Origin of the sequence: Amycolatopsis circi (genome assembly GCF_003385235.1) — a bacterium.
Classification (GTDB): domain Bacteria; phylum Actinomycetota; class Actinomycetes; order Mycobacteriales; family Pseudonocardiaceae; genus Amycolatopsis; species Amycolatopsis circi.
This window is the reverse complement of record NZ_PQIA01000001.1, coordinates 1-108,965: the sequence shown is the minus strand read 5'-3', so window position 1 is coordinate 108,965 and position 108,965 is coordinate 1. Positions and strand designations below refer to the sequence as shown.

At 69.5% G+C, this 108,965-nt stretch carries 93 protein-coding genes and 2 pseudogenes; 53 read left to right on the top strand and 42 right to left on the bottom strand.

The window, feature by feature from the left end; genetic code table 11:
* A partial coding sequence (locus D0D37_RS00480; RefSeq protein WP_162834018.1) for a MarR family winged helix-turn-helix transcriptional regulator occupies nucleotides 1-420 on the top strand: 420 nt, incomplete at its 5' end.
* 38 nt (nucleotides 421-458) lie between these two features.
* Here the strand turns inward: D0D37_RS00480 and D0D37_RS00475 are convergent.
* Nucleotides 459-1,097, bottom strand: a complete 639-nt coding sequence (locus tag D0D37_RS00475; protein WP_116198464.1) for a DUF4360 domain-containing protein — start codon at nucleotides 1,095-1,097, stop codon at nucleotides 459-461.
* Nucleotides 1,098-1,663: 566 nt separating this feature from the next.
* On the opposite strand from D0D37_RS00475, the gene D0D37_RS00470 reads away from it, so the two are divergent.
* On the top strand, nucleotides 1,664-2,653 hold the full coding sequence (locus D0D37_RS00470) for a malate dehydrogenase (protein WP_116198463.1): 990 nt from the start codon (nucleotides 1,664-1,666) through the stop codon (nucleotides 2,651-2,653).
* A 141-nt stretch (nucleotides 2,654-2,794) separates the two neighbouring features.
* Here the strand turns inward: D0D37_RS00470 and D0D37_RS00465 are convergent, their stop codons facing one another.
* The gene (locus tag D0D37_RS00465) at nucleotides 2,795-3,928 is read right to left on the bottom strand and encodes a Gfo/Idh/MocA family protein (RefSeq protein WP_244223326.1); all 1,134 of its coding nucleotides are present in this window, start codon (nucleotides 3,926-3,928) and stop codon (nucleotides 2,795-2,797) included.
* Here D0D37_RS00465 and D0D37_RS00460 point away from each other — a divergent pair.
* Nucleotides 3,906-4,310 (top strand): SbtR family transcriptional regulator, encoded by a 405-nt coding sequence (locus tag D0D37_RS00460; RefSeq protein ID WP_208719725.1) that lies wholly within the window; start codon nucleotides 3,906-3,908, stop codon nucleotides 4,308-4,310. The two genes, D0D37_RS00465 and D0D37_RS00460, sit on opposite strands and share 23 nt — an antisense overlap.
* Here D0D37_RS00460 and D0D37_RS00455 read toward each other — a convergent pair.
* A complete protein-coding gene (locus tag D0D37_RS00455; protein ID WP_116198462.1) occupies nucleotides 4,234-4,668 on the bottom strand; it encodes a MarR family winged helix-turn-helix transcriptional regulator in 435 nt (144 codons plus the stop codon). The genes D0D37_RS00460 and D0D37_RS00455 overlap by 77 nt on opposite strands.
* Nucleotides 4,669-4,769: 101 nt before the next feature.
* Between D0D37_RS00455 and D0D37_RS00450 the strand changes: the two genes are divergently transcribed.
* The 4 genes from D0D37_RS00450 to D0D37_RS00435 all read left to right on the top strand — a co-directional run bounded on the left by D0D37_RS00450 (nucleotide 4,770) and on the right by D0D37_RS00435 (nucleotide 9,238).
* Nucleotides 4,770-5,591 (top strand): MBL fold metallo-hydrolase, encoded by an 822-nt coding sequence (locus D0D37_RS00450; RefSeq protein WP_116198461.1) that lies wholly within the window; start codon nucleotides 4,770-4,772, stop codon nucleotides 5,589-5,591.
* Between the two features lie 10 nt (nucleotides 5,592-5,601).
* A complete protein-coding gene (locus D0D37_RS00445) occupies nucleotides 5,602-6,201 on the top strand; it encodes a P-loop nucleotide/nucleoside kinase family protein (RefSeq protein ID WP_116198460.1) in 600 nt (199 codons plus the stop codon).
* Between the two features lie 303 nt (nucleotides 6,202-6,504).
* Nucleotides 6,505-8,187 (top strand): beta-ketoacyl reductase, encoded by a 1,683-nt coding sequence (locus tag D0D37_RS00440; RefSeq protein WP_116198459.1) that lies wholly within the window; start codon nucleotides 6,505-6,507, stop codon nucleotides 8,185-8,187.
* A gap of 46 nt (nucleotides 8,188-8,233) precedes the next feature.
* Nucleotides 8,234-9,238 carry a hypothetical protein gene (locus D0D37_RS00435; RefSeq protein ID WP_116198458.1) on the top strand — a complete coding sequence of 335 codons (1,005 nt, stop codon included), beginning with the start codon at nucleotides 8,234-8,236 and terminating at the stop codon, nucleotides 9,236-9,238.
* Nucleotides 9,239-9,318: 80 nt separating this feature from the next.
* On the opposite strand, the gene D0D37_RS00430 is transcribed toward D0D37_RS00435, so the two are convergent.
* The 5 genes from D0D37_RS00430 to D0D37_RS00410 form a co-directional block, all read right to left on the bottom strand.
* A complete protein-coding gene (locus D0D37_RS00430; protein ID WP_244223325.1) occupies nucleotides 9,319-11,037 on the bottom strand; it encodes a glycosyl hydrolase family 18 protein in 1,719 nt (572 codons plus the stop codon).
* A gap of 200 nt (nucleotides 11,038-11,237) precedes the next feature.
* Nucleotides 11,238-12,488 carry an MFS transporter gene (locus D0D37_RS00425; protein WP_208719724.1) on the bottom strand — a complete coding sequence of 417 codons (1,251 nt, stop codon included), beginning with the start codon at nucleotides 12,486-12,488 and terminating at the stop codon, nucleotides 11,238-11,240.
* A gap of 434 nt (nucleotides 12,489-12,922) precedes the next feature.
* Nucleotides 12,923-14,974, bottom strand: a complete 2,052-nt coding sequence (locus D0D37_RS00420) for a M3 family metallopeptidase (RefSeq protein WP_116198455.1) — start codon at nucleotides 14,972-14,974, stop codon at nucleotides 12,923-12,925.
* A 79-nt stretch (nucleotides 14,975-15,053) separates the two neighbouring features.
* Nucleotides 15,054-15,758, bottom strand: coding sequence for a histidine phosphatase family protein (locus D0D37_RS00415; RefSeq protein WP_116198454.1), 705 nt, complete (start codon nucleotides 15,756-15,758; stop codon nucleotides 15,054-15,056).
* A gap of 29 nt (nucleotides 15,759-15,787) precedes the next feature.
* A complete protein-coding gene (locus tag D0D37_RS00410; protein ID WP_116198453.1) occupies nucleotides 15,788-16,630 on the bottom strand; it encodes an undecaprenyl-diphosphate phosphatase in 843 nt (280 codons plus the stop codon).
* Nucleotides 16,631-16,885: 255 nt separating this feature from the next.
* Between D0D37_RS00410 and D0D37_RS00405 the strand changes: the two genes are divergently transcribed.
* The 3 genes from D0D37_RS00405 to D0D37_RS00395 all read left to right on the top strand — a co-directional run bounded on the left by D0D37_RS00405 (nucleotide 16,886) and on the right by D0D37_RS00395 (nucleotide 19,181).
* Nucleotides 16,886-17,848: an aldo/keto reductase gene (locus tag D0D37_RS00405; RefSeq protein WP_162834017.1), complete on the top strand. Its 963-nt coding sequence runs from the start codon at nucleotides 16,886-16,888 to the stop codon at nucleotides 17,846-17,848.
* 98 nt (nucleotides 17,849-17,946) lie between these two features.
* Entirely contained in the window at nucleotides 17,947-18,960 is a 1,014-nt protein-coding gene (locus tag D0D37_RS00400; RefSeq protein ID WP_116198451.1) for a YncE family protein, read from the top strand.
* Complete coding sequence (locus D0D37_RS00395) at nucleotides 18,957-19,181, top strand: DUF5703 family protein (protein ID WP_116198450.1); 225 nt, start codon at nucleotides 18,957-18,959, stop codon at nucleotides 19,179-19,181. The genes D0D37_RS00400 and D0D37_RS00395 overlap by 4 nt, the downstream gene beginning before the upstream one ends.
* A gap of 328 nt (nucleotides 19,182-19,509) precedes the next feature.
* On the opposite strand, the gene D0D37_RS00390 is transcribed toward D0D37_RS00395, so the two are convergent.
* The 4 genes from D0D37_RS00390 to D0D37_RS00375 are packed head-to-tail and all read right to left on the bottom strand — an operon-like array spanning nucleotide 19,510 to nucleotide 23,081.
* Nucleotides 19,510-20,238: an SRPBCC family protein gene (locus D0D37_RS00390; protein ID WP_116198449.1), complete on the bottom strand. Its 729-nt coding sequence runs from the start codon at nucleotides 20,236-20,238 to the stop codon at nucleotides 19,510-19,512.
* Nucleotides 20,231-20,833, bottom strand: a complete 603-nt coding sequence (locus tag D0D37_RS00385; protein ID WP_116198448.1) for a winged helix-turn-helix domain-containing protein — start codon at nucleotides 20,831-20,833, stop codon at nucleotides 20,231-20,233. Before D0D37_RS00385 ends, D0D37_RS00390 begins: the two co-directional genes overlap by 8 nt.
* Nucleotides 20,834-20,865: 32 nt before the next feature.
* On the bottom strand, nucleotides 20,866-21,759 hold the full coding sequence (locus D0D37_RS00380) for an alpha/beta fold hydrolase (RefSeq protein WP_116198447.1): 894 nt from the start codon (nucleotides 21,757-21,759) through the stop codon (nucleotides 20,866-20,868).
* Nucleotides 21,759-23,081 carry a M20/M25/M40 family metallo-hydrolase gene (locus tag D0D37_RS00375; RefSeq protein WP_116198446.1) on the bottom strand — a complete coding sequence of 441 codons (1,323 nt, stop codon included), beginning with the start codon at nucleotides 23,079-23,081 and terminating at the stop codon, nucleotides 21,759-21,761. Before D0D37_RS00375 ends, D0D37_RS00380 begins: the two co-directional genes overlap by 1 nt.
* Before the next feature lie 530 nt (nucleotides 23,082-23,611).
* On the opposite strand from D0D37_RS00375, the gene D0D37_RS00370 reads away from it, so the two are divergent.
* From D0D37_RS00370 to D0D37_RS00310, 13 genes are all read left to right on the top strand, one after another.
* The gene (locus D0D37_RS00370; protein WP_116198445.1) at nucleotides 23,612-24,472 is read left to right on the top strand and encodes a TetR/AcrR family transcriptional regulator; all 861 of its coding nucleotides are present in this window, start codon (nucleotides 23,612-23,614) and stop codon (nucleotides 24,470-24,472) included.
* A complete protein-coding gene (locus tag D0D37_RS00365; RefSeq protein WP_116198444.1) occupies nucleotides 24,472-25,365 on the top strand; it encodes a beta-keto acid cleavage family enzyme in 894 nt (297 codons plus the stop codon). Before D0D37_RS00370 ends, D0D37_RS00365 begins: the two co-directional genes overlap by 1 nt.
* Nucleotides 25,358-26,299: a 3-hydroxyacyl-CoA dehydrogenase NAD-binding domain-containing protein gene (locus D0D37_RS00360; protein WP_116198443.1), complete on the top strand. Its 942-nt coding sequence runs from the start codon at nucleotides 25,358-25,360 to the stop codon at nucleotides 26,297-26,299. Before D0D37_RS00365 ends, D0D37_RS00360 begins: the two co-directional genes overlap by 8 nt.
* Nucleotides 26,292-26,717, top strand: coding sequence for a thioesterase family protein (locus D0D37_RS00355; RefSeq protein ID WP_116198442.1), 426 nt, complete (start codon nucleotides 26,292-26,294; stop codon nucleotides 26,715-26,717). The genes D0D37_RS00360 and D0D37_RS00355 overlap by 8 nt, the downstream gene beginning before the upstream one ends.
* Before the next feature lie 83 nt (nucleotides 26,718-26,800).
* Nucleotides 26,801-28,393, top strand: coding sequence for an ABC transporter substrate-binding protein (locus D0D37_RS00350; RefSeq protein ID WP_116198441.1), 1,593 nt, complete (start codon nucleotides 26,801-26,803; stop codon nucleotides 28,391-28,393).
* Nucleotides 28,390-29,346, top strand: coding sequence for an ABC transporter permease (locus tag D0D37_RS00345; RefSeq protein ID WP_116198440.1), 957 nt, complete (start codon nucleotides 28,390-28,392; stop codon nucleotides 29,344-29,346). Before D0D37_RS00350 ends, D0D37_RS00345 begins: the two co-directional genes overlap by 4 nt.
* The gene (locus D0D37_RS00340) at nucleotides 29,343-30,239 is read left to right on the top strand and encodes an ABC transporter permease (RefSeq protein WP_116198439.1); all 897 of its coding nucleotides are present in this window, start codon (nucleotides 29,343-29,345) and stop codon (nucleotides 30,237-30,239) included. The genes D0D37_RS00345 and D0D37_RS00340 overlap by 4 nt, the downstream gene beginning before the upstream one ends.
* Complete coding sequence (locus tag D0D37_RS00335; RefSeq protein WP_116198438.1) at nucleotides 30,236-31,801, top strand: ABC transporter ATP-binding protein; 1,566 nt, start codon at nucleotides 30,236-30,238, stop codon at nucleotides 31,799-31,801. Before D0D37_RS00340 ends, D0D37_RS00335 begins: the two co-directional genes overlap by 4 nt.
* A gap of 10 nt (nucleotides 31,802-31,811) precedes the next feature.
* On the top strand, nucleotides 31,812-32,912 hold the full coding sequence (locus D0D37_RS00330) for a serine hydrolase domain-containing protein (protein WP_116198437.1): 1,101 nt from the start codon (nucleotides 31,812-31,814) through the stop codon (nucleotides 32,910-32,912).
* A gap of 14 nt (nucleotides 32,913-32,926) precedes the next feature.
* The gene (locus D0D37_RS00325; protein ID WP_116198436.1) at nucleotides 32,927-33,841 is read left to right on the top strand and encodes a cobalamin-binding protein; all 915 of its coding nucleotides are present in this window, start codon (nucleotides 32,927-32,929) and stop codon (nucleotides 33,839-33,841) included.
* 128 nt (nucleotides 33,842-33,969) lie between these two features.
* Entirely contained in the window at nucleotides 33,970-34,560 is a 591-nt protein-coding gene (locus D0D37_RS00320; protein ID WP_116198435.1) for a hypothetical protein, read from the top strand.
* On the top strand, nucleotides 34,557-34,760 hold the full coding sequence (locus tag D0D37_RS00315; protein WP_116198434.1) for a DUF6186 family protein: 204 nt from the start codon (nucleotides 34,557-34,559) through the stop codon (nucleotides 34,758-34,760). The genes D0D37_RS00320 and D0D37_RS00315 overlap by 4 nt, the downstream gene beginning before the upstream one ends.
* Before the next feature lie 39 nt (nucleotides 34,761-34,799).
* Nucleotides 34,800-35,279: an SRPBCC family protein gene (locus D0D37_RS00310; RefSeq protein ID WP_116198433.1), complete on the top strand. Its 480-nt coding sequence runs from the start codon at nucleotides 34,800-34,802 to the stop codon at nucleotides 35,277-35,279.
* Here the strand turns inward: D0D37_RS00310 and D0D37_RS00305 are convergent.
* The 5 genes from D0D37_RS00305 to D0D37_RS00285 all read right to left on the bottom strand — a co-directional run bounded on the left by D0D37_RS00305 (nucleotide 35,276) and on the right by D0D37_RS00285 (nucleotide 43,093).
* A complete protein-coding gene (locus tag D0D37_RS00305) occupies nucleotides 35,276-36,055 on the bottom strand; it encodes an SDR family oxidoreductase (RefSeq protein ID WP_116198472.1) in 780 nt (259 codons plus the stop codon). The genes D0D37_RS00310 and D0D37_RS00305 overlap by 4 nt on opposite strands.
* Before the next feature lie 94 nt (nucleotides 36,056-36,149).
* The gene (locus D0D37_RS00300) at nucleotides 36,150-36,500 is read right to left on the bottom strand and encodes a hypothetical protein (RefSeq protein ID WP_244223324.1); all 351 of its coding nucleotides are present in this window, start codon (nucleotides 36,498-36,500) and stop codon (nucleotides 36,150-36,152) included.
* Nucleotides 36,501-36,577: 77 nt separating this feature from the next.
* The gene (ligD, locus tag D0D37_RS00295; RefSeq protein WP_116198431.1) at nucleotides 36,578-37,519 is read right to left on the bottom strand and encodes a non-homologous end-joining DNA ligase; all 942 of its coding nucleotides are present in this window, start codon (nucleotides 37,517-37,519) and stop codon (nucleotides 36,578-36,580) included.
* A gap of 83 nt (nucleotides 37,520-37,602) precedes the next feature.
* Nucleotides 37,603-39,705, bottom strand: a complete 2,103-nt coding sequence (locus D0D37_RS00290; RefSeq protein WP_162834016.1) for a DUF6541 family protein — start codon at nucleotides 39,703-39,705, stop codon at nucleotides 37,603-37,605.
* 400 nt (nucleotides 39,706-40,105) lie between these two features.
* Complete coding sequence (locus D0D37_RS00285) at nucleotides 40,106-43,093, bottom strand: arabinosyltransferase domain-containing protein (RefSeq protein ID WP_116198471.1); 2,988 nt, start codon at nucleotides 43,091-43,093, stop codon at nucleotides 40,106-40,108.
* 406 nt (nucleotides 43,094-43,499) lie between these two features.
* Here D0D37_RS00285 and D0D37_RS00280 point away from each other — a divergent pair, with 406 nt between their 5' ends.
* On the top strand, nucleotides 43,500-44,891 hold the full coding sequence (locus tag D0D37_RS00280) for an amino acid permease (RefSeq protein ID WP_116198429.1): 1,392 nt from the start codon (nucleotides 43,500-43,502) through the stop codon (nucleotides 44,889-44,891).
* An 85-nt stretch (nucleotides 44,892-44,976) separates the two neighbouring features.
* Here D0D37_RS00280 and D0D37_RS00275 read toward each other — a convergent pair whose 3' ends face one another.
* Both D0D37_RS00275 and D0D37_RS00270 read right to left on the bottom strand, forming a co-directional pair.
* Nucleotides 44,977-45,438, bottom strand: a complete 462-nt coding sequence (locus D0D37_RS00275; protein WP_116198428.1) for a nuclear transport factor 2 family protein — start codon at nucleotides 45,436-45,438, stop codon at nucleotides 44,977-44,979.
* Between the two features lie 13 nt (nucleotides 45,439-45,451).
* Nucleotides 45,452-46,363, bottom strand: coding sequence for a pyridoxamine 5'-phosphate oxidase family protein (locus tag D0D37_RS00270; RefSeq protein ID WP_116198427.1), 912 nt, complete (start codon nucleotides 46,361-46,363; stop codon nucleotides 45,452-45,454).
* Between the two features lie 103 nt (nucleotides 46,364-46,466).
* Between D0D37_RS00270 and D0D37_RS00265 the strand changes: the two genes are divergently transcribed.
* Nucleotides 46,467-47,030, top strand: a complete 564-nt coding sequence (locus D0D37_RS00265; RefSeq protein WP_116198426.1) for a CGNR zinc finger domain-containing protein — start codon at nucleotides 46,467-46,469, stop codon at nucleotides 47,028-47,030.
* 1 nt (nucleotide 47,031) lies between these two features.
* Here D0D37_RS00265 and D0D37_RS00260 read toward each other — a convergent pair whose 3' ends face one another.
* Nucleotides 47,032-47,592: a TetR/AcrR family transcriptional regulator gene (locus tag D0D37_RS00260; RefSeq protein ID WP_116198425.1), complete on the bottom strand. Its 561-nt coding sequence runs from the start codon at nucleotides 47,590-47,592 to the stop codon at nucleotides 47,032-47,034.
* A gap of 36 nt (nucleotides 47,593-47,628) precedes the next feature.
* Between D0D37_RS00260 and D0D37_RS00255 the strand changes: the two are divergent.
* A pseudogene (locus D0D37_RS00255) lies at nucleotides 47,629-48,450 on the top strand (DMT family transporter); the annotation flags it as partial.
* Nucleotides 48,451-48,472: 22 nt separating this feature from the next.
* Here the strand turns inward: D0D37_RS00255 and D0D37_RS00250 are convergent.
* Nucleotides 48,473-50,665: a glycoside hydrolase family 15 protein gene (locus D0D37_RS00250; RefSeq protein ID WP_425266883.1), complete on the bottom strand. Its 2,193-nt coding sequence runs from the start codon at nucleotides 50,663-50,665 to the stop codon at nucleotides 48,473-48,475.
* Between the two features lie 775 nt (nucleotides 50,666-51,440).
* Here D0D37_RS00250 and D0D37_RS00245 point away from each other — a divergent pair.
* Together D0D37_RS00245 and D0D37_RS00235 are read left to right on the top strand one after the other, a co-directional pair.
* The gene (locus tag D0D37_RS00245; protein WP_116198424.1) at nucleotides 51,441-51,899 is read left to right on the top strand and encodes a single-stranded DNA-binding protein; all 459 of its coding nucleotides are present in this window, start codon (nucleotides 51,441-51,443) and stop codon (nucleotides 51,897-51,899) included.
* Nucleotides 51,900-52,763: 864 nt separating this feature from the next.
* A complete protein-coding gene (locus D0D37_RS00235; RefSeq protein WP_116198422.1) occupies nucleotides 52,764-53,399 on the top strand; it encodes a hypothetical protein in 636 nt (211 codons plus the stop codon).
* A gap of 100 nt (nucleotides 53,400-53,499) precedes the next feature.
* On the opposite strand, the gene D0D37_RS00230 is transcribed toward D0D37_RS00235, so the two are convergent.
* From D0D37_RS00230 to cmtR, 3 genes are all read right to left on the bottom strand, one after another.
* Nucleotides 53,500-54,240 carry an SDR family oxidoreductase gene (locus tag D0D37_RS00230; RefSeq protein ID WP_116198421.1) on the bottom strand — a complete coding sequence of 247 codons (741 nt, stop codon included), beginning with the start codon at nucleotides 54,238-54,240 and terminating at the stop codon, nucleotides 53,500-53,502.
* A 282-nt stretch (nucleotides 54,241-54,522) separates the two neighbouring features.
* Nucleotides 54,523-55,119: a cation efflux transmembrane domain-containing protein gene (locus D0D37_RS00225; protein ID WP_244223328.1), complete on the bottom strand. Its 597-nt coding sequence runs from the start codon at nucleotides 55,117-55,119 to the stop codon at nucleotides 54,523-54,525.
* A gap of 59 nt (nucleotides 55,120-55,178) precedes the next feature.
* Nucleotides 55,179-55,502 carry a Cd(II)/Pb(II)-sensing metalloregulatory transcriptional regulator CmtR gene (cmtR, locus tag D0D37_RS00220; RefSeq protein ID WP_116198419.1) on the bottom strand — a complete coding sequence of 108 codons (324 nt, stop codon included), beginning with the start codon at nucleotides 55,500-55,502 and terminating at the stop codon, nucleotides 55,179-55,181.
* Nucleotides 55,503-55,546: 44 nt separating this feature from the next.
* Between cmtR and D0D37_RS00215 the strand changes: the two genes are divergently transcribed.
* A complete protein-coding gene (locus D0D37_RS00215; RefSeq protein WP_116198418.1) occupies nucleotides 55,547-56,353 on the top strand; it encodes a helix-turn-helix transcriptional regulator in 807 nt (268 codons plus the stop codon).
* Nucleotides 56,354-56,399: 46 nt separating this feature from the next.
* Here the strand turns inward: D0D37_RS00215 and gcl are convergent, their stop codons facing one another.
* The 7 genes from gcl to D0D37_RS00180 form a co-directional block, all read right to left on the bottom strand.
* Complete coding sequence (gene gcl, locus D0D37_RS00210) at nucleotides 56,400-58,094, bottom strand: glyoxylate carboligase (protein WP_116198417.1); 1,695 nt, start codon at nucleotides 58,092-58,094, stop codon at nucleotides 56,400-56,402.
* A 2-nt stretch (nucleotides 58,095-58,096) separates the two neighbouring features.
* A complete protein-coding gene (locus D0D37_RS00205; protein ID WP_116198416.1) occupies nucleotides 58,097-58,987 on the bottom strand; it encodes a 2-hydroxy-3-oxopropionate reductase in 891 nt (296 codons plus the stop codon).
* Entirely contained in the window at nucleotides 58,987-59,811 is an 825-nt protein-coding gene (locus tag D0D37_RS00200; protein WP_116198415.1) for a hydroxypyruvate isomerase family protein, read from the bottom strand. The genes D0D37_RS00205 and D0D37_RS00200 overlap by 1 nt, the downstream gene beginning before the upstream one ends.
* 255 nt (nucleotides 59,812-60,066) lie before the next feature.
* Nucleotides 60,067-61,053, bottom strand: a complete 987-nt coding sequence (locus D0D37_RS00195; RefSeq protein ID WP_116198414.1) for a 2-dehydropantoate 2-reductase — start codon at nucleotides 61,051-61,053, stop codon at nucleotides 60,067-60,069.
* A gap of 436 nt (nucleotides 61,054-61,489) precedes the next feature.
* Nucleotides 61,490-62,437, bottom strand: a complete 948-nt coding sequence (locus tag D0D37_RS00190; protein WP_208719722.1) for a sucrase ferredoxin — start codon at nucleotides 62,435-62,437, stop codon at nucleotides 61,490-61,492.
* Between the two features lie 238 nt (nucleotides 62,438-62,675).
* Nucleotides 62,676-63,875, bottom strand: coding sequence for a cupin domain-containing protein (locus D0D37_RS00185; RefSeq protein WP_244223322.1), 1,200 nt, complete (start codon nucleotides 63,873-63,875; stop codon nucleotides 62,676-62,678).
* 258 nt (nucleotides 63,876-64,133) lie between these two features.
* The gene (locus D0D37_RS00180; protein ID WP_116198412.1) at nucleotides 64,134-65,141 is read right to left on the bottom strand and encodes a pyridoxamine 5'-phosphate oxidase family protein; all 1,008 of its coding nucleotides are present in this window, start codon (nucleotides 65,139-65,141) and stop codon (nucleotides 64,134-64,136) included.
* Nucleotides 65,142-65,786: 645 nt separating this feature from the next.
* Between D0D37_RS00180 and D0D37_RS00175 the strand changes: the two genes are divergently transcribed.
* Nucleotides 65,787-66,521, top strand: coding sequence for a GntR family transcriptional regulator (locus tag D0D37_RS00175; protein ID WP_116198411.1), 735 nt, complete (start codon nucleotides 65,787-65,789; stop codon nucleotides 66,519-66,521).
* 69 nt (nucleotides 66,522-66,590) lie between these two features.
* Here the strand turns inward: D0D37_RS00175 and D0D37_RS00170 are convergent, their stop codons facing one another.
* The 4 genes from D0D37_RS00170 to D0D37_RS00155 form a co-directional block, all read right to left on the bottom strand.
* Nucleotides 66,591-67,985: an OFA family MFS transporter gene (locus D0D37_RS00170; protein ID WP_116198410.1), complete on the bottom strand. Its 1,395-nt coding sequence runs from the start codon at nucleotides 67,983-67,985 to the stop codon at nucleotides 66,591-66,593.
* 162 nt (nucleotides 67,986-68,147) lie between these two features.
* Nucleotides 68,148-70,286, bottom strand: a complete 2,139-nt coding sequence (locus D0D37_RS00165) for an acetate--CoA ligase family protein (protein ID WP_116198409.1) — start codon at nucleotides 70,284-70,286, stop codon at nucleotides 68,148-68,150.
* A gap of 2 nt (nucleotides 70,287-70,288) precedes the next feature.
* Nucleotides 70,289-71,518: a formyl-CoA transferase gene (frc, locus tag D0D37_RS00160; RefSeq protein WP_116198408.1), complete on the bottom strand. Its 1,230-nt coding sequence runs from the start codon at nucleotides 71,516-71,518 to the stop codon at nucleotides 70,289-70,291.
* Between the two features lie 16 nt (nucleotides 71,519-71,534).
* A complete protein-coding gene (locus D0D37_RS00155; RefSeq protein WP_244223321.1) occupies nucleotides 71,535-73,571 on the bottom strand; it encodes a thiamine pyrophosphate-binding protein in 2,037 nt (678 codons plus the stop codon).
* A gap of 515 nt (nucleotides 73,572-74,086) precedes the next feature.
* Between D0D37_RS00155 and sucC the strand changes: the two genes are divergently transcribed.
* The 3 genes from sucC to D0D37_RS00140 are packed head-to-tail and all read left to right on the top strand — an operon-like array spanning nucleotide 74,087 to nucleotide 77,048.
* Nucleotides 74,087-75,247, top strand: coding sequence for an ADP-forming succinate--CoA ligase subunit beta (gene sucC, locus D0D37_RS00150; RefSeq protein WP_116198407.1), 1,161 nt, complete (start codon nucleotides 74,087-74,089; stop codon nucleotides 75,245-75,247).
* Between the two features lie 3 nt (nucleotides 75,248-75,250).
* The gene (gene sucD / locus D0D37_RS00145; protein WP_116198406.1) at nucleotides 75,251-76,135 is read left to right on the top strand and encodes a succinate--CoA ligase subunit alpha; all 885 of its coding nucleotides are present in this window, start codon (nucleotides 75,251-75,253) and stop codon (nucleotides 76,133-76,135) included.
* Between the two features lie 58 nt (nucleotides 76,136-76,193).
* On the top strand, nucleotides 76,194-77,048 hold the full coding sequence (locus D0D37_RS00140; RefSeq protein WP_116198405.1) for a LysR family transcriptional regulator: 855 nt from the start codon (nucleotides 76,194-76,196) through the stop codon (nucleotides 77,046-77,048).
* Nucleotides 77,049-77,451: 403 nt separating this feature from the next.
* Here the strand turns inward: D0D37_RS00140 and D0D37_RS00135 are convergent, their stop codons facing one another.
* Nucleotides 77,452-78,093, bottom strand: a complete 642-nt coding sequence (locus D0D37_RS00135) for a GntR family transcriptional regulator (protein ID WP_244223320.1) — start codon at nucleotides 78,091-78,093, stop codon at nucleotides 77,452-77,454.
* A gap of 94 nt (nucleotides 78,094-78,187) precedes the next feature.
* Here D0D37_RS00135 and D0D37_RS00130 point away from each other — a divergent pair, with 94 nt between their 5' ends.
* Together D0D37_RS00130 and gdhA are read left to right on the top strand one after the other, a co-directional pair.
* A complete protein-coding gene (locus D0D37_RS00130; protein ID WP_116198404.1) occupies nucleotides 78,188-81,523 on the top strand; it encodes a molybdopterin-dependent oxidoreductase in 3,336 nt (1,111 codons plus the stop codon).
* A 73-nt stretch (nucleotides 81,524-81,596) separates the two neighbouring features.
* Nucleotides 81,597-82,940, top strand: coding sequence for an NADP-specific glutamate dehydrogenase (gene gdhA / locus D0D37_RS00125; protein WP_116198403.1), 1,344 nt, complete (start codon nucleotides 81,597-81,599; stop codon nucleotides 82,938-82,940).
* A gap of 261 nt (nucleotides 82,941-83,201) precedes the next feature.
* Here gdhA and D0D37_RS00120 read toward each other — a convergent pair whose 3' ends face one another.
* Nucleotides 83,202-83,423: a hypothetical protein gene (locus D0D37_RS00120; protein WP_116198402.1), complete on the bottom strand. Its 222-nt coding sequence runs from the start codon at nucleotides 83,421-83,423 to the stop codon at nucleotides 83,202-83,204.
* Between the two features lie 244 nt (nucleotides 83,424-83,667).
* Here D0D37_RS00120 and D0D37_RS00115 point away from each other — a divergent pair, with 244 nt between their 5' ends.
* The 4 genes from D0D37_RS00115 (at nucleotide 83,668) to D0D37_RS00100 (ending at nucleotide 87,404) form a co-directional block, all read left to right on the top strand.
* On the top strand, nucleotides 83,668-84,501 hold the full coding sequence (locus D0D37_RS00115; RefSeq protein ID WP_116198401.1) for a DUF6597 domain-containing transcriptional factor: 834 nt from the start codon (nucleotides 83,668-83,670) through the stop codon (nucleotides 84,499-84,501).
* A 665-nt stretch (nucleotides 84,502-85,166) separates the two neighbouring features.
* Nucleotides 85,167-86,390, top strand: a complete 1,224-nt coding sequence (locus D0D37_RS00110) for an FAD-binding oxidoreductase (RefSeq protein ID WP_244223319.1) — start codon at nucleotides 85,167-85,169, stop codon at nucleotides 86,388-86,390.
* Between the two features lie 19 nt (nucleotides 86,391-86,409).
* A complete protein-coding gene (locus D0D37_RS00105) occupies nucleotides 86,410-87,012 on the top strand; it encodes a dihydrofolate reductase family protein (protein ID WP_116198399.1) in 603 nt (200 codons plus the stop codon).
* Nucleotides 87,013-87,023: 11 nt separating this feature from the next.
* Nucleotides 87,024-87,404 (top strand): PPOX class F420-dependent oxidoreductase, encoded by a 381-nt coding sequence (locus D0D37_RS00100; RefSeq protein WP_116198398.1) that lies wholly within the window; start codon nucleotides 87,024-87,026, stop codon nucleotides 87,402-87,404.
* Nucleotides 87,405-87,494: 90 nt separating this feature from the next.
* Here the strand turns inward: D0D37_RS00100 and D0D37_RS00095 are convergent, their stop codons facing one another.
* Entirely contained in the window at nucleotides 87,495-88,418 is a 924-nt protein-coding gene (locus D0D37_RS00095) for a LysR family transcriptional regulator (RefSeq protein WP_116198466.1), read from the bottom strand.
* An 83-nt stretch (nucleotides 88,419-88,501) separates the two neighbouring features.
* Between D0D37_RS00095 and D0D37_RS00090 the strand changes: the two genes are divergently transcribed.
* The 3 genes from D0D37_RS00090 to D0D37_RS00080 are packed head-to-tail and all read left to right on the top strand — an operon-like array spanning nucleotide 88,502 to nucleotide 91,879.
* On the top strand, nucleotides 88,502-89,209 hold the full coding sequence (locus D0D37_RS00090) for a succinate dehydrogenase cytochrome b subunit (RefSeq protein WP_244223318.1): 708 nt from the start codon (nucleotides 88,502-88,504) through the stop codon (nucleotides 89,207-89,209).
* Nucleotide 89,210: 1 nt separating this feature from the next.
* Nucleotides 89,211-91,139 (top strand): fumarate reductase/succinate dehydrogenase flavoprotein subunit, encoded by a 1,929-nt coding sequence (locus D0D37_RS00085; protein WP_116198396.1) that lies wholly within the window; start codon nucleotides 89,211-89,213, stop codon nucleotides 91,137-91,139.
* Nucleotides 91,136-91,879 carry a succinate dehydrogenase/fumarate reductase iron-sulfur subunit gene (locus D0D37_RS00080; protein WP_116198395.1) on the top strand — a complete coding sequence of 248 codons (744 nt, stop codon included), beginning with the start codon at nucleotides 91,136-91,138 and terminating at the stop codon, nucleotides 91,877-91,879. Before D0D37_RS00085 ends, D0D37_RS00080 begins: the two co-directional genes overlap by 4 nt.
* Before the next feature lie 66 nt (nucleotides 91,880-91,945).
* Here the strand turns inward: D0D37_RS00080 and D0D37_RS00075 are convergent, their stop codons facing one another.
* A complete protein-coding gene (locus D0D37_RS00075; RefSeq protein ID WP_116198394.1) occupies nucleotides 91,946-92,821 on the bottom strand; it encodes a DUF2382 domain-containing protein in 876 nt (291 codons plus the stop codon).
* Nucleotides 92,822-93,295: 474 nt separating this feature from the next.
* On the opposite strand from D0D37_RS00075, the gene erm reads away from it, so the two are divergent.
* On the top strand, nucleotides 93,296-94,057 hold the full coding sequence (erm, locus tag D0D37_RS00070; protein ID WP_116198393.1) for a 23S ribosomal RNA methyltransferase Erm: 762 nt from the start codon (nucleotides 93,296-93,298) through the stop codon (nucleotides 94,055-94,057).
* Nucleotides 94,058-94,159: 102 nt separating this feature from the next.
* Complete coding sequence (locus D0D37_RS00065) at nucleotides 94,160-95,620, top strand: aldehyde dehydrogenase family protein (protein WP_116198392.1); 1,461 nt, start codon at nucleotides 94,160-94,162, stop codon at nucleotides 95,618-95,620.
* On the opposite strand, the gene D0D37_RS00060 is transcribed toward D0D37_RS00065, so the two are convergent.
* Entirely contained in the window at nucleotides 95,611-96,219 is a 609-nt protein-coding gene (locus tag D0D37_RS00060; RefSeq protein WP_208719721.1) for a TetR/AcrR family transcriptional regulator, read from the bottom strand. The genes D0D37_RS00065 and D0D37_RS00060 overlap by 10 nt on opposite strands.
* Before the next feature lie 126 nt (nucleotides 96,220-96,345).
* Here D0D37_RS00060 and D0D37_RS00055 point away from each other — a divergent pair.
* A pseudogene (locus D0D37_RS00055) lies at nucleotides 96,346-98,256 on the top strand (primary-amine oxidase); the annotation flags it as partial.
* Between the two features lie 14 nt (nucleotides 98,257-98,270).
* Nucleotides 98,271-99,194 carry a LysR substrate-binding domain-containing protein gene (locus D0D37_RS00050; protein ID WP_116198389.1) on the top strand — a complete coding sequence of 308 codons (924 nt, stop codon included), beginning with the start codon at nucleotides 98,271-98,273 and terminating at the stop codon, nucleotides 99,192-99,194.
* 7 nt (nucleotides 99,195-99,201) lie between these two features.
* On the opposite strand, the gene D0D37_RS00045 is transcribed toward D0D37_RS00050, so the two are convergent.
* Nucleotides 99,202-99,795, bottom strand: a complete 594-nt coding sequence (locus D0D37_RS00045; protein WP_116198388.1) for a TetR/AcrR family transcriptional regulator — start codon at nucleotides 99,793-99,795, stop codon at nucleotides 99,202-99,204.
* 64 nt (nucleotides 99,796-99,859) lie between these two features.
* Here D0D37_RS00045 and D0D37_RS00040 point away from each other — a divergent pair, with 64 nt between their 5' ends.
* Complete coding sequence (locus D0D37_RS00040; protein WP_116198387.1) at nucleotides 99,860-100,798, top strand: beta-ketoacyl-ACP synthase III; 939 nt, start codon at nucleotides 99,860-99,862, stop codon at nucleotides 100,796-100,798.
* A 248-nt stretch (nucleotides 100,799-101,046) separates the two neighbouring features.
* Here the strand turns inward: D0D37_RS00040 and D0D37_RS00035 are convergent, their stop codons facing one another.
* Nucleotides 101,047-102,321: a flavin-containing monooxygenase gene (locus D0D37_RS00035; protein WP_116198386.1), complete on the bottom strand. Its 1,275-nt coding sequence runs from the start codon at nucleotides 102,319-102,321 to the stop codon at nucleotides 101,047-101,049.
* 224 nt (nucleotides 102,322-102,545) lie between these two features.
* On the opposite strand from D0D37_RS00035, the gene D0D37_RS00030 reads away from it, so the two are divergent.
* The 6 genes from D0D37_RS00030 to D0D37_RS00005 form a co-directional block, all read left to right on the top strand.
* Nucleotides 102,546-102,968, top strand: a complete 423-nt coding sequence (locus D0D37_RS00030) for a RidA family protein (protein WP_116198385.1) — start codon at nucleotides 102,546-102,548, stop codon at nucleotides 102,966-102,968.
* Nucleotides 102,965-103,642 carry a DUF1028 domain-containing protein gene (locus D0D37_RS00025; RefSeq protein ID WP_116198384.1) on the top strand — a complete coding sequence of 226 codons (678 nt, stop codon included), beginning with the start codon at nucleotides 102,965-102,967 and terminating at the stop codon, nucleotides 103,640-103,642. Before D0D37_RS00030 ends, D0D37_RS00025 begins: the two co-directional genes overlap by 4 nt.
* Nucleotides 103,642-104,766 (top strand): M20 family metallopeptidase, encoded by a 1,125-nt coding sequence (locus D0D37_RS00020; protein ID WP_116198383.1) that lies wholly within the window; start codon nucleotides 103,642-103,644, stop codon nucleotides 104,764-104,766. Before D0D37_RS00025 ends, D0D37_RS00020 begins: the two co-directional genes overlap by 1 nt.
* A gap of 24 nt (nucleotides 104,767-104,790) precedes the next feature.
* Entirely contained in the window at nucleotides 104,791-106,197 is a 1,407-nt protein-coding gene (locus D0D37_RS00015) for an aspartate ammonia-lyase (protein ID WP_116198382.1), read from the top strand.
* Between the two features lie 154 nt (nucleotides 106,198-106,351).
* Nucleotides 106,352-107,695, top strand: a complete 1,344-nt coding sequence (locus D0D37_RS00010) for an MFS transporter (protein WP_208719720.1) — start codon at nucleotides 106,352-106,354, stop codon at nucleotides 107,693-107,695.
* Between the two features lie 35 nt (nucleotides 107,696-107,730).
* On the top strand, nucleotides 107,731-108,965 hold a 1,235-nt coding region (locus tag D0D37_RS00005), incomplete at its 3' end, for an APC family permease (RefSeq protein ID WP_162834015.1).

Here is a 108,965-nt window from a genome sequence, read left to right as displayed (position 1 = left end):
CCCCCGCTCCGCGTCCTCCTCGCCCGCACCGCCAAGACCGCGGGCCAGGCGTTCGACCGCGCACTGGCCGAGGTCGGCGGATCGCAACCGGTCTGGCAGATCCTCATCGCGCTCAAAACCCGCCAGCACGCGAGCCAGCGCGAACTCGCCGACGCGGTCGGCATCCAGGGCGCGACGCTCACCCACCACCTCAACGGCATGGAAACCGCAGGCCTGCTCACCCGCACCCGCGACCCGGAAAACCGGCGCGTGCACCAGGTCGAGCTGACCGACCACGGCGAGCGGACCTTCCACCGCCTCGCCGACGCCGCGATCGCCCACGACAAGCGGATGCGCCGCGGGTTCACCGACGACGAGATCGCGACCCTGGCCGCATTGCTGGGCAGGCTCGCGGAAAACGTGACGCAGACGGACCCGTGAGCGCCCGAGGAAGCGCTCACGGGTCCGAGTCAATGCAGTTACGGGGTTGCCGGGCAGGTCTTCCAGGAGAAGTGGTAAACCGTCTGGACGCTGCCGTCCGTCGAGTCCATCGTCAGGAAGCTCGTCGTCTTCGCCGGGTCCGAAGAGCCGGCATACGCCCGCAATTCCGTGTTGACGTTCAGGTTGCGCTCCTGGCCGCACGGTTCGTAGATAATCGCGTCGATGTCCGTCGAATCCGAGAACTGCCAGTCATTGTCGTAGAAACCGTCGAGCCGATGAGACGCGTACGCGGTCGGCGAGTTTCCCTGGAAATAGTAGTTCGCGCGCTCCACGCCGTACGCGCCGCCTTCGAGGTGCCCGAATCCCCGGTAGTCCGCCGAGGCCACGCCGTACGTGAACCCCTGCGGAACGTGCACGCGAAGGCCGATCTGGCAGTTCTTCCGGAAGTCCGTCGGCTGCGCGCCGACCCCGACCTGCGCGGTGTACTGGCTGTAGGTGACGGTGAAAGCGGTGTTGTCGGCCGAAACCGAAACCGCGGCCGTGTCCGGCGGGCAGCCGGTCCCGTTCACGGTCGCGACGTCGATGATAATTTTGTCCGGCGGAGGATTCTGCGGCCAAGAATGCGGCGTAATAGTCGAAGAAAGGGCCAAAAGCGCAGCGGCCATCGTGGTAAGCATGGGTTCCTTCCCATTACTTCCGATGCGAGCGGGGGTTTCGTCAGGGTAGCGCGAAAACTACTCTCCGCACCCCACTGAACGGAGCAACGAACATCCTTAGCTGCACACAGCAACAGGTTAACAAACCGTTGACAAAAGCTATTATGGACAATTGACGAATCAACAAAAATGATTCAAAAATACACGACCCGGAACCGCCCGGCCCGGCTGATCCGGACAACCGCGGCGGAAACCGGCCTGCGAACCGGGGCAATCAGGACAGTTCGAGCATCGAAGCAGCCGACGCGCCGACCCGGGCCTTCCGCACGATCCGGCGGATTCTCCCGGCATCGCGACCCGTCGCGTCCACAGTGGCGCGATCCGACGCCTCCGGACCCGCCGCGCCCGCACCGGCCCGCAACGAGATCGTGATCTCGAGTTACGCCCTTCGGCGCGCTACTTAAGGCGGATCGCCGCGGCCGCGAACGTGATCCTGGCTACCGTGACTGGACGCACCCGGACGGCGCCCGCCGGTAGGGCTAGCATCCTCGGTACTAGCCAAAGTCGTCTCAAGCTGGAGAAGCGCAATGACCCAAGCCCCTGTCAACGTCACCGTCACCGGTGCGGCCGGCCAGATCGGCTACGCGCTGCTGTTCCGCATCGCGTCCGGTCAGCTGCTCGGCGCCGACACCCCGGTGAAGCTGCGGCTCCTGGAGATCCCCCAGGCGGTCAAGGCGGCTGAGGGCACCGCGATGGAGCTGGACGACGGCGCGTTCCCGCTGCTGGCCGGCATCGACATCTTCGACGACCCGAAGCAGGCCTTCTCCGGCACGAACATCGGCCTCCTGGTCGGCGCCCGCCCGCGCAGCAAGGGCATGGAGCGCGGCGACCTGCTCGAGGCCAACGGCGGCATCTTCAAGCCCCAGGGCGAGGCGATCAACGCCGGCGCGGCCGACGACATCAAGGTCCTCGTGGTCGGCAACCCGGCCAACACCAACGCGCTGATCGCCCAGTCGCACGCCCCCGACGTGCCCGCCGAGCGCTTCACCGCGATGACCCGCCTCGACCACAACCGCGCGCTGGCCCAGCTGGCCAAGAAGCTCGGCGTCGCCGTGACCGACCTGAAGAAGGTCGCGATCTGGGGCAACCACTCGGCCACGCAGTACCCGTCGGTGCAGCACGCCGAGGTCAACGGCAAGAACGTCGCCGAGACCATCAACGACGAGGCGTGGCTGGCCGACACCTTCATCCCGACCGTCGCCAAGCGCGGCGCCGCGATCATCGAGGCCCGCGGCCTGTCCTCGGCCGCGTCCGCCGCGTCGGCCGCGATCGACCACGTCTACACCTGGGTCAACGGCACCGCCGAGGGCGACTGGACCTCGGCCGGCGTCGTCTCCGACGGCTCCTACGGCGTCCCGGAGGGCCTCATCTCCTCCTTCCCGGTCACCGCGAAGGACGGCAAGTACGAGATCGTCCAGGGCCTGGAGATCGACGAGTTCTCCCGCCCGCGCATCGACGCCTCCGTGGCCGAACTGGCCGAGGAGCGCGACGCGGTCCGCAAGCTGGGCCTGATCTGAGGTTCGTTTTCCGCGATGGCCGCCCCGGTTCTCCGGGGTGGCCATCGTTCGTTTTCACGTCTTTGCAGGTTGTTTGGGCAGTGAGAGTCGGCAGATGTCTCACGACTGTGGTATTTTTTCATTCGCCAACTGTATAGGTCGTTATACAGTTGAGAGTAGTTCGTGCAACCGGCGGGCGACGCCGAAGTCGGGCACCGTGTGCGTGCCGTCCCGGAGATCTTTCGCCAGCTGCTCGTAGACCCGCCCCACATTCGCCGCCTGGACCGGCAACTCGCTGACCTCGTTCACCGGAACCACTGTCCATTCCGGACTCTCCGCGCGCGCCGAGTGAAGATCCAGCTGACCGATCTGCAGTTGCGCCGCCCAGGGATCGGTCTCCGGCGCGGAAGTCAGCGCGAGATTCCCTTCGGTGCCCGCGATCTCGATACGCGTCCGCGGCATCGCCGCTTCCCCGTCGTGCAGATGGACGGACACCACTGCCCCATCGTCGAGTTCGGCGTGGGCGACGAAGTGATCCGGTGCCGTGACCGCGATCGGCTCCCCCGTCTCGGCCACCCGATGCGAGCCGTTCCGGATCGCGGTCCGGGCAGTCAGCTCGCGGATCGGCCCGAGCAGGTGCTGCACGAGGTCGAGCGTGTGCCCGCCGAGCACTTCGACCAGTCCGGCACCGGTACGGCGGTCGTAGGTGTAGGCCGTCCACCCAGGGACTTCCCGGGCGTTTCCCTTGCTGCGCGAGCTGTACACGGTCGCGGACTGCACGGTGCCGATCCGGCCCTCGGCGATCATCTCGCGGGCCTGGCGGACGGTCGGCGAGAGCCGCGCCTGCAGCCCAACAGCCGTGTGCACCCCGCCCCGCTCCCCCGCCGCAGCCAACGCGGCGGCTTCCGCGACGGTCGTCGCCAACGGCCATTCGCAGTAGACGTGCTTGCCTGCCTCCAGCGCGGCCGTCACCAACTCCACATGCGCGGGCACCTTCACCGTGACGACAACCAGATCGACGTCCGGATGCTCGGCGAGACTCCGCGCGTCGGTGAACGCGTGCCGGGCACCGAAGCGAGCACGCGCCTCCTCCGCACTGCTGGTGCGAGTGGTCGCGACGGCGGCGAGCGAGAAGTCCGGCGACGCGGCGATCGCCGGGATATGCGCCCGCCCTGCCCAGCCGCGATCCGGGTTCGCGCCGAGGATGCTGTATCGGCGAGTGCCGTCGCTGGACGCACTCCTCGCCGCGATCCTCACCGACACCATCGACGAGATGACCGACCGCGCCGCACACACGCTCGACTCCCCCGACCCGTGGCAGGGTTTCGCCGAGTTCGCCGAAATCTACGTCCAGCTACGCGCGTCCAGCTGCGGGCTGCACGACGCACTCTCCGGGCGCGGCGAACGACTCGACCTGGAACCACGGATCACCCGGCTGCAGCGGGCGATGCGCCAACTCGTCCAGCGAGCGCAAAAGGCCGGAGTGCTCCGTGCCGACCTCGACTGGCGGGACGTGCCGTTCGCGCTCGCCACCGCGATCCCGCCGGGACACACGATCGGCCTCGTCCCGAGCGACGACCAGTGGCGGCGGAACCTGCGCATCATCCTCGACGGCCTGCGCCCGGCACGATCGCTTGCTCCAGAAGGCCCTGCAGAACCCGCTGTTCCTTCGGATTGAGCCCGGCCAGCGGCGAATCCCGGGTCAGCAGTTCAAGCAGCCGTTCCCGCAGCGCCATGCCGTCCTCGGTCAGGACGAGATGCTTGGCGCGGCGGTCGCTCGGGTGCGCACGCCGCTCGATCAGGCCCTGTTTCTCCAGCTTGTCGACCACGAACGTGGCGTTCGACGGCTCGCAGCTCATCCGCTCGGCCAGTTCCCGCATCGTCATCGGGCCGGTCAGCTCCCGCAGCGCGGTGGCCTGAGCGGCGGTCAGCCCCAGCGTCACCGCGCGCTCGCGGACGTGGTCGGCGATCTGCTGCGCCAGCCCGTTCACCAGACCGCACAGCTCCCGCTCGGCGATCGCCCGAGGTTCCGTCATGGCCCCATCCTAGCAACTCCATCAAGTCATAATATTTAAAGCTTGAATGTTTCTAGCTTGATGCTTATGGTCGGGGCAGACCGAGGGAAGGGAACGAAACCGTGCTCGACGACCGACTGCGCCGGCCCGCGCTGCTCCAGACCGTCCACCTGGGCGAGACGAAGGTGTCCTTCGTGCCGGACGGTGCCGTGCAAGGGAATCCGCGGCTGTGGCTGCCCGACAGCACCGACGAGACCTGGGCCGCGCGCCCGGAGTACCTGGACGACGACGGCTACCTCGTCGCGAGCATCGGCGGGCTCTTGGTGGAACGCGACGGCCGGGCGCTGCTGATCGACGCCGGGTTCGGGCCGCAGTCGGTACCTGCCGAGCCGGGAGCGCCGAACGGTGTGCTGTACGGCGGCGCGCTGCTCGACAACCTGGCCGCGCTCGGGCGGAAGCCGGAAGACATCGAGGCAGTGGCGTTCACGCACTTGCACTCAGACCACGTCGGCTGGGCGTGGCAGCCGACCGCGTTCGCCCAGGCCGAATATCTGGTGCCGGAGCCGGAATGGACGCAGCGCGAGGTGTCCGCCGAGACCGACTCGATGGCACCGCGAGTCCGCACCGTCGAGGACGGCCAGGAAGTGTTTCCCGGCGTGCAGGTGCGTTTCGCCGCCGGGCACACGCCGGGACACGCGGAATACGTCATCACCGCTGGCGGCCAACGACTGATCGCGTTCGGCGACGCGGTCCATTCGCCGGTGCAGATCGAAAATTCCGACTGGTCCTGCGTCTACGACCACGATCCGGTCGAAGCCGCCGGCCACCGCCGGAAACTCGTCACCGAACTGGCCGAACCCGGCACGATCGGCTTCGGGAACCACTTCGCCGACGTCGTCTTCGGGCACGTCCGAGAGGGCCGCTGGCAGCCGCTCGACCGCTAGGGTCGGGCGCATGGCCCGGCTGATCCATCTCAACGGCCCGTCCGGCATCGGGAAATCCACCGTCGCGCGACGGTACGCCGATCTCCGCCCGGGCGTGCTCGATCTCGACGCCGACCAGGTGCTCACGATGATCGGCGGCTGGCGGACCGCGTTCTGGGACACGCTGCCCGCCGCGCGACGGCTCGCGCTCGCCATGGCGGAAACGCATCTGCGAGCCGGGTACGACGTGGTCATGCCGCAGCTGGTGGCCCGCCTCGAACAGGCCGAACGATTCGAGGAGGCCGCTCGGGCGGCAGGCGGCGACTACGTCGAGATCATGCTCACCGCGCCCCGCCCGCAGGCGAAAGCCCGGTTCGCCGCCCGCGGCGACCACGCGGCCGCCGACGCGATGGCCGATTCCGGCGGCCCGGTCGTGCTCGACCGCATCCACGACCACGTCGCGGAGTACCTCCCGCTCCGTCCACAATGCACGGTCCTGGACACCGAACACCTCGACCCGGACGAAACGTGCGCGAGCGTCGCGGCGATTGTTGCCCGCCGAGCAGCGGCAGAGGCACCGAGTGCACGGAACGGGGACCAAACGGGAAACCTGCCGCCCGGCCAAGCCTGAGCGCGGTATATGTCGAGGAGTGCCAGGACACAGAGCCGACGCGGTCCGGCCGCCGCTCGCCGCGCGCGCCCTCGCCGAGGGCCGGGTGCGCACGCGGGCCGGATTCGCGTTCGCCGGTGTGGAAATCGCGGTTGTCCCGGCTGAATCCCGCGCAATTCCGCCGCTCGACGGCCAAAAGCAGGCCGGAACCGCAACGCCACTCCCCTTCGACGGCCCGCTCGCCGCTGCGGCTCCTGGAGTCCCCGGCCGGGCGACGGCATTCCTCGACCCGAACCCGCGCCCGCCATTCCGGAAGAGACTCCCATGCCCGAACCCGCTGCCCGCACGGACTTCCCCACGCCGCCCTGGCTGCTCAGCGCGACCGACAGCGTCGCCTTGCGCGCCCTCGCCGCGGGCCTCCTCGACACCACGGCGTCCGACCTCGACCTCTCCTACACGCTCGCGACCCGGCCCCCGCTGGCTCTCCGCGTACTAGTCCCGGCGGGCGATCGAGCCGCGCTCGAAGCCGTCGCGAGCGGCGAGACGACCGGCCAGCCCGTCGCGGCCCGCCCTCGGCTGACCTTCGTCTCCCGCGGCACCGAACTCCCGCCGGGCAGGGAAACCGAGTTCGCGCAACGGTCTCCGCTCTTCTCGGAAACTTTCGACGCGATGTTCGGCGATTATCAGGACCGCCACTTCGCTTTCCAAGGCGCACTGTGCTGCCTGCTGGAATCCTGGGGCCTCTACCCCGAGGCAGTCGCCCGCGTGACCAAGCGGCCTTGGGACGACACCGCCCTTGCCCTGGACCTCACCCCGGCGTCCGTCCAAGATCTCCTCACGGAAATCGCCTGGCTGCACACCGCGGGCATCCGGGTCGCCTGGAACGCGGTCTTCGCCGGAAGCGGCGCCCGTCAGGTCGACCTCTCCGCCGAGACCCTGCTCTACCGTCCGCGGTGGGTCCCCGTCCCAGCCAAGCCCGGCGAAGCCGAAATTCTCGAAATCCCCGCCAGCAAGGACCTCCGCTCCCTCACCGCCCATACCCTGCACGCTCTGCAGCAGCGCGAAGACCGGCTCGTCGTCGTCACCACCAACGCCACCGGACGCGATCCGGACTTGGCGAGCGCTGCGGTCTGGGGCCTCCTCACCACGGCAGCCGCCGAATACCCGGGCAAGATCACCGCCGTAGACCTCGACTCGCCAACCCCCGCGGCTGAGATCCTCGACCTCGTCGGCGGCACCACCGAACCACAACTCGCGATCCGCGACGGAGACCCGCACGCCTTCCGGATCGGCCCCGCCACCGCCTTCACCGCCCGCCCCATCGATCCGTCCGGCACGGTCCTGGTCACCGGCGGCACCGGCGGGATCGGCGCACTGCTGGCCGAACACCTCGTCGCCGAGCACCACGTCCGGCACCTCGTGCTGGCGAGCCGCGGCGGCCCCGCCGCGCCCACCGCCGAGCACCTCCAAAACCTCGACGCGGACGTCCGCATCGCCGCCATCGACGTCGCCGACCCAGGTCAGGTCGAGAGCATCATCGCCTCCTGCAACCCGCCGCTGACCGCCGTCGTCCATTGTGCCGCCGTAATCGACGACGATGTCCTCGCGGCGCAAACCCCCGAACGCCTCGACCCGGTCCTGCGCGCCAAAGCCGACTCCGCCCGGATCCTCCACGAAGCGACCAAACACCTGCCGCTGTCCGCCTTCGTGCTCTTCTCTTCCCTCGCCGGGACCTTCGGCGAAGCCGGACAAGCGAACTACGCCGCCGCCAACCGGTTCCTCGACGCCCTCGCCGCGCACCGGCACGCCATCGGCCTGCCCGCCGTGTCGATCGCGTGGGGCCGATGGGACCCCGCGATCTTCGACGCCGCCCTCGGCAGCGAAGAACCGATCCTGCTCGGCCCCGGCGTTCTCCCGACCGCGCCCGGCACGCCGCGCGCTGAACGGACTTGCCCGTCCGAAGGGAGTTTCCCCGCGCTGCTGACGAATACCCCGGCCAGAAGATGACATCCGTCATCGGGTCCGTCCACAGTGGGCCGCAATACTCAGTGGCATGAACAAGATCCGGACCGCAGCCGCGGCCGCCGCCCTCGTCGCAGGATTCTCCGTGCTCGCCCCGGCCGCCGCCGACGCCACTACCTCGCCCCTGACCTTCGGCATCTACCCGGGCGGTTACGCGGGAGGCGGTTCCACTACCGGAAAACCCGACAATCCGGCCAAGGTACGGAAAGCGTTGTCGGAGCTTCAATCCGGGCACAAGCCGTTCCTGCTCCGCGACTACGTCGGCTGCGGAAGCGCCTTCCCCGACGACGAAATGCAGTACCTCGCCCCCGGCCGCCGGCTCGACGTGGTGCTCAGCTACTCCGGCGAAAGCATGCCGGAATGGCAGACCTGCGTGGAGAACACGGTCCACCGCTACGGCCCGGTCGCCGACACGATCTCGGTGACCCTCGAACAGAACGTGGTGCCCAAGCCGAACGGCGACACCGCGTTGGTGCAAGGCGTGCTCGCCGGAAAGAAGACCGCGGACCAGGACGGGTACCGCCGCCTGCAGATCGGCTTCGACGAGGTCGCCTTCACCAAACCGTTCACCCAGTTCTGGCAGCACCTCGCGCAGCTCGGCGGCGCGGAGTTCAGCCGCTCGGTCGGCTTCGTCGGCATCGACCTCTACCCGGACGCCGGCCTGCCCGGCATCCCGCCGCAGACCGACCTCGCCGGGTTCGTCCACCAGACCCTGCACAACGTCCGCACCCAGGAGATGCCGATCGCCGGCCTCGGCCGCGACGTGCCGATCCGCGTGTCGGAGAACGGCTGGGCGACGCACACCGCCGAGCGCACCCCGGCCGACCAGGCCCGCGCGCTCACCACGGAAATCCTGGCGATCAACCAGGACCGCGTCGCCGAGAACGTGGCCAGCTACGAGATGTTCGACCTGCGCGACGACGTCACCGGCTCCCCCAGCCCGTTCGACAACTTCGGCCTCATGACCGACGACTACGCCCCGAAGCCGATGTACTGGCTGTACCGCGGCCTGGTCTCGGCTCTCGGCCGTCATTGAGGGTTTTCGCTTTGAACACAAGCCGGGCGCTAGGCGAATTTCTTGCCTAGCGCCCGGCCGTATAGGTCGTTATACACCAATCAGGCGACGGAGATGTCGTCCGCGTAGATCGGGCTCTGGCCGTACCAGCCGTGGACGTACACCGTCACCGCGCCGGACGAGCCGGTCGTGAACGGCACGGTCAGCTTGGTCCAGCCGGAGTTGGACGTCCACGAGTTGGCCGTCGCTCCCCCGCGCACCCCGGCGTAGGCGTATCCGCCCTGCACCCACGCCGTCATCGTGTACGCGTGATTCGGCGCGAGGGCAAGGTTTTGCGCCGCTTCCCCGGTGGCCGAGGCCGTCGGCGACACCTGCAGTGCGTGACTGCCGGAGTGCACCGGGGAGGACACGATCTTCCCCCCGGTCCACGGGCTGAGCACACCGGTTTCGAAGTTGCCGTTGATGACGCTGCCGGTCGGGCTGGTTCCGTTGACTGTCAATGTATACGTCGCGGTGTGGCTGCCGCCGCCCGCGACCGAGCCGGTGATGGTCAGCGGGTAGACACCCGGCTGAGTCGCCGCGGTCGTGGTGATCGACAGGTTCGCAGTGTCCCCCGCCTTGACCGTGGCGGGGCTGACCGACGCGGTCACTCCGCCCGGCGCACCGCTCACCGAAAGCGAAACCTGCTGCGCCGTACCGGAAGTCACCGCGGTGGCCACCTTCCCGGTCGCCGAGCCGCCCGGGTCGATCGAAGCCGAGGCGGGGCTGGCCGACACCGAGAAGTCGTTGCCCGGCACCGGGGTTCCGCCGGTGAACGGAGCGAACGTGTGGCTGAAGTACCACTGGTCCTGCGGGATGCCGGAACAGGTGTCCTGCGCGCCGGTGCCCGGGCAACTGCCGTTGTCCCGCTGCAGCGCCCAGAACGACAGCAGGTTGATGCCCTTGGACACCGCCCAGTTGTAGACGGTGGTCGCGTCCGCGGTGGTGAACGTTTCGGCGGCGCCGAAGTCGTCGATTCCCGGCATCTCGGTGATGCCGACCATCCCCCACAGCTGGGCCTGCGTCTTGTCCGGGTACAGCGACGCCAGCTGCGACACCAGCCCGGCCGCGGCCGTCTCGGTGTCCTGCGCCATCTGGTGGCTGGCGTTGTCGTAGTAGTCGAAGGTCATCAGGTTGACCACGTCGACCTTGGCCCCGTTGGAAACCGCGTTCTGCAGGACGCCCAGCGCGCTGGTGAGACCGCTCGTGGTGGTCGGCAGCGTGTAGGAGATCTGCAGCGGGCGCCCGTTGGCCGCGGCCCAGTCCTGGACCTTCTTGATCGCCTTGTTCCGGCGGTCGATGCCGGCGGAGTTGGTCAGCGAGTTGTCCTCGATGTCCATGTCGAGGCGCGGCACGTCGTAGGTGGTGATCAGCGATTCGTACGCGGCCGCGATCTGGTCGACGTTCGTGCAGCTGTCGGCGATCTCGGTGGCCTTGTTGTCCGCGGTGTAGCCGCCGAAGGACGGGATCACGTCCCCGCCGCGCGAGCGGATGGTGCGGAAGTCCGCGCCGAACGTCGAATCCGACACCGGCATGCTGGCGTCGCCGTTCCAGAGGACCGTGCACGACCCGGTGGACGCGGTCTGCAGGAAGGCCATGGTGAGGTGCTTGACACCGGCCTGCTGCGCCATGTCGGCCGGGCTCTGGCCGTTCCAGGACTCGAAGTAGGGCGCGAACACGTGGTTCGGCAGCGGCGTCGCGGCGTGCGCCGGGGCCGCGGTGGCGACCAGCACGCCGAGCGGAGCCGCGGCGGCGGCCAGGACAGCGGACAATCGTGACAAGTGACTTCTTCGTCGCATGCGGGCTCCAGTGCCGAAAAGGGGCCGTGCGGCGGCGGCGCACGGCCGGAACCTTCCCAGAATTGGACTGGACCAGTCACCCGTCAAGGTCTAGACCACTAATGCGGCCGAACGGCCGGGTCGGATCGTCGGGCGCCACCGGGGCCTGGTGGTCCGCTGCCGGACCACCAGGCCCCCGTGGGTCAGCCCACCTGTTCCTTGGCCGGAGCGGGCGCGCCGAGCGCGAACGTGGTCGACCGCGTGGTCAGCGAAATCAGGGCCGCGGCCAGCGTCGACACCGCCAGGAAGCCGAACGCCGCGGCGAACCCGAACCGGTCCGCGAGCCAGCCCATCACCAGCGGCGCGAGCACGCCGGCGAGCTGTCCGCCGGTGTTCACCAGGCCCATCCCCGCCCCGACCAGGTCGCGCGGCAGCACCCGCAGCGGCAGGCCGACGATGCCGATCGAGGCGAGGCCGCTGATGAACATCGCGACCGTCTGCAGCACGGTGAATCCGGTCGCCGAATCCGACAGCAGCATCGCGACGAGCACGCCCGCCGCGGCGACGAGCGCGGGCACCACGAGCCACCGCGGCCGGCGGTCGAAGTACCGGCTCATCAGCCAGCCGCCGATCAGCACCGCCGCCGCGCTGACCAGCTGCGGGATCGCCGCCGAGATCCCCGCCGCGACCAGCGAAAGGCCCTTCGTCTCGACCAGATACGACGGAACCCAGGTGATCATCCCGTAAGCGAGCATGTTGAAGCAGGCGAACATCGCCGCACAGCGAATCACCAGCTTGTTCCGCAGGACTTGCGACACCGGCACCTTCACCGGGGCGACGCGCGCCTCGGGTTCGGTCAGCTCGCGCGGCAGCGGCGCCGGGAGCAACCGCCACAACGCGAGCCCGACGATCAGCCCGGCCACCGCGACGATCCAGAAGGTATGCCGCCAGCCCGCGGCGACCACGAGCGGCGCGACCAGCAGCGGCCCGAGCCCGGCCCCGACCGAGTTGGACGCCAGCAGCAGTCCGGCACCGCGACTGCGGCCCTCCTGCGTCGTCCGCTCGGCCAGTGCCTTGAACGCCGCACCGGGGAACAGCGCCTGCGCGAACCCGAACGCCGCGCGCAGCACGAGCAGCACGACCAATCCGGGCGCGAACCCGGTGGCGGCGGTGAACACCGACCACGCCACCAGGGAAATCACCAGCAACGGCCGCGCCCCTGCTCGGTCCGCGAGCAGCCCGCCCGGCATCTGCCCGAGCAGGTAGGCGATCGCGAACGCGGACACGACCAGCCCCTGCGTGGTCTTGGAAAGCCCGAACTCGGCGCCGATCAGCGGCAGCGCGACCGCGATCATGACGCGGTCGATGTAGTCGATGATGAAGACGCCGACCAGCAGCGCCAACGTGGTCCGTTCGGTCCGCCGCACGACCGGGGCGGAAGTCGGAATGCTCACCGTCGGATCCTCCTTGATTCGGCGATGCCGCATTGTGCGGTCATGCACCCCCTCCGCGGCTTCGTCGGATCCGCCGAATCCCGGGCCCCGGCGTCAGCGGATCCGACGAAGAGGCGGTTTCGCGCAGGCAGGGACGCCGGGGCACGGGCGGCGGGCACGGCCGAGGGGCAACCGGATACGACGATCGGCGGCCGCTACCGGCGGATCAGCGAACTCAGGCCCGGCTGCCGTCTTCCACCGACACCGAACGGGCCTGCCGGACCGGTCCGGCACCGCAGGCTGCTGGCGTTCGGCACTGGCGCAGTCGCGTTCGCTGTGTGCTGGCGCTGTGGCTGCCGAACATCGCGGTCACCCGAGCCCGAGCGTTTGCCCTGGAACGCCAACGGCGGGGCTGATCGCCTCAGCCCCGCCGTATAGGTCGTTATACACCCAGTTTACGCGCCCGCGAGCCCCCGGCGCTTCAGCAGCGGTTCGATCTCCGGCGCGCGGCCGCGGAAGCTCGCGAACGCCTCCATCGGGTCGACGCTGCCGCCGAGGCCCAGCAGGGTCGAGCGGAAGTGGTCGCCGTTTTCCCGCTTCAGGCCGCCGTTCTCGGTGAACCACTCGACGGTGTCCGCGTCGAGCACCTCGCTCCAGATGTAGGAGTAGTACCCGGCGCTGTAGCCGCCCGCGAAGACGTGGTTGAAGTACGTCGTCCGGTAGCGCGGCGGGACGCTTTCCAGTGCCACGCCTGCCTTTTCGAGTGCTTCGGCCTCGAACCGCTGCACGTCCTCCACCCGGTCGTCCGGGCCGAGCCGGTGCCACGCGAGGTCGAGCAGCGCCGCGGCCAGGTACTCGGTCGTGCGGAAGCCTTCGCCGTACTGCTGCGCGGCCTCCAGCAGCTCGACCTGCCCGGCGGGCAGCGGCTCCCCCGTCTCGTGGTGCTTGGCGTAGTTGGCCAAAATCTCCGGCCAGAACATCCACATCTCGTTGACCTGCGACGGGTACTCGACGAAGTCGCGCGGCACGTTGGTGCCGGTGAACGTCGGGAACTCGACGCCGGACAGCAGCGAGTGCAGCGCGTGCCCGAACTCGTGGAACGCGGTGCGCACCTCGTCGAGCGAGAGCAGGGTCGGCTCCCCCTCGCGCGGCTTGGTCACGTTCAGCACGTTGACCACGACCGTGCGCCGCCCGAGCAGCCGCGACTGGTCCACGAAGTTGTTCATCCACGCGCCGCCGCGCTTGGAATCGCGGGTGTAGTAGTCCATCAGGAACAGGCCGAGCCCGCTGCCGTCGGCGTCGAAGACCTCGAAGATCCGCACCTGCGGGTGGTACTTCGGCAGGTCGTTCCGCTCGGTGAAAGTCAAGCCGTACAACCGGTTCGCGGCCGCGAACACGCCGTCGTGCAACACCCGGTCCAGCTCGAAGTAAGGCCGCAGCGCCGCGGTGTCCAGCTGGAACCGCTCGCGCTCCACCTTCGCCGCGTAGAACGCCCAGTCCCACGGCTGCAGCGTCGCGCCGGGCACGTCGGCTTCCAGCAGCTTCTGCAGTTCCGCCGCCTCGGTGCGCGCGTTCGCGACCGCCACCGGCGCGAGCCGCTCCAGCAGCCCGCCGGCGGCCTCGACGGTCTTGGCCGTCTCGTCCGCGATCACGTACGCCGCGTGGTTCGGGTAGCCCAGCAGCGCGGCCCGCTCGGCCCGCAGCCGCGTGACCTCCTCGACGATCGCGTTGTTGTCGTAGGCGTTTCCGCGGTTGCCGCGCGACACCGAAGCGGTGAAGAGCCGCTCGCGCACCGCGCGGTTTTCCAGCGACGCCACGGCCGCCTGCGCGGTGGGCAGGGTCAGGGTCAGCACGTACTTGCCGTCGAGTCCGCGCTCGGCCGCCGTCTGCGCCGCCGCCGCGATTGCGCTTTCGCCGAGCCCGGCCAGCTCCGCGGCGTCGTCGAGCACGACAGCGAGTTCGTTGGTGTCCCGCAACAGGTTCTGCGAAAAGCGGGTCTGCAGCGTCGAAAGCTGCTCGTTCAGCGCGCGCAGCTTCGCCTGGTCGTCCTCGGGCAGCCCGGCGCCCGCCCGGCTGAAGTCGGTGTACCGGCGTTCCAGCAGCCGCAGCGCCTCCGGGCTCAAGCCCAGTTCGGCGCGCTTCTGGTACAGCGCCTCGATGCGGGCGAACAGCCGCGGGTTCAGATGGATCGCGTCCGCGTGCGCGGCCAGCTTCGGAGCGAGTTCGGCCTGGATCTCCTGGACCTCGTCGGTCGCGTTCGAGCCCGAGATGTTGAAGAACGTGCCGGACACCCGGGTCAGCAGCGCCCCGGCCCGTTCCAGCGCCGCGATCGTGTTCTCGAAGGTCGGCTCGGCCGGGTCGTCGGCGATCCGCTCCACGTCGGCGGCGTGCTCGGCGAGCCCGGCCTCGAAGGCGGGCCGGTAGTGCTCGTCGGCGATGCGGTCGAACGGCGGCAGCTCGTAGGGCAGCTCGCTGGGGACGGCGAACGGGTTGTCCGGGGAAATCATTCGGGTTTGCGCTCCTGGTTCTCCGCGTGGTTCCGCCCACCCTACGGGGTCCGGCATCCGACGGAAGGACTGTCGATCGTCAGCGGCCCGAGCTTCCGCCCACCACCGCGTCGCTGGAACCCTTCTTGGCGCGGCCGCGTTTCTTGGGCGGCGGCGGCACGATCCCGGCCAGGTCGCCGCCGTGCTCGTTAACCCGGAGCACGAACGGCCGCGTTTCGGTGTAGCGGACGACCGACACCGCGGCCGGGTCCACGACGATCCGCTGGAAGGCGTCCAGATGCTGGCCCAGCGCGTCGGCCAGGATCGACTTGATCACGTCGCCGTGGCTGCACACGACCCACACCGCGTGGTCGCCGTGCTCGGCGGTGATCCGGGCATCGTGCGCGCGGATCGCGGCCACCGCGCGCGCCTGCATCTCGGCGAGCCCCTCCCCGCCCGGGAAGACCGCCGCCGACGGGTGCGCCTGCACCACGCGCCACAGCGGTTCCTTCACCAGGTTCTTCAGCTCCCGGCCGGTCCACTCGCCGTAGTCCACTTCGGACAGCCGCGGTTCGACGACCTTCTCCAGGCCCTGCGCGGCGGCCAGCGGCGCGACGGTCTGCTTGCAGCGCAGCATCGGCGACACCACCAGCTCGGCGACCGGCACCCCGGCGAAACGCTCGACGAGGGCGGCGGCCTGGGCCCGGCCGGTGTCGTCCAGCCCGACCTTCGGCGTGCGCCCGGCGAGGACGCCCGAACCGTTGGCGGTGGACTTCCCGTGCCGCAGCAAGATGACCGTACTCACGACGCCACCCTAACCGGTGATCCGCGGGTTCAGCCGCCCGCGGGTCCCGCGTTCGGGTCGAGCACGCCGCCGAATACCAGGCCGAACAACACGACGCCGAGCACCACGCGGTAGATCACGAACGGCACGAAGCTGCGCTTCTTGATGTAGGCCATCAGCCACGAGATGACCAGGTAGCCGACGCCGAACGCGACCAGCGTGGCCAGGATCGTCGGCCCCCACTGCGCGTTCTCGCCGTTCTTGCCGATGTCGGTCAGCTTGTACAGCCCCGAGCCGAACACCGCGGGCACCGCGAGCAGGAACGAGTACTCCGCGGCTTCCGAGCGGGTGTAGCCCATCAGCAGACCGGCGCTCGTCGTGCCGCCCGAACGCGAGACGCCCGGGATCAGCGCGAGCGCCTGCGCGAAGCCGTACGCCAGGCCGTGCGGCACGTTCAGGTGGTCCAGCGTCCGCTGCTGCTTCGCGGTCCGGTCGGCGAACAGCAGGATCAGGCCGAACACGATCAGCGTCGTCGCGGTGATCCGCAGGTCACGGAACGCCCGGTCGATCTCGTCCTGCAGGAGCAGGCCGAGCACGACGATCGGCAGCGAGCCGACGATGATCAGCCAGCCCAGCCGCGCGTCCGGGTCGCGCCGCCATTCCGGGCGGTAGACCGAAAAGAACCAGGCGCGCAGGATCCGGCCGATCTTCGGTCCGAAGTAGAGGATCACCGCCAGCTCGGTGCCGATCTGGGTGACCGCGGTGAACGCCGCCCCCGGGTCGCCCCAGCCCGACAGCGCCGCGACGATCCGCACGTGCGCGCTCGAGGAGATCGGCAGGAACTCCGTGAGCCCCTGCACCAGGCCCAGGACCAGGGCCTCGAACCATCCCATCAGGCCGCTCCCGCCGGTTCGCCCGCCCGCACGGGGCGCAGTCCGATTCGCACGATCGGCAACCTATCGGGTGGTTCCCGAGGGCTCCCGCGAGGGCGCCGGACGTCCGTGAGGGGAACCCTGAGGGACTCTGAGTCCCTCAGGGTTCCCCTCACGGACCTGCGGACACGCCAGCGAGGGAATCAATCCGGCATTTCGTCGACACGCGTCACCTTGTCCGGGTCGCGGCGGGCGCGCCCACTAGGCTCGGCGGTCGTGGAAAAGCGACAGCTCGGCCGGTCGGGACTGCGGATATCGCGGATGGCCCTCGGCACCATGACGTGGGGCGGCGACACCGATCCGGACGAGGCGGCCAGCCAGCTGGTCGCGTTCGTCGACGCGGGCGGCACGCTCGTGGACACCGCCGATCTGTACGCCGGCGGCGAGGCCGAGCGGATGCTCGGCGAGCTGCTGTCGGACCTGGTGCCGCGCGAGGACATCGTGCTGGCCACCAAGACTGTCGCCCGCCGCGGGGACGGCCCGTTCGGCGGCGGAGCCTCGCGCGGCGCGCTGCTGTCCGCGCTCGAAGGCTCGCTGCAGCGGCTTCGCACCGACCACATCGACCTGTGGCAACTGCACGCGTGGGATTCCTGCGTACCCATTGAGGAGACGCTGTCCGCGCTCGATTACGCGGTGACGAGCGGCAAGGTCCGCTACGTGGGCGTGTCCAACTACGCGGGCTGGCAGCTCGCCACCGCCGCCTCGCTCGCCACGGTGCCGCTCGTGTCCGGGCAGTTCGAATACTCGTTGCTGGAACGCGGCATCGAACGCGAAGTCGTCCCGGCCGCGGCGCACCACGGGATCGGCGTGCTGCCGTGGGCGCCGCTTGGTCGTGGAGTGCTCACCGGCAAGTACCGCACCGGAACGCCCGCCGACTCGCGCGGCGCGTCCGCCGAGTACGCCGGATACGTCGAACACCACCGCACCGAACGCGCCGCGCGGATCGTGCAGGCCGTAGTGACCGCCGCCGAGGGCCTGGGCACGTCGCCGCTCGCGGTGGCGCTCGCCTGGGTCCGGGACCGGCCCGGCGTGGCCGCTCCGGTCGTCGGAGCGCGAGACACCGGCCAGCTCACCGGCTCGCTCGCCGCCGAAGACCTCACGCTCCCGCCCGCCATCCGCAGCGCGCTCGACGACGTCAGCGGCATCGAATTCGGCTATCCGGAACGGGGCACCCGATGAGCCGCAGGTGTCGGGTCGGTGACACGGGCGTGACGGTTCGGCGTTCGGAGAGGATATTGGAGGGATCTGTTCGCCGGAGCTTTGCTGGAGGTTTCAAGGTGCGTCGGCTCACCGCCGCGTCGCGGATCGCGATCCCGCTGGCCGGTGCGCTCGCGCTGTCCGCCTGCTCGTCCTCGGCCGAACCGAAGGACAATCTGCAGGTCGTGGCCAATCCGACGGCCGCGAAACCGGCCGTCTCCCCCGCTCGCGCGGTGCCGCCGGCCGGGCAGGTGCTGCCGATGCCGGTGGTGTCCGCGATCGCGACCGACCAGCAGAGCCACACGCTCGTCGTAGCACTCTCGCAGCCGCCTGAGCTGCGGCTTTACGATCTCGGCTCGCTCGGCGCCCCGAAGAAGACCGTCGCGCTGCCCGGTCCGGCGGAATCGCTCAGCGTGTCGGGAGGCCAGGCTCTCGCCGCAGTCCCGGGCAAGGGCGTGCTCGCCCGCGTCGCGCTGCCGAGCGGGCAGCTGACCGCCGAGAAGGTCGCCGGACAGCCCGCTGCCGGGACCTCCGACGGACCGGACACGCTCGTCGCGGTCCGCGACCGCAAGGCCGTCGAGGTGCTGGCGAACGGCGCGGTGGCGAAAACGATCACCGGGCAGCTGTACAGCGCCGACGACGTGGTCAACACCGGCAACGGCGTCGTGGTCCTCGACCGGCTGCGCACCGCCGTGTTCAGCGTGGACGTCCAAGCCGGAACCATGGACGAAGGCCTGCGCGCGGGCGACGGCGCCGCCAACGCGGTCGCCGACTCCTACGGCCGCGTGCTGGTCACCGACGCGCGCGCGGGCGCGCTGCTCGCGTTCTCCACCAACCCCCTGATCCTCCGCCAGCGCTACCCGGTCCCGGGCGGCGCGTACGGCCTCGCCTACGACGCGAAGCGCAGCCTGGCGTGGATCACCCTGACCGCCCGCAACGAGGTCGTCGGCTACGACGTCCGCGGCGGAGAGCCCGTCGAGAAATACCGATTCCCGACCGTGCGACAGCCGGACACGGTGGGCGTCGACGACCAGAGCGGCCGCGTGTTCGTCGGCTCGGCCGCGGGAGAAGGGACCCAGGTGATCCAGCCATGACGACAGTCGACGAGGCGGTGGTCGAAGGGGATTGGGAGTACCGCCGCCTGCGCCTCCCCCCGGCGGTTTCCCGGCGCGCGGCGATGATCCAGCTGTCGATTCACGCGGAGTTCGCGGGGTGGGAGCTGCGGACGGTGCGGCTGTATGCGGACGGGACTCGGCGGGTTTGGCTGCGGCGGAAGCGCACGGCCGACTCCCACTCGCCAGGGCTGCCTACCTGACCTGCTTGGCTGTGTTTGATTGCCGCGACTTCGTCGCGGCGGAGAAATCGCCTTCATCCGGTTTCTTCCCTCCCGATCCGCTCGGCCCGGGGGCCGACCGGATCGCTCAGTCCAGAAACCGGGGCGATTTCTCGGTGGGGTCGAGTGCTCAGGAAGAAGGACGGCAAGGGCATCTGGCTCATCAGCGGCGGCGCACTGGCCGAGGCTGGCAGGGTGGATCTGGCGCAGCGATGTCGTGGGCATGCTCGGGGCGCTCAGCCATCTGCTCGGCGCCTTCGACCGGATGACGAATAGGCGGCACCGATTTTCGACACCGCCCATCCGGATGTCAGCTAAGCGCGGCCATCCACTCCGCCCACTTGGCTTCCTCCGCAGCCACATCGACGTCCGGCGCGACGACGTGGTGAGTCGCCACCAACGGCCCGCGGAAGCCCTGCATGAAGCAGAAAAGCCCCTCGCCCGTCCGGATCCCGACCGTCTGGTCGTTCACCGCGTACAGCACCCCATCAGCCCCGGCCAACCGGACTTTCGCGCCGACGGTCAGCTCTTCCACGCCCAATTCCTTCGCCAGCGCAACCCACAACGCAGGCCAGTCCGCGATCACCGTCGACCCGAACGCGGTAATCGGCGTCGCAGTACGGCCGGGGAAATGCTGCACGAACTCCACCAGGTTCCGGAAGAACAGCGCGCCGCCCGCCTTCATGGCCTCGAACTCGTCCGCCCAGTCGTCGCCGGGCAGGAAGCCGCTCGTGACGCAGCGGATCACCGAACTGCCGCCGTCTCGGCCCTCGACGAGGAATTCGTACGCGATCCGCCGTCCGTCCGGCTCCGGTTCGCCGCCGTAGGCCAAGCGGTTCGGCGGGTCCCACGCGGTGATCCCGTGCGTCGGCTCGTAGGCCGCGAACGCTCCGCGCACCGCGCCGCCGACTCCGCCTTCGACCTCGTTGCGGCCCATGAACCACGAATCGATGCCCGGCCCGGTCGCGATCGCCGCCCAGACCTGTTCCGGTTCGACCGGCACCTCGGCGACGTCGATCTCCCGGAATTCCTTACCCATGCTCGTTTTCCTCCCCCATCGGCACACTCGGGTGCACCGCCAGCACCACCCGGTGCGCGCGGCCGTTTTCGGCTTTTTCGTCGTGGTACTTAGCCACCAGCGTGGTCACGGCCGTCGCCAGTTCCTCCGCGAACGCGGCCCGGTCGGCCGCCGACGCGAACCGGACCTCGCCGTCGAGAGCGAAGGTGGCGACGCGCTTTTTCGCTTTCGCCGCACCGGTGATCAGGATTCCGACGTCGCGCACCAGCCGTCCGGCGACCGCCAGCAGCCAGCGCGCGGACAGCCGGTCCGGCGACTGCGCCGGGTCGGGCTGCACGGCCGCGAGCGCGGACGGCGAGATCACGTACGACGACGCGGTTGCCTGCATCATCCGCTCCGTGACGTTGCCCTTGCGCCGCTCCTCGACCAGCTCCACCAGACCGTGCTTTTCCAGGGCGCGCAGGTGGTAGTTCACCTTCTGCCTCGGCAGGTCGACGCGAGCCGCCAGCATCGTCGCCGACGCCGGCTGCGCCAGTTCTGCCAGCAGCCGGGCCCGGACCGGATCGAGCGAGACCTCGGCCGCGGCCGCGTCTTCGATCACCGCAACAGGAAACATGCGTCCTATCGTGCGGCTGAACACTCAGGTTGTCAAGACAGGTTTTGTTGTCGGTAGACCTCGTGCACGACCGACGCGATCCGCGGGACCACCTGCGCGGCGGCTTCCAGCGGAACGACGTGCCCCACGCCGGGCAGCACCACGGCGTATCCCTGGGCGAGCCCGCGCACGAACTGCTCGACGTCGGCGGGCGCGACGATCCGGTCCCGCTCCCCCACGATCGCCGTCACCGGCAGGTCTCCGACCAGTGTCAATGCGGCCTCTCGCGCGTAGGCGTCGAGGGCGGGCCGGAATTGAGAGATGGTGTGCGGCCAGTTGCCGCGGATCATCTTGACGGTCAGCTCGACCTGGTCCGGGTCGGGATCGTCGCCGAACAGCCACCAGCGCAGCCCGGCGCTCACCGCGCGGCTGGTGTGTTCGCGGACCAGCCCGTACAGCTTCGCGCCCAGCACCATTTCCAAGTCCTGCGCGACTTTGCCGAGCGCGTTGGGCCACGCCGCGGACGCCTCCGTGGCGATCCGCCCCGACGACGTCGACAGCAACACCAGGCCACCGGCGCGCGCGGCGAACAGCTCCGGATGCCGCTGGGTCAGCGACATGACCGCGAGCCCGCCCATGTCGTGGCCGACGAGCACGACGCGCCCGTGCGGGACGGCCTGCTCGATCACCTCGGCGAGGTCGTCGGCGAGCTGGCCCATCGTCGCGGTGCCGCGCCCGGCCCGGCCGGATTCGCCGTGCCCGCGGTGGTCGTAGCTGACCACCGCGAGCGGATGCTCGACCGCGTCCGGCAGCACCGGGGCGATCCGGCCCCAGCTGCGCTGGTCGAGCGCGTAGCCGTGCAGCAGCACGACGGTCACGGCCGCCGCCGGGTCGCCCCTGCGCACAAGGTGCAGGGGCGTGCCGTCGGCGAGCCGGAACTCGGGCATCAGGACGAGCGGAGAAACCGGTCCAGCACGCGGACGCCGAACTTCAGCGCGTCCACCGGGACACGCTCGTCGACCCCGTGGAACAGCCCGGAGAAGTCCAGGTCAGCGGGCAGCTTCAGCGGCGCGAAGCCGAAGTTGCGGATGCCGAGCTGCTGGAAGGACTTCGCGTCGGTGCCGCCGGAAAGCATGTACGGCAGGGTGCGCGCACCCGGGTCCTCGGCGAGCACCGCGGCGGTCATGGCGTCGACGAGCGCGCCGTCGAAGGTCGTCTCGACCGGCGGCAGCTCCATCCACTCCTTCTCGATGTCCGGACCGAGCAACTCGTCCAGCTCGCGGTCGAACGCCTCGATCCGACCCGGCAAGATGCGGCAGTCGACAGCGGCCTCGGCGACCGACGGAATCACGTTCGACTTGTAGCCCGCGGTGAGCATCGTCGGATTCGCGGTGTCGCGCAGGGTCGCGCCGATCATCCGGGAAATGTTGCCCAGCTTCGCGACCGCACCCTCGAGGTCGTCCTCGGGAAAGTCCCAGCCGGTGATCTCGGTGACGCCAGCGAGGAACTCGCGCACGGAATCGGTCAGCACCAACGGGAACTGATGCGTGCCAAGCTTCGCGACCGCCTCGGACAGCTTGGTGACCGCATTGTCGCGGTGGATCATCGACCCGTGGCCTGCGGTGCCGCGCACGCGCAGCTTCATCCAGCGGATGCCCTTCTCGGCCGTCTCGATCACGTACGCGCGAACGTTGTCCTTCAAGGTGATCGAGAAGCCGCCGACCTCGCTGATCGCCTCGGTGACACCCTCGAACAACTCCGGCCGGTTCTCGACCAGCCACTGCGCACCGAACTTGCCGCCCGCCTCCTCGTCAGCGACGAACAGGAACACCAGATCGCGCGGCGGCACGATATTGTTGATCTTGTAGTGCCGGGCCAGGGCCAGCGTCATGCCGACCATGTCCTTCATGTCGACCGCGCCGCGCCCCCACACGTACCCGTCCTGGACCGCCCCCGAGAACGGATGCACCGACCACTCGGCCGGGTCCGCGGGCACGACGTCGAGGTGGCCGTGGATCAGCAACGCCCCGCGACGGGGGTCGGCCCCCGGCAGCCGCACGATGACGTTGTGCCGATCCTTGCCGCCGGACTCGACGTAGGTGATCTCGTACCCGGCGTCAGTCAGCTTCTCCGCGACGTACTCAGCCGCGACCCGCTCGCCCACGAGGGTTTCGGGGTCGCCGGTATTGGTGGTGTCGATGCGGATCAGCTCGCTGGTAAGCGTGACAGCCTCGTCCGCGGCGGCGTCGATCAAGTTCGGTTGGGTCACCGGCCATTCCTATCATCCGCCGCGCCAAGACGCCGCCGTCCCGGCGAGTGGAACCAGCACCGGGCGCGCCGAGCAGCATCCGTGAGGGGAACCCTGAGGGACTCTGAGTCCCTCAGGGTTCCCCTCACGGACAGCCATTCCCTCAAGGGGCCCCTCACGGAACCAGATTCCCTCAAGGAGCCCTTCACGGACCACCACCCAACCGCAACAGACGCACCCAACAATCGAGGCACCCAGCCCCTCCCCCGCACCCCGATACGAAGCCTCCCTGCGGTTCGGGGGTGCTTGTCAAGGCATCTTTCCCGCCTTGACAAGCACCCCCGAACCGTCAGCACAATCAAACTTCGGGGTGCCCCACGCAACCACCGTCCTTCCGCGGCGAAGCCGCGCCACCCCACCCCGCGCCCCGACTGATCCGCCAGTCAACCAAAGATCGCAACTCCTTGGCACACAACGCCTAACCGAAACCGTTACATCCCCACCCCCACCAGAGTTGCGATTTTCGCAACGCACCATTACCGTCTCCGCCCATGGACGAAACGGACCAGCTGAGAGAACGAGTGCGACAGCTGATCCAGTCCATGCCCGTCCCCCAACGCGAGTTCGCCGCCGCCATCGGCCTGGACCAGACCAAACTCTCCAAAGCCCTCAACGGCGCCCGCCGCTTCTCCCCGCACGAACTCGTCCGCGTAGCCGAATACTCCGGCGTCACGGTGAATTGGCTGCTCAACGGCAGCGACGACGCCAAAACCGTCACCGCCGTGCCAGCCCCCGCCGCCGGAACAGCGAGCGACCCCGACGAGCTGGCGCAGTCCGAGCCAAGACGGCGGATCCTCGAGACCGCCTGGCAGCTCATCGCCGAACGCGGCTACCACCGGGTGCGCATCGCCGACATCGCCCAAGCGTGCGGCACCAGCACCGCGGCCATCCACTACCACTTCCCCACCAAAACCGAAGTTCTCGACGAAGCGTTGCGGCGCAACGTGAAGCTCGCTTTCGACCGGCAGGTCGCCGAGCTGCACGCGGTGCCCGGCGCGCACGACCGGCTGCTCAAGCTGGTCGAACTCCAGCTGCCCACCGAGGGCCTGCTGCGCGCCGAATGGTCGGTGTGGCTGCAGGTCTGGAACGAGGTCGCGCTCGACCCGCGGCTGCGTTCGCTCTATACCGATTCCTACGACCGCTGGTACCAGACCATTCTCATGACCATCCGCACCGGCCAGGAGCAGGGCGTGTTCCGCCTGGCCGACCCCGAGGCCGCCACGGCGCAGCTCACCGCGCTGATCGACGGCCTCGGCATCCAGGTGCTGACCGGACGGCCCGGCAGCACGGTGGGCGCGATGCGCGCGCACCTGCACGACTTCATCGACCGCTCGATCGTCCAAGGAGCCTGATGAACCACGAGGTCATCGTCACCTGCGCGCTCACCGGCGCGGGGGACACCACCCGCCGGAGCCCGCACGTTCCGGTCAGCCCGGCACAGATCGCCGAGAGCGCCATCGAGGCCGCCAACGCCGGCGCGGCCGTGGTGCACATCCACGTGCGCGAGCCCGAAACCGGAGCCCCGTCGCGGGACGTCGCGCTGTACCGCGAGGCGGTGCGGCTCGTCAAAGAGTCCGGTGTGGACGTTGTCGTCAACCTCACCGCGGGCATGGGCGGCGACCTCGTCATCGACGCCGAGGACCCGCTCAAGCCGGTCGACGGCACCGACCTGGTCAACGCGCACGACCGGCTCCCGCACGTCGAGGAACTGCTGCCGGACATCTGCACGCTCGACTGCGGTTCGCTGAACTTCGGCGAGGGCAACCAGCTTTACGTGTCCACTCCGGACATGCTGCGCACCGGCGCGAAGCGGATCCAGGAGCTGGGCGTGAAGCCCGAGCTGGAGATCTTCGACACCGGCAACCTGTGGTTCGCCACGAAGATGGTCGAGGAAGGCCTGATCGACCCGCCGCCGCTGTTCCAGCTGTGCATGGGCATCCCGTACGGCGCGCCGCCGGATCCCGGCCTGCTGCAGGCGATGGTGCACCTGCTGCCGGAAGGCGCGCAGTGGGCGTCGTTCGCCATCGGACGCGACCAGATGCCATGGGTCGCGCAGTCGGTGCTGCTGGGCGGGCATGTCCGGGTCGGGCTGGAGGACAACCTCTACCTGGCGCGCGGCGTCAAGGCGACCAACGGCCAGCTCGTCGAACGCGCGGTGGACATCGTGCAGAAGCTCGGCGCGGACATCGCCGGCCCGGACCGGGCGCGCGAGATCCTCGGGTTGAAGGAGCGCGTGAATGCCTGAGACCACTGTGGACACTGTCGCCTGCATCGGAGCCGGAGTCATCGGCGGCGGTTGGGTAGCGCACTTCCTCGCCCAGGGCTTCGACGTCCGGGCCTGGGACCCCGCACCAGATGCCGCGGAGAAGCTCGAACGGCTCGTCAACGCAGCCTGGCCCGCGCTGACCGAACTGGGCCTCAAGCCGGGCGCGAGCCGAGACCGGCTCACCGTCACCGCGACGCTCGCGGAAGCCGTCGACGGCGTGGGCTTCGTCCAGGAAAGCGCGCCGGAAGACTTGGCGCTCAAGCAAAAACTGCTCGCCGACATCGACGCGGTCACCGCGCCCGACGTCGTGATCGCCTCGTCCACCTCCGGCTACGGCATGACCGAAATGCAGGTCGCCGCGAAGACGCCGGAACGGCTCGTGGTCGGGCATCCGTTCAATCCGCCGTACCTGATCCCGCTGGTCGAGGTCGCGGGCGGGAAGCTCAGCGCGCCGTGGGCGGTTGAGCAGGCCGCCGCGTTCTACCGGCGCGTCGGCAAGTCCGTGATCACCATGGACCGCGAGGTGCCCGGGTTCATCGCGAACCGGCTCCAGGAAGCGCTGTGGCGCGAAGCCCTGCACATGGTCGCGAACGGCGAGGCGACCGTCGAGCAGATCGACCTTGCGATCACCGACGGGCCGGGCCTGCGCTGGCCGATCCAGGGCCCGATGCTCACCTTCCACCTGGCCGGCGGCGAGGGCGGCATGGCGCACATGCTGGACCACTTCGGACCGTCGCTGAAGTCGCCGTGGACGCGCCTCGAAGCGCCCGAACTCACCAAGGACCTGCGCGACGCCGTCGTCGCCGGGTGCGACGACGAGGCAGACGGACGGACGATCGCCGACCTGATCGCCGAACGCGACCGGGCGGTCATCGCGATCCAGCGCGCGGTCGGGCAGGCCCGTCGTGGCTGAGTACCGCGACCGCGTCCGTCCAGAATGGATCGACTACAACGGTCACCTCTCCGAGCCCTACTACGTGCTCGTCTTCGGCGACGCGACCACCGCGCTGATGGACATCGTCGGCCTCGGCCCCGGCTACCGCGAGAGAACCGGGGCGTCGCTGTACACAGTGGAGGCTCATGTGCGGTACCTGCGCGAAGTCGGCGCGGACGCCGAACTCGACGTGACTACCTCCGTGCTGTCAGTCGGCGCGAAAAAGGTGCGGCTCTGCCACGAGATGCGGGTCGGCGGCGAACTCGTCGCCACCGAAGAGCTGTTGTGCCTGCACGTTTCCGGGGGCCGCGCGACGCCGTTCCCCGCCGAAGTCGCCACCGCGCTCGACACGCACCTCGCCCCGGTCCCGGACTACGCGGGACGCGCCATCGCCTGATCCCCCTCCCCCCACCGTGTCGTGAGTGGCAATGCCGGTTCTAACCGGCATTGCCACTCACGACACCCGCTCGAAAGTCACCCATGGAAGCCCGATGTAAACCGACCAACGTTTCCCGCCGCCGATTCCTCACCACCGCGCTCGCCGGCGCCGCCCTCGCCGGCGCCGCGCCCCTGCTGGCCGCCTGCGGCTCCACCGTCGCCGCGGCCGTGCCCTCCGGACCGCCCAAACGCGGCGGCGCCCTCCGCGTCGGCGTCACCGGCGGAGGCGCGTCCGACACGCTCGACCCGCACATCCCCGCCACGAACCCGGACATCGCGCGGGTGCTCAATCTCTACGAGCCGCTCCTGCTGCGCGATCACAACTACCGGCTGCAGATGCTGGTCGCCGAATCGCTGAAGTCCTCGCCGGACGCGCGCACCTGGACCGCCGTGCTGCGGTCGGGCATCCGCTTCCACGACGGCCGCCCGGTGACCCCGGCCGACGTCGTCGCGACCTTCCGCCGGATCACCGACCCGAAGGACCCGAAGAGCGGCGCGGCCGGGCTGACCATGCTCGGCGAGGTCGTCGCCACCGGCGACCGGACCGTCGAATTCCGCCTCACCGCCCCGAATTCCGGCTTCGACGACCTGCTCGGCCAGTACAGCCTCGGCATCGTCCCCGCCGATTTCGACGTCAAACGGCCGATCGGCACCGGACCGTTCAAAGCCGACACGTTCACCGCGGGCCTGCAGAGCACCTTCGTGCGCAACGAGCACTACTGGCGGCCGGGCGAGCCGTATCTGGACCGGTTGTCGCTCATCAACTTCGCCGACGACGACGCCCGGATCAACGCCCTCCTCTCGTCCCAGGTGGACGCGATCGACCAGGTCCCCGTCGCGCTCGTGGACGTGCTCCGCAGCGACCCCCGCATCCAGGTGCTGCGTTCGGAAACCGGGACCTGGCTGCCGTTCACCATGCGCGTCGACCGGCCGCCGTTCGACGACGTCCGCGTGCGCCAGGCGCTGCGGCTGGTGGTCGACCGCGAGCAGATGATCAACCAGGTGCTCAGCGGGCAGGGCCGGGTCGGCAACGACCTGTACGCGCCCTTCGACCCCGCGTACAACCGGCAGCTGCCGCAGCGGAAGCAGAACATCGCCGAGGCGAAACGGCTGCTCGCCGAGGCGGGCAAGCCGAATCTCGACATCGAACTGGTCACCGCGCCGATCCAGGCCGGTGCGGTCGAGGCCGCGCAGGTGTTCCAGCAGCAGGCCAAGGCGGCCGGCGTGAACGTGCGGATCCGGAAGATCGACACCACCACGTTCTACGGCGAGAACTACCTGTCCTGGGATTTCGCGCAGGACTTCTGGTACACGCGCAACTACCTGCCGCAGGTCGCGTCCGGTTCGCTGCCGAAAGCGCCGTACAACGAAACCCATTGGAACGACCCGGAATTCACCGACCTCGTCACGCGGGCGAGCGCCACGGTCGACCCGAAGGCGCGCGGGGACCTGCTCCGCCGGGCGCAGCAGATCGAGTACGAACGCGGCGGCCTGATCGTCTGGGGCTTCGTCGACCAGGTCGACGCGTACCAGTCCTATGTGGCCGGCTTCGTGCCGGACCGGACCGGGATCTCGCTGTCGGGCTACCAGTTCCGGCAGGTCTGGCTCGGCACGGCGGAAGGCGGCGCGGCATGACCCGGCTGATCCTCAAACGGCTTCTCGTCAGCCTCGTGGTGCTGTGGCTGGTCACGCTGCTGGTGTTCGTCGCGACGCTGCTGCTGCCGGGCGATCCGGCACGGGCCATCCTCGGCCAGCAGGCGACTCCGGAGCGGACCGCCGCGCTGCAGCACGCGCTGCACCTCGACGAACCGGTCTGGCAGCGCTACCTGACCTGGCTCGGCGGCCTGTTCACCGGTGACCTCGGCACCTCGACCTCGACTCAGGGCCCGGTCACGACGCTGCTGGCGGACCGGGTGTCGGCCTCGCTCGTGCTGCTCGTGCTCGCCGCGGTCATCGCCACCCCGCTCGGGCTGGCACTCGGCACGTGGAGCGCGATGCGCCGCGGCCGCGCCAGCGACCAGGTGGTGTCCGGAATCAGCCTGGTGATCGCCGCACTGCCAGAGTTTGTCATCGGCGTGGCGCTCATCGTTCTCTTCGCGACGACGGTGTTCCGCTTTCTGCCGTCGGTCACGCTCACGCCGCCAGGCGAAGCGGTATGGGCTCAACCAAGTCAGCTCGTCCTGCCGGTGCTCACCCTTGTATTGGTCGTGACGCCGTACATCACGCGGATGATGCGCGCGACGATGAACGAAGTCCTCGACTCCGGCTACGTCGAAATGGCGCGGCTCAAGGGAATGCGCGAGCGGACGGTGCTACTGCGGCACGCCCTGCCGCACGCGGTCGGCCCAGTCGCGCAGGTCGTCGCGATCCAGCTGGCGTGGCTGGCCGGCGGCGTCGTGGTGGTCGAATTCCTCTTCCGCTACCCCGGCATCGGCCAGGCGCTGATCGACGCGGTCGGCAAACGCGACGTCGCCGTGGTCCAGGCGGTGACGCTGCTGATCGCCGCGGTCTACATCGTGGTCAACCTGCTGGCCGACGTGATCGGCATCCTCGCCGATCCTAAGCTCCGGACGGAGGCAGTGCGATGACCGCGGTCGAAGAAGAACAGGTGGTCCCCGCCGTCCCGGAAACGCCGCCGCGCGCGGCCGGGCTGATCCGCACCGCCTGGGCGTTCCCGCAGGCCAAGGTCGGCACCGTACTGGCCGGAGTCGTCATTCTGGTGGCGCTCGTAGGCCCGTGGCTCGGCCCGGTCATCACCGGCCACACCACCACGGACTTCGCCGGAAAGCCGTTCAAACCCGACGGGCTGATGGGCACCGACGGCCTCGGCCGCGACGTCCTGACCCGTTTCCTGGCTGGCGGCACCACACTGCTGCTGTACGCCGTCCTCGCCACCGCGCTCGGCATCGTGCTCGGCGCGCTGCTCGGCATGGTCGCCGGGTACGGCGGCGGCTGGCTGGACGGTCTGCTGATGCGCGGCAACGACGTCCTGCTGTCGTTCCCGCAGCTGGTCATCGCACTGCTGGCGATCGCGGTGATCGGCCCGAAGGGCTGGCTGCTGGTGCTGGTCATCGGGTTGACGCACGCGCCGCGGACCGCACGGGTCGCCCGGCAGGCGACCGTCTCGGTGCGCAACCACGACTACATCCGCGCCGCCGAGATGTACGCGGTCCCGCGCAGCCGGATCCTGCTGCGCGAGATCCTGCCGAACATCACCGGCCCGCTGATGGTGGAGCTGGGACTGCGGCTGACCTACTCGATCGGCTACATCGCCTCGCTGTCGTTCCTCGGGCTCGGCATCCAGCCGCCGGCCGCGGACTGGGGCCTGATGATCAACGAGAACCGGATCGCGCTCGTCGTGCAGCCGTGGGGCGTGCTGCTCCCGGTGGTCGCGATCGCGGTGCTGGCCGTCGGCACGAACCTCGTCGCCGACTCGCTCGCCTCGGCCGCGGCCGGGCGGACCCGGGAGGGACGGGCATGACGACCGCTCTGGAGGTGACCGGGCTGGCCGTGCGCACCGCGGCGGGCCGTCCGGTGCTGCATTCGGTGTCCTACGAGATCGCGCCCGGCGAGGTGCTCGCGCTGGTCGGGGAATCCGGCTCCGGCAAGACCACCGCCGGATTGGCCGCGCTCGGCCACTTCCGCCGCGGCCTGGTGTCCGGCGGCGGCAAGGTGGTGCTGCACCCGCGCGACGGCGAACCGGTCGACGTCCTGACGCTCGACGACGCCGCGCGTCGCCACTTGCGGGGCAGCGCCGTCGCCTACATCCCGCAGGACCCGGCGCTGTCGCTGAACCCCGCGCTGCGGGTCGGACGGCAGATCGCCGAAGTACTGGAGACGCACGGATATCCGGGTTCCGCGGACGAGCGGGTGGCCGAGGTGCTCGCCGAGGTCGGGCTGCCGTCCGACGAGGCCTACCAGCGGCGATACCCGCATCAGCTGTCCGGCGGGCAGCAGCAGCGGGTCGGCATCGCAATGGCGTTCGCCTGCCGCCCGAGTGTCGTGGTGCTGGACGAGCCGACCACCGGCCTCGATGTGAAGACCCAGGCGCTCGTGCTGGAAACGGTGCGGCAGCTGACCTCCGAGCACGGCGTCGCGGCGCTCTACATCACGCACGACCTCGCCGTGGTGGCGCAGCTCGCGGACCGGGTTGCCGTGATGTACCAAGGAGATCTGGTCGAATGCGGCGTCGCCGATGAGGTGTTGCGGCGGCCGAAGCACGCGTACACGAAGCGGCTTCTCGCTGCCGTGCCAGACCTCGGCGCGGAGCCGGCCGCTGCTCCCCCGCCGGACGACGCGGTACTGGCCGCACGCGACATCCGGCTGTCCTACGGGCAGCAGAAGGTGTTGCGCGGCATCGACCTCGCCATGACGCGCGGGGAAAGCGTGATGCTGCTCGGCGAGTCCGGCTCCGGGAAAACCACGCTGTCGCAGTGCATCGCCGGGCTCAACCGGGGTTTCACCGGCACTGTCGCGCTCGAAGGCGCCCCGCTCGCCCCGGCCGCCCGGCAGCGCAGCACCGACGAGCTGCGGCGGATCCAGTACGTCTTCCAGAGCCCGTTCTCGTCGCTGAACCCGCGCAAGACGATCGCGCAGTCGATCGAGGTCCCCTTGGTGCGCTTGACTTCTCTCTCCCGCACCGAGCGGCGGAAGCGCGTCGCCGAGACCTTGGACCGGGTCCGCTTGCGGCAAGACCTCGCGAACCGGCTGCCGGACCAGCTCAGCGGCGGCGAACGACAGCGCGCCGCGATCGCCCGCGCGCTCGTGACCACGCCGGACGTCCTGGTGTGCGACGAGGTCACGTCGGCGCTGGATGTCTCGGTGCAGGCCACCATCGTGGAACTGCTCGGCGAACTGCGCCGCGAACTCGGCATGGCGATGCTGTTCGTGACGCACAACATCGCCCTCGCCCCGGAAGTGGCGGACCGGATCGCGGTCCTGCGCGGCGGCGAGATCGTCGAGGAAGGCACCGTCGAATCGGTGCTGAACTCCCCGTCGCACGAGTACACCAGCGAACTTCTCGCTACGACGCCGAGGCTGTGAGGAGCCGGTCATGACTGTGCACGGAGCGGTAAAGCCCGGTTACGAGGGCGTACGGGAAGCGTTCGGCGACCTCATCGAGGCGACCACTGGCGGAGCCGCGTTCAGCGTGTTCCGCGACGGCGCGCCGGTGGTGGAGCTGTGGGGCGGCTCGGCGGCGGACGGCGTGCCGTGGACCGAGGACACGCGAGCCGTGCTGTTCAGCGGCACCAAAGGCGTGGTCGCGACCGTCCTGGCGATCCTGACCGCGCAGGGAAAGCTCGACCCGGACGAGCGCGTCGCCCGCTACTGGCCGGAATTCGCCGTGGCGGGCAAGGAAAACGTGCCGGTCTCGCAGGTGCTGTCGCACACCGTCGGCCTGCCCTACGTCGAACCCGACCTGCCGATGCTGGACAACGCCGCGAACGCCGACGCCCTCGCCGCCCAGCGTCCATTGTGGACTCCCGGCACGAAGGTCGCCTACCACGCGCTCACCTACGGCTACCTCGCCACCGAGCTGGCCCGGCGCGTCACCGGAGCGGACCTGGGTGCCCTCGTCCGCGATCTCCTCGCCGAGCCGCACGGCCTCGACCTGCGGCTCGGCACCCCGCCGACTGTCCCGGTCGCGACCTTGCGGCGCGCGCCCGGCTACCGGATCAGCACGTTCCTCCAGGACGAGGAACGCCGCCGGATCGTCGAGCGGATGTACCGCGGCCTGCTCGACTCGGGCGACTCGATGAACTCGCCGGAGTACCGCGGCGCGACGCTCGCGGCGGGTGGCGCAGTCGGCACCGCCACCGCGATGGCCCGCCTTTACGACCTGTTGCGCTCGGGCAAGCTCGTCCCGGCCGACATCCTCGCGCAGGCGACGCGCACCTGGTCCGAAGGCATCGACGCGATCAACGACCGCCCGCTGCGCTTCGGCCTCGGCTTCGAACTGGCCGATCCGATCGGCACCTACGGCCCCGCCGACGCCGACCCGGCCGCCTTCGGCCATTCCGGCGCCGGCGGCGGCCGCCACGGCGCGTGGCCGACCCGGGGTGTGTCGTTCTCCTTCGTGACGAACGAACTCCAGGCCGAGGACGTCGACCACCGGGCTTCCTCGCTGCTGGCGGCGCTGCACGAGGCCGCCTGACCTACCGTGGACGCATGCGGATCGTGTCCCTGCTGCCCGCCGCCACCGACCTGGTCGCCGCCCTCGGCAAGGCGGGCGATCTCGTCGGCCGCACCCATGAATGCGAATGGCCCGCCGAGATCGCCTCTGTGCCGGTGGTGACGGCAGCCGACCTCGACTCCGACGCCCTGACCAGCCGCGAAATCTCCACCGCGGTCGGCTCGTCCCACCAAGGATCGTCGCTCTATTCCGTCGACGTCGAGCAGTTGGCCGCACTCGCGCCAGACCTCGTGCTCACCCAGGACCTGTGCGAGGTCTGCGCGGTGTCCTACACCCGCGTCGCAGCGGCGGTAAGGATGCTCGACGCCGGTCCGCGCGTGCTCAGCCTCGAACCGCGCACGCTAGACGAAGTCCTCGGCTGCCTGACCACCCTCGGCGACGCGCTGGACGTCCCGGACCTCGCCGCCGCCCGAGCAGCCGAACTCCGCTCCCGACTCGCCTTGGTGCGCCGCCAGGTCGCCGGACTCCCGAGGCCCCGCGTTGTCGCACTGGAGTGGCTCGACCCGCTCTGGCCAGCCGGACACTGGGTGCCCGAACAGATCACCGCCGCGGGCGGCATCCCGTTGCTCGCCGAGCCGGGCGAGCACACCAAGCCGATGACGTGGGACGCCGTGGTCGCTGCCCGCCCGGACGTCCTGCTCGTCCTCCCCTGCGGCTTTTCCCCGGACCGCACCGAGTCTGAACTGGACGTCCTCACGTCGCTGCCCGGTTGGACCGATCTGCCCGCCGTCCGGAACGGCCGCGTCTGGCTCCTCGACGGCCCGTCGTACTTCAACCGCCCCGGCCCCCGAGTAGTGCGTGGCGCGGAAATCCTCACGACGGTGCTCCACGGAATTCCCGCCGAACCCGCAGTCAGTCCCGCGGAAGCCCGGCGCGTCGTGCCTGCTTAGGCCGGTTCTGACCGGCCTCGCCTTTCACGACTCCGCCGCTTCCCGCGAAAAGATCGTCCGTCCGGGAAGCCGCGCGCCCCCTTTCGTGTTGTCTTCAAGCAGGACCGGCACGGAATGGGGTGCGTCGCATGGCTACTCCCGAACGGCACGCGGCGGACTACCCGGCGCCTCGGCTGGCCGTCGATCTCCCGATCGCCGCCCTCCTCATCGCCTCCCTCGCGCACTGGATCCGCGGCGCGCCCGCCGACGGCGTGATCTTCTTCGCCGCCGCGATCCTCCTGCTCTTCACCGAACGCCACCCCGCCCCCGCGGACGTCCTCCTCCCCGCCACCCGGCTGCCCGGCGCCTCGCTGATCGCCGCCGCTGCACTGGTAGCGCTGGTCTTCGGCCGCCAAACCGTGCCGATGTTCCTCACCGTCGCCGCGATCGGCATCGGAGCGCTGGTCGTGGAATGGCGGGACCCCTCGCTCGCGCCGCAACCAGTCCCGCGCCGCGGCTGGCTGTGGGTCGCGCTGGCGATCTCCTGGTGCCTCTGGGAACTCATCTCGTTCATCTACGAACAGGCCGCGGGCGGGCTCTCCCTCACGCACCCGACGATGAGCGACCTCGTCGACCCGATGCTCGACAACCGCGTCGTGCAGGCTCTCGCACTCGGAGTCTGGGTCGCGGCCGGGCTGGCGATGCTGCGCGCGGCCGCCGCGGCGAGGAGAGCGGCATGAGCAGCAGGCTGATCACCGAAATCGGCTTCGGCGCGATCGTGGCCGCCGCCATCCTGTTGTGGCTGGGCAGCCGTCTGTTCCCGAAGAAGATCCCGCCGCTGACCAGCGTGCTCTCCGCGCTGATGCGCAAGCGGTCGACCCGCATCGCGCTCGTGCTGGCCTGGTGGTGGGTCGGCTGGCACTTCTTCGTGCAGAGCTGACCGGGAAAATCATCGATTATTTCTGCTATAGTCGATGACATGACCAGCACTGAACGCCTCGAGGTCTCCCGGCTGATCCCCGCTCCCGCCAGCGCCGTCTTCGCGGTCCTCGCCGACCCGCAGGGCCACGTCGACATCGACGCCTCCGGAATGCTCATGGACGCCGAAGGCGAACCGGTCACCCAGGCCGGAGACCGCTTCGTGGTCCACATGGACCGGGAAGCGCTCGGCGACCGGCCGATCGGGAAATACGACGTCGAGGTCGTCATCACGAAGCTCGTCCCGGACAAGGAGATCGCCTGGACCGTCGAGGGCAGCCTCCGCCCGCACGTCCGCCACATCTACGGCTACCGCCTCGAACCCGTCGAGGACGGCACCCGCGTCACGTCCTATTACGACTGGTCGGAGCTGACCGAGGAGTGGAAGGAGCGGCTCACTTTCCCGGTCGTCCCGGAGTCCGCGCTCAAGGCGACCCTCGGCATCCTGGAGCGCACCGTCCGCCGCCGCGCCGCCGGCTAGCGGTACCGCAACGCGGTCGGCTTGCCCTGCTCCGCCAGATACTGCTCGAAGGTGACCACGCCGTCGGCGTGCTCCGGGGCCAGATTCGCGCCGGTCGCGTAACTCCGGCCGATCCGCCCCGGAGCAGGCACCGAAACGAGCCGCTTGTCCTTCCCGGACGCGGCGAGCAGGGCACGCGCCAGATCCGCCGTCGTCCGGACCGCCGGCCCGCCGAAATCCGCGACCCGGCCCTGCGGTTCGCCCTGCGCCAATTCGACCAGCCGCGCCGCGACGTCGCGCACGTCGACGGGTTGGAACCGGAACTTCGGCACCGGCACCACCGGCAGCCGGGCGGCACCGGCGAGGATCGTCCGCACCAGCGCGTGGAACTGCGTCGCCCGCAGGATCGTGTGCGGCATCCCGGACCCCGCGATGAGCTTCTCGGCAGCCAGTTTCGCCTGGTAGTACCCCATGGGGATCTTGTCCACGCCGACAATCGAGACGTACACGAGGTGCGGGGTCTGCCCACTCCACCGCGCGGCCTCGACCAGCGTCCGGACCGTCTCGACCTCCCGGCGATAGTCCGTCGCGCAATGGATCACGGTGCCGACTCCGGCGACCGCGACATCGATGCCCCGCCCAGTGCGCAGGTCTCCGGCTGTCCATTCGACGCCTTCGCTGGACCGCCGCCGTCGTCGGCTCAACGCCCGCACCGGCGCTTGCGCGGCCCGGAGCCGTTCCACGACCACCCGGCCCAGTTGTCCGCTTCCGCCGGTGACGAGGATCTGCTCGGCCACGTCGTCCTCCCGCTGCCGCACTGCCCGGGCTCAGCCGGCTCTCGCCCGCCATCCTGGCATGCCGGGTGCTGTACGGGTCAAAACTACGAGCGGGTCAAAACTTCGAGCGCCACCGCACCGTCGGCTCGTTCGCGCTGTCCCGGCGCGGCTGGTCCTTCCGCAACAGCACGGACAGCCGTCCGTACGCGGTGATCAGCTCGGACGTCGCCTCGTTGCCCCGTCCGGCCCGGGCGTGCTCGAACCCCTGCCGCAACGCGGCCAGCGCCGCCGGTTCCGCAGTCGCGAGCAGGCCCGCCGCTTCGGAGACGGTCTCGGCGAGCCCGTCGAGCATGGCCTTGGTTTCCGGCCGTCCGGGCGCGACAGTCAGCACCGGCGACAGCTCGCGCAGCTGGTGGTGCAGGCGATAAAGCACGGCGAGCGGATCGTTCTGTCCAGCACTGTCCATCGTGCTCTCCTCCGCTCGGTCTCCGAGGAGACGCGGCGGGGGCTCCCCCATGACGCCAGGCGCCCGAATGACTTCGCTCAGGAGTCCTCCGCCTCCAACCCGTCCCGGTCGGCCCACTCCAGCAACGGCTCGAGCGAATACGCCACGTCGTCGATGCCCGCGTGCAGGTCGCCGAGTTCGGCGAAGCGCGCGGGCACGGTCGCGATGGTGCAGTCGTGCGGATCGACGTCGTCGACCTCGTCCCAGCGGATCGGCGTGGACACCAGCGCCTCGGGCACGCCGCGCACCGAATAGGCGCTGGCGATCGTGTGGTCCCGGGCGTTCTGGTTGTAGTCCACGAACAGCTTCTTCGGGTCGCGGTCCTTGCGCCACCAGGTGGTGGTGACCTCGTCCGGAGCCCGCCGCTCGACCTCGTGCGCGAAAGCCAGCGCCGCCCGGCGGACGTCGGCGAATCCCCAGCGCGGCTCGATCCGGACGTAAATGTGCATCCCGCTGCGGCCGGACGTCTTCGGCCAGCCGCGGATGCCCAGCTCGTCGAGGATTTCCTCGGCGACATGCGCGACCCGGCGCACCGTGTCGAACCCGCATTCCGGCATCGGGTCGAGGTCGATCCGCCATTCGTCCGGCCGTTCGGTGTCCGCGCGCCGCGAGTTCCAGGGATGAAACTCCACAGTGGACATCTGCACCGCCCACGCGACGTGCGCCAGCTCGGTCACGCACAGCTCGTCAGCGTGCCGGTTGTAGCGCGGGAACTGCACCCGCACCGTTTCCAGCCACGGCGGCGCACCGTTCGGCACCCGCTTCTGGTGCACCTTCTCCCCCGCCACCCCGGACGGGAAGCGGTGCAGCATGCACGGCCGCTCCCGCAGCGCGCGCACTATGCCGTCGCCGACGGACAGGTAGTAGCGGACGAGATCGAGCTTCGTCTCGCCGCGCGCCGGGAAGTACACCCGGTCCGGGTTGGACACCCGGACCGTCCGGTCCCCCACCTCGAGTTCGACGGCCTCGCCCTTCGCCATGGAACCGACCGTATCCGGAAATCGCCCGGTGCGTCAGCGGCCGAACGGCACGAGGGTGAAATGTCCGGTGCCGCCGGGTTCGATCACGCAGGCAGCGCGGCCAGTACGGAGCGGTCCAGTTTGTACACCGTCACCGTGCCCGACCGGAAGGCCACCGACATGCCCGGAAGACCGTCCAGGTTTTGCAGTCCCGGCGCCAGCTCGAACGTCGGCGCGGTGTACCAGCTGTTCGGCGAACCCGGTCCCGCGCCCATGGTGGGCGCTTTGCTGTCCACGTAGACGTAGCCGATGTTCAGCGACAGCACGGTCTTCCGGATCTTCGGGTCGGTCGGATAGTCGCGGAACGAGCGCAGCAGCTCGTAGGTCACCGGCTCGAGGGCCGAGCCGAGGGTGACCACGTTGACCACCGGCACCCGGTCCTCGACGTAGGCGTAGGTCGAGCCGTCGTTGGCGCTGTTCATCATCCGCTCGCCGGGCTTGATGTGTTCCTCGACGAACTTGGCCGCGCGCTTGTCGTCGTCGTTCACCCTGGTGAACTCCGGCTTCGCGTAGCGGCTGGCGATCACCTGGGCGTTGCGGTGCTCGTAGGGAACCGCGGCGTAGGCCACGTATCCGGCCATCACGACCGCGAGCAGCGCGGCGGCGACCGGACCGGCGAACCGCCGGACGCGGGCGAACACCGCCGGGCTCTTCAGCATCCCGGCCAAGCGGACGATCCCGATCGTCACGAAGACGACCGCGATCGCCGCCAAGACCGGAATGAACAGCGAAATGTGCGACTGAATGCGCACATACGATTTGTAGAACGGCGATCCGACCATCGAGCCGACGCCCGACCACGGGTGCACCTTGAAATCGACGACGATCGCCAGCCAGAACAGCCACATCGCGGCCACGCCCCAGGCGCGGCGCAGCACCACGACGACCAGCACCCCGACCAGAGCGAGCACGCCGGCGCTGAGCTGGGAGAAGATGCCGTGCGGATCGAAATAGCCGCCGTAGGTCAGCTTGAGGTTGCTCGACAACGCCTCGCCGAACGGGCCCGGCGGGATGTCCGGCGACCACGTCCCGGTGCGGGTGGCCTGGCTCGCCGAGCCGAGCAGGGTCGTCGCCGACGCGAGCGCGGCGACCAGCCCCGCGGCCAGCAGCACCGGCCATTGCCCGCGCAGGATTTGCCGCCCGCGCTTCGTGCACGCCTCGACGATCCAGAACACCACCACGCTGAGGCCGACGGTGGCGGCCACGCTCGGGTGGACCGAGAACACCCCGGCCACCCCGATGCCCAGCACGAGAGCGCGCAGCCAGCGCGAGCCCGGGCCCCAGCCGCGCAGCCCGCCGACGGTGATCAGCGCCGCGATCACGCCGGGAGCCATGCTCATCGCGGCCGCGTTCGGCGCGATCCCGCCGTCGTGCAGGAGTTGCACGCCCGGCCGGTACAGCCCGGCCGCGACCAGCGCCGCCGCCCCGCCGGCGAGGGCGGTCCAGCCGGAGCCGGCGCGCAGCCTGCGGAACACCGCGGCCGCCAGCGCCGCCGAGCCGAGCACGAACACCGGCCCGGTGATCAGGGCGTTCATCACGTTGAAGCCGGTGATCGGCCCGCCGGTCAGCTGGCCCGCCAGCGCGGCCGGCAGCGGCAGCCCGGACGGGTAGAACGACACCGGCTGCCCGGTGAGCACGTCGATCGGCAGGAGGTCCCACGGCGCGGCCCGGCCGGTGTCGCTGATGTAGGCGACCAGCACCATGTGGATGATCGTGTCGTGTTCCTGCGGGTAGGTGTCCCAGGAGCCGAGGCCGCCGTGCCATTGCTGCAGGGCGAGCGCGATGCCGCCCAGCACCAGGACCGCGGCGCCGATCTTGGCCGTCAGGAGCCATCGGCCGGCCAGCGCGGGCAGCAGCGAGGTGTCCGGCTTCTCGATCGGCGCGGGCTCGGTGCGGCCGCGGCGGAGCCAGGCGACGCCGAAGACGATCGCGGACAGCAGCAGGGTCACCGCGAGCGCGAGCGGAATCCCGAAGGACAGCCCGGGAATGCCGGACGCGAGACCGGCGAGACCGTAGACGCCGACGCTGACCGGCGCGGTCAGCGCGGCCAGCCACAGCTTGTCCCGGATTCCGGCGGCGAGTTGCACCAGCAGCCCCGGCAGAGCGAGAACGACCAGCCCCGCCAGCGGGTACCAAAACAGACTCACCGGGAGGACCACCCAATCTCGTCAAGAACTCTTCGGATTCCGCCGGGAACTGCGTCCGCGCGGAAGACGGGGCTCCCGGTCGCGCGTCTGGCCGAACGATCCGGCTTCGCTTTCGCTTTTCGACGCGCGGCCTTCCGGCCCCCGCCGAGAATACGACACCGACCTCGCGATCCTGGTACCGGCCCGACGGAAGTTGATCGCGGGCGGAGCAGGGCCGCGTCGAGCCTGCCGCCTGGACTGTCTCGCTTCCGCCGGGCGGCGCCGTGCCTGCCGGAACCAGGCCCCGCCGCCGTCCACATCGGATAAGTCCGGTCCGGCGCTTGCCGGGCGGGCCAAGCGGATCCGCGGCGGCGGTGCTCGCCGGTGCGTTCGCTCAGCGAGCACCACCGCCGGACCCGGCCTATTTGCCTGCGCCGCGTGCGGGATCGGAATCGAGCACCGCCGTCTGTTTCGCCAGTCCGGACGTCGACCGGGTGCTGTGTTCCACGGTCAGCCCCCGCATCGCGACCGGGTAGTCGAACCGGTACACCGCGACTGGTTCGCGGAGTTTGTCGCCGCGCAAGTACGTCGGCACTTCGGTGGCCTTCGCGTCGGCGTACAACGGCACGTACGGCCCCCCGGCATCGGCGGAGTAGGAAACCCCGACCAGCGACTGCGCGTCCTGGCCGGGCGCGAACCGGTAGCGGACCGGTTGCACGATGCCGTCCGCCAGCGAGGCCGGGGTGCGGCACGGCACTACGAACGCGTTGGTCCAGTCCAATGTCACCGGCTCGTGCACGGGGATCACGTTCGTCAGCGGAGTCAGCCGCGGAATCCGGGGCGCGGTGACCGCCACCCAGCCCGACGCGCCGGGGTCGTCGTCCCGCGCGACGACCCGGACCCGTTGCGCCCCCGGTGCCTGCCAGCGGGGATCGAAGCGCGCGTCGGCCCACTTCCCGCTGTTGTCCTCTTTGGCCTTCATCGTCGCCAGCACGGTCCCGTCCGCTTTCGCGAACTCCACCGACACTTGCACTTTTCCGTGCCCGGCACGGGAAATCACGACCGGCGGCGAATCCGGCGACCCGACGCCGGCAGGCAGGTCGTACCACCCGGAGACGAGCGTGCCGGTCCGGGACGGCGAGCCGTACGAACTCCACGCCGGATGCTCGGGGTCCGCGCCGAACGGGGCCCGCGGCGGGGCTTCCGGCGGAAACGCGGTGTTCGTCGCGAATCCTTCCGCCGAGTCCGGGGTGGACGGTCGGAGCACCCCGGCACCGATGTCCGGTTCGACGTCCAGCCAATCCTCGACGCCGCAGGAGTTCCCGGCGGAGCCGGCGCTCGCGGCGAGGCCCAGCGAAGCCAGATTCGACCGGCCGACGGAGTAGGTGCCCCAGCGCAGCTTCACCGCTTGCGCCTGCCCGACCACCTCGACCGCCGCCGTCAGGGCCGCCACCGCGACGATCACCCAGCCGGCCCTCGGCAGCCAGCGCGGCGCCCGCCCCGCTCCGTCCCGCCGGTTCGCGGTCCGCCAGGCCCCGGCGAGCGCGCCGGCCAGCGCGACGGCCAGTCCGGCCCAGAGGGCCAGATCCGCCAGCCGCACGCCCTTCACCGTAGGGACGGTGTCGCCCCAGCGAACGTCGTAGTCGGACTGCATCCACCACCAGTTCGGCGCGGACCAGGCCAGCCACGTCGTCGCCGCGACCAAGCCCAGCGTCGCCGCCCGTGCCCACCACGAGGAGAGCGCTCCGCGCGCGAGGGTGTGCACCAGCAGCGCGATCACCAGCGTGCCGAATCCGGCCAGCGCCCCGAAGTGGTGCGTCCACTTCGTCGGCGTGAACGCGAGCACGACCAGGCACAGGACGCTGACGACGACCATGCGGCGGGCGGGCCCGACGGCCAGTCCCGGGGCTCGGCGCCGGATCAGCAGCACGGCCGTCAGCACCATCGCCAGGAGCATCAGCAGCACCGGCACCCGGCGGTTCAGCGCGCCCTCGACCACCGACGGGTCGAGCAGGGTGGCATAACGGTTGATTTCGCTCTGCCACGGGAGATCCGGACCGATTTGCTGCCGGACGGCGGTCGATTCCAGGACGGCGCTCAGCGGCTGGTCGTAGAACGCCGTCAGCAGCGCGCTGGCCCCGGCTCCGGCGACTGTCGCGATCGCGCCCAGCACCCGCAGGTCGTCGCGTCCGCGCAGCAGCCGGAACAGGGGGCGCACCGCGGCGAGGAACGGCAGAAAGGCCGCGATCCCGAGCGGGTTCGTCGTCGCGGTGGCGCCCGCGACCACCAGCCCGACCGCGAGCGGCGTCACCGCACCGGTCGCCACGGCGCGCTCGACCAGTGCGAACACCGCCAGCGAGCCGAACACGATCCACGGCTCCGGCCGCAGCCCGACGTCGAAGGCCAGGTACCAGGCCAGGAACAGCGCCGCGGTCGCCCACCGGGTCCACCGCGTCGGCCGGTCGACCAGCCGCGGCAGCACCAGCCGGTCGATCAGGAACCAGGACGCCAGCCCCAGCAGCACCGACGGCAGCCGCATCCACACCATGGCCGGCGTGACGCGGCCGAGGAGCGCGTACAGCTCGTAATACCAGCCCCACGGTGCTTCCGGCGCGTTGAACCAGCGGAAGTAATTGCCGGTGAACCCGCTCGTCTCGCGGGCGCGCAGCATCGTCGAGATGTATCCGTCGTCCACGGTGAGCGCACCGATGACGGCCCAGATTCCGAGCACCCCGGTCACGACGAGGTCCGCCGGCCGCGGCACCCACACCCGGCGCGGAAGCAGCCGGACCCGTCGCGCGACTCTCCGGTCGCGCCGGATCAGCAGCACGATCATGGCGAGCAGCGCGAGCACCGACACGACGCCGAGCGCGACCTTGACCGCGCTCGGCGTGCTGACCCAACGGGTGTCGGGTTCGACCTGCGCGGTCACCGCGCCCGGATGCTCGGTGTACAGCCCAGTGACGACCGGCTTGCCCGTTGTCTTGGCGGTGCCGACGGTGGTGCCTTGGCCGTCGGCGTGCACTGCCAGCCGGCAGCCGGGACCGACCGGGCCGCGGAACAGTTCCTTGCCGCCGAGTTCCGCTTTGACCGTGCCGTCGACCGCGCGGATCTCCAGTCCGCCGGCGACGGGGTCCGCCCCCTGCTTGCCTTCCGGCGGGGTGGTCGCCAGCGCCAGCCCGTTCGCGTCGGTGCACCGGACGGTCGCGTCCAGTCTGGCCGGGTGGTACGGGTACAACGGCAGCGCGGTGTCCTGGGCGCCGTCCCAGCGGTATGTCGTCGTCTCGGTGTTCACCGGCGCCACGGTGAACAGCACCGCGGTCAGCGCGGAAAGAAGCCCGAGTCCGATGATGAGCCAACGATGGCCGGTCTGCCTGCGTGCGGTGGTGTCGGAATCTTGGGTCGGCACCGCGCGGAGTTTAGTGTTCCCGCGTATCTCCGCCGTGAAGCGGTCCGGCGGCCGCCAGGCCCCGCCCGCGAGGGCGGTCGTCGTCGGTCCCCCGGGCCGGTTCCGGGTCCGGTCGCTTCCGTCCACTGTGGAGCATCCGCCCGTCCCGGCGCCGCGCTGTTCCGGCGACCGCCGCGCTCTGGCGAGCGTTCCCTCCCGCCGATACCCTTGAGGCCGCCCCGGATTACCCGAAAGTCTCCGGCCGGACCGTCCACCGTGGACATCCGCGCAGCTCCAGCACTATTTCCGGAAGTCAAACGGGTTCCGCCCGATTTACCCGGTTCCTCCACGGTGATCTGGAGCACACCTTAAGTCCAGCCTAGGTGTGCTGCGTCACGCGGTCCGGTACCGCTAGCGTCACGCAACCATGGAATCCACAGTGGTCGCCAAAGAGGGCGACAACTACACGAAAGCACTGGGCAATCGCCAGGTGCAGATGATCGCGATCGGCGGGGCGATCGGGGTCGGGCTCTTCCTCGGCGCGGGCGGGCGGCTCCACGAAGCGGGACCTTCGCTGGTCCTTTCCTACGCGCTGTGCGGCATCGCGGCGTACTTCGTGATGCGGGCGCTCGGCGAACTCGTCATGCACCGGCCCAGCTCCGGCAGTTTCGTGACGTATGCCCGCGAGTTCATCGGCCCGTGGGCCGGGTTCGTCTCCGGCTGGATGTACTGGCTGAACTGGGCGATGACCGGGATCGCGGAGATCACCGCGGTCGCGATCTACGTGCACAAGTGGCTGCCGGACGTGCCGCAGTGGATCACCGCGCTGGTCGCGCTCGGCGTGCTGATGGCGGTCAACCTGCTGAGCGTGAAGCTGTTCGGGGAACTGGAGTTCTGGTTCTCCGTCGTGAAGGTCCTCGCGATCGTCGTGTTCCTGGTGACCGCGCTCGGGCTCGTGTTCACCGGCGCGAACATCGGCGGCACCACCGCCGGCGTGCACAACCTCACCGACCACGGCGGGTTCTTCCCGGCCGGTGTCGGCATCGCGCTGATGACGCTGCAGGCGGTCGTGTTCGCCTACTCCGCGATCGAGGTCGTCGGCATCGCGGCCGGCGAGACCAAGGACGCGCGCAAGGTGCTGCCGAAGGCGATCAACGGCGTCGTGTGGCGGATCGGCGTGTTCTACGTCGGTTCCGTGCTGCTGCTGGCGATGCTGATGCCGTGGCCGTTCTACAACGGCGGCGAAAGCCCGTTCGTCACGGTGTTCTCGCGGCTGGGCATCGGCGGCATCGGCGACGTGATGAACGCCGTCGTCCTCACCGCCGCGCTTTCCTCGTGCAACTCGGGGCTTTACTCCACCGGCCGCATCCTCCGCGCCCTCGCCGACGAGGGCGAGGCGCCGAAATTCGTCGGCAAGATGAACTCGCGGCACGTGCCCTACGGCGGAATTCTCTTCACGTCGGTGGCCTACGTCCTCGGCGTGGTGCTGAACTACATCGTGCCGTCGAAGGCCTTCGACATCGCCACCGCGATCGCGTCACTCGGCGTGGTCGCGACCTGGGCGACCCTGGTGTTCTCCCAGATGCGCATGCGCCAGGCGGCGTTGCGCGGCGAACTGGAGCGGCCGAGCTACCGCATGCCCGGCGCGCCGTACACCGGCTGGGCCACGCTCGGCTTCCTCGTGCTGGTCGTGGCGCTGATGGGATTCTCCGACGGAGCCGAGAAGATCGCGTTCTACTCGATCCCGGCGATCGTCGTGGTCCTGGCCGTCGGCTGGCGGCTGGTGTCCCGCAGGCGGCAGGCGCGCACCGGCGCCTGAGCGGAGCCCGCGTTCCCCCATCCCCGCGAACGCGGCACCGGCCCGGCCGCCCTTCCGGCACCTCCGGAAGGGCGGCCGGGTTCTTTCACCACAACGGGAAGTCGACCCCGTGCTCCGACTCCGGCCGCGGCCCGAAGATCCGCCGCTGCGCCTCCTCGATGCGCCGGTCGTTGATCGACGCCTCGCGCCGGCTCATCAGCCCGTTTTCGGCGAACTCCCACAGTTCGTTGCCGTAGCTGCGCCACCATTGCCCGTCCGCGTCGCGGCTCTCGTACTGGAACCGGACGGCGATGCGGTTCTCGCGGAACCCCCAAAGTCCCTTGCGCAGCGCGTAATCCTGCTCGCGCTCCCACTTCGCGGCGAGGAACCCGACGATCGCGGCGCGGCCAACCACGTGCGTGTCTCGGTTGCGCCACACGGAATCCGGCGTGTACGCGAGCGACACCTTCTCCGGATCTCGCGTATTCCACGCGTCTTCGGCCGCCTGGACCTTCTTCAGCGCGGCGGACAGGTCGAACGGCGGGAACGGGGGCCGCGATTCGGTCATGGCCGGGGTCCTTTCACTTGATGAGCTGGGGATTGCGCGGGTACGGCGTGTGCGCGACCTGACGTGGTGCGGGCCGCCCGGAAACGATGCGTCGCACCTCGAACCGAACGATCCGGCCGGTGTAGCCGTCGTCGCCGGAACGGCCCGCTTCTCCCCATTCGATCGCGGCGGTGCCGGAGACCTGCAAGGCCTGGCCGGTGGCGAAGTCGAAGAAGAGCAGTGCGGCTTCCGGGTTCGCGGCGAGGTTGCCGAGGCTGTTGAACAGGTTGTTGCCGGGATAATCGGGCCACCACAAGGCATTTCCCTCGACGCGGACGAATCCGGGCGCGCCGCCGCGATGGGACGCGTCCGCGCCGTGGCCAGGGTTGATGGTGCCGAGGAAGAATGTGTCGGCTGCTTGGATCAGCTCGGTGTCGCCATCGCTCAGTTCGGTGCGTTCTTGTACCGGTGCTACTGGCTCGGCTTCTTCGGACAGGACGCGCTGCTGGATGTATTGCGGGCAGTTGCCGTACGCCTGCTCGATGTCCACGATCAGGTGGTCTTCGGCCGAAGTGGCGAGGCTGCCGTTGATCCGGACGCGGCGGCGAGTGGCGAACTCGATGCTCGTCAGGCCGACCTGCTGCCCAGGCTGGAGCCCGTGCAACGGATCGCCCTTCGGGAGCCCACTGCGGATCGCGAGCGTCGTCGCCGATCTGGTTTCCAGGAACCCCGGCGGGCCGATGATCGGCGAGGTCCACAGCCGCCCGTCGACGTCGCGTCCGGTCAGGACAAGGAAGGTCCGTTCGGCCAGGAACCCCGCCATCCCCGCGGAAATCCCGGCAGGCTCGGCCATCCGGGACAGGCGCGCGGCCTGCCGTTCGACTCCGGCCTCGCGTTGGACAGCCAGCTCTCCGGCGTGGAAGACCTGCTGGATCACCGAGTTCATGCCACCTCCTTTTCTCACGGGTTACGCGTTGATGTTCCGTGAGGAGTTCTAGCAGTCGCTTCTCACGGATGCAACCCGTTCCACCCGTGATACGGTCTCGGTCATGGGGATGCTGCCGCACGAGGTCGTGCCGGTCCGCCTGATGGCGACCGTCTGGGCCGACACGAGCGGGCTCCACGACGACCTGCGCACCCGCGAAGACCTCGACGCGTGGCTCGACGACGTCGGCATCGAGCGCGGGGCTCGGCACTCGTCCGCCGCCGAACTCGCGCTGGCGCGACGGCTTCGCGACGCCGTCCGCCGTCTCGCCGCCCAAGTCACTGCGGACGATCGACAACCCGCGATCCTTGAGTTGGATACCGCCCTCGGCGACTTGAACGACCTAGTGACCCACCTGCCGGTCCCCCAGTTGACCTTCGTGGCCGGGAAATTGCAGGAGAGTTCGTCGCGCGGCACTTCGCCTGTGGTCACCGGATTAGCCCGCGTGGCGCGAGAATCGATCGCGCTTTTAGGCGGGCCCGAAGCGGCGAAGCTGCGCGCCTGTTACGCGCCGGGTTGCGTGCTCTACTTCATGAAGACGCATCCGCGCCGCGAATGGTGCTCCGTCGCCTGCGGCAACCGAGCGCGCGCCGCACGGCATTACGAGAAGATCCGGTCGGCGCGCTGACTCATCCCAGCAGCACCACCGCCGTTTCCGCCGCGCGCTCGAAGACGTTCTGCGCGACCCGCATTCCCGCCATCACGACCGCGCCCTCGTGCAGCAACATGATCTGTTCGGCGACCTTGTGCGGATCGGAAACCCCGGCCGATTCGGCCAATTCGACGAAAACGCCGAGCATCCACCGTTTGCTCTCGGTCACCACCGCATACGCCGGATGCGCGGGATCGCTGATCTCCGCGTGCGCGTTGATCATGCTGCAGCCCTTGCCGCCGTACTTCTTCGCCCAAGCCTCGGACGCGTCGAACGCCGCCGCCAGCCGGTCCCGCGGAGCCGCCCCGGCCTTCTCCAGCCACTCGCCCAAGAACTCTCGCCAGCGCGCGTCCCGGTCGGCCAAATACTCCACGACCAGCCGATCCTTCGAGCCGAACCGGTCGTAGAGGGTCTTCTTCGTGACCCCCGCCTTCGCCGCGATGACGTCGACGCCTACCGCGTGGATCCCCCGCTCGTAGAACAACTCCGACGCGGCTGTCAGCACCGCGTGCGCCTTCGGCGTCCAGTCGATCGTCATGGCACCAGTGTATACCGATCTGTATAGTCCGGTGCCATGAGTAAACAGATCGGTATAGTCGGAGCGGCGGTCCTGTTCGTGGCGTGCTGGTCGTCCGGGTTCATCGGCGCGAAACTCGGCGCGGAGGACGCCTCTGTCCCGACCGTGCTCATGTGGCGGTTTCTGCCGCTGGCGCTGGTGCTGGCGCCGTTTCTGCGCCTGCGACCGGTCGGCGAACTGGGCAGGCACGTTCTGATCGGCCTGCTGTCGCAGTCGGGCTACCTGCTCACCGTCTACTGGGCGATCGGCGAAGGCGTCAGCACCGGCACGACCGCCCTCATCGACGGCGTGCAACCGCTGGTCGCCGCCGCGGCCGCCGGTCCGTTGCTCGGCGTCGCCGCGACCGGACGGCAATGGCTCGGACTCGCACTGGGGCTCGTCGGCGTCGTGCTCGTCAGCTGGTCGGACGCCGCGTCGCACGCCCCGGCTTGGGCGTATCTGATCCCGTTCGCCGGAATGCTCGGGCTAGTCGCCTCCACCGTGCTCGAACGCCGCGCTCGCGTGCCCGCTCCCCCGTTGCGCGCGCTGGCCATCCACTGCGCCACGTCAGCGGTCGTGTTCACTGCCCTCGCGCTGGCGACCGGGAGCGCGGTGCCGCCCGCGTCCGGGCACTTCTGGTTCGCCCTGACCTGGCTGGTGGTGCTGGCGACCTTCGGCGGATACGGGTTGTATTGGCTGCTCGTCGGACGGATCGGCATGACCTCGGTGAACAGCCTGATGTTCCTGATCGCGCCGGTCACGTCGGTGTGGGGCACGCTGCTGTTCGGCGAACCGTTCACCGTGCTGACCGGCGTTGGGCTCGGGCTGGCCTTGGTCGCGGCCGTCGTCGCTAACGGACGGGTCAGCCGCCGTACCTCTGCTGAACGACCGACGGAGTCTCCAGGTTCTTCCCCGCGTCCATGTTCTGCGCGAGCCGGAGGTACTGGCCTTCCGCCCACATCAACGGCGCCGCGCTCCCGGTCGGACGGCCCAGCCCGAAGCACGCGGCGTCGGCGCGATCCCACACCTGCTCGGGAATGAAGTAGCCGTCGTTCGCCGCGTCCGCCATCGACTTCAGGTACACCGCCGCCGAACGCCCGTTGGCCAGCTCGTACTCGCCGCGCTCGCCGGACAGGACCGGCCAGAGCCGCCCGAACCGCTGCGGCCCGTTGGCCGGCCAGCCGGTGCAGGCCGTGGTGCTCTCGCCGTAGTTGTCGTGCGGGTAGCGGTGGAAGTAGATGTCGCCGTTCGGGGTCGTCACCTGCGTCGGCGCGTTGCCGTCGCGGGCCGCCGCCGTCGGCGTCACCGACTCGGCGATCTCCGGATCCGCCGGGGCGCGGACCCCGAGCCGGACCAGGTCGAGGAACCCGAAGTCGACGACGTCGTGCTCGTAGAAACAGCCCTCGTCAAAGCAGATCTGGCCAGTGTCGTTCGGGTCGGTTCCCTTGTCGATCCGCTCGTAATACGTGTGACCGCCCCAGTAACCGGAGGTCGTCCGCGTCCAGCTGTCGAGCTGCGCCCGCCACGAGTCCGCGGTGGACTCCCACTGCTGCGCCGCCGCGGTATCGCCGTTGGCCCGCGCGATCGCCCCGGCCGTGACCAGCCCGGCGACCTCCGCCGCGATCGACGACGGCGACCGGCCGTACTGCTCCTCCCACCGCTCGGTCGTCGCGGGCCCGCTCGTCCGGATGTGCTCGGCCGTCACCTTGACCCGCGCGTACGTCGTCGCGTCGGTGAGCCCAGTCATCCAGGCGAGAAGGATCGCGTCGGAATCCTGGTCGAGCTGCTCGCAACAGCCGAGCTGCTGCGGCGTCGCCCCTTGGACCCCGCTCACCGGGCTGTACCGCGGAAACGCGCCCGCCGGGTACGTCGTCCCGTCGCCTTGCACAGGCGCGGAAATCCACTGCGAGGACCAGAGGAACTGCGCCATCCGCTTCGCCTGCGCCGCGTCGCCGGCCGCGAGCAGCCCGGTGGCCTGCTGGTACAGATCGCGGCCCCACACGCGGTGGTAGCCGTCGTTGAGCGCATCGCCGTTCACGACGTCGCCCCACGGCGTGGCGAGCCCCGCGACACTCGCGCCGCGATGCGTCTTGTCCTCCGCCGCGTGCAACGCCATCAGCGCGACGTAATACGCCCTCCGCTGCCGCTCGTCGCCCGCCACACTGCCCGGCGCCGCCTTCAGGCTGCCGACATACTCCTCCCACCCGCGCCGATACGCCTGCTCAAGATTGTCGAACCCGCTCGCCAGCGACCCGTCCGCGGACGCCGCCGCGCCCCGCGCGTCACTCCCGTACCCGAGTGCGACCGAGAACGTCGTGTCCTGCCCGACCGGGATCTGTCCACATTGGACTATATTGCCGTAATTGGTGGAATCGAATTGATTCGCAAGACGTTGATGTGCCCGCAAGTCTACCAGGCAATCGCTCGCGGCGCCGGAATATCCGTTGTCGTGCGCGACGAACCCCGTCGAGGCGCGCAACGCCGACGCCACAGTCGTCTTTGCTCCGAACAACTCTTCGGTCCCACTGGCCGTCAGCCCAGTCCCGTCCCACGCCGCGGTGTCGTTCGCCGCGCCGCCCGCCATCGACGGATTCGCGAGCAGGTAAACCTGGTACTGCCCGCCGTCAAGCGACTGAAACCGGGTGCGGGTAAGAAGAGTCGGCCGTCCGGAGTCGGTGACGTACGTCGTGGTGATGCGATAACGACCGTTCTTGGCGGTGTTCGTGACCGTGTACTCGAGCGCCTTCTCGTCCGGCATCGAGACGACGTGGTCCGTCGCATCGCGCTCCAAGTCCACAAAGGACTTTCCGTCCGTGACGACGTACTGCATGTCCTGCATGTTGGCGACGTCCGCACGCGGATAGAAGACCTCGGACGTAACGCCCCTCGCGACGGTGAACCACAACGGGCTCGCAGTTCCGGCAGCGGTCCCGAGGGCGGATTTGTCCCCGGTTGTCCAGGATGACGGCCCGCCGCAGCAATCCCCCGGCGCGCCTCCCGCCACTTGGCGCGCCTCGGCCAGCGTCGCCGTGCTTCCGGCCGCTCTGCCTGCCATCGAACCGGGCTTCGCCCCCACTTCCGCGGGCGCGATCCCTTGCCCCACCACTGAAATCCCCACGACCGCGACCACCGCCGCCGCCCGTCCCCACTTCCCACCGACCATGCCGCTCATGCTGCCCGCCGCCACTGCCCGGAACAACAGCCGAACGGTGGGAACCGCCTCGCCGCGCTCGCTCGTCCCCGCGGTGCTCCGATACTCCCACCCGATGGAGTGACCGCGAAGGCCCGGAAACTGTCGTACCCGGATGGTCTCCTTATTCCCGAAGCGGCGCCCGCCCCCGGGACCGCGCTGAACAGAGGAGCGTCACATGGCCATCGAAACCGTCCGCATTGTCATCCGAGACCTGCTCGCAGACCCGCGCGCTCGATGGGGAGAACCTGCAGAAAACGTCGCCGGAACCTTCATCGTGCGGACCTCGACGCATGATCGGGCCGGTCAGCCTGACCGGCAGTCGAGCACCGGTCTTGACGCGACGGGCAGGTTGGGTCCACGTCGTCGGCGAACAACGATCGCTCTGCCCCGCTTCCCGATGTCTTTCATGCGGGTTCTGATCGGTGTTTCCTCGATCATCTCGGCGACGGCGCCCGCGACAGGCCCACCGGAGTCGAGATCAAGCCCGGGAGCAGGGCGCGGCGCTCCTGCTCGACCGCGCTCATGCATTCATCACGGCTGAACGCGCAAAACTGTTGATACACGGCAAACGATCGAGGCTCATCGATCGTCAGAATCGCCGCCATGGACTTGGTGGCACACAATCAGGGAGTTTGTCATGGCTGGAGAAACTGTCATCACAGTGGTCGGGAATCTGACTTCAGACCCCGAACTGCGATTCACCCCGTCCGGCGCGGCGGTCGCGAATTTCACGGTCGCGTCGACGCCTCGCACCCTCGACCGGCAGTCCGGCGAATGGAAGGACGGCGAGGCGCTGTTCCTCAGGTGCAGCGTGTGGCGGCAGGCAGCGGAAAATGTCGCCGAGAGCCTCACCCGAGGGGCGAGGGTCCTGGTCACCGGACGTTTGGTGCAACGGTCTTTCGAGACCAAGGAGGGCGAGAAGCGCACCGTAGTCGAACTGCAGGTGGACGAGATCGGTCCGTCTCTGCGGTATGCCACCGCGAAGGTCACCAAGGCCAGCCGAAACAACGGCGAAACGAGCGGCCCGGGCGGAGACAGCTGGGGCCCCGCGCCGGTGTCGGCCGGAGTCGGCGCGAGTGAGGAGCCGCCCTTCTGATCGCTCCACGTCGGCGGCCGCGGCTGTCGTCCGCTCCTGCCCGCAGCTCCGGGTGCCGCAGCCCAACCTGCCCATAACTGGACCATCTCGCAAACCGTCTCGACTACCGCAGCCATCAACAGGCCCTATCGACGATTTCGGAGCCGCCATCGCGACCACAACTCTGCAGACCGACGACGCCTGGTGCCGCGATGGCCTCCGGCCAGCCCGCTCGGAACGCACCGTCGTCACCGCCGACGCCTCGGCAGCGCTCATCTCCGCGAACCGGAGGCGACGCCGCCGCAAGCCGACCTCCGACGGAAGCACACTGCCACCGTCACCGCCACCGGCGACTCGGCGGCGCTCACCCGCCGCAACCCGGAGGCCGCGCCGCCGCAAGCCAACCCCAGACGCAAGCACACCGTCGCCAACGACTCGTAGCGCTCACCCTCCGCGAACCGGAGACCACACCGCCACAAGCCGATCTCTAGTGGAAGCGCACAGTCGCCACCACCGATGCCTCGGCGGCGCTCATCTCCGCGAACCGGAGGCGACGCCGCCGCGGGCCGACCTCTGACGCCGGAAAGCCACCGCCCGCGCGGGGGGTGGCGTCCGCATCACCGACCGGCGGCCGGATGCGGGGGTCCGCCCACAGACAAGGCGAACCCCCGCACAGGTCCGGTCGATCGTCACCGTCCGCCACGCTCGCCGCGGCGTACCGCTCAGCCCTAGTCACACCTGGTATTCGCCGGAGCCGCCGGAAGTGTTCATCCCGGCCGCGCCGCACCAGTGGTCTGGTCCTTTCCGCAAAAGGTCCATACCACTGGGCGAAGAGCCGACTATCGGCCCTGACCGGCCGGCAATTGCGCTGGTAGCTTCCGTTTCATGCCCGCATCTCGCCGGACCAAGGCCGGAATCCCTGTCCTCGCCGCGATTTCCGTACTGCTGCTGGCTCCGCTCTCCGCGCCAGCCGCCCAGGCCGCACCCGCCGGGCATCCCGGCGTCAGCGTGCGAGACGAATGCAGCACCCCGTCGATCAACCGGCTGCAGAAGTGGCTGGCCAGCGGCGAAGGAACGACCGTCCCGCCCACCGGAAGCCTCCTCGTCCCCGAAGGCGACGGCTACGCGGCGAAGGTCGTCTTCCAGAACAACGAATGGCACGTCGCCGTGGTCTGGCTGGGCAACCAGTTCGACGCACAGGCCGACCTCAGCCATTCCACCGGATTCTGGCTGACCTACAGCGCCGACGACGACTTCTACGTCCAGTTGCGCCCCGCCTCGCACTGGAGCGGCGGCGACAAATGGCTGACCCGCATCCCCTCGACCGGCGGCCAACTGGTCCGCACATTCTTCCCGTTCGACCCCGCTTCGTGGACCTGGCTTCCCGAACTGGGCCAGCCGCAGTACTCTTTCGCCTCCGCGCTGACCGAAGCCCGCGGCCTTGTTTTCGTCGGCAAGACCCCCAACAACCTCGACTTCCGCGAACTCCTCATCGACGGCTACCAGCCGCCGTGCCTCTGACTCCCGCCAAGGTTCCGGAGCCCGGCAGTTCGGGACTAGCTTCGTCCCGAACTGCCGGGCCCGCAGCCATTCCCCGCCGCACCAGGCTTCGAGCCGCCCGCTAGTTCTGCACGGTCGGCCGGATCGTGATGTCGCCGATCTCCACGTCGTCCGGCTGCTCGATCGCGAACGCGATCGCCCGCGCCACCGCGGCGGGATCCAGCGCGAACTCCTCGACCCGCCGCCGAATCCGTTCCCGCTCCGCCGGATCGTCGATCGAATCCGCCAGCTCCGTCCGGACGAACCCCGGCGACACCGACGTCGTCCGGAGCACCCCGTCCGTCGATTCCTGCCGCAGCGCCTCCAGAATCGTCCGCACAGCGTTCTTCGTCCCGGCATAAACCGCCTGCCCGGGCACGATCTTCAACCCAGCCGTCGACACGGTCGTCACCAGATGCCCCCGGCCCTGCCGCCGGAAAACGGGCAGTGCGGCCGCGATCCCGTTCAGCACCCCGCGCACGTTCACGTCGATCATCGCCGACCAGCCATCGACATCGACGTCCGCCACCGGCCCCAGTTTGGCGATCCCCGCGTTGCCGACCAGCACGTCGAGCCGACCGAACTCCTCGACCGCCCGCTGGACGAGCCGGTCCAGATCCGCGCGCTGAGTCACGTCGGCGACACACGCGACCGCGCGCCCACCTTCGTCGCGGATTTCCTTCACCAGCGCGTCGAGCCGATCTTCGCGGCGCGCACCCAGGACGACCGCCGCACCCCGAGCGGCGAGCAACCGGCCGGTCGCCTCGCCGATTCCGCTGCTCGCCCCGGTGATGGCGACGACTTTCCCAGTCAGCTCGGACATTCCTACCCCTGACACTTAAATGGACACGTGTCCGCACAGCTTACCGGACACGTGTCCGAATCGGCGAGAGGGCACGGGCGGCATCAGCATCGGCTGGAGCGCAGTCAAAGAAGCGTGAGCGCCGCCGGAGTCCGGCCCCGCGCCAGGTCATGCTCAACCGACCGAACGACCACCGGAGAAAGGCCCGCAGGTGAGCGACCTAGCTGCCGCACTGATGCTGATCGGCGTATTCATTGCCTTCGCCCTGACCTTGCGCGCTGCCCAGCGGCGCCTGACCCGCGATCAGCAGCAGTGCTCGCCCCGCCAGGCCCCGAGCCCTTCGCGCACCGCGACCGCGGCGATCGCCAATGCCGCGGCCGGATCCGCCCAGCTCCAGCCGAACAGCGCATTCACCAGCAGCCCGACCAGCAACACCCCGGAAAGGTAAGTGCAGAGGAGCGTCTGCTTCGAATCGGCGACGGCGCTCGCGGAGCCGAGTTCCCGGCCCGCCCGGCGTTGCGCAGCCGACAGCACGGGCATCACGACCAAGGACACCGCGGCGAGCACGATCCCCACCGTCGAGTGCGAAGCCTCGCTTCCGAACAGCGACCGCACCGAATCGACCGTGACATACGCCGCCAACAGGAAAAACGACACCGCGATCACCCGCAGCGCGGCCCGTTCCCGGCGTTCCGGATCCGCGCTGGCGAACTGCCACGCCACAGCCACCGCGGACAGCACCTCGGCCACCGAGTCGAGTCCGAACGCGATAAGCGCCGACGACGACGCGATCGTCCCGGCCGACACCGCGACGATCGCCTCGACCACGTTGTACGTGATCGTCCCGGCGACCAGCCACCGCACTCGCCGACGCAAAACTGTGCGCCTCTCGACGTCCAGCGACCGGCCGACCGCCGCATCGCCGCAGGTACCCGCGTGACAGCAGGAATCCTCTGCAGTCACCGGGTCTCCTCGTCGCACGCATCCGTCGGTGCCACCGCCAGAACCACCTTCGTCAGCTCCGACAACGCGTGCGCCAGATGCGGATCGGCGATCGCGTACCGGACCTGCCGGCCCTCGTACGTCGCGATCACCAGCCCGCACCCGCGCAGGCACGCGAGATGATTCGAGACATTCGACCGGCTCAACTCCAGCTCCGAAGCCAGCTGCGCCGGGTACACGACCCCGTCCAGCAGCGCCACGAGAATCCGGCAGCGAGTCGGATCCGCCAGCGCGCGGCCGAGCCGGGCGAGCGCCAGTTCGCGAGTCTCAGAGGTCAGCACAGCCGAAACAGTACAGCACTCGCTGAATCAAATACACTGGCGAAGTGGACAACCTCCTCGGCGACTTCCTCCGCGCCCGGCGCGAGCGGGTCTCCCCTGCCGACGTCGGGCTGCCGGACACCGGACGCCGCCGCGTACAAGGACTGCGCCGCGAGGAACTCGCGCTCCTGGCGGGAATCAGCAGCGACTACTACATCCGGCTGGAACAGGGGCGCGACCAGAACCCGTCCGCGCAGGTGCTCGACGCGCTGGCCCGGGCCCTCGGCCTGGACGAAGCCTCCCGCCGGCACCTGCACCAGCTGGCGGCCCCGGCCCGACCCGGCCAAGCCGAGCCGAGGGTGCCCGCGAGCATCGTCGAACTGATCTCCACTTGGACGACAAACCCGGCGTACGTCCAAGACCGGCTCACCAACGTCCTCGCCGCAAACCCCGTCGCCGCAGCGGTTTCGCCGAACTACGCAGTCGGCCGGAACCTGCTCCGCGCGATCTTCCTCGACCCGGCCGAACGAGACCTGCGCCGCGACTGGGGCCAGATGGCGGCCGACGGCGTCGCCGGCCTGCGCGCCGCACTCGGCCCCGACATCGCCGATCCCGTCGCGGCCGAACTCATCGCCGGCCTCGCCGCCGGCAGCGAACAGTTCCGGGATCTCTGGGCCCGGCACGACGTCAAACCGCGCACCGGGCACGTCGTCCGCTTCCGCCACCCGGCTGTCGGAGAACTCGATCTGCACAGCGACAAACTCGATATCCCCGGCCCGGTGAGCTTGCAGCTGGTGGTCTTCCACGCGACACCCGGGACGCGCGACGCCGACGCACTCGCCGCACTGGCAGACCTGGTTCCCGCGCGATAGCACCAGAAACCGGGCCGGAGCACGTAATGCCCCAGCCCGGCTCCCGTCAGTCGGCCGCTTCGAACTCGCGCACCGCGTCCAGTGCGGCGCCCATCGCGGCGTTGCCCTCGCGTTCGATCATGATCTCGACCAGCACCGGCCGCCGGGTGCGTTCGGCTTCCTTGCGCGCCCATTCGAGCGACGACCGGATCTCGCCCGGGTCCTCGACGCGCGTGCCGGCGCAGCCGTAGGCCTCCATGATCTTCACGTTGTCCGTGCCGCGGTCGTCGTAGTGGATGTCGACCTGGTAGTTCATCTCGTACGGCAGCTCGGACTGGCGGATCAGGCCCAGGTACTCGTTGTTCAGCATGACGAGCACGAACCCGACGTCGTACTGCGCGGCGACCGCCAGCTCCTCCACCAGGAACTGGAACGAGTAGTCGCCGACCACGCCGACGACCTCCGCGTCCGGCCGGGCCTTCTTGACGCCGATCGCGGCCGGGATCTCCCAGCCGAGCGGGCCGGCCTGTCCGCACACCTGGTAGTGCCGCGGCAGGTGCGCGCGCTGGAACTGCCCGGACCAGATCTGGTACAGCCCGATCGCGGTGACGAAGTACGTCTCCGGCCCGTAGAACTCGTTGAGTTCCTTGAACACCCGCGGCGCCTTGATCGGCGTGCAGTCGAAGTCTTCCTTGCGCGGCAGCTCGGCCTTGAGGTCGCCGAGCCGCTTGACCCACGCGCGGTCCCGCGCCGGAGCGGTGCGCGCGTCGAGCGCCGCCAGCAGCGCTTCCAGGAACTCGCGCGTGTGCGAGACGACGCCGAGGTCCGGACCGAACACCTTGCCCAGCTGCGTCGGCTCGATGTCGACGTGGATGAACTTCCGGTCGCCGCGGTACACCGACAGCTCGCCGGTGTGCCGGTCGCCGAACCGCGCGCCCAGCGCCAGCACCAGGTCGGATTCCAGGAACGCCGCGTTGGCCCAGCGCTGCGACGTCTGGATGCCCGCCATGCCGGCGAACAGCTCGTGGTCCTCGGGGAAACTGCCCTTGCCCATCAGCGTGACGCCGACCGGGACGCCGAGCCGTTCCGCGAGCCGCCGCAACGGGTCGCTCGCCTCGCCGAGCACGACGCCGCCGCCGGCCAGGATCAGCGGGCGTTCGGCGGCGAGCAGCATGTCCAGCGCCCGCTCGACCCGCGCCGGCGACGGTTTGACCGTGCTGACCGGCAGCGCCGAATCGATCGACGAATCCCACTCGATCATCTGCTTCTGCACGTCGATCGGGAGGTCGATGAGCACCGGGCCGGGCCGTCCGGACCGCGCGATCCGGAACGCCTCGCGGAAGATCCACGGCAGCTGCGCGGCTTCCTTCACCTGGACCGCCCACTTCGTGACCGGCCGCGCGATCTCGACGATGTCGACCGCCTGGAACGCTTCCTGGTGCAGCTTCGTCGTCGCGGCCTGCCCGGTGATGCAGAGGATCGGCACGGAATCCGCGTGCGCGGTGTAGAGGCCGGTGATCATGTTGGTGCCGGCCGGGCCGGACGTGCCGATCGCGACGCCGACGTTGCCGGTCGTGCGCGCCCAGCCGTCGGCCATGTGCGTCGCGCCTTCTTCGTGGCGGACCACGAGATGGTCGATGCCGCGGCCCTGCATCGCCTCGTACAGCGGCAGGATCGCCGCGCCGGGGCAGCCGAAGGCGACGTCGATCCCTTCGTCGACCAGCACGTCGACGACTGCCTGCATAGCGGGGACCTGGGCCATGGTCAAACCTCCTCGGACGAGCGGCCGGACAGTTCTTCGACGACCTTCAGCAGCGCGGAGTGGTCCAGCGAGCCGTAGCCCATCGCCCGCCCGGCCGCGACCACCAGCGCGACCAGGCCGGTCAGCGGGAGCGCCACGTCGGACTGGCGCGCCGCGGCGAGCGCGATGCCCATGTCCTTGTGGTGCAGGTCGATCCGGAAGCCCGGCTCGAACTGCCGCGCGACCATCGACTTCCGTTTCAGTTCCAGGATCCGGCTGCCGGCGAGCCCGCCCGCCAGCACGTCGAGCCCGGTGCCCGCGTCCACTCCGGACGCTTCCAGCAGCACGATCGCCTCGGCGACCAGCCCGTAGATCCCGCCGACCACCAGCTGGTTGGCCGCCTTCACGACCTGTCCCGCGCCGTGTGGGCCGACGTGCGTGACGGTCTTGCCCAGGGTGTCGAAAACCGGCTTCGCCGCGGCGAAATCGGCCTCGTCGCCGCCGACCATAATGGACAGTGCGGCCTGCTCGGCACCCGCCTGGCCGCCGGACACCGGCGCGTCCAGCACGCGGATCCCCTTGGCCGCACCGGCTTTCGCGACCTCGATCGAGGTTTCCGGCCGGATGGTGCTCATGTCGGCCAGCAGCGTGCCGGGCGCGATCGCGTCGAGCACTCCGCCGGGGGCGAGCACGACCTGCTCGACCTGCGGGTGGTTCGGCAGCATGGTGATCACGACTTCGGCCCCGGACACCGCGTCGGCGACGTCCTCGGCCGCGCGGCCGCCCGCGGCTTCCAGTTTGGCCAGCGCGTCGGCGTTGAGGTCGAACCCGCTCACCTCGTGTCCGGCGGCGGCCAGGTGCGCGGCCATCGGCGTGCCCATCACGCCCAGTCCGATGAACCCGATCTTGCTCATCAGTTTCCCCTTCGCTCGTACGGCAGCCAGGCCAGCGAGTCCACAGTGGAACCGTCCGGTTTGTATTCGATGCCCACCGGTCCGGCGTAGCCCGCCTCCTGCAGCTTTTCCAGATGTCCTTCGAGATCCAGCTCCCCCGTGCCCGGCTGGTGCCGGCCCGGCGCGTCGGCGATCTGCACGTGCCCGGTGCGCGGGGTGTGGCGGGCGATCACGGTGTCGAGGTCGTCGCCGTTGACCGCCAGGTGGTAGAGGTCCGCGAGCAGCCGGACGTTGTCCAGGCCCAGCTCGTCGAGCACCGCGACCGCGTCGGCCGCGGTCTTCAGCGGGTACGCCGGGGTGCCGGACAGCGGTTCGAGCACCAGCTGCGCGCCGATGCCCTCGGCCGCCTTCGCCGCGGTCGCGAGGTGAGTGCGGGCCAGCTCGTCCTGTTCGGACGGTTCGATCCCGTCGATCCGGTTGCCGTACAGCGCGTTGAAGCTGCGGCAGCCGAGCCGTTCGGCGAGCCCCAGCGCGACCGTCAGGCTCGTCGCGAACTCCGTCTCGCGGCCCACCCACGACACGAGCCCGCGCTCGCCCGCGGCCATGTCGCCCGCGTAGAAGTTCAGCCCGGTCAACTGGACGCCCGCCTGCTCGACCGACCGCGCGAACCGGTCGACGTCGGCCCCGGACGGGTCGGCGCTGTCGAACGGCCACCAGTACTCCACCTTGGTGAAGCCCGCTGCCCGAGCGGCCTGCGCGCGCTCGAGCAGCGGGAGTTCGGTGAACAGGATCGACAGGTTGGCGGTGTAGGGCAGCGAGTGCCGCTCCCCGGCGGGACCGGTCATGAGTACCTCGGCTCCTCACATCTCGATCAGCTAATTTCGCTTTGTGGAAGTTTTCTTCCGTAGTTCGAGAATAGCTGGACGCGGAGGCTTCGGTCAACGGGCAGCGGGCAGGTTTCCCCGGGGCGTGCGGGCGGCAAGATCCACAGCAGCGTCGCTCGACTCCGACGCGCGCGGGTGACAGAGCGGGGATTCTGAACCCCATCGTCCACAGTGGTCAGAGTTTAATCCACTGTAGACAGTCGTGCGGTTTTCGTTTCAGCCGACCGGAATCGCCGCGGCCGTACGATTGAGCAACTCGATCGCGGCGTGGACGTGGCGCAGGGCGGGCGCCTGGACGCCGGTCAGGTCCGCGAGTTCCACGACCGCGCCGATGATCGCGTCGATCTCCAGTGGTTTGCCCGCTTCCAGGTCCTGCAGCATGGACGTCTTGTGGTGGCCGACCCGCCACGCGCCGTCGATCCGCTTCTCCACGGAGACCTGCGGATCCGCGCCCGCCGCACGGGCGATCGCGAGAGTCTCGGTCATCATCGCCGCGACGAGCGCACGGGTTTCGTCGTGCTCGCATATCTGCGCCATGGTCGCGCGGGTGAGCGCGGACAGCGGATTGAACGCGACGTTGCCCATCAGCTTGACCCAGATGTCGTCGCGCAGCCTCGGTTCGACCGGAGCCTTGAGCCCGCCCGCGACCATCGCATCGGCGAGATTCCGGCAGCGGACGGAAACCTCTCCGGACGGTTCGCCGAGGGAAAACCGCGTGCCCTCGAGATGCCGGATGACACCCGGCTCCTCGATGACGGTCGAGCAGTAGACGACACAGCCGATCGCCCGCTCGACCGCGAGCACCCGGCTGGTCGCCCCGCCGGGATCGACCGCTTCGACGCGATGCCCGGCCAGCGGATGACCGGCCAGCCCGTGGAAATACCACCACGGAATGCCGTTCTGCGCCGCGACGAGCGCGGTGTTCTGCTGAAGCAGCGGCTCCAGGAGGTCGCCGCAGTCCGGGTACGAATGTGCTTTGAGGCCAAGGAAAACGTAGTCGACCGGTCCGATCTCGCGCGGGTCGGACGTGACGTGCGGACGCGCCGTGAAGTCGCCGCGCGGACTCAGGACCCGCACGCCGTCCGCCGCCATCGCCGCGAGGTGCGCCCCGCGGGCGACGAGGTGGACATCGGTGCCGCCGCGATGGAGTGCCGCGCCGACATATGCGCCAATCGCCCCTGCGCCCAGAACCGCCACCCGCATGGTTGCCTCCCGGTCCGGATCCTGCCGACGTTAGATTGCATACAGTATCCCGCCTGGTGTCGGCGAGGCCAGGGTCTGGTCATCGGAAGCGGCGATGACAAACGACGGTGCGGCACTGCGGCACTGCGGCACTGCGGCACTGCGGCACTGCGGCACTGCGGCACTGCGGCACTGCGGCACTGCGGCACTGCGGCACTGCGGCACTGCGGCACTGCGGCACTGCGGCACTGCGGCACTGCGGAGGCAGGATCGGGTCCGTCGACGCTACGGAGCAAGGATGCCCGCACTCCGCGTGACGAGACGGGGCGGTGGTTCTGCACGCCGGTGCGCGTGCCGAGTTTCGAGCACGGGTCGGTCCGGGAGTCTTCTCTGCTTTACGTCCCAGGATCCCCGAAACGACGGGCCTGCTGCCCGATCCCTCACCAAGCCGCGGCGGTCAGACCTCGCGCACCGACTCCGCCACGAACCCGGACAGCACCAGCCGCGCAGTGCACCTGCTGTGGGCCGAGGCGGTCGGCGCTGCCCGCCGCACCACCACCTCGTACCGTCGCCCGCCAGCGTCGACCAGCACGCTCCGAGTGTCGCCCCGGGATTCCTCCGTCACCGCCAGAACCGCGTCGAGACCGCGCAGACCGGTGCGGCCGCGGATCTCGATCTCGGCGAACTGCGACCACGCGCTCTCCGCGGAGGTGCGGCCACGCAGGTTCTCCAGCCGGACGTTGCCGCCGAGCGCCTCCTTCGCCGCCAGTTCAGCGTCGGGCACTGCGAGGCTGCCGTGGAGATAACCGTCGGGTACGGTCAGGAGGTTGCCAGCCCAGCGGTCCCCGCCGACGTGGCTGACCTCCCACACCCGCCCGGGGTGGTTCTGCGCCAGGCTGGTCGCCAGCGGACGGCCGAAAACGGCGCAGCACATGTCCTTGCTGCCATGCGTGCACACGAGAAAGAGCGGACCGGACACCGGCTCGCCGTGCCCGCTGCGTCCGGCGGCGACCGCTTCGAGGTCGAGGTGGGAGAGTTCGTCCAGGTCAGCGAGGTCGAGCCGTTCGGTCCAGCGGTTCCCGGGCTGTCCGCTGGCGACGTACACCGCACGCGGAGCACCTGGCGTCCGCGCGTGCCGACCCGGCTTCCGGATCAGCAAGGGGCGCAGACCGGCGGCGCGCGCGGCATCGAGGCGTTCGGCGGGAAATACGGTGGCCAGGACGTCTTCGAGAGCGTCCGGGCCCCACGACCCAGGCTGCTCGACCAGCAGCCAGGACGTCATCCGCGCGGCGGTCCCGGCAGGCTCGCCGCCGAGTTCGCGAGTCAGCGCGGCGCATCCGGGCGCAGCGTTCCGGCCCGGGAAGCAGATTCCCGGCCCCGAATGCTGCACGTCGGGCTTAGGCATGCCTAAGTATAGCTGAACGCCCGCCGCGCCCTTCCGAGGCGACCGTCCCCGGGGCGCGGCATCACTCGATCGAGCCATCTCCGCTGAGCGTCCGGGACCGATGTGACCTCGGCGCAAGCCCAGACTGAGGCCGTGAACGGTGAGGTCGCCCATAGCACCCGTGCCATCGCTGAGAGACGCTGCGACGCCAGGCACAACAGCACGCCCGATCGCCAGGGCACGCCCAGCGATACTCCGATCAAGCCCGAGCCACCAGCCCTTGCGCGACCAGTTCTTTCACCAGCGCCCGCACCGTCGCCGAGGGCAAGTCCGGCGCGGCGTCGGCGAGCACCTTGAACGGCTGCGGACCGCACCCGAGCAACGCCGCGAGCACCGGTCGAGCGGCCTCGGCGAACACCAGCCGCTTCCCCGCCCCGACCAGCGCCACTGTGCCCTCGCCGTCCACCAGCGAGGCACGCGGGACGAGCAACCGAACCTCGAAATCGTCGTCCGGCGGCAGCAGTTCCGCGGTCGCCGCCCACGGCAGGCCGACGCGGGTCTGGGCCGGAGCCTGCGCGTCGCGGTCGGCGAGGAAGCGGTCAACCAAGTCACCTGCGGTCAGCTCGGCGAGCCGGCGGCGCAGCTCTTCGGCCCGCTCGGCCCGCGCGTCCGGACCGGCGAATCGGGGCAGGTCCGCGCGGAACAACTCGTCGGACCGCAGCTGGTCGGCCAGCCACGCGACGAGATCGACACCGGTGGCGGCATTGAACCCGATCGTCAGGTGCAGCGACTCTTCGCCGACGGCCGACACGTCGTGCCAGTGCCCGCGCGGCAGGTAGAGCACGTCGCCGTCCTCCAGCAGGAAGTCGTCGTGCGGCTCGCCTTCCGGGCGTTCCGGCAGTTCGACGTCCCGCTGCAGCGGCGAAGGCCGGGTCACCCCGTGCAGGCGCCACCGCTTGCGCCCGGAGAGCTGGATGATGAACGCGTCGTGGTCGTCCCAGTGCACGTCGAAGCCGTGCGTGGTGCCCCAGCCCGCGTACAGGTTGACCTGGATCCGCTCGCGCAAGTCGTGTTCGAGCCTGCCCGCAAGTTCGCCGACCTCGTCGACCAGTTCGTTGACCGAATCGAGCACGAGCGTCGCGCCGGCGCGCAGGTGTTCGGCGAACGGGGCCGACAGCACGCGCGGGACCTGGCCGTTGCGCCGGGTCGACACCATTTCGGTGTAGGTGTGCGCGGGGACGACGTCGCCGTCGAGCGCGAGCCGCAGCCGGGGGAACTCCAGCCGGTGCTGGCGCAGCACCCGGTCCAGCTCCGGCCACGGGAGCAGGGACGCGAACCGGCCCTTCTCCCCCGGGAACCGCCGAGGCGCCTTGCCGAGGACTTCTCCGAAGAACTGGCCGGCCTCGAGCGGTGCCACGAGGCCGGCCAGTCCGGGAATCTCCTTCACGGAGCGGGACAACGGCTAGTCGTTGCCGTCGTTGTCGGCGACGGCGCCGTTGGCCTTGCCGCGGTCCACCGCGGCGGTCAGCGGTTCCACGCTCAGCAGCAGGCCGCTGGCGGCCGCGTCGGTGTCGGTTGTCATGCGTTCTTGAGCCATCCGGACCTCGCAACGTCGACGACTGGGCGCGCCTCACGCTACGGGACATCGCCGGGGCGGACATCGGTCATTTGAGTAATCTTCGCCGGGCCCATGATCACGCTCGGCGGAACCGCCAGGTCACAGATTCTGCCGGTAATCCTGCTCGAGACCGTCCCGCAGCAGCCGCTCGTTCACCCCGTCCCGCACCAGTTTCGCGTCGGTGCCCGCGGTCTCGTTCAGCTTGAGATGATCGGTCCAGATCGTCGACGACCGCGGCAGGTCGGCGGGATCGACGTGCCGGGCGGGATCCCACAATCCGGCCTCGCACACCGCGGCGTTCGGTGCCAGCCGGACGGTCTCGATTTCCACCTTCAGCACCGCTTTCGGGGTCCGATTGCGCTCGGTCATCGACTCGCGCAGCTCGAGTTCTGTACTGATCACCGCCTTGCCCGTGATCTCCAACGTACGAGTGTCACCGGGAGCGATGACCACTACTGCGACGTCGGGGCGTTCGGCGACGTTGTGGAACGTGTCGGTGCGCCGGTTGCCGGGCCGATCAGCGAGCACGACCGTCGTCGGCCCGAGCATCCGGACCACCCCGGGAGGATCTCCCTTGGGACTGGCGTCCGCGCGCCCGGCGCCGTCCCGCGACGTGATCACCGCGAAGGGCGCGGCTGCCAGGAAAGCCGCCGCGGCGGGCCCGAGGACCGAGCCTTCCTCGACGACGTCGGCGTCCTCCGGTGCGGATGGACCCCACAGGTTGGAGCGGATCGCCGCTTTGCCGCAGTGGAGGAACGCCTCCTCTACGCGGAGACCGCCTTCGGAGATTGTTCCGTTGATCCGCAAGGTTTCGCGCCACCCGGGGACGAGCACCAGCAGCGCCGCGCCGTTGCCGTCTGCGGCGTCCGCCGGAATCGACAGCCGCAGCCGCCGCTCAGTCTCCGCTTTCGCGAATCCGGGAGTCCCGCCGACCATTTCGGCGCGCTGGCGGCCCTCAGTGTCGACGTAACCGAGGACGGCGGCGGGGCAGCGGCCGAGCAACGTGCGGCAATGCGGGTCGAGATGGTCGATCGACTTCATCATGACCGGCAGCGGCCGTTCGCCGACGACGCGTTCCAGGTCCGGCACCGCACGGATGATCCCCATGGAGTTAGGGTAGCCTAACAAGCCGGGCGGGGTGGCGGCCGTCCTGCTCGCCGCTGACGCTCGCGGTGCCGCGGGATTCTCTCCGCTGCCGGACGATTGCGGCGCTGGGCGTCGCGGGGCTCACTCCGCCGTCGGGCGCGGGCGGCACCGAATTCGTTTCGCTGCCAGGAGTGCGTGGTTCCGGATCTGCTCCGTCGCGCGTGCCCGGCACCGCGGGATTCGCTCCACGGCAAGGCGCGTGCGGTGCCGGGCAGCGACTGGTTCGCGCCGCAGCCACGAGCGCACGCACCGGACTTGCTCTGCCGTCTAGCGCTCGCAGTGCGGGGATTGGTGGAACCACCCCGCTACCCGGCAACGCCGGGCAACGCCGGGCAACGCCGGGCAACGCCGGGCAACGCCGGATTCACTCCGCCGCCGGAGCGCGCGCGGCCATGCTTTCCCAACAGGGCGTTCCCCAGCAGGCCCGAGCCGCACCAGAAACCGCTCCTCTCACTCCCTCCCAGCACCCAGATCACCGCCGCGCCGCCCCACCTCCGAGGGAAGATCGCCGACACAATCCAGAAGCCCGGGATTTTGCATACCAAAACCTGTATCCTGAAAACTGAGTTCCTCGAATCCCGCCGCAGATCCCACCCGAGGTGCACCGTGACCGAGTCCGTTTCTCCCCTGCCCGAACGCGGGCCTACCGGCCGCCGGACGGCCAAGGGGTCGCTCGCCGGCAAGAGCGCCAACCGGGTGGAGCGGCCCGCGCCGTTGCGGCAGGTCGTGTACGACGCGCTCGCCGAGCTGATCATCAACCGCACGCTCGAACCCGGGCAGCACCTCGTCGAGGCCGACCTGGCCGAGTACCTGGGCGTCAGCCGCCAGCCGGTGCGCGAGGCGCTGCAACGGCTGCAGAGCGAGGGCTGGGTCGACCTCCGTCCGGCGCAGGGAGCGTTCGTGCACCTGCCCACCGACGAGGAAGCCGACCAGCTGCTCGGAGTCCGAGCCGTGCTGGAGACCCACTCCGCGCGGCTGGCCGCGGCGTGCGCGACCGACAAGGACATCAAGCGCCTGTGGGAACTGCAGGACGTCGGCATGAAAGCCCTCGCCGCGGACGACAGCGAACGGCTCGTCGCAGCCAACGCCGACCTGCATTCGTACATCACCGAACTGACCGGCAACGCGGTCCTGACCGAGCTGATCGGCCTGGTCGACCGCCGGGTGCGCTGGTACTACACGCCGATCGCCCGGCCCCGCGGGCGCGACGCGTGGCAGGAGCACGCCGCGCTGATCGAGGCGATCGCGGCGCACAACGTCGAAAAGGCGGAGAAAATCATGGCGCAGCACACCGAACGCACGCGCCAGGCGTTCCACGAACGGCCGGACGCGGCGGAGTAACGCAGAAAAGTCCGGGAGCGACGGGGCGGATGCCAGCCGTCCCGTCGCTCCCGGACTCGCGGAGGAAACTCAGCTGCCCGCCGCCGGAGCGGTGCTGGCGATCTGGCTGCCGGCCTTCTCCGTCGTGCTGCGGCCGGAACGTCCGGGCTGGCGCAGGAACAACGTCATCACCGCGGACAGCAACGCGATGCACCCGGCCAGCACATATGCGCCGGTGTAACCCCACGCGGCGATCACCCCGGCCGCCAGCCCGCCGCCGCCGACACCGCCGACCAGTTTCGCGCTGTAGACGATGCCGTAGTTGGTCGCGTTGTGGTTCTCGCCGAAGTAGTCCGGCACCAACGCGGCGAACAGCGGATAGAACGCGCCGCTGCCGAATCCGGTCAGCACCGCGAACACCATGAACCAGAACAAACTGTGCGTCTTGCCCGACCACAGCACCCCGAATTGCGCGAGCGCCGCGATCACCAGCACCCAGAACAGCGTCGCTTTGCGCCCGATGCGGTCGGACGCCCAGCCGACGATTCCGCGGCCGACCCCGTTCACAATGGCCAGGACTCCCGCCGAGGAAGCCGCTACGAAGGCGCCGAACTGGCTTTCCTTGGCGAAATCGACCTGGAAATTGATCCCGAACAGCGAGACCCCGCCGATCACCACGAGGGTCGCCCACATCAGCGGCAGCATCCCGGTGCGGATCGCTTCCATCGGCGCGAACTGGCGCACCGCGGGCGGGTTCTTCGCCAGGCTCTTCGCCTTCCCCGCCGCGCTTCCCTTCAGCCAGGCGATCGGGTCGACCTCGGCCGGCCACCAGTTCTTCGGCGGGTCCTTGAACAGGAAACCGCACAGCCCGACCACCACGAGCATGTAGAGGCCGATCGCGTCGAGCGTGATCGTCACGTTCTCATGGCCGAGGAAAGCGCTGAACAGGTAAATAAACGGAACCGAACCGTAGGCGAATCCGCCGTTCACGAAACCGGTGCGGGCGCCGCGTTTCTCCGGATACCATTTCCCGACCATGTTGATGCACGTCGCGTACACCAGCCCGGCGCCGATTCCGCCCAGCACCGAGTACCCGACGAACGCCACCGCCAGATTTCCGCTGTGCGCGATGGAGAAGTAGCCGATCCCGGAGCACACCGCGCCAGCCAGCATCGCCGTCTTCGCCGACACGATGTTCTTCTCCCGCAGCCGCCCGGCCGGGAACGCGACCCCGGCCTGGAACACGGCCCAGATGCTGGCCAGCCAGAACGCGTCCGACAACGACCAGCCGTATTTCTCTTCGAGCGTTCCCTCGACGGCTCCCCAGCCGTATTCGAAAACGCTCACCGCCATCATGGCCACCCACGGCAGCCAGACCATCCAGCTGCGGGACCGTCCCATCAGGTCCCGGGGGCTCTCCCCGATCCGGTACGTCCGCCCGTTTTCGTCGACGATCTCCTGGTATGTCGGTTGGGCTGCGGTCATGAGAATTCTCTTTCGTCACCGTTGACTTCGGTTCCCGTGCCGGGCTGTCTCCGTTCTTCCCCCGAGCCGGGACGCGACCGCGCGCCCCGGCGTCCCTTCCTCGCCGCACTCCGCTGACCAGCGGTTAGGTGTCGGGCAACGTACGCCTCCCTCCGGACTTGATCAAGGCAGCAGCCCCGCCGAACGCGCCCACCGGTACTTCGCGCCGAGCACCGCGACCGGCTTTTCGGTCGTGTACGGATAAGCGACGACGCCATGGGCGTACAGGTGCTCGCTGGCCGCCTCGACCTCGACGTCTCCGGACAGCGAAGCCACCACCGGCTTGTGGATCCCTTTCCGCCGGAACTCCTCCACGACGTCCACGACCAGTTCCGCGAACACCATCGGCGGCGTGACGATCGTGTGCCAGTAACCGAGAACCAACGAGTGAATACGATCGTCGGACAGGCCGAGCGCGATGGTGTTCCGATACGTCGACGGCGGTTCGCCGCCGGTGATGTCCACCGGGTTGCCCGCCGCGCCGAACGGCGGGATGTATTCGCGGAACGCGGCGTCGAGATCGTCCGGGATCCGCATCAGCGCGAGCCCGTTGTCCACACAGGCGTCCGAGAGCAGCACCCCGGAACCGCCCGCGCCGGTGATGATCACGACGTTTTCGCCCTTCGGCGTGGGCAGTTTCGGCACGCCTCGCGCGTATTCGAGCAGGTCGTTGAGCCCGGGTGCGCGAATGACGCCGCTCTGGCGGAGGATGTCGTCGTAGACCCGGTCGTTCCCGGCGAGCGCACCAGTGTGCGATCCGGCCGCCTTCGCCCCTTCCGACGTCCGCCCGGCTTTCAGCACCACCACCGGCTTCTTGGCCGACACTCGTTTCGCGGTCTCGGCGAACGCACGACCATCCTTGAGATCTTCCAGGTGCATGGCGACGAGTTCGGTGTTGTCGTCGTGCTCGAAAAACGTCAGAAGATCGTCTTCGTCGATATCCGCCTTGTTTCCGACGCCGACAATCGCCGACACACCCATTCCGGCCGACCGGCTGAATCCCAGGATCGCCATCCCGATTCCGCCGCTCTGCGAGGACAGCGCGACGCCGCCTTTGACGTCGTACGGGGTGCAGAACGTCGCCGACAGGTTCTCCGGCGTGTAGTAGTAGCCGTAGATATTCGGGCCGAGAATCCGCACGCCGTGCTCGCGCGCGATGGCCAGAACTTCGTTCTGCAGCTCGATGTTTCCAGTCTCGCCGAAGCCCGAGGGGATCAGGATCGCCCCGGCGACGCCCTTCGCGCCCACTTCTTCCAGCGCCGCCGGCACGAACTTGGCCGGGATGGCGAAGACGGCGACATCCACGTCGCCGGGCACGTCCGCGATGCTCGGATAGGCCTTCCGGTCGAGGATTTCCGCGGCCTTCGGATTGATCGGATAGATCTCGCCCGCGTAACCGCCGTTCACGAGATTCTTCATTACCGAATTGCCGATCTTGCCGTCCTCCGCGGACGCGCCGATCACCGCGACCGCGGCCGGTTTCATGATCCGGTTCATCGCGACCAGGATCTCGTCCTGGCTGAACCGGACCGGTTCCGCGGCCGCCGCCGGATCGACGAGAATCCGCACGTCCACCGCAGTAGCCCCGTCGCCGGTGGCGAGCACCGGATTGAGGTCGACCTCGGCCAACTGCGGGAAGTCGGTGACCAGCCGCGACAGCCGGTGCACGACGTCCGCCAGCGCCGCCTTGTCCACCGCCTCGCCGCCGCGTACTCCATTGAGGATCTCAGCAGCGGCGATACCGTCCACCATGGACAGTGCTTCGTCGGTACTGGTGGGCGCCAGCCGGAAGGTGACGTCCTTCAACACCTCGACCAGGGCTCCGCCGAGTCCAAACGCGACAATCTTGCCGAAGCTCGGGTCGGTGACCGCGCCGATGATCACCTCCTGCCCGCTGGTCAGCATCTGCTGCACTTGGACGCCGACGATGCGCGCCGATGCGTCGTAAGCCTTGGCATTAGCCAAAATCGTGGCGTAACCGTCGGTGACTTCCTGCTCGCTGCGGAGGCCGACGAGTACGCCGCCAGCCTCGGTTTTGTGCAGGATGTCCGGTGAGACGATCTTCAGCACTACCGGAAGACCGATTTCCTTCGCCTGCGCCACCGCTTCGTCTGCGGAGTTGGCGAGCCGTTCCTGCGGCGTCGGAATGCCGTACGCCTCGCAGACCGCACGGCCTTCCGGCGCGGTCAGCGAGGAACGGCCTTCCTCGGCTGCTCGGGCCAGGATTTCCTCGACCGCCGCGCGGCCAGTTTCCGTGGTCATCCTCAGATCACGCCCGCCGTGCGCAGCTGCTCGACATCCGCCGCGCTGTAGCCCAGTTCGCCGAGCACTTCACCGTTGTGTTCGCCCAGCAACGGGGAGCGCTCAACGTCCACCGGAGAATCCGACAGCTTCAACGGGCAGCCGACGGTTTTGAACGCCCCGCGTTCCGGATGCGGCACCTCGACCACCGACCCCAGCTCGGCCAGCGTCTCGTCCTCGATCAGCTCCTTAGTGGACAGAATCGGTCCACAAGGGATGCTGCGGGCGTTGAGCAGCTCCATGACCTCCCATTTGGTGCGCTGCTCGGTCCATTCCTCGACCATCGCGAACACCTTGTCCAGTTTGGACAGCCGAGCCTCTGGAGTCGCCCAGTCCGGATCCTCGGCCAGTTCCGGCCGGCCGATCAGCTCGGTCAGCGGAGCCCAGCCGACCGGCTGGACGATGACGTAGATGTAGTCGTTGGGCCCGCCCGGCGCGCAGCGCACCGCCCAGCCCGGCTGACCGCCGCCGGACGCGTTGCCCGAGCGCGGCACCTCGTCGCCGAACCGCTCGTTGGGGTACTCCCCCAGCGACCCGTGCGCCAGCCGCTGCTGGTCGCGCAGCTTGACCCGGCACAGGTTGAGCACCGCGTCCTGCATCGCGACCTGCACCCGCTGCCCGCGCCCGGTGCTCGTGCGCTGATACAGCGCGGCGAGGATCGCCGCGACCAGGTGGATGCCGGTGCCCGAATCGCCGATCTGCGCGCCGGTGGCGGTCGGCGGTCCCTGCTCGAAGCCGGTCGTGCTCATCGAGCCGCCCATTGCCTGCGCGATCACCTCGTAGGCCTTGAAATTCGCGTACCGGCCGGGTCCGAACCCTTTGATGGACGCGTAGATCAGCCGCTCGTTGATCTCGTGGAGCCGCTCCCAGGAGAACCCGAAGCGGTCCACCACGCCAGGTCCGAAGTTCTCCACCAGAACGTCCACTGAGGACACAAGCTTGGTGAAGACTTCCTTGCCCTGCTCGCTTTTCATGTTGAGCGTGATGCTGCGCTTGTTCGCGTTCAGCATCGTGAAGTACAGACTGTCCACTCCGGGCAGATCGCGAAGCTGGCCCCGGGTGATGTCGCCGCGGCCGGGGGTCTCGAGCTTCACGACGTCCGCGCCGAGCCAGGCGAGGATCTGGGTCGACGACGGTCCTGATTGGACGTGGGTCATGTCGAGGACGCGGACGCCCTCCAGTGCCTTTCCCATCTTCGGCTCCTCCCGACTACTTGTACATCGTCTGGTTCATGGTTCCGGGGGCGTAGGCGTCCGGGTCGACCCAGACGTTGATCAGCGACGGCTTGCCGGATTCCCGCGCGCGGCGCAGCGCCGGGGCGATGTCCGCCGGGTCGCGGACCTCCTCGCCGTAGCCGCCGAGCATCCGGGCGAACTGGTCGTAGGCAACGTCGCCGAGGGTGTTGCCGACGCGTTCGCGGGCCAGGCCGTATTTCTGCGCCTGGCCGTAGCGGATCTGGTTCATCGACGAGTTGTTCCCGACGATCCCGACGAACGGCAGGTCGAATCGCACCAGCGTCTCGAAATCCCAGCCGGTGAGGGAAAACGCGCCGTCACCGAAGAGTGCCACGACTTCCTGATCCGGGCGCGCGTGCTTCGCTGCCAGCACAAAAGGAATACCGACGCCGAGTGTCCCCAACGGACCGGGATCCATCCAGTGTCCGGGGGCCTTCGGCTGCACGACCTGACCGGAGAACGTGACGATGTCGCCGCCATCGCCGATGTAGATCGAATCCTCGGTGAGGAACTCGTTGATCTCGTGCACCAGCCGGTACGGATGGATCGGATTCGCGTCGGAATGCTGCTGCGGCAACCGCTTCAGCTTGGCTTTCTCCTCGACCGCGCGCAGTTCCTCCAGCCACGGCTTGCGCGCGACCGCCCCGTTGTCGACCCGGCCCGACGCAGCTTCCGCGACCGCGGCGAGGATCTGTCCCGCGTCGCCGACAATGCCGAGGTCGATGTCTCGGTTCTTCCCGACGGTGCGGTAGTCGAGGTCGATCTGCACCACCGTCGCGTCCGGGGAAAGCCTTTTGCCGTAACCCATCCGGAAGTCGAACGGAGTGCCGACAATGACGATCACGTCGGCGTTGTCGAACGCGTAGCGACGGGAAAGCTGGAAATGGTGCGGATCGCCCGGCGGCAGAGTTCCCCGGCCGGCACCGTTCATGTACGCCGGGATGTTCAGCGTGCGGACGAGTTCGGTCGCGGGCTCGGTCGCGCGAGTCGTCCAGACCTGGCTGCCAAGCAGAATCGCGGGTTTCTTGGCGTGCACCAAAAGATCTGCGAGCTTTTCGACGTCCGCCGGGTCGCCCGCGTTGCGAGTGGAAGCACGATAACGACCGGACAGCGGGATCCGTGCGTTCGCCAACGGCACCCGGGCGTCGAGAACGTCCCGCGGAATCTCCAAAAAGGACGGTCCGGGCGCGCCCGCGAAGGCTTCCCGGAACGCCATCGAGACCAGATCAGCGGCGCGCGCGGTGTGCGGGACGGTCGCGGCGAACTTGGTGATCGGAGTCATCATGTCCACGTGCGGGAGGTCCTGCAGCGAACCCATTTTGTGCTGGCTCAACGCGCCTTGGCCGCCGATCAGCAGCATCGGGCTCTCCGCGCGCAACGCGTTCGCGACGCCGGTGACCGCGTCGGTCGTCCCCGGCCCCGCCGTGACCACCGCACACCCGGGGCGGCCGGTGATCCGCGCGTACCCGTCGGCCGCGTGCGCCGCGACCTGCTCGTGCCGGACGTCGATGACGCTGATGCCCTCGTCCACGCAGCCGTCGTAGATGTCGATGATGTGGCCGCCGCAGAGAGTGAAGATGGTGTCGACGCCTTCGGCCTTGAGGGCTTTCGCGACCAAGTGGCCGCCGGAGATCGTGTCGGCCGTCTCGCGATCGCCGTTGGCACCGGGCCTGGCCTGGCTGGCGGGTCGGCTCGTGCTGGCTTTTGCTCCGGCGCTCTCACTGGCCTGGGCGGGCCGACTCTTGTTCCCACTGGCGTTCGCTCCGGCGCTCTCGCTGGCCTGCGTGCCGGGGTTCCGGCTGGCCTGCGTGCTGGAGTTCTCCGCGATTGGGCTGCTGGCGTTCACGCCGACGTCCTCGCTGGCCTGCGCGCCGAGGTTGTCGCTCGACTGCGCGCTGGCGTTTTCCTCGATGGGGCCGCCGGCGCTCTCGCTGGTCTTCTCGCCGGTCCGCCCGCTGGCGTTCTTGTCGGTCTGCTGGCCTGCTTGCCGGCCGGTCGTGGTTGGCGACATGCGCAACTCCTCCTGTCCGCGCCGGACCTCTCTGATCCGCGCGCTCGTCCCGGTCTGCTCGTTGCCCTCTCCGCGGCCCGCCGGATCTGTCGCCGCAGGTCAGCGGCTCGTCGCCGGAAGACTGTAGATTGCATACCGTATGAGGTAGGCATTAGACTTACTCTTCGAGCCGCCCGCTGTCCAGGGGCATCCGCAGGTTTGTCCGACTGGCTTGCGGATCGCTCGGCCGCACGATTCGGCGGGAGGTTCGCTGGCCGGTTCACCGGGTCGGCCTGCCGCACGACATGGCGGCAGAGCGGCTCGTCGGCCCGTGCCGACCGGTGGCCTGACCCGCTCCACCCGCCGGTTGCATCGGGCGATGCGGATCGGGCCGTCGCTCTGGGCCAGCACCTCGGCCGAGGCCCTCCCCCAACACCTCCGCCGAGCGAACTGACAAGCGCCAAGCAACTACCACGCAACGCCGTCACTCACCGACCGCGAACCCGAGTCCCCCGCCCCGCAAGGAAGGAATCCCGATGGATCTCTTGGAACACCAAGCGCGCGACCTCTTCGCCGCGCACGGCGTGCCGGTCCCCCGCGGCCGCGTCGCCGAGACTCCCGAGGAAGCACGGGCCGCGGCCGTCGACATCGGCGGGCCGGTCGTCGTCAAGGCGCAGGTCAAAACTGGCGGCCGCGGCAAGGCGGGCGGGGTGAAACTCGCGTCCCGGCCGGACGACGCCGAGCAGATCGCCGACGACATCCTCGGCATGGACATCAAAGGCCACCGCGTCCATCGCGTTCTCGTCACCGAAGCGAGCGACATCGCCGACGAGTACTACGTCTCCTACCTTCTCGACCGCGCCGACCGGACCTTTCTCGCCATGGCCTCGGCCGCAGGCGGGATGGACATCGAGGAAGTTGCCGCGACTCGGCCCGAAGCGCTGGTCAAGGTGCCGATCGACGTCCGCGTCGGGGTCGATCTGGTGAAGGCGCGCAGGATCGCCGCGGCGGCACAGCTTCCGGTCGAAGCAGCCAGCGTCCTGGTCCGGCTGTGGGACGTGTTCACCGCCGAGGACGCCACGCTCGTCGAGGTGAATCCGCTTGCCCGCACGCGCAGCGGGGAGATCGTCGCGCTCGACGGGAAGGTCACGCTTGACGACAACGCCGCGTTCCGGCATCCCGAGCACCGAGCGTTCGCGGACGCGGAGGCCGGGGATCCGCTGGAGCAGCAGGCTGCCGAGCAAGGGCTCAATTACGTGAAGCTGGACGGCGACATCGGCGTGATCGGCAATGGAGCCGGGCTGGTGATGTCCACTCTGGATGTAGTGGCTGCCGCGGCGCAGGAGGCGGGGGCGGTCGGGCCGGCGAATTTCCTCGACATCGGAGGCGGCGCGTCGGCGGAGGTGATGTCGGCTGGGCTCGGGGTGATTCTCGGGGATCCCGCGGTGCGGAGCGTGTTCGTGAACGTCTTCGGCGGGATCACGGCGTGCGACGCGGTGGCGGACGGCATCGTGAAAGCGTTGGCCTTGCTGGGTGATCGCGCGACGAAGCCGTTGGTCGTCCGGCTCGACGGGAACAACGTCGCGGAAGGAAGGCGGATCCTCGCCGAGGCAGCGCATCCGCTGGTCACGGTGGTCGAGACGATGGACGACGCCGCGCGCGAAGCGGCCAAGCTCGCGACCGAAACGGAGGGCTGACCGATGGCGATCTTCCTGGACGACACCAGCCGGGTCCTCGTTTCCGGCATCACCGGTGCGGAGGGCACCAAACACACCCGCCGGATGCTGGCCGCAGGAACGAACGTCGTGGGCGGGGTGAATCCGCGCAAGGCCGGGCAGACTGTTTCCCTTGACGGGCACGAACTTCCGGTGTTCGGCGGCGTCGCCGAGGCGATGGCGGAGACCGGTGCGGACGTAGTGGTTTTGTTCGTGCCGCCGCCGTTCGTGAAGGACGCGGTAGTCGAAGCGGTCGACGCGGGCATCGGTCTCGCAGTGGTGATCACCGAGGGCGTGCCGGTGCACGATTCCGCCGCGTTTTGGGCGCACGCGCGCGACAGCCGTACCAGGATCATCGGGCCGAACTGTCCCGGTCTCATCTCCCCCGGGCTGTCGAACGCCGGGATCATTCCCGCCGACATCACCGGACCCGGGCGGATCGGGCTGGTGTCGAAGTCCGGGACGCTCACCTACCAGCTCATGCACGAACTCCGCGACATCGGTTTCTCCAGCTGCATCGGCATCGGCGGCGACCCGGTCATCGGCACGACGCACATCGACGCGGTCGAGGCGTTCGAGAAGGACCCGGACACCGACGTGATCGTGCTGATCGGCGAAATCGGCGGCGACGCGGAGGAGCGCGCGGCCGCCTACGTGCAAGAAAACGTGCGGAAGCCGGTTGTCGGGTACGTCGCGGGGTTCACCGCTCCGGAAGGCAAAACGATGGGGCACGCGGGTGCGATCGTGTCGGGCTCGTCGGGGACCGCGGCGGCCAAGAAGGCGGCGCTCGAAGCTGCCGGGATCCGGGTGGGCCGTACGCCGAGCGAGACAGCCCGGTTGGTTCGCGAGGTGCTCGCCGAAACCAGCTGACGCAGTACAGGCGTAGTACTACAACCGGAGTGATTCAGCGTCGAATCCAGGAGGACGGATGGATCTGCGGCAGCTGGAAACCGTTGTGGCCGTGGCTGAGGAGGGCGGGTTCACGGCTGCCGCGCGTCGGTTGCACACGGTGCAGTCGACAGTGTCCACTGTGGTCCGTGCGCTCGAACGCGATCTCGGCACCGCGCTTTTCGAACGCACCACCCATCGGGTCGAGTTGACGCCTGCGGGCAAGGCGTTTCTCCCGGCCGCGCGGGCTGCGCTGGAGGCGGCCAGCCAGGCTCGGGCGACGGTCGACCGGGCGCGTTGGCAGGTCACCGGGGAGGTTCGGATCGGTGTCATGCCCGGGGCGTGGCCGGAACCGCATCGGGCGCTGAGTGCGTTGCGCCGGGACCATCCCGGGGTGCGCGTGCTGGTGCGGACCGCGCCGCCGCACCAACTGCGCGAGGCGGTGGTGATGTCCACTGTGGACATAGTGGTCGCGGTCGCCGGCTGCGCCCCGAGCGACGGGCTGGTGAGCCGTCCGGTGCGGAGGGAGGAAATGGTGCTCGTCACCGCGGCGGGCGACGGAGCCGCGGATCGGCCGGTTTCCGCCGCCGAAGCCGCCGGTACCGCGGTCGTGGATTTCGCGCCGGGCTGGGCGATCCGGGAGGCCACCGACCGGACGTTCCAGTCGGCCCGGGTGCGCCGGACGGTCGTGCACGAGGTCACCGACGCGCCCGCCGCGGCCGAACTGGTCCGGCACGACCTCGGCGGCTGCGTGTTGCCGGTGTCGGTCGCCGCGCAGTTCCCCGACCTGACGGGCCGCAGGTTCACGCGCGGCGGCCCGACGTGGAACATCACCGCGACGCACGCCGGAGACCCCCGCCCGGCGGTGGCGGCGGTGCTGCGGCACCTGACCTGACCCTCGCGCCGGTTCGCCCGCAGCGGCTGCACGTCGAACCATCACCCAGCCGCTGCCGACGACCCACGCTCAGCGGTCTTCCGGCACCTGACCCGACTCTCCCGGCGGCACGACGTCGACCATCGCTCCGGCCCCTGCCGACGACCCACGCCCGGCGGCAATGCGACACCTCACCCGACCGGTGCCTCAGCCCGGCGGAGTGACATCGACCATCCGCCCGGACCCTGTGACGACCCACGCCCGGCGGTGCTGCGGCACCTGACCTGATCCACGGCACCGGTTGTCGCTGAACCGAAGGTCGTGTGGTTCCAGGTCGGCTGGATCGCAGGGAGTGCTGTTCAAGCTCAGGCGTCGTCAACCGAGCGGTCTGTCACCACGGACTCGACGCCCGACCAACCCAGACTCAGCCCGACGCCCAATCCGCCCGGATGTGCTTCAGATGCGCCCTGACCTGCCCCTCCAACCGGCCCCAATCGCGAGCCGCGATCGTCGCCAGCATCTCCCGGTGTTCCCTCGCCGAATCCGCCAAGCGCCCGTGCTCGGCCAGTTTTTCCAAGCCGTACAACCGCGTCTGGTCGCGCAGGTTGGCGATGGCGTCCGTCAGCCGTCCGTTTCCGGCGAGGGACAGCAAGTCCAGGTGGAACCGGCGGTCGGCCTCCAGGAAGCGCGCGACGTCGCCCTCCCCGGCGGCGGATTCGATCTCGGCGGCCAGGGCGTCCAGCCGGTCGAGGTCGGCGGGGCTTGCGGCCGCGGCGGCGGACAGCGTGGCCGGGACTTCCAGCAGCAGCCGCATCTCGTAGATTTCGTCCAGGTCGCGTTCGGTCATCGCGACGACGCGGTAGCCGCGGTTGCGGACCGGTTCCAGGAGGCCCTGGTTGACCAGCGTCAGCAACGCCTCGCGCACCGGGCTGCTCGACACGCCCAGGCGCGTCGCTAGCGCGGCGGCCGAGTAGATGTCGCCGGGGCGCAGTTCGCCGGACACCATCGCCTGCCGCACCACTTCGAGCACTTGTTCGCGCAGGTTCGTGCGCTGCAGCTGCGTCAACGGGGCGCTCCTCCGGTTTCGCGGGCTTGACTTCGTCCGCTTCCGTCCCGCATCGTACCTTAGTAACCGGTAGCCGGTTACTAAGGAGTAACTAATGTCTGAGGTCCGGGGTTACTGCACGTTGTGCCGGTCGCGCTGCGGTGCGGTCTACACGGTCGAGAACGGCGCGCTGCGCGGAGTCCGGCCGGATCCCGCGCATCCGACCGGGGCCGCGTTGTGTCCGAAGGGCCGGGCGGCGCCCGAGCTGGTGCACTCCCCCGAACGGCTGCGCCGGCCGTTGCGCCGCACGACGCCGAAGTCCGATCCGGATCCGCGGTGGCGCGAGATCAGCTGGGACGAAGCGCTTTCCGAGATCGCCGGGCGGCTCGGCGACATCCGCGCGGCCAGCGGGGCCGAGGCGGTCGCGTTTTCGGTGACCTCCCCCAGCGGCACGCCGATGTCCGACTCGATCGACTGGGTCGAGCGGTTCATCCGGCTCTTCGGCAGCCCCAACACGCTCTACTCGACCGAGATTTGCAACTGGCACAAGGATTTCGCGCACGCGTTCACGTTCGGGTCAGGATTGCCCGCGCCGGATTACGCGGGTACGGAATTCGCGGTGTTGTGGGGGCACAATCCGGCCAAGGCGTGGCTGGCGCAGTCTGCGGCGTTGGCGGGGGCGCGCACGCCGAAGCTGGCGGTTGTCGATCCGCGGCGGACTGCCAGCGCGGTGCAGGCTGAGCATTGGCTCCGGGTCCGGCCTGGCACCGACGGCGCGCTCGCGCTCGGCGTCGCACGGGCATTGCTCGAGCGCCGTGGGCAGGACGAGGCGTTCGTGCGGTCGTGGACGAATGCGCCATTGCTGGTCCGATCCGACAACGGCCGGTTTTTGCGGGCGGCGGAAATCGATCCCGCGGCGGCCGGGTTTGCGGTGTGGGACGAGGTCAGCGGCCAAGCCGCGCCGTACGACACAGATTATCCAGCAAGCGGGCCGGAAAGGTTTGCTCTGCACGGAAAGCGCCGCGTGCGCACGTTGGCCGGTTGGGTCGATTGCGTGCCCGCGTTCGAGCACTACGCGCAGGCCTGTGCGGCATGGCCGCTCGACCGGACCGAGGCGGTGACGACTGTCGAGGCCACGGCGATCGAAGCATTCGCGGCAGACCTCGCCGAGGCGAAGTCCGTGACGTACGCGGCATGGTCGGGCGTCGGGCAGCACGCGAACGCCACGCAGACCGAGCGCGCGATCGCCACTCTCTACGCGCTCACCGGCAGCTATGACTCCCCCGGTGGCAACGTCGTCCTGCCGAAACTGCCGGTCGCACCGGTCACGTCGCCGGATCAGCTCGCGCCTGAGCAGCGCGCGAAAGCGCTTGGCCTGCAGGAGTTTCCGCTCGGACCACCGGCGCAAGGCTGGGTGACCGCGCGCGACTTCTGCCGGGCAGTCCTCGACGAAAAGCCTTATCCGGTCCGCGCGCTGGTGTCTTTCGGCGGGAATCTTCTGCTGTCCCAGCCGGATCCGCGCCGTACCGCGGAAGCGTTGCGGCGGTTGGAATTCGCGGTGCACCTTGACTTGTTCGAGAATCCGACTGCACGGTTCGCCGATCTTCTGCTGCCGGTCCAGACGCCCTGGGAGCACGAGGCGGTCAAGGCGGGTTTCGAGATCACCCAGTCCGCGCAGGAACACGTGCAGCTGCGGCCGCGGATGGCTGATCCGATCGGCGAGTCGCGTTCGGACACTGAGGTGGTGTTCGAACTGGCCGAGCGGCTCGGGCTCGGCGCGGAGTTCTTCGACGGCCGCGTCGAGGACGGCTGGGATCACCAACTGGCCCCGCTCGGCCTCACCGCGGCACAGTTGCGCGGCCAGCCGGGTGGTGTCGATCTGCCGTTGCAGACCGAGTACCGCAAGTACTCCCAATGTGCGGAAAACGGTGCGGCTACTGGGTTCGCGACGCCGACTCGACGGGTCGAGCTGTATTCCGAGCGGCTCGCCGAACATGGCCAGCCCGCGGTCCCGGACGCCGAGCCGCCGGTGCCCGATCCTCGACGCCCGCTGGTGCTGACGTGTGCGAAGAACGGGTACTTCTGCCACAGCCAGCATCGCGGGATTTCGTCGCTGCGCAAGCGTTCTCCGGAACCGGCCGTCGACCTGAGCGCGGAACTCGCCGCGGAGCGCGGGATCGAGGGCGGGCAGTGGGTCCGCATCACGACCGCCTCCGCGGAGGTCCGGATGCGGGCGCGGATCGATCCCGCGCTGCATCGCGACGTGGTCGTGGCGGAGTACGGCTGGTGGCAACCGGCGCCTGACCTCGCGCTGCCCGGTTCGGACCCGCTCGAAGAGGGCGGGACCAACTACAACCTGCTCGTCGGCGACGACGCCCACGACCCGGTCAGCGGCTCGGTCCCGTTGCGCTCGACGTTCTGCGACGTCCAGCCCGACGAAGCGGAGCCGTGGACCGGGCAGCGGGAGTTCGTGGTCGAGCGCGCGGTGTTCGAGACCGAGGACATCCGGTCGGTGCACCTCAAGCCGGTGGACGGCCGGTCGGTGCCGGGGTTCCGCGCCGGGCAGCACATCACGGTCGCCTGGCCGGACGCACCTGGGCTGACCCGCAGTTATTCGCTGACGAGCCCGGCGAACGCGCCGGACGACGGGTACGCGATCGCGGTGCGGCGGGTGTCGGGCGGGCAGTTCTCGCCTGCGGTGCACGACCGGGTTCAGCCGGGGACGCGGCTGCTGGTCACGGCTCCGTCCGGCGGGTTCGCGGTGCCGACTGTCCATTCGCGACCGATCGTGCTGCTGGCCGCCGGGATCGGGATCACGCCGTTCCTGAGCTATCTGGAGAGCCTCGACCCGGCGTCCGCGCCGGAGATCGTGCTGCACCACGGCAGCCGCGACCGGTCGCGGCACGCGTTCCGCGAGCGCATCGCCGCGTTGGCGCGCCGGCTGCCCACTGTCCGGATCTTGGACCACTACAGCCGTCCTGGTCCGGAGGAGCGCTGCGACTTCACCGGCCGGGTCACCGCCGGGCGCGTCGACGCCGACCTGATCCGGCGGCGGGCCCGGTTCTACCTGTGCGGTCCGGAAAGCATGCTGGACGAGCTGACCGGCGAACTGGTGGAGCGGGGCGTGCCGCGCTTCGACATCTTCACCGAGAAGTTCCACGCCGCGCCCGCCCCGGTCCGGATCCCGGACGGCGCCACCGCCACCGTGCGGTTCGCGCGGTCCGGCCGCGAGGTCACCTGGCGAGCGGGCGACGGGGATCTGCTGCGGTTCGCCGAGGCTTCCGGGGTCGCGCTGCCCAGCGGATGCCGGCTCGGGCAGTGCGAAAGCTGCGCCGTGCCGGTGCTGGACGGAACCGTCGCGCACCTGGTCGCCGTCGCCGACGATCTGCCCGCTGACCAGTGCCTCGCCTGCCAGGCCGTACCCACTACGGATGTAGTGCTCGACGCGTGAGTCTGGTCACCCCCTAACCTCGCAAACCCCATCGGGGGTGCGAAATCCGGCGCCCGGACGGCATCATCGGCGGATGCCTCTCGACCAGACATCGCGCGAAGTGTACGAGCACATCGTCCGGAAGAACCCGGCCGAGCCGGAGTTCCACCAGGCCGTGTTCGAAGTGTTCGAAGCGATCCGGCCCGCCCTCCAGCGGGACCCGGGGCTGCGCGACGCGGCGATGCTGGAGCGGCTGTGCGAGCCGGAGCGGCAGGCGATGTTCCGAGTGGTCTGGACCGACGACGCGGGCGCGGTGCACGTCAACCGCGGCTTCCGGGTCGGGTTCAGCTCGGCGCTCGGGCCGTACAAGGGCGGGCTGCGCTTCCGCGGCGACGTCACGCTCGGCACGGTCAAGTTCCTCGCCTTCGAGCAGATCTTCAAGAACGCGCTCACCGGCCTCGGCATCGGCGCGGGCAAGGGCGGGTCCGACTTCGACCCGGCGGGCCGCAGCGACGGCGAGATCATGCGCTTCTGCCAGGCGTTCATGACCGAACTGGTCCGGCACATCGGCCCGGACACCGACGTCCCGGCCGGCGACATCGGCGTCGGCGGGCGCGAGATCGGCTACCTGTTCGGCCAGTACAAGCGGCTCACCAACCGCTACGACGCGGGCACGATCACCGGCAAGAACCCGTTGCTGGGCGGCATTCCGGCGCGTCCGGAGGCCACCGGCTACGGGACGGTGTACTTCCTCGAAGCGATGCTCGGCGCCCGCGACGACTCGTTCTCCGGCCGCACGGCGGTGGTGTCCGGTTCGGGCAACGTCGCCTATCACGCGATCGCGAAACTCCAGGAACTCGGCGCGAAGCCGATCGCGTGCTCGGATTCCGGCGGGTACGTCCACGATCCGCGCGGGATCGACCTGGAAGTGCTGCACGATCTGAAGGTCGCGCGGCGGGCGCGGCTTTCCGAGTACGTCGACCACGTGCCGTCGGCGAAGTACGTCACCGACGGCACGCCGTGGGATGTCCCGTGCGACCTCGCGCTGCCGTGCGCGACGCAGAACGAGCTGGACGAACAGTCCGCGTTGCGGCTGGTGAAGAACAACGTGCGCGCGGTCGCCGAGGGCGCGAACATGCCGTGCACGCCGGGTTCGCTGCAGATCTTCCGCGAGGCCGGGGTCGCGGTCGGACCCGGCAAGGCCGCGAACGCCGGCGGGGTCGCGGTGTCGGCGCTGGAGATGCAGCAGAACGCGGCGCGCGAGCGCTGGACGTTCGAGCGCACCGACCGGACGCTGCGCGAGATCATGACCGACATCCACCGGACGTGCCTCGAAACCGCCGACGAGCACGGGGTGGCCGGGGATTACGTCAGCGGGGCCAATATCGCGGGCTTCCGCAAGGTGGTCGCCGCGATGGACGTCTGCGGCTACATCTGAGCCGAGCCGCTCCGTGCGGACAGTCTCCGCTCGGCAGAATGTTGTATGCAGTATTTAGTCGCAGGTGTGCCGGTCGACTGAGTGGTGCCTGCGGTCCACCGTGGACAGGATTCTCCCCGGTCGCGGTCGCGGTCGCGGTCGCGGTCCGGTCCCCGGTTTCGGCACCGGGACAGTCGCGTCCCGGTGCCGGATTCGCCGGGCGGCGGGACACACGGGCAGCCGTTCGTCGCGGGCGCGAGGACGGACGCGCCCGGCGGGCGATTACCGCACGGAGGAGAAAGTCACCACGAGATAAAGGAAAAGCAGCAGTCCGGCGCCGCCGAGCACAGCGGCGACCGCGCTCTGCACCCAGGTGACCAGGCCGGTGGCAGTGCGCTGCCGGCAGCCGGTGAGGCGCGCGTGGGCCTGGCCGGCTCTGTCCAGCAGTCCTCCCACGACCAGAACCGCGCCCAGGACAAGCAAGATGACAAGCAACGTCGGCATGACCGGGTGCCTCCTTCGGTGGCACGCGTTCCCCTGATTCAGACAGCGAGAATCCCCCGGCTCGCCGTCCGGTGACTACAGGAGAAGGTCTTCCGGTCCAGGGACTTGCGACCCGGCGCCCGCGGGCGAACGACCGCCGCGGCGAGACTTTCCCGAGCTGGATCCGCATCCGGAAAAGCGTTTCCCGGCAAGAGTGGGGGTCCCGGTACTTGACGCGCGCCCGGCGGAACGCTTCGGTACGGGGATGACCGCGTATGTGGAGCGTCCGCCGGTGCCGGGACTGGCGGGAGTCGTGCGCACGGTGTGGATCCAGCGCACCGGCGACGCGCCGTACGTGCAGCGGCATCTGCCGACCGGCGGCGTCGAGATCCACTTCCCGGTCGGCGGGCGCCCGCACCTGCTCGGTCCGTTGACCGGGCCGCGGATCGAGGTCATCCCGGCGCACACGACCATCGTCGGAGTGCGGTTCCGGCCCGGGGCCGCGCCTCCGCTGCCCGCGGGGCTCGACGAGCTGGCCGACCAGCACCTCGGGCTGGCCGAGTTGTGGGGCCGGACCGCGGACCGGCTCGTGGAGGCCGTCGCGCTCGCCGCGACCCCCGAGCAGGGGCTGGCCGCGCTGCAGGCGCATCTCGTGCGCGAGTTCCGCCGGACTGGCCTGGATCCGCTCGTCGGGGAAGCGGTGCAGGTGCTGATGCCGTGGGATCCGGTCGGCGTCGACGCGGTCGCGGCGCACTTGGCGCTCTCGGCGAGCCAGTTGCGGCGGCGGTGTCTGCAGGCGGTCGGGATGAGTCCGAAGGTGCTGCAGCGGACGTTGCGGTTCCAAGGGTTTCTCGCGCTGGCCCAGTCCGGCGCGATCGCGACCGGCCGCCGGGGCGCGGACGGGATGGCGAGCCTCGCGGTCGACGCGGGTTATGCCGACCAGGCGCATCTCAGCCGTGAGTGTCTTCGGCTGACTGGGGTCACGCCGCGGCAATTGCTCGGGGGCGATCTCGATCGGTGTGCGTGCGGGCATGATCATTCCGCTTCGTACGCGCCGTTCCTCGCCACCCGGAGGCGTTCGCCAGTCTCCGTGCGGTGACGATGCGGTTCAGCGGGTTTCTTGTGCCCGCCCGATCCGGCGCAATCGCGACTGGGCGGGAGGCAGGGACCGCGAGACCGGCTGCTCCGGCCAAGCCGACGTCAGCCGCGAATGTCTTCGGCCCGCTGGGGCCGCGCCAAGACAACCGCTCGGCTCGACCCCGTCCGGGGCACGCGGGCACGGTCATCGCTTCCCTGCGCACCGTTCCTCGCCACCCGGAGGCGTTCGCCGGTGCGGGACGGTGGCTCCGCGGGGTCGGGACCGAAGGTGCGCCAGCGGCCCGGCCGTTCCGAGGGTTTCTCGCGCGATCCAGCGCAATCGCGGCGGGGCGGGATGGCGAGACCGGCTAGGCAGACCGAGCCCACGTCGGCCGCGAGTGTCTTCGGCCGACCGGGATCACGCCGAGACGGCTCCTCCGTGGGCAACCCCGGCCGGTGCACGGGAGGGCATGATCCTTCCGCTTCCCCGCCATCCGGATGCGTTCGCCGGTCCGGAACGGTCGAGCCCCGAAGGAGCACCAGCGGACCAAGCGGTTCCAGGACTTCTGGCGGTGGTCCAGTCCGGTGCGCGGGCAGCCACGACGGTCCCCGCCAGTCCGGCTGTGAACGTCTCTCGTGCGCGTTTTGTTCAAGAACGGAGATCCAGAACTCCGTAACGTCTCCTCCGTGATCGACCTGAACGCACTCGACGTCCTCTCCCCCGGTTACGAGGCCAGCCCGAAAGCGAAACTGACGGTTCGCTGCCATTCGGTTTCGGACGTCGTTCAGGTTCTCGCCTACGCGGCCGAGACCGGCGACCGCATCGTGCCGCGCGGTGGCGGGCATTGTTTCGTGGACCGGTGCCCGGCCGACGGGATTGTGGTGGATCTGTCCGGGATGGACCGGATCGCCGTCGACGACCATGGTGTCGCGACCATCGGCGCGGGTGCGCGGCTGGGGGCGGTGTACGCGGCGCTGCACGAGTCCGGTCGGACGATTCCCGCCGGGTGCGGCGACACTGTCGGCATCGCAGGACTGACGCTGGGCGGAGGGATTGGGCTTCTCGGCCGTCAGTACGGGCTGACCTGCGATCGGCTCGTCGGCGCGCAGGTGGTGCTCGCCGACCGGAGCGTCGTGGAGTGCGACGAACACCGGGAATCCGAACTGTTCTGGGCGTTGCGCGGCGCGGGCGGAGGGCAGTTCGGCATCGTTACGGAGCTGCGGTTCGCGACTGTGCCGGAGCCGTCGGTCTGCCGGATCGAAGGGCGTTGGGCGGAGCCGGAAAGCGTCGTTAAGGCGTGGCAGGACTGGGCACCCAACGCACCCGACGGACTGACCGTGAATCTCACTGTCCAAGGCGGACAGGCGACGCTCTTCGGTGCCTCGACGATGCCGCCGGAGACGACCCGGGCGTTGCTCAGGGAGTTCACCGCGCGGGCCGGTGTTCTGTATGCAATAGACATCCGACTGGATGTTCCCTACAGCATGGTGAAGTCCACATTCCGCGCGGAAGACCCGGCCGAGGGGAGCCGGAGCCGGTCGGAGTTTTTCGCGCGCACGATGTCGGAGCGCACCGCGGGCGAACTGCTCAAGGGGCTAGAAGGCAACCGGCGGCTGGCGTTCACGGCGATGGGCGGGGCGTACAACCGGGTCGCCGAGGAGGAGACCGCGTTCGCCCACCGGGGCGAGCGGTTTCTGCTGGAGGAGATCGGCGACCCGGGCGATCCGTGGGTGGACGAGGCGTGGAACGCGGCGCACGCGGAGGGGTCCGGCCGGGTTTACCCGAACTTTCCCGACCTCGCGCTCGAGGATCCGGCCGAGGCGTATCACGCGGGCAACTACCCCAGGCTCGCCGCGTTCAAGAAAAACTGCGACCCGCACCGGGTCTTCGACTTTCCCCAGGCTCTGTGAGCGACTACTAAGGAGCGTCATGACCAAAGTGTTCAGTGCCCTCTCCGTCTCGGTCGACGGGTACATCAGCGGCCGCCTCCCCGAGGGGGCCGACGAAGTCGGGAGCGGGCTCGGCGACGCGAGTGCGCTGTTCGACTGGTACTTCACCGGCGACACGCCCAGCAAAATCTTCGACGGCTTCAACCTCTCCGAGCCCAGCGCCCAGGTTTTCGACTCGCTCGCGGCGCGCGTCGGGGCGACCGTCGTCGGACACAAGACCTACGACCACTCAAGCCACTTCGGCGGTAGTGGTCCGCATCCGACGGCTCCGTTGTTCGTGGTCAGCCACCAGCCGGTGCCGGAGTTGAGCGAGGCGCAGACCCAGGCGGCCAGCGTCGAAGAGGCCGTCGCCGGCGCGCGGGCGGTGGCGGGCGACAAGGACGTCGCGCTCATGGGCGGCGTTCTGGTCACCGAAGCGATCAAGGCCGGGCTGGTCGACGACTTCGTTCTGCACCAGGTGCCGATCCTGCTGGGCGGCGGGCGGAGCTTCTTCGGCGAACTCCCCGAGCATGTCCGGCTCAGGCTGGTCGAGGCCGTCCCCGCGCCCGGTGTCACCCATCTTCACTACGAGATTCTCCGCTGAAAGGAACCCCCATGCTGAACCCCGATGTCCGCCGCGTCCTCGACGGCACTCCGATCGCCCACCTCGCCACCGTGCTCCCGGACGGATCGCCGCACGTCGTCCCGTTGTGGATCGGCACGCACGGCGACCGGATCGTCTTCCTGACCGGCCCGGACAGCCGCAAGGCCCGCAACCTCCGCCACGACCCGCGCGTGGCGATTTCCCTTACCCCGCCGGACAATCCGTTCGAGCCGATCATCATCCGCGGCCGGGTGGCCGAATGGATCGAGGGCGACGCGGCGTGGGAGATCATCGACGAGGTGGCCAAGAAATACATCGGCCAGCCGTACACCCGCGAGCAGGTACGCGTCGTGGGCCTGATCGAGGCGGAGAGGCAGTCGGTGGGGATGTAGTCGGAAAGGCGGCGGGCCCGGCCGACGCCGTTGGCGCGGCGGGCGCACCTCGGTCTGCAAGCGCACCAGCTGATCGACCGCGCCCGCTGATCACCCGCCGACGAGCGGACGCGTGCCGGGCGGCAGTTGCGCAACGCCGCCGCCCAGGTACCGCACCACCGCGTCCTGCAGCGCTCGCACGGCGCGCGGCTGCTCGACATCCCGCCGGTACGCCAGCCGGACCACCCGGCTGAGCCCGGGCTCGGTGAACTGCGTGCGGCGGAACCGGTCCCCGACCACGGTGCTCGGCACCACCGCCAGGCCCAGCCCGGCCTGGACCAACTCCAGCACCGCGTCCATCTCGCCGCCTTCGATCGCGAAGAGCGGGTCGAAACCCTCGGCACGACACGCGGCCACGGTCGCCTCGCGCAGGTCGTAGCCCTGCCGGAACATCACCAGCGGCCGGTCCCGCAGCGCGGCGATCGGCATCCGGCCGCGCACCGGCGCGGGCGCGTCCTTCGGCGAGATCACCACCAGGTCCTCGACGAACAGCGCGCGGCTCTCCAGCCGGGAATCGTCGTGGACTCGGCTGTCCACGATCATCGCCAGGTCCAGGCCGCCTTCCGACAGCGCGGTCTGCAGGTCGCGGGAGCCGCTTTCGTGCAGCACCAGCTCGATCCCCGGGTAGTCCCGGCGGAACGCGGCGAGCATCGCGGGCAGCAGGCCGGTGCACAGGCTCGGGGTCGCGCCGAGCCGCACCCGGCCGCGGCCCAGTTCGTCCAGCTCGCGGATCGCCCGATACGCGGTCTCCGTCTCGGCGAGGATCCGGCGCGCGATCGGCAGCAGCGTCTCCCCCGCCTCGGTGAGCGTGACGTTCCCGCGGATGCGGTGGAACAGCCCCGCGCCGACATCCCGTTCCAGCGCGCGGATCTGCTGCGACAGTGAGGGCTGCGCCACACGCATTTGTTCGGCGGCCCGGGTGAAATGCCGCGTCTCGGCCACTGCCAGGAAATACGCCAGCTGCTGGAACTGCATGACCACCATCATAGGCGCTGCCTATCTCGTCGAGAGAAATCAGGTGTTTGCCCTCTCGTCAGCGCCGACCTACCGTCGATTCCGTGGCACTCGCACCCGCTCCGCCCCGCCGTCGCCCGGCGCTCGTGACGTTCTGGCGTTCGACCATCGGCAAGAAGGTCGTCATGGCCGTCACCGGCCTGATGTTCGTCGCGTTCCTGTTCGTGCACATGGCCGGGAACCTCAAGGTTTTCCTGGGAGCACAGCATTTCGACGACTACGCGGCCTGGTTGCGCACCATCGGCGAGCCGGTGCTGCAGAACGCCTGGTACCTCTCGATCCAACGGGTCGTGCTGCTGATCGCGTTGGTGCTGCACGTGCTCGCGGCGGTGCAACTGTCCAAACGGGACCGTCAGGCGCGCCCGGTCAAGTACGCGCACGGCCAGCGGCGCAAGGCCAGCTTCGCGACGCACACCATGCGCTGGGGCGGCGCGACGCTCGCGCTTTACCTCGTGTGGCACATCCTGGATCTCACGGTCGGCGTGGCCAACCAGGACTTCCGCGACGGCCAGCCGTACCACAACATCGTCGCGGACTTCCAGGTCTGGTGGGTCAATCTGATCTACATCGTCGCGCTGCTGATGCTCGGCCTGCACATCAACCACGGCTTCTGGAGCGCGGCGCAGACCCTCGGGATCACCAGCAAAGCGCGGGACAGGGCATTGAAAACCGTGGGATCCGTGCTCGCCGTCGTGATCACCGGCGGTTTCCTGATCGTGCCGATCGCCGTCATGGCGGGATGGGTGGCCTGACATGAGCGACTACACACTGGGCGAGCCGATCGCCGACACTCGGGCGCCGGGCGGCCCGATCGAGAACCGCTGGGACAGCCGCCGCTTCGGCGCGAAACTGGTCAACCCGGCCAACCGGCGGCGGCACCGGGTGATCGTGGTCGGCACCGGCCTCGCCGGGGCGTCCGCCGGTGCGACGCTCGCCGAACAGGGCTACCACGTGGTCCAGTTCTGCTTCCAGGACTCGCCGCGGCGCGCGCACTCGGTCGCCGCGCAGGGCGGCATCAACGCCGCGAAGAACTACCGCAACGACGGCGATTCGGTCTACCGGCTCTTCTACGACACGGTGAAGGGCGGCGACTTCCGGTCCCGCGAGTCCAATGTGTACCGGCTGGCGCAGGTGTCCACGCAGATCATCGACCAGGCGGTGGCGCAAGGCGTGCCGTTCGCCCGCGAGTACGGCGGGCTGCTCGACACCCGCTCGTTCGGCGGTGTGCAGGTGCAGCGCACGTTCTACGCGCGCGGCCAGACCGGACAGCAACTGCTGCTCGGCGCGTACCAGGCGCTGTCGCGGCAGATCGACGCCGGCGGCGTGGAGATGCATCCGCGAACGGAGATGCTGGACCTGATCGTGTCCGACGGCAAGGCACGCGGGATTGTCGCGCGCGACCTGGTGACCGGCGAGGTGACCACGCATCTCGCGGACGCCGTCGTGCTGGCGACCGGCGGCTACGGAAACGCCTTTTACTTGTCCACCAACGCAAAGGGTTCGAACGCCACCGCGATCTGGCGCGCCCACAAGCGTGGCGCGTACTTCGCCAACCCCTGCTTCACGCAGATCCACCCGACCTGCATCCCGCGATCCGGCGAGCACCAGTCGAAGCTGACGCTGATGAGCGAATCGCTGCGCAACGACGGCCGGATCTGGGTTCCGAAGCAGCCGCGCGACCCGCGGCCTCCACAGGAAATCCCGGAGGACGAACGGGATTACTACCTCGAACGGATGTACCCGAGCTTCGGCAACCTGGTCCCGCGCGACATCGCTTCGCGGGCGGCCAAAAACGTCTGCGACGCCGGATTCGGCGTCGGTCCCGGCGGACTCGGCGTGTACCTCGACTTCGCAGACGCGATCGAGCGGATGGGCCGCCCGGCGGTGGAAGCCAAGTACGGCAACCTTTTCGACATGTACGAACGGATCACCGCGGAGAACCCGTACGAGGTCCCGATGCGGATCTACCCGGCGATCCACTACACGATGGGCGGTCTGTGGGTCGACTACGATCTGCAGAGCACGGTGCCCGGCCTGTTCGTGATCGGCGAGGCCAACTTCTCCGACCACGGCGCGAACCGGCTCGGCGCGTCCGCGCTGATGCAGGGCCTAGCCGACGGCTACTTCGTGCTCCCGGCCACCCTCAACGACTACATCGCCCGCGGCGGCTTCCCCGCGCTCGACCCGGCCGATCCGTCGGTCGCCCAAGCGGAAAGCGCGGTACGCGACCGGCTGGAACGGCTGCTGTCGGTGCGCGGCACCCGCAGCGTGGACTCGTTCCACCGCGAACTGGGCCACCTGATGTGGGACCACTGCGGGATGTCCCGCTCCGCTGAGGGCCTGCGGAAGGCGCTCGACCGCATCCCGGAGCTGCGGGCGGAATTCTGGCGGGACGTCCGCGTCCCCGGCACCGGCGCGGAGCTGAACCAGGAACTGGAGAAGGCCGGTCGCGTCGCCGACTTCCTCGAACTCGCCGAACTGCTCCTGCTCGACGCCCTGGTGCGCGAGGAATCGTGCGGCGGCCACTTCCGCGAGGAACACCAGACCGAGGACGGCGAGGCCCAGCGCGACGACGAGCGGTTCTCCTACGCCTCAGCCTGGGAGTACGGCGAGAAACCGGTGCTGCACCGGGAAATCCTGAACTTCGAGCACGTCCACCCCACCCAGCGGAGCTACACGTGAAACTCACCCTGCGGGTCTGGCGCCAGTCCGGCCCGGACGACGACGGCAGGCTGGTCGACTACCCGGTCGACGACGCCAGCCCGGACATGTCCTTCCTGGAACTCCTCGACGTCCTCAACCAGCACCTCATCGAGGACGGCGCGCAGCCGATCGCCTTCGACCACGACTGCCGCGAGGGCATCTGCGGCTCGTGCGGCGTCGTGATCAACGGGCGGGCGCACGGCCCCGAGCGCACCACGACCTGCCAGCTGCACCTGCGATCCTTCCGCGACGGCGACGTGCTGGACGTGGAACCGTGGCGCGCCAAGGGTTTCCCGGTGATCAAGGATCTAGTGGTCGACCGGTCCGCGTTCGACCGGATCATCGAGGCGGGCGGCTACGTCACCGCCCCGACCGGCAGCGCTCCCGAAGCGCACGCGACGCCGGTGCCCAAGCCGCACGCGGATCTCGCCTTCGACAACGCGACCTGCATCGGCTGCGGCGCGTGCGTGGCGGCCTGCCCGAACGGGTCGGCGATGCTGTTCACCTCGGCGAAGGTGGCGCACCTGAATTCCCTGCCGCAAGGCCAGCCGGAACGCGCCCAGCGCGTGCTGGACATGGTGGAAACCATGGACGCGGCGGACTTCGGCGGCTGCACGAACACCGGCGAATGCGTCGCCTCGTGTCCCAAGGGGATCCCGCTGACGAGCATCGCGAACCTCAACCGGGAGTTCCTGAAAGCCAGCCGCTCGCGACGATAGCCGGCCGCGCCCGCTGTCTCCCGTCCGGAAGTCCTCCGGCGGGAGACAGCAGCGGCGCGGGCAGGGTCAGGACTTCTTGCCCCGGCGCGTGTCGTCGTCGATGTCGATCTGCTCCTTGCGGACCTTGCCCTGGACGGTCTGTTCCTCGGTCACCTGCTCAGTGCCGAGCCGCACTCGCTCCACCGGCACGGTCTCCTTCTGCACCACCGGCTTCTCGGCGTGCAGCACGACGTCCTGCTCCGCCTCGCCGATTTCGGCCTTGCCCGCCGCCTTGGCGTCGGTGATCGGCTCCCGCTCGACGCGCACTTCCTCGTGCGTGACCGGCACGGTCACCTGCTCGTCCTCGGTCACCACGTACTTGCGCAGCCGGACGTGGCCGGTTTCGACCTCTTCGGTGCCGACCCGCAGCCGTTCCTCGGAACGCACCACGTCGCCGGTGCCGGTCGCGTCGTGCCGTCCGCCCTTGGCCGCGGAAGTGTCCCGCGCGGTCGGCTGCCGCGTGCCCGCGGTGCCGCCTGCCGCCGATTCGCGGCCCCGGCCCGCAGCGCCGCCCGCGGCACCGCCTGCCATGCCGCCGGCCGCCATGTCGCGCCCGCGGTTCCCGGTGTTTTCGCCGTTCCCGGCCCGCGGAGCCGGCAAGCCGTAGTACTTGTACAGCTCGACGCTTTCCTTCTCGGAAAGATGGCCTTCGGCGTCGATGCGCGGCGCGTCGGACACCTGGTCCTTGGCCACCTGGACGTGCAGGCCGTCGTTCTCCATGCCCGCGCCCGACAGCGGCACGAAGCTCTCCTTCTGGCCGAACAGCCCGGTCTTCACCGTCACCCACTCCGGCCGGCGCGTGTCGTCGGCGAGATAAACCGTGCCCACCTTGCCGATCTTGCTGCCGGAATTGTCCATCACGGTGCTGTCGACGAGATCCTGCGGCTGGATTGCGCGTACCATGGATCCACTCCATTTCCCCGGATCGGAATTCGTCCTTCGGCTTCCACTGTCCAGCCGGGAAAAGTGCAGCGCAAGCGCCGTACCCCTCAGCTGAGCGACCCCGTTTCGTGTCAGTTTGCGGGCCCGGATCAGCGGGTACTTCCGTCGTAAGTGGACCGTTCGGCAACACGGTCCGCAGCGATTAGCGAAAATCGTTCATCTGTCCGTTCAGAAAGACCGCGGCCGCATTCCGGGGCCTCCGCCCGGGCCCCTTGTTCAGGCCGAGGAGCGCTGCGGAAATCCGGGTGCGACAGGCCGGGCGGCTCCGCTAGGCTCCCGCCCATGGGTGCCGCTTTCGCCGCGTACGCAGTGACTCGCCTCCGCAACGCCTGAGCGCCGGAAGCACAACCGCTCCGCCGCGCTCTCCCCCGTTGTCCGTCCGGGCTGCCTTTCCGGGTGCCCGGGTCGCTTCCTCATGCGCGGAGTCCGCACCCCATGTCTGCCCTCTCTTACGGCGGACGGCACGAACTCGGCCAGAACTTCCTGGCCGACCCCGCCGTCATCGCCGCTGTCTGCAGTGCCGCCAACCGCACGACCGGTCCCCTCGTGGAACTCGCCGCCGGCGACGGCGCTCTCACCATCCCCCTCAGCCGCACCGGCCGTCCGCTGACCGCGGTCGAACTCGATCCCCGCCGCGCCCGCCGTCTGGCTCAGCGAACCGGCGAGAACGTCGAAGTCGTCCACGGCGATCTGCTCCGGCACCGGCTGCCCGACGTTCCGCACACCGTCGTCGGCAACCTTCCCTTCCACCTCACCACCGCGACCCTGCGCCGATTGTTCCGCCAGCAGCACTGGGAACTCGCGGTGCTGCTGGTGCAATGGGAAGTCGCCCGCCGCCGGGCCGGGATCGGCGGCGCGTCCCAGATGACCGCCGCCTGGTGGCCGTGGTTCGACTTCGCCGTGCCCGCCCGGGTCCCGGCGCACGCGTTCCGGCCCCGTCCGGCCGTGGACGGCGGGATTCTCGTGATCACCCGCCGCCCGGATCCGCTCGTCGCCGAACAGGCGGATTACCAGGAGTTCGTCCGCAGGGTCTTCACCGGACGCGGTCGCGGGCTGGCCGGGATCCTGCCCCGCACCGGCCGGCTCAGCGTCCGCGCGGCACACACCTGGCTCGCCCGGCAGCGGCTGTCCCCGCAAGCACTCCCCCGCGAACTGACCGCCGAACAGTGGGCCTCGCTCTGGAACCTGGCGCGGTGACCCTGCATCGCTCCGTCCGATGCAGGGCAGCGAAAAGCTCTGCTTTCGCGGGCCACGGCGCCTGGAGATAGTGAACGGAAGCGACGAAAGGCGGTTCCGGGAATGAACCACAGCGACTGGGCGCACGAAGCCGCGCAGCTGCGGCCCCGCACAGCGGCCTTCGTGGACGGTGACTGGCTCGAAGCCAAGTCCGGCAAGACTTTCGCCGACGTCAATCCGGCCACCGGGCACCCAGTCGCGCACGTGGCCGAAGGCGGCCGGGACGAGATCGACGCGGCGGTCGCGGCCGCGCGGCGCGCGTTCGAGGACGGCCGCTGGTCCCGGCTCGCCGCGGCCGAACGCAAGAAGCGCCTGCTGAGGCTGGCCGACCTGATCCGTTCGCACGGACGGGAACTGGCGCTCTGCGACACCCTCGACGTCGGCCGTCCGATCTCGGACACATTCGGCCAGGACGTGCCCGCGACCGCCGAGTGTTTCGCCTGGTATGCCGAGGCTCTCGACAAGCGCTACGACGAGGTCGCGCCCACGCCTCCCGGCAACTTCGCCGCGATCCGGCGCGTGCCGCTCGGGGTGGTGGGCGCGGTCGTGCCGTGGAACTTCCCGCTCGACATCGCCGGGTGGAAGCTCGCCCCGGCGCTGGCCGCGGGCAACAGCGTGGTGCTCAAACCCGCCGAACAGTCCCCGCTGTCCGCGCTGCGGCTGGCGGAATTGGCGGTGGAGGCGGGAATTCCGGACGGGGTGCTCAACGTCGTTCCGGGCTTCGGCGAGACGGCGGGCAAGGCGCTCGGACGGCATCCGGACGTCGACGTCCTCGCCTTCACCGGGTCGACGCCGGTGGGCGGGCTGTTCCTGCGCTACGCCGGGGAGTCGAACCTCAAGCAGGTCTGGCTCGAATGCGGCGGCAAGAGCCCGGTCGCGGTGTTCGCCGACGCGGACCTCGACGCCGCGGCGGACCTGGTCGCGTTCGGTTTCTGCGCGAACGCCGGCCAGGTCTGCTCGGCCACGACCCGCCTGCTCGTCCAAGAGCCGGTGGCCGACGAGTTTCTCGCCCTGCTGCGGGAGAAGGTCGCCAGGTGGGTACCTGGAAATCCGCTGGACCCGGCCACGAAACTGGGTCCGATGATCGACGAGGACGCGGCGGTCCGGGTGCTGGCCGCCGTCGAGGCCAGCAGCGGAACCGTCGTCGCGGGCGGCACCCGGCGGGGTGCGTTCCTGGACCCGACCATCGTCACCGACCTGGCCTCCGACGACCCGCTCGTCACCGAAGAGCTGTTCGGGCCAGTACTCACGGCACAAACCTTCGAGTCCGAAGTCGAAGGCATTTGCCTGGCGAACGACACTCCGTACGGCCTCGCCGCCTCGGTCTGGACCCGCGATCTGGCCCGCGCACACCGCGTCTCGGACGGAATCCACGCCGGGACAGTCTCGGTGAACACCGTGGACGCACTCAGCACCGCGACCCCGTTCGGCGGCTTCAAGCAGTCCGGATTCGGCCGGGACCTCTCGCTGCATTCGTTCGACAAGTACACCGGCCTCAAGACGGTCTGGACGGCCTACGCCTGACCGAGGTCCCGCCCGGTTTCCGCGGCCAGATACCCCAGCAGCAGCTTCCGGGTCCTGGCCGCGGACAAACTGGTGTTGCGCCCGGCGAGATGCAGGCCGTAGGCGTCCTCCAGCGCGACCGCGTTCGCCGCGATGTCCGCCGCCGGCGAGCGCAACTGGAACGCCCCGGTGTCCCGGCCGTGCGCGAGTGCGGCCGAATACAGCGACACTTCGCGGTCCCACAACGCCGTCATCAGCACGGCGTGCGCCGGGTTGCGCGCCGCGTGGACGTGCATTTCGTACAACACCCGACTCAGCGGATCTCCCGCTTCGGCGGGCAGCCCCGCGTCGACCAGCCGCACGAGCCGCCGCACCGGATCGTCCTCCGCCTCCGCCGCGCGCACTCGCGCCCAGTAGAACCGGTCGACCGCGTCGCGGTGCAGCTCGAACAGCAGGTCGTCGAGGTCCGGGTAGTAGTAGCTGACGGAACCGGCCGACAGCCCGGCCTCCTCGGCGACGTCGCGCACGCGAAGGCCCGCCAGCCCCCGCGTCCGGATCGCGCGGGCGGCCGCCGCCACCAGCTCGTCGCGCCGCTTCGCCTGGTCCTTGGGTCGTGCCACGTCCAGGATTATTGATGACGTGCATCGAAAAACCCAGCACGGGTTCGCCAGAACCCACCCCGTAAGGGCCTTGCTACCCGGACCGGGATCGCTCATTCTTTGCGATAGACCGCAAAGAACGAGGAGACCCGCATGGCCCACCCCCTCTCTCGCCTGACCGAAGACGAGGTCGCCGGCAACCGCGCGCTGCTGGTCGAGGCCGGAATCGCGACCGAGAACACCCGGTTCGCGCTCGTCTCGCTGCTCGAACCGGCGAAGGCGGCGGTGCTGGCCTGGCAGCCGGGCGACCCGGTCGAGCGCCGCGTCCGCTCGCTGCTCCTGGACCGGCGGACCGGCGCGGTGCGCGAGGTAGTTGTGTCGCTGACGAGCGGCGAGGTCGTGGCCGAGCGGGCGGTGGACGTCGAGGCCGAGGGGCAGCCGCCGATCCTGCACGAGGAGTTCGACCTGGTCGAGAAGATCCTCTGGGAGGACGAGGCGTGGAACGCGGCGATGCGCCGCCGCGGCATCGATGAGCCCCGTTCGGTCCGGATCTCCGCGCTGAGCGCCGGATGCTTCGACATTCCGGGCGAAACCGGGCTGCGGCTCGTGCGCTGCCTGGCGTTCCTGCAGCTCAACAAGGACGACAACCTGTGGGCGCACCCGATCGACGGCGTCGTCGCCTACGTCGACCTGATCGCCGGCCGGGTACACGACCTCATCGACGACGGGCCGGTCGACATCCCGCGCACCGCCTACGACTATCACCTTGACGGCCCGGCCCGTGACACCCAGAAGCCCATCGTGATCACCCAACCCGAGGGTCCGAGTTTCACCGTCGACGGCGACGTCGTCACGTGGGAGAAGTGGCAGTTCCGGATCGGCTTCAACGCGGTCGAAGGCCTTACCCTGCACCAAATCGGCTTCCAGGACGGCGAACGGCTGCGTCCGGTCGTCTACCGCGCCTCGGTCGCGGAGATGGTCGTGCCCTACGGCGATCCCAGCCCGGTCCGGTTCTGGCAGAACTATTTCGACGCCGGCGAGTATTCGCTGGGCAAGGAAGCCAACTCTCTCACCCTGGGCTGCGACTGCCTCGGCGAGATCCGCTATTTCGACGCCGTCCTGCACGACGACGACGGCCAGCCGCACACCATCGCGAACGCGATCTGCATGCACGAGGAAGACGCCGGGGTGCTGTGGAAGCACACTGACCACTACAACGGGAGTGTTTCGACGCGTCGGCAGCGGCGGCTGGTCATCTCGTTCTTCGTCACGGTCGGCAATTACGACTACGGCTTCTACTGGTACCTCTACCTCGACGGCACGATCGAACTCGAGTGCAAGGCCACCGGCATCGTCTTCGCGTCGGCCTTCCCGGCCAACGATCCGGAGTATCCGTGGGCCGCCGAGATCGCCCCGGGCGTCGGCGCGCCGTTCCACCAGCACCTGTTCTCCGCACGGCTGGACATGATGGTCGACGGGCTCGCCAACGCCGTGGACGAGATCGACGTGCAGCGCGTGCCGATCGGACCGGACAACCCGTACGGCAACGCCTTCACCCGCAAGATCACCAGGCTGGCCAAGGAATCCGACGCCGCCCGGCTCGCCGACGGCAACCTCGGCCGGACCTGGCGGATCAGCAATCCGGAGTCCCGCAACGCGCTCGGCAAACCCGTCGGCTACACCCTGCATCCCGAAGGCCTGCCGCCGCTGCTGGCCGACGACGCGTCGTCCATCGCCCGTCGCGCCGCTTTCACTCGCAAGCACCTGTGGGTCACAGCGTATGCCGAGGACGAGCGCTTCCCGGCAGGCGAGTACGTCAACCAGAACGACGGCAAGACCGGCATCGACACCTGGATCCAGGCCGATCGCGACCTCGACGGCACCGACCTCGTCGTCTGGCACACCTTCGGGCTCACGCATTTCCCGCGCACCGAGGACTGGCCGATCATGCCCGTCGACCACACCGGATTCACGCTCAAACCCAGCGGATTCTTCGACGCCAACCCGGCGCTGGACACGCCCGCGCCGAAACCGCAGCATCCGGATTGCTGCCGCTGAGGCAGGATGTCGGCATGAGCGAGCCTTCCTTCACCCTCGTGCAGCTGCGCTATTTCGAGGCGGCGGCGCGGCATTTGAGCATGACAGCCGCGTCGAAGGAACTGATGGTGTCGCAGTCGGCTGTTTCGACGGCGATCGCGCAGCTGGAGAAGGAAATGGGCGTGCAGTTCCTGCTGCGCCACCACGCCCGCGGGCTCAGCTTGACCACGGCCGGCGAGGAGTTCTACAAGCGAGTGCTGGACTTCCTCGCGCACGGCGCGGAGCTGGTCGAAACCGCGCGGCAATCCGGCACCGATCTGGTCGGCACGCTCACCGTCGGCTGCTTCACCACGCTCGCGCCGTTCCGGCTGCCGAGCTTGCTGGCGGAGTTCGAAACCCGGCATCCTCGTGTCCACGTGTCGTTGCGCGAGGGCGAGCACAAGGCGCTCAAGGGTGCTCTGCGGGCTGGTGAGACCGAGCTGGCCATGCTGTACGGGTACGACCTCGACGACGACATCGACCGCGAGGTGGTCGGGACCGCGGCGCCGTACGCTCTCGTTTCCTCGGAGCATCGGCTCGCTCGGCGGAAGAGCCGCAAGGTGTCGCTGCAGGAGCTGGCCGAGGAGCCGATGGTGCTGCTCGATCTGCCGCACAGCCGGGAGTACCTGCAGTCGATCCTCAGCGACGCTGGGGTGGCGCCGCGGGTTCGGCATCGGACCAGCGGGTACGAGACCGTGCGGGCGTTGGTGGCTTCCGGGCACGGGTTCGCGTTGCTCAACCAGCGTCCGCCGGATGACACGACTTATGCGGGGGCGAGTGTCGTGCCGCTGACACTGACCGACGAGGTTCCGTCGCTGGAGATCGTCATCGCCACCATGCGCGGGGTTCGGCTTACCCGGCGAGCGCAGGAATTCCGGGAGCTGTGCCGCGTGATGTACTCCGACCCGGAAGCTGCCTGAGCCGCCGTCAGAACAGCCGTTCCAGCGCACGGCGCGCGCGGGCCGGAGCTTGGCGGTCGCCGTGCAGCTGCAGGAAATGGTTGAGCGCCAACATGATCGCGACAATCTCGTAGAGCAGCTGGTCGATGTCCGTGTCCGCGGGCAGCTCATCCAGGCTCACCGCACGCCAGATGTTGACGCGCAGCTCGCGCTGCCAGAACGCGCTCATCCTGACGACAGCATCGCGCACCGGTCCGTCCCGGCCGTCGAACTCCGCCGCCGCTGCGGTGAAGAAGCAGCCGCCGGGCAGCAGTTCGCGTTCCAGGTAGGAGATCCACGCCTCGCAGGCCGCGCGGAGATACGGCAGGCCGCGCGGCACGCCGCGGGCGCGTTCGGGCACCTCGCGGACGAACATCGCGGTCGCGGCCTCGATGACGGCGAGCTGGAGGCTCTCCTTGGTGCCGAAATGCCCGAGCACGCCCGCTTTGCTCATCCCCAGCGCGGCGGCGAGCCGCCCGATGGTCAGTCCCTCCAAGCCTTCCTCGGAGGCGAGCACCAGGCCGAGGTCGAGGATGCGCTGCCGGGTGAGGCGGGATTCCGCCACGGACTTCCGGGGGCTCATGCGCCCACTATAGATTACGAACGATCGGTCGCTATAGTGCGACCAGACCCTTGAGGAGGGACAGATGCCCGGCTCCCGCGTCACCGCACTCGGCCACCACCGGCCCGCCCGCGTGCTGACCAACACCGATCTGGAAGGCATGGTCGACACGACCGACGAGTGGATCCGCCGCCGCACCGGCATCGCCGCCCGGCACATCGCGGACGGCTCGGTCGCCGATCTGGCCACCGAGGCCGCGGCGAAGGCACTGGCCGCGGCCGGTCTCGAACCGGGCGACGTCGGCCTGGTCACCGTCGCCACCTGCAGCGCGATCGACCGCTGCCCGTCGATCGCCGCCCAGGTCGCGGGCCGCCTTGGCATCCCGGCTCCGGTCTGTTTCGACCTCAACAACGGCTGTGCCGGCTTCTGCACCGCGCTGGCCACCGCCGACCACGCCATCCAGGCCGGGGCCGCCCGGCACGCGCTGGTCGTCGGCGCGGAGAAGATGTCGGACGTCACCGACTGGACCGACCGCGGCACCTGCGTCCTGCTCGGCGACGGCGCCGGGGCGGCCGTCCTCAGCGCGGCCGACACCGCGGCGGTCGGACCGGTCGTCTGGGGCTCCGACCCGGCACGCAGGGACCTGGTCCGGCTCGTGGACGAATGGCAGCCGGCGTTCGCCCAGGACGGACAGTCGGTGTTCCGCTGGGCGACCCAGGAACTGCCCGCCGTCGCGGCTGAAGCCTGCCATCGCGCGGGCATCGCCACCACCGACCTCGCCGGAGTCGTCACCCACCAGGCCAACCTGCGGATCATCGAGGCGCTGACCGGCCGCCTCGACCTGCGCGAGGACGTGGTGATCGGCCGGGACGTGGTCGATTCGGGAAACACCTCGGCGGCGTCCGTCCCGCTCGCACTGTCCACAATGGTCTCGCGCGGCGAGCTGCCGCCGGGCGAGCCGGTGCTGCTCTTCGCCTTCGGCGGCGGGCTCTCGTGGGCGGGGCAGGTCGTGACCTGTCCATGAAAGACCTGGTCTGCCCGCACGCCGCCGCGCGCAGCCCGGGGACCGGGGATCCGCTGCGGCCGAACGACTCCGGTCCTGTCCGCTGACGTCGTTTCGGGACGACGTCCTGCGCTCGCTGGACGGGCTCGCGCGGTTCACGCTCGTCGGGCATTCGCTCGGCGCGTTCGTCGCGGCCGTCGCATCCACGGCGGCGGCCCCGGACCGCCTTCGCGCTCCTCAGCCCGAGTGGTGGACCGGCCTCGCTTCGATCAGCGCCCCGAACGCAGGCTGTCCGCGGTCTCGGACTGGCTCTGGTACCCGCGCTGAATCGCGACGTGGTCAGCCACGAACTTCGCGTCGTGCCACACACCCCAGATAAAGCTCGACCCACGCCGAGCCAGCCACGGCAGGCCGATGAAGTACACACCCGGCTCGACCGACACGCCGCGGCGATGCTTCGGCCGTCCGTTCTCGTCGAAAGCGTCGACCTGCAGCCAGCTGTAGTCGACCGCGAAGCCGGTAGCCCAGACGATCGACGTCACTCCGGCCGCGGCCAAATCCAGTTCCAGCAGCGGATCGGTGACACAAGCCGGGTCCGGGCCCAGCTCGCGGGCGGACGGTTCCTCGGGCAGGTCGAGTCCGTTGCGAGCCACGTAGGCGTCGGCTTCGTCAAGCAGGGCAAGGTAATTCTCGTCGCCCGCCGCGATGTTCTTCGCCAGGTCCGTCGCGAAGCTGAGCTTGCCGTCGGCATACGCGCCGGTCATGCCGACGAGCGTGATGCCGAGTCCGGCCAGCGCGCGGAAGTCCACGGTGTGCCCGCCGCGGGCGCCGCTGACCGCGATGGTCACGTGTTCCGCGCCGGCGGGCGGCGTTTCGGCGTCCCACTTGCCCAGAACGCCCAGCCACCAGCAAAAGTCGCGGTCGCGGTAGCTGCGCGGCGGGCGATCGTGCGGGCCGACCGACAGGTACACCTCACGCCCGGCGCGGCGCAGTTCCTCGGCGATCTGGACGCCCGACGAACCCGCGCCGACGACCAGCACCGCGCCTTCGGGGAGTTGATCCGGGTTTCGGTAGCCGCTGGAGTGCATCTGCACCGGAGCGGCGTCGGCGGGCACGATCGGCGGGATGACCGGGCGCTGGAACGGGCCGGTCGCGGCGATGACGAACCGGGCGTCGATCGTTCCTTCCGAGGTCTCGACGCGGAACCCGGGCCTGCCCTCGTGCCGCTGCACGGACGTCACTTCGACCCCGGTGCGGATCGGCGCGGCGATCTTTTCCGCGTATGCCTCGAAATAGGCCGCGACCTGCTCCTTTGACGCGAACTCGCCGGGGGCAACGTCGGGGAACTCCAGGCCGGGGAACCGGTCGTGCCACGCGGGGCCGTTCGCGACGAGCGAGTCCCAGCGTTCCGAGCGCCAGCGTTCGGCGATCCGGTTCCGTTCCAGGACGAGATGCGGCACGCCGCACTCGCTCAGGTGCTCGCTCATCGCCAGGCCGGCCTGCCCCCCGCCCACGACGAGGGCCTCCACCTGTTCGCTCGACATCCCAGACCTCCGCTCCGGCTTCAGCGCGGTTCAGCGCCGTCTCCGGATCCTCACTGCCCGCACTGCCCGTGTCCAACAGATGTTTCCGGCACTCAAGATCTGATTTTCCGATGCAGGGTGCATCATAAATTCCGATGCATTGGTCCGGAAAGATCTACTGGACAGAACCTCGGGCTCGCGGTCAGGCTGAGGCGTCCGACGACCGCCGCAGGGAAGGCCACGCAGTGACTGTCCACCGTCGCATCCGCCCGTTCAACACGCGGGACACCTACCCCGAGCAGAACCTCGACAACGACCTGTGCCAGGCCGTCGTCGCCAACGGCACGGTCTACGTGCGCGGCCAGATCGGGCAGGACCTCGACACGAGCGAATCGGTCGGGATCGGCGACGTCGCCGCGCAGGCCGAGCAGGCGATGGCGAACATCGACATGCTGCTCGAAGAAGCAGGCAGCCGCATGGAACACCTGGTCAAGCTGACGATCTACCTGGTCGACCCGCGCTACCGCGAGGCCGTCTACCGCACCGTCGGGCGCTGGACCAAGGGCGTTCACCCGATCTCGACCGGCGTGGTCGTGTCCGCGCTCGCCCGGCCGGAATGGCTGTGCGAGATCGACGCCATCGCGGTGATCCCGGAGGAGGAGAAGTGACCTTTTCGATCGTCGCCCGCGACACTTCCGGCGGCACCGTCCGGTTCGGGATCGCGGCCAGTTCGTCCAGTCCGGCAGTCGTCGCCCGCGTCGCGCACCTGCGCCCGGGTCTCGGCGCGGCCGCCTCGCAGAACATCACCGACCCGCGGCTCGGCGGACGACTGCTGGACCGGCTCGCCGAACACGGTGATCCGGAGAAGGCGCTCGCCGAGATCACGTCGACTGCGGAACACATCGAGTACCGGCAGCTGACCGTGCTCGGTCCCACCGGGCCCGGTTTCGCTTACAGCGGCTCGAAAACCCTCGGCACGCACGCCTCGGCAACCGCGGACGGCGTGGTCGTGGCGGGCAACATGCTGGCTGGCGACCACATCCCTCAGTCCATGGTGGACGCTTTCCTCGACTCGACCGGCGAGCTGGAACAGCGCCTCGTCGCGGCGATGCGCGCCGGGCTCGCGGCGGGCGGCGAGGAAGGTCCGGTGCGGTCCGCCGGGCTCGTCGCGGTGTCCGCCGCGGAATGGCCGGTCACGGATCTGCGCGTGGATTGGGCAGACGAGCCGATCGACCAGCTCGCCGAACTCCTCGACGTCTGGCTCCCCCAGCGCGACGATTACGTCACCCGCGGCCTGAACCCCGCGTCCGCGCCGTCCTACGGCGTTCCGGGAGACGAGTGATGGCCGCCAGCAAGACGGCAGTCCGCGCCGCGGTCGACCGGCACGCCGACGAGCTGATCCAGCTGTCCGAGCGGCTGCACGCCGATCCGGAAACCGCCTGGGAAGAACATCGCGCGGCGGCTGCGGTACCGGAGTTGCTCGACCGGGCCGGGTTCGCCGTCACGTCGAAGCACCTCGGCCTGGACACCGCGTTCCACGCCAGCTTCGGCTCCGGCCCCAAGCGGATCGCGCTATGTGCCGAATACGACGCGCTGCCCGGCCTCGGCCACGCCTGCGGGCACAACCTCATCGCGGCCAGCTCCATCGGTGCCGCACTGGGACTCGCCGTGGTCGCCGACGACCTCGGGATCACCGTCGAGGTTTACGGCACCCCGGCGGAAGAGGGCGGCGGCGGCAAGATCGAGCTGCTGGAACGCGGTGCTTTCGCGGGTGTGGACCTCGCGATGATGGTGCATCCGGCACCGGTGGACGTCGCCGAAGCGCGGCCGTTCGCCGTCAGCCATTCGAAGATCTCCTACACCGGGAAGTCCGCGCACGCCGCCGCTTATCCCGAAGCCGGGGTCAACGCCGCCGACGCGTTCACCGTCGCCCAGGTCGCGATCGGCCTTCTGCGGCAACAGCTTCCGGCCTCGGCGCGGGTGCACGGCATCGTCACGCACGCCGGAGACGCTCCCAATGCGATCCCGGAACACGCGTCCGGCCGGTGGTATGTGCGAGCCGAAACGCTGGCGGAACTGTCCGAATTGGAGCCACGCGTGATGCGGGCCTTCGAGGCCGGTGCGCTGGCCACTGGCTGCGAGCTGAGCGTGGAGCCGGAAAGCAAGCCCTACGCCGAATTCCGCGCCGACGAGACCGCTTTGGCCGCCTATCGCGCCAACGCCCTCGAACTCGGCCGTGAATTCGCGCCGGACGGCACGGCGTCGCGGATGAACCGCGCGTCCACCGACATGGGCAACGTCTCGCAGGTCGTGCCCGCCATCCATCCCTACATCGGCATCGGGTCGCTGCCCGCGATCAACCACCAGCGCGAATTCGCCGCGCACTGCGTCGGCGGCACCGCGGAACGGGCCCTGCTCGACGGCGCGATCGCGCTGGCGTGGACCGGCGTCGACCGTACTTTTTAACCTCCTGCCCCGGGAAGGACACCGATGTCCCACACCCGCTCCGAGCACGACATGCTCGGCGAAATCAGCGTGCCCGGCGACGTCTATTACGGCGCGCACACCGCCCGCGCGCTGGTCAATTTCCCTATCACGGGCGAAACCCTCGCCGACCGGCCGCACCTCGTCGCCGCGCTGGCCACCGTCAAGGAGGCCGCCGCACGCGCCAACGCGGAAGTCGGTGCCCTCTCCCCAGAACAGGCCGCGGCCATCCAGCAGGCATGTGCGGAGATCCGGGACGGCAGGCTGCACGACCAGTTCGTCGTCGACCTCATCCAGGGCGGAGCCGGGACCTCGACGAACATGAACGCCAACGAGGTCGTCGCCAACCGCGCCCTGGAACTCCTCGGCCACGCCCGCGGCGACTACGCGCACCTGCACCCGCTCGACCACGTCAACCTCGGCCAGAGCACCAACGACGTCTACCCCACCGCGGTCAAACTCGCGCTCGACCGGCACCTCGCGGAACTCCTCGCTGCGCTCGCCGGACTGCGGGAAGCGTTCGCGCACAAGGCACTCGAGTTCGCCGACGTCCTCAAGATGGGCCGCACCCAGCTTCAGGACGCCGTCCCGATGACACTGGGTCAAGAGTTCGGCGCGTTCGCCGCCACGCTCGCCGAGGACGAACAACGGCTCGCCGAAGCCCGGCTGCTGCTGCATGAACTGAACCTCGGCGGAACAGCGATCGGGACCGGCCTCAACGCGCGTCCAGGGTACCGGGAGCGGGCTGTCGCGCACCTGCGCGAGCTGACCGGGATCACGACGCTCGTCTCCGCGCCCGACCTGATCGAGGCGACGCAAGACGTCGGCGTGTTCGTGCAGCTGTCCGGCGTGCTGAAACGCGTGGCGGTCAAACTGTCCAAGATCTGCAACGATCTTCGGCTGCTCTCGTCCGGCCCGCAGGCCGGGTTCGGCGAGATCACGCTTCCCGCGCGGCAGGCCGGGTCGTCGATCATGCCGGGCAAGGTCAACCCGGTCATCCCGGAAGCGGTCAACCAGATCGCCTTCGAAATCATCGGCAACGACGTCACGATCACGCTCGCCGCCGAGGGCGGACAGCTGCAGCTCAACGCCTTCGAACCGATCATCGCGCGGGCCCTGACCGCCGGCCTCGACCACCTCACCGCCGGTGCGCGAGTGCTCGCCGAACAGTGCGTACGCGGCATCACCGCGCGCAAAGCACACCTGGCCGACCTCGTCGCTATCTCGACCGGGCTGGTCACGGCATTGAGTCCCGCGCTCGGCTACGAAACCGCGTGCACACTCGCCCTGGAAGCACACCAGACCGGCCGACCGGCGCTGGAACTGGTGCGGGAACGGCAGCTGCTCACCGACGAGCAGGTCGTCTCGCTGACCACCCCGCAGGCTCTCACCGGCGGGCCGTCCCGCACGTAAACGCTGGGTTTCGCCGCCGTCAGACCCTCGTGTCGGCACAGCTCAGCGCCTCTGCATAACCCGAACAGATGCATTGCTTTGCTTATTACTTCTTGTTAGATGCCGTGGGCCGCTCTTAGCGTCCTCCCGAAGAACCGGTCCAAGGAGGCCACTCATGACCGCACCCGACGCCTCTCCGGCGCCAGACCTGGTCGAACAGAGCGCCGATCCCGCCATGCTGCGGCGCAGCGTCGCCGCCGGTGCCGTCGGCGTCTTCGTGCACTGGTTCGACTGGGCCGCCTACGCCTACCTCGCCGGCACCATCGCGTCCGTCTTCTTCCCGGCGGGCAACTCCACCGCCGGGCTGCTCGCGGTGTTCGGCGTCTTCGCGGTGTCGTTCGGGATCCGGCCGATCGGCGCGCTGATCTTCGGACCGCTCGGCGACAAGATCGGCCGCAAGCGGACGCTGTCGGTGGTCATCTTCGTGATGTCCGGCGCGACCCTGGTGATCGGCCTGCTGCCGGGCTACTCCACGATCGGCATCGCGGCCCCGATCGTGCTGGTGCTGCTGCGCCTGGTGCAGGGTCTCGCCGCGGGCGGCGAGTTCGGCAGCGCGGCGAGCTTCCTCGCCGAGTACGCGCCGCGGCGGCGTCGCGGATTCGGCGTCAGCTGGCTGGAAGTCGGTTCGCTGCTGGGCTTCCTCGCCGGTTCGTTCGTCTTCCTGCTGCTGTCGCTCGGCCTGACGAACGCGCAACTGGCCTCGTGGGGCTGGCGCGTCCCGTTCCTGATCGCCGCGCCGCTCGGCATCATCGGGTTCGTCATCCGCAGCAAGATCGAGGACACCCCCGAGTACCGCGCCCTCGAAGCGACCGACAACGTGCCCCGCAGCCCGGTCCGGGAACTGTTCCGCCACAACAAGAAGCAGCTGCTCCAGGCCGCCGGCCTGATGACCATGATGCACGTGCCGTTCTACGCCGTGCTCACCTATCTGGTCACCTACGAGACCGACTACCTCGGCCACTCGTCCGGCAGCGCGGCGGCACTGTCCACGGTGATCTCGCTCGTCGGCTTGTTCCTCGTGCCCTTCTTCGGCCGCCTTTCCGACCGCATCGGCCGGCGGCCCATCCTGATCGGCGCGGGCGTCGCATTGTTCGTCCTCGCCACTCCCGCGTACCTGCTGATGCGCACCGGCCTCGTCGGCACCTGGATCGGCGGGCTCGCCCTCGGGGCGATCCTGGCGGCGATTCTCGGCACCTACGCGGTGTGGTCCGCGGAGATCTTCCCGACCCGCACCCGCCAAAGCGGCCTCTCGATCGCGTACAACATCACCGCCGCGCTGTTCGCCGGCACTGTGCCGTACCTGATGACGGTCCTGATTTCCGCTACGGGCAGCACCCTCGTGCCCGGCCCGTACCTGATGGCCGCGGCGGCCGTCGGTCTCATCGCCGCTTTCTCGATGCGCGAGACCGTCGGAACTCCGTTGCTGCACAAGGAAGACCTGGAGAACACCGAAGCCTGACTCCTCCCCCCTCGATTCACCAAAGGCGGTGAAGCGTGTCCGAACCCACCTTCGTCAACAGCGAATCCGGAAACCTGCGGCGGAATCTGCGCCGGATCGACTCGATCTTCCTCGCGATCGCGGCCATCATCTCGGTGGACACCATCGGCCAGATCGCGACTTCCGGGGCGGAGGCGGTCACCTGGACCGCCGTGCTCCTGGTGCTGTTCCTGTTCCCGTACGGGCTGGTCATGGCCGAACTGGGCAGCGCGTTCCCGGCGGAGGGCGGGCCGTTCGTCTGGCTGCGGCTCGCGTTCGGGAAGCTGCCCGCCGCGCTCGGCACGCTGCTGTACTGGATCACCAACCCGGTGTGGCTGGGCGGATCGATCACCTTCCTCGCCGCGGCGACCTGGCAGCAGTACCTCGTTCCCGCCTCCCCGGGCGGGTTCGCGGACTACGCGTTCAAGCTCGTCTTCATCTGGCTGGCGATCCTCGGCGCGGTGGTGAGCCTGCGGTACGGCAAGTGGTTCATCGCCGCCGGGGCGCTGCTGAAGGTCGGCCTGGTAGTGCTCTTCGCGGTCACCGCGGCGATCTACGCGGCTCGCCATGGCGTCCACGGCTCGCTGGCCTTCTCGCCGACTATCGGCGGATTCCTTGCCGTAGTGCCGGTTCTGATGTTCGCTTTGGTCGGTTTCGAGGCTCCCAACGGCGCCGCTGAGGAGATGCACAACCCGCGTCGCGATATCCCGGTCACCGTCGGCGTTTCCGGCCTGGTTTCGGCGTTGTGCTATCTGGTGCCGGTCTTCGGCATCGTGCTCGTGATGCCCGCGGACAAGATCAACGGACTCGGCGGTTTCCTCGACGCGGTGCGCCAGGTGTTCTCCGTCTACGGCGGTGCTTCGGGCGCGATGCTGACGCTCGCCGCCATCGTGTTCGTCTTCGTCCTGCTGAACCAGGGCTGCTCGTGGATGATCGCGTCCGACCGCATCCAGGCGATGGCCGCCGTCGACGGCGCGTTTCCGCGGTGGTTCGGGGCGTTCCATCCGAAGCTGAACACTCCGTTGCGGGTCAATTTGCTGTCCGGCGTGGTCGCGACTGCGTTCACGGTGGTGGCGACGATCGTGCAGAGCAGTTCGGCGTCGGCGGTGTTCGCGGTCGTGCTCAACATCGCGGTCAGCACGTTGCTGCTGTCGTATCTGCTGATCTTCCCGACGATCCTGGTGCTGCGGCGGAAGTACCCCGACGTCGACCGCCCGTTCCGGGTGACGGGCGGTCGACGTCGGGGTACTTC

What these genes read in the sequence shown, in the direction of transcription:
- D0D37_RS00100 (WP_116198398.1), top strand. Translation starts at nt 87,024, where the DNA reads ATGCTGAACCCCGATGTCCGCCGCGTCCTCGACGGCACTCCGATCGCC.
- D0D37_RS00275 (WP_116198428.1), bottom strand. Translation starts at nt 45,438, where the DNA reads ATGACCGAATCGCGGCCCCCGTTCCCGCCGTTCGACCTGTCCGCCGCG.
- D0D37_RS00475 (WP_116198464.1), bottom strand. Translation starts at nt 1,097, where the DNA reads ATGCTTACCACGATGGCCGCTGCGCTTTTGGCCCTTTCTTCGACTATT.
- frc (WP_116198408.1), bottom strand. Translation starts at nt 71,518, where the DNA reads ATGGGAAAGGCACTGGAGGGCGTCCGCGTCCTCGACATGACCCACGTC.
- D0D37_RS00435 (WP_116198458.1), top strand. Translation starts at nt 8,234, where the DNA reads ATGAACAAGATCCGGACCGCAGCCGCGGCCGCCGCCCTCGTCGCAGGA.
- D0D37_RS00235 (WP_116198422.1), top strand. Translation starts at nt 52,764, where the DNA reads ATGCCCGCATCTCGCCGGACCAAGGCCGGAATCCCTGTCCTCGCCGCG.
- D0D37_RS00310 (WP_116198433.1), top strand. Translation starts at nt 34,800, where the DNA reads ATGACCAGCACTGAACGCCTCGAGGTCTCCCGGCTGATCCCCGCTCCC.
- erm (WP_116198393.1), top strand. Translation starts at nt 93,296, where the DNA reads ATGTCTGCCCTCTCTTACGGCGGACGGCACGAACTCGGCCAGAACTTC.
- D0D37_RS00165 (WP_116198409.1), bottom strand. Translation starts at nt 70,286, where the DNA reads ATGACCACGGAAACTGGCCGCGCGGCGGTCGAGGAAATCCTGGCCCGA.
- D0D37_RS00455 (WP_116198462.1), bottom strand. Translation starts at nt 4,668, where the DNA reads ATGACGGAACCTCGGGCGATCGCCGAGCGGGAGCTGTGCGGTCTGGTG.
- D0D37_RS00155 (WP_244223321.1), bottom strand. Translation starts at nt 73,571, where the DNA reads ATGTCGCCAACCACGACCGGCCGGCAAGCAGGCCAGCAGACCGACAAG.
- D0D37_RS00370 (WP_116198445.1), top strand. Translation starts at nt 23,612, where the DNA reads ATGGACGAAACGGACCAGCTGAGAGAACGAGTGCGACAGCTGATCCAG.
- D0D37_RS00340 (WP_116198439.1), top strand. Translation starts at nt 29,343, where the DNA reads ATGACCGCGGTCGAAGAAGAACAGGTGGTCCCCGCCGTCCCGGAAACG.
- D0D37_RS00035 (WP_116198386.1), bottom strand. Translation starts at nt 102,321, where the DNA reads ATGTCGAGCGAACAGGTGGAGGCCCTCGTCGTGGGCGGGGGGCAGGCC.
- ligD (WP_116198431.1), bottom strand. Translation starts at nt 37,519, where the DNA reads ATGGCGAAGGGCGAGGCCGTCGAACTCGAGGTGGGGGACCGGACGGTC.
- D0D37_RS00270 (WP_116198427.1), bottom strand. Translation starts at nt 46,363, where the DNA reads ATGAACTCGGTGATCCAGCAGGTCTTCCACGCCGGAGAGCTGGCTGTC.
- D0D37_RS00385 (WP_116198448.1), bottom strand. Translation starts at nt 20,833, where the DNA reads ATGTTTCCTGTTGCGGTGATCGAAGACGCGGCCGCGGCCGAGGTCTCG.
- D0D37_RS00095 (WP_116198466.1), bottom strand. Translation starts at nt 88,418, where the DNA reads ATGCAGTTCCAGCAGCTGGCGTATTTCCTGGCAGTGGCCGAGACGCGG.
- D0D37_RS00230 (WP_116198421.1), bottom strand. Translation starts at nt 54,240, where the DNA reads ATGTCCGAGCTGACTGGGAAAGTCGTCGCCATCACCGGGGCGAGCAGC.
- D0D37_RS00170 (WP_116198410.1), bottom strand. Translation starts at nt 67,985, where the DNA reads ATGACCGCAGCCCAACCGACATACCAGGAGATCGTCGACGAAAACGGG.
- D0D37_RS00180 (WP_116198412.1), bottom strand. Translation starts at nt 65,141, where the DNA reads ATGGGGATCATCCGTGCGGTGCCGGACCTGGAACGCGTCGTCGGCGAA.
- D0D37_RS00335 (WP_116198438.1), top strand. Translation starts at nt 30,236, where the DNA reads ATGACGACCGCTCTGGAGGTGACCGGGCTGGCCGTGCGCACCGCGGCG.
- D0D37_RS00280 (WP_116198429.1), top strand. Translation starts at nt 43,500, where the DNA reads ATGGAATCCACAGTGGTCGCCAAAGAGGGCGACAACTACACGAAAGCA.
- D0D37_RS00315 (WP_116198434.1), top strand. Translation starts at nt 34,557, where the DNA reads ATGAGCAGCAGGCTGATCACCGAAATCGGCTTCGGCGCGATCGTGGCC.
- D0D37_RS00250 (WP_425266883.1), bottom strand. Translation starts at nt 50,665, where the DNA reads ATGGCAGGCAGAGCGGCCGGAAGCACGGCGACGCTGGCCGAGGCGCGC.
- D0D37_RS00345 (WP_116198440.1), top strand. Translation starts at nt 28,390, where the DNA reads ATGACCCGGCTGATCCTCAAACGGCTTCTCGTCAGCCTCGTGGTGCTG.
- D0D37_RS00140 (WP_116198405.1), top strand. Translation starts at nt 76,194, where the DNA reads ATGGATCTGCGGCAGCTGGAAACCGTTGTGGCCGTGGCTGAGGAGGGC.
- sucD (WP_116198406.1), top strand. Translation starts at nt 75,251, where the DNA reads ATGGCGATCTTCCTGGACGACACCAGCCGGGTCCTCGTTTCCGGCATC.
- D0D37_RS00330 (WP_116198437.1), top strand. Translation starts at nt 31,812, where the DNA reads ATGACTGTGCACGGAGCGGTAAAGCCCGGTTACGAGGGCGTACGGGAA.
- D0D37_RS00105 (WP_116198399.1), top strand. Translation starts at nt 86,410, where the DNA reads ATGACCAAAGTGTTCAGTGCCCTCTCCGTCTCGGTCGACGGGTACATC.
- sucC (WP_116198407.1), top strand. Translation starts at nt 74,087, where the DNA reads ATGGATCTCTTGGAACACCAAGCGCGCGACCTCTTCGCCGCGCACGGC.
- D0D37_RS00460 (WP_208719725.1), top strand. Translation starts at nt 3,906, where the DNA reads ATGACCGACCGCGCCGCACACACGCTCGACTCCCCCGACCCGTGGCAG.
- D0D37_RS00245 (WP_116198424.1), top strand. Translation starts at nt 51,441, where the DNA reads ATGGCTGGAGAAACTGTCATCACAGTGGTCGGGAATCTGACTTCAGAC.
- D0D37_RS00205 (WP_116198416.1), bottom strand. Translation starts at nt 58,987, where the DNA reads ATGAGCAAGATCGGGTTCATCGGACTGGGCGTGATGGGCACGCCGATG.
- D0D37_RS00265 (WP_116198426.1), top strand. Translation starts at nt 46,467, where the DNA reads ATGGGGATGCTGCCGCACGAGGTCGTGCCGGTCCGCCTGATGGCGACC.
- gcl (WP_116198417.1), bottom strand. Translation starts at nt 58,094, where the DNA reads ATGGCCCAGGTCCCCGCTATGCAGGCAGTCGTCGACGTGCTGGTCGAC.
- D0D37_RS00010 (WP_208719720.1), top strand. Translation starts at nt 106,352, where the DNA reads ATGACCGCACCCGACGCCTCTCCGGCGCCAGACCTGGTCGAACAGAGC.
- D0D37_RS00470 (WP_116198463.1), top strand. Translation starts at nt 1,664, where the DNA reads ATGACCCAAGCCCCTGTCAACGTCACCGTCACCGGTGCGGCCGGCCAG.
- D0D37_RS00325 (WP_116198436.1), top strand. Translation starts at nt 32,927, where the DNA reads ATGCGGATCGTGTCCCTGCTGCCCGCCGCCACCGACCTGGTCGCCGCC.
- D0D37_RS00045 (WP_116198388.1), bottom strand. Translation starts at nt 99,795, where the DNA reads ATGAGCCCCCGGAAGTCCGTGGCGGAATCCCGCCTCACCCGGCAGCGC.
- D0D37_RS00065 (WP_116198392.1), top strand. Translation starts at nt 94,160, where the DNA reads ATGAACCACAGCGACTGGGCGCACGAAGCCGCGCAGCTGCGGCCCCGC.
- D0D37_RS00020 (WP_116198383.1), top strand. Translation starts at nt 103,642, where the DNA reads ATGGCCGCCAGCAAGACGGCAGTCCGCGCCGCGGTCGACCGGCACGCC.
- D0D37_RS00365 (WP_116198444.1), top strand. Translation starts at nt 24,472, where the DNA reads ATGAACCACGAGGTCATCGTCACCTGCGCGCTCACCGGCGCGGGGGAC.
- D0D37_RS00195 (WP_116198414.1), bottom strand. Translation starts at nt 61,053, where the DNA reads ATGCGGGTGGCGGTTCTGGGCGCAGGGGCGATTGGCGCATATGTCGGC.
- D0D37_RS00130 (WP_116198404.1), top strand. Translation starts at nt 78,188, where the DNA reads ATGTCTGAGGTCCGGGGTTACTGCACGTTGTGCCGGTCGCGCTGCGGT.
- D0D37_RS00200 (WP_116198415.1), bottom strand. Translation starts at nt 59,811, where the DNA reads ATGACCGGTCCCGCCGGGGAGCGGCACTCGCTGCCCTACACCGCCAAC.
- D0D37_RS00300 (WP_244223324.1), bottom strand. Translation starts at nt 36,500, where the DNA reads ATGGACAGTGCTGGACAGAACGATCCGCTCGCCGTGCTTTATCGCCTG.
- D0D37_RS00015 (WP_116198382.1), top strand. Translation starts at nt 104,791, where the DNA reads ATGTCCCACACCCGCTCCGAGCACGACATGCTCGGCGAAATCAGCGTG.
- D0D37_RS00115 (WP_116198401.1), top strand. Translation starts at nt 83,668, where the DNA reads ATGACCGCGTATGTGGAGCGTCCGCCGGTGCCGGGACTGGCGGGAGTC.
- D0D37_RS00120 (WP_116198402.1), bottom strand. Translation starts at nt 83,423, where the DNA reads ATGCCGACGTTGCTTGTCATCTTGCTTGTCCTGGGCGCGGTTCTGGTC.
- D0D37_RS00320 (WP_116198435.1), top strand. Translation starts at nt 33,970, where the DNA reads ATGGCTACTCCCGAACGGCACGCGGCGGACTACCCGGCGCCTCGGCTG.
- D0D37_RS00040 (WP_116198387.1), top strand. Translation starts at nt 99,860, where the DNA reads ATGCCCGGCTCCCGCGTCACCGCACTCGGCCACCACCGGCCCGCCCGC.
- D0D37_RS00390 (WP_116198449.1), bottom strand. Translation starts at nt 20,238, where the DNA reads ATGGGTAAGGAATTCCGGGAGATCGACGTCGCCGAGGTGCCGGTCGAA.
- D0D37_RS00420 (WP_116198455.1), bottom strand. Translation starts at nt 14,974, where the DNA reads ATGATTTCCCCGGACAACCCGTTCGCCGTCCCCAGCGAGCTGCCCTAC.
- D0D37_RS00440 (WP_116198459.1), top strand. Translation starts at nt 6,505, where the DNA reads ATGCCCGAACCCGCTGCCCGCACGGACTTCCCCACGCCGCCCTGGCTG.
- D0D37_RS00075 (WP_116198394.1), bottom strand. Translation starts at nt 92,821, where the DNA reads ATGGTACGCGCAATCCAGCCGCAGGATCTCGTCGACAGCACCGTGATG.
- gdhA (WP_116198403.1), top strand. Translation starts at nt 81,597, where the DNA reads ATGCCTCTCGACCAGACATCGCGCGAAGTGTACGAGCACATCGTCCGG.
- D0D37_RS00445 (WP_116198460.1), top strand. Translation starts at nt 5,602, where the DNA reads ATGGCCCGGCTGATCCATCTCAACGGCCCGTCCGGCATCGGGAAATCC.
- D0D37_RS00190 (WP_208719722.1), bottom strand. Translation starts at nt 62,437, where the DNA reads ATGCCTAAGCCCGACGTGCAGCATTCGGGGCCGGGAATCTGCTTCCCG.
- D0D37_RS00050 (WP_116198389.1), top strand. Translation starts at nt 98,271, where the DNA reads ATGAGCGAGCCTTCCTTCACCCTCGTGCAGCTGCGCTATTTCGAGGCG.
- D0D37_RS00395 (WP_116198450.1), top strand. Translation starts at nt 18,957, where the DNA reads ATGACGACAGTCGACGAGGCGGTGGTCGAAGGGGATTGGGAGTACCGC.
- D0D37_RS00380 (WP_116198447.1), bottom strand. Translation starts at nt 21,759, where the DNA reads ATGCCCGAGTTCCGGCTCGCCGACGGCACGCCCCTGCACCTTGTGCGC.
- D0D37_RS00410 (WP_116198453.1), bottom strand. Translation starts at nt 16,630, where the DNA reads ATGGGATGGTTCGAGGCCCTGGTCCTGGGCCTGGTGCAGGGGCTCACG.
- D0D37_RS00360 (WP_116198443.1), top strand. Translation starts at nt 25,358, where the DNA reads ATGCCTGAGACCACTGTGGACACTGTCGCCTGCATCGGAGCCGGAGTC.
- D0D37_RS00085 (WP_116198396.1), top strand. Translation starts at nt 89,211, where the DNA reads ATGAGCGACTACACACTGGGCGAGCCGATCGCCGACACTCGGGCGCCG.
- D0D37_RS00350 (WP_116198441.1), top strand. Translation starts at nt 26,801, where the DNA reads ATGGAAGCCCGATGTAAACCGACCAACGTTTCCCGCCGCCGATTCCTC.
- D0D37_RS00260 (WP_116198425.1), bottom strand. Translation starts at nt 47,592, where the DNA reads ATGACGATCGACTGGACGCCGAAGGCGCACGCGGTGCTGACAGCCGCG.